Consider the following 111989-nt stretch of genomic DNA (forward strand, 5'->3'; position numbering starts at 1 on the left):
GATGCACTCATTGAAGAAGCCAAACAGCGTGATGGAAAAGTCACCGTTGGTGGATTTGGCCCCCAGGGCTCTACGCAACATATTGGCCTGAAGATGCTAGAAAATGTCGCCGATGTGGAGTTTGAGTGGGTGCCTTTCAATGCCACACCTGACATTGTAGCGGCTGTATTGGGTGGCCATGTTGATGTGGGTATGTCCAACTTGAGTGGCGCCCAGGCGTATTTTGAAGCGGGCCGTTTAAAGGGGCTTGGCGTACATGGTGAAGAGCGACTAGAAAGCATCCCCGATGTGACCACCTTTGAAGAACAGGGCTACGACGTTGACTCAAGTTGGGTACAAGTGAGAGGGATATTTGGTCCAGCTGATATGCCTATGGAGCTACAGCAACAAATTGCCGACGCTTTTCATGAAGCAATGAAAACCGAGCATTACCAAGCCTACGCTCGTAGCGCTGGGGTAACTGACTCCTGGATGGGGCCCGAAGAGTATACTGAGTTTGCCTACCGCATTAGTGATGTTGCTCAAGAAGAGTTAGATAAAGACAGCGATTAAATGTAGTAATAAATAGCGCGACGAATATATTTTCGTCGCGCTATTTATACCTTTCTATATCTTTCAATAAGCCAATTTTTGTATGTTTTATGGTTGCCATAACAATTTAATGGGCAACTCCTTATGTATGGTCAATGGTAAGTGGCTGTTGTTATCGACAAACTAATAGCATCGCTATAGTTGTTTCACCCATTCGCCAACAATAATCTATGAGAGGACATTGTGATGACGAAAGATTCGTTAGTTACTTATTCCATCGATAACGGCATTGCGCTACTAACACTAAACCGCCCAGATAAACGCAATGCCATGAGCGATGCCATGCGCGCCGAGTTAGTTGCCCATTTAGTCACTATCCGCACGGATCGCTCGGTGCGTGCCCTGGTGCTGACTGGCAACGGCAAAGGGTTTTGCGCGGGCGGTGATATTGCCGGGATGAAAACCCGTATGGAAGCGGATCCCGCAACGGTTGGCTTTAACGGCTGGGAGCGCCAGCAGGGCGTTCACTATGCTGCAAGCCTCCTCCTCAACTTACCTATTCCAACCATTGCAGCCGTCAATGGGGCGGCCGCCGGTTTGGGGGCGGATTTAGCACTATCTTGTGATTTTGTGATTGCTTCCGACTACGCCCACTTTACCTGGGCCTATATCGCCCGTGGACTGATTCCTGATGGCGGTGGCATGTATTTCCTGCCACGCAGAGTGGGGCTGCCGCGTGCCAAGGCGCTAATCTTTAGCGGTCGGCGCGTCAATGCGGATGAGGCGCTGCAGTTGGGTATTGCTGACCAACGCTGCAGTGCCGATGAGTTGCTAAGCATGGCCCACACCATGGCCGATGAAATGAGCAGCGGTTCACGCACGGCGACGGCGCTGACCAAATCGATTATCAACAAAAGCTACGAGATGTCCGAAAGCCAAGTCTTCGCGGAAGGCAGCAAAGCCCAGGGCATCTGCTACACCTCCGAAGAGCATCGCACCTCAGTGCAGGCCTTTCTCGATCGTATGAAGGAGGCTCAACAATGAGCCAGATTAACGCCCTCCTGAACCCTAAAAGTATCGCCGTCATCGGTGCCTCTGCGGATCCCAAAAAGACCTCGGGGCTGCCGGTTTCCTACCTGCTTAAACACGGTTTTAAAGGCCCTATCTACCCGGTTAACCCTAAAGCCACCGAAATCCAGGGGCTAACGTGTTACCCAAGCGTTGAGGCGTTACCCGAGGCGCCTGATGTGGGTCTCGTGCTGCTGAATGCAAAACGAAGTATTGAGGCGGTGCGCTCTCTGGCCAACATGGGCTGCCAGGCAGCGGTTGTGCTTGCCAGTGGCTATGCAGAGGCCGGAGAAGAAGGTCAGGCGCTACAAGACGAACTAAAAGAAGCCGCGGGGTCCATGCGCATCCTGGGCCCCAATACCATTGGTTTAGTCAATCTGTCGGCGGGTATTCCGCTCTCCGCCAGCGGCGCGCTGGAGGTTAGCGAACTGCCCAAAGGCGGTGTTGCCGTGGTGTCCCAAAGTGGCGGCATTTTGGGTGCGTTACTGTCCCGGGCAGCCGGGCGGGGCATTGGCCTATCGTCGCTGATAGCCACCAGTAACGAGGTGGATTTGGAGGTCAGCGACTTTGTTGACTACCTGGTGGATGATCCACACACCAAGGTGATTGCGCTCTACCTGGAAAGTGTCCGTCATCCTGCGCGTTTCCGCGAGGTTGCCCTACGTGCCCGCGCGGCGGGCAAGCCGCTGGTGGTATTCAAAATCGGCCGTTCCGAAGCGGGTGCCAGCGCGGCCAGCTCCCACACCGGCGCCTTGGCCGGGGAGGATCGCGTTTACGATGCCTTCTTCCGTGAGTTAGGGGTGATTCGCGTCAACACCTTTGACGAATTTTTGGATGTGCCGGCGGTGCTGGTCGCGGGCCGCCAGCTTGCCGGGCGTCGCGTCGCCGTGCTGACATCCACGGGGGGCGCTGGCACCTTGATTGCCGATAGCTTGGGCGTTAACGGCTTTGATACGCCCGCGCCGGATCACGATACCGCAGAAAAATTGCGCGCCTTGCAGGGCGATACCCCTACCGCGCTTGATCGTAATCCGATTGATGTCACCTTGGCGGGGCTGCAGCCCGACCTGCTGCGCCAAGCCATCCGTATTCTGCTCGAAAGCGATAGCTACGATGCCTTGATCGTGATTATTGGCTCTTCCGGGTTGGCGATGCCCGATCTTGTGGTGGGGGCGATTAGCGATAGCTTGGCGACCAACAATAAGCCGCTGCTGGCCTACGTTAGCCCCTACGCCCCCAGCACGCTACAGCGCTTGAACCGCGCCTCGATCCCCGGCTTTAGCTCACCGGAGAGCTGCAGCGCGGTGCTGCAAGCATTGCACTTTATTGGCCAACCCTTGCAAACATTCGGCGAGTTGTCAGAAGTAGTGCTGCCCGATGTAAGTACTTTGCCCAATGGTTCAATTGACGAAGCCACTGCGAAACAACTGTTCGCCGAGGCAGGCATTAGCGTGCCCCCCCGCCGGGTTGTTCACTCCCGTGAAGAGGCAGAGAGGGCGGCCAGTGAGCTAGGCGCTCCAGTGGTGCTCAAGGTAATGGATGCCAGCTTGCTGCATAAAAGCGACATTGGTGGCGTGGCGCTGCACTTGAATGCCGACACCATTGGTCAGCGGTTTGAGCAGATGGTGAGTGACGTTGAAGCGCACGTTGCGCGTCGTCCTGATACTTTCCTGGTGGAAGCCATGGTTGCCGGCGGACATGAGCTGATTCTGGGGGCTAACCGTGATGCGCTAGGCACGGCGATTTTGCTGGGCGCGGGTGGTGTTACAGCGGAGTTATTTAAGGACACCGCCATTCGCTTATTGCCAGAGCAGGGAGGCCTAACCCTGGAACAGGCGCGGGAAATGATGCAGCAGCTTACCACCTGGCCGCTGCTCAATGGTTATCGCGGTGCACCACGCCGCGATACGCAGGCCCTCGCCCAGGCGATGGTTGCCTTCTCAGCCTTAGCGGCTGAATTAGGTGATCGGTTGACCACCGCTGAGATCAATCCGCTGTTTGTGATGCCGGAAGGTCAAGGTGTCGTCGCTGCTGATGCGGTGCTCGTACTGGAGGATGGTCTCGAGAACGGTTTGGAGAAAGGCGCAACAGGAGGTGGCGCTCATGGCTGATTCACAAGCCACCGGCCGCGTCCATCTTAGCCATTCAGGGCAGATCGCTATTATTACCCTGGATAACCCGCCGGTGAATAGCAGCAACGACGCCGTGCGCCGAGGTATCTTGGACGCCCTGGCCAAGATTGATACTCAGCAAAGTCACGCCGTGGTACTCATGGGCAAAGGCCCAAACCTAATGGCGGGTGCCGACCTGCGTGAGCTGGAGCATGAGCCAACAGAGCCGACGTTGCCGCAAGTTACTGCCGCGCTGACTGCTTTTCCACTACCGGTGATTGCAGTGGTTAGCGGGCATACCCTGGGCGGCGGGTTAGAGCTGGCGCTGGCCTGCGACAGCCGTATCGCCACCCCCAACGCGCTGCTGGGTCTGCCCGAAGTAACGGTAGGCGTGATACCGGGGGCCGGTGGCACCCAGCGTCTGCCACGGGCGGTAGGGCTACCCAAGGCGCTGGAAATGATTGTCTCGGGCAAGCCTATCTCGGCAGTTGAAGCCCACCAGTTAGGGCTAGTCGACGAATTACTCCATGCCACCGATGATGAAGCGCTAGACAAAGAGATAGTGGCTTACGCCAACCGCTACCCAGGCGGCAAGCAGCCATTAGCAGAGCGCGACGTGCCGCCCGTAGATGAGCAGGCGATAAAGGCTCAGGTCGGTAAGCTGCTCAAGCGCGCCCGTGGCTTGCCCGCCGCACCGGTCGCCGCCGAGGTGGTGATGCTGGCGGGCAAGCTAAGCTTTAGCGCCGCGATTGCCGAAGAGCGGGCTCAGTTTTTGGCCTTACGCGGCAGCGAATCTGCCCAAGCGCTGCGCTACCTGTTCTTTGCCGAGCGGGAAAAACCCTTTGTGCCCAGTCAGCCAGTGGAGCCTGCGACGATCTCCCGCGTCTCTGTGGTGGGGGCAGGCACCATGGGTAGCGGCATTGCCCTATGTGCGCTGATGGCGGGTTACCGTGTCGATCTGTTAGAGCTTAACGCCCTAGCGTTGCAGACCGGTGTGACGCGCATCACCCAGGCGCTGGATGAGGATGTTAAGCGCGAACGGCTCACCCAAGCACAGCGCGATACGCAGTTATCCCGTTTGAATCCTACCCAGGCATTGCCCGATGTGGCCGGCACCGATCTGGTCATCGAAGCCATTGTGGAAGATTTAGACGTCAAACGATCTCTGTTTGCTGATCTCGCTAAGTGGGTGAGCAAAAGCACCCTGCTGGCCAGTAATACTTCCTACTTGGATATTGACCGGATAGCGGAAGGTATTGCCAACCCTGAACGGGTGCTGGGGTTACACTTTTTCAGCCCTGCTAACCGCATGCCGTTGTTAGAGATAGTGCGCTGCCAAACCACCAGCGAGCAGACCTTAAGCACGGCGATGGCCGTTACGCGTCGGCTCAAGAAAAAGGCAATCGTGGTCGCTAATTCATGGGGCTTTGTGGGCAACCGGCTCTATGCAGCTTATCGGCGCCAGTGTGAGTTTATGCTGGAAGAAGGCGCGAGCCCCGAGCAAATCGATGCCGCCTTGGAAGCCTACGGTTTCGCCATGGGGCCCTTCAAAGTGGCGGATATGTCGGGGTTGGATATCGCCTGGAAAATGCGCCAGCAAAGCGCTGATACCCGCCACCTTAGGCGCTACGTAGGCATACCAGATCTGCTTTGCGAAGCAGGCCGTTTAGGGCGCAAAACCGGCTGTGGTTACTATCGCTATGACGAGGCAATGCGACCAGCCTCGGATCCTGCCGTCGCCCAGATAATCGAACGCTACCGGGAAGAGCAGGCGATCACCCCGAAAGCGTTTAGCGAGCAAGAAATTCAGCAGCGCGCCTTACTTGCCCTTATCAACGAGGCTTTGCTGCTTCTGGATGAAGGCGTGTGCCAGCGGCCTGCGGATATCGATATTGCCCTGGTTAATGGCTATGGCTTCCCGCGCTGGCGAGGCGGCCCTTTATTTATCGCCCGCCAGATGAGCAGTGGCGAACTGGGACGCGAGCTGGACAAGTTGGCCGACGTGAGCGGCAAAGGCCACCAGCGTGCCCATTTAAAGAGCCTCACAATCCAGGATTCCGAGGAGTTAACATCATGACAGAGGCATTAATCTGCGACGCGGTTCGTACTCCGTTTGGCCGTTTTAACGGCGCGCTATCTTCCATTCGAGCTGATGACTTAGGTGCGTTACCTATTCAAGCGTTAATGGAACGCCACACCCAGGTGGAGTGGGACAAACTTGATGAAGTGATTTTTGGCTGTGCCAATCAGGCTGGGGAAGACAACCGCAACGTGGCACGAATGTCCGCACTGTTAGCAGGGCTGTCGACCAGCGTGGCGGGCGTTACGCTCAACCGGCTCTGCGGCTCTAGTTTGGATGCTGTTGGGAGCGCTGCCCGTGCCCTTCGCTGTGGAGAGGCACAGCTCATGATCGCAGGGGGCGTCGAAAGCATGAGCCGCTCACCGTATGTCATGGGCAAAGCTGATAAACCCTTTTCACGCGCTCAGCAGCTAGAAGATACCACTATCGGCTGGCGCTTGATCAACCCTAAGATGAAAGCCACGCATGGCGTGGATGCCTTACCTAAAACAGCTGAGAATGTTGCCGAGGAAGAGGGTATTTCACGCGAAGATCAGGATGCGTTTGCATTGCGTAGCCAGCAGCGCTGGCAAGTCGCCAGCAAGGCTGGCTTTTTTGCCAATGAAATCATCCCTGTAACCGTTAAGCAGCGGCGTCAGCCTGACGTCATTGTAAGCACTGACGAACATCCGCGACCTGAAACAAGCTTGGAAGTGTTAAGTGGCTTGAAAGGCGTCGTAAAAGAGAACGGTACCGTAACGGCGGGCAACGCTTCGGGTATTAATGATGGTGCTTGTGCCTTGCTGCTGGCCAATCCGCAAGCGGCAGCACTGTATGGATTACGCCCCCGTGCACGGATTGTTGCTATGGCGACGGCAGGCGTTGATCCCAGAGTCATGGGGATGGGGCCTGTACCTGCCGTTGAGAAAGTAATGCGCATGACAGGCTTAAGACTGGCACAAATGGATGTCATTGAGCTGAATGAAGCATTTGCTGCTCAAGCGTTAGCGGTATGCCGCCGTTTAGAGCTGGCTGACGACGACCCAAGAGTTAACCCCAATGGTGGTGCAATTGCCCTTGGCCACCCCCTAGGCGCCTCCGGTGCACGGTTGGTGACTACAGCGTTAAACCAATTAGAGAATACCGAAGGTCGTTATGCCCTATGCACCATGTGCGTGGGGGTTGGGCAGGGAATTGCACTGATTGTCGAGCGTTTGTGAATTAGCTGGCAAAGGCATTTTATTTTTATGCCCTGATTTCTCTATGGCGTTGTCGATAATCCTTTAGTCTTGTTTCAGCCTAATGGAAGCGGTGGTCAAGACTGATAAATGATCAGTTTCTCTTTTGGCCACCTTACGCCATCATGAAACGACACAGCATTTAAAAACACGGCACTTAGAAACACGGCACTTAGTGAGACAGTGTTAATAAAAATAAGTGTGATGGCGTTTTAATGATGCGCTAATCATTAATTACAAAAATGATGGAGGTCGCCAGTGAGTATCAATAACTCTGATGCAGAAGCATATGAAGTGACGCATAAAGTATTAACTATACGGAAAAAATGGCTGGAATTAGCGGTATATTTCTTGTTGCTAATAGCGACTGCTCTATATGCTAATGAAGCGTTTAACCTGCCTGGTTATGGCTCTCCCGGTATAGGTGCCAGTGGGTTTCCACTATTAGTGGCAATGCTTATTGGTAGTTCGTTAGTACTTTTAATTATTGCAAGCTTATTAAGCAAATCCAGCCAAGAAAGCGACTCTTTAGTTGAGATAAGCCGACCTGCGCAAGTGCTGCTCTCGATTGTTGTTATGGTGGCTGTTGTGCTAGCACTCGAATGGTTAGGTCTGATTGTTGGAATTGCACTGCTTGCTTTCTTATTAATGAAACTGGGAGGGGAGAGTCGTTACTCGCTACTGCTAACGCTGCCGCCATTATTGGCGTTAGGCATTTACGCCATCTTTGTACTGGTGCTCGGCGTCTATTTTGATTGAGGTTTGAACATGATTGATAATCTTTTAATAGGGCTGAATGCCTTTGCAGACCCCATGGTGCTTGTTGGTCTTGTCGCAGGTGCTTTAATCGGTTATTTGATTGGCGCCATTCCCGGTTTAGGGCCTAGTCTGGGGATTGCGCTGATGATTCCCTTCACTTATAGCATGGATCCGCTTGTCTCTATCGTTATGCTGGTCGCGCTGTTTGCCGCTGCCGAATACGGTGGTGCTATTTCAGGCATCTTACTTAACTCCCCAGGCACCGCAGCGGCGGTGGCGACCACCTGGGACGGCTACCCGCTCACCAAACAGGGTAAAACGGGCATTGCGCTGAATATTTCCATTATTTCGTCAGGTATCGGTATCTTTGTCAGTACGATACTGCTGTTTTTAACCGCCGTGCCGCTCTCTGAGTATGCGCTAAATTTTGGGCCATCGGCTTACTTTGCGCTTGCCCTTCTGGGTTTGAGTCTGGTGTCGAGTTTCTCTTCCGGTTCACTGCTGAAAGGTGCCCTGGCGATGGGTCTTGGCCTTGCATTGGCCACCGTCGGGTTGGATAGCCAAACCGGTGTTCCACGTTTTAGCTATCATCCGGATTTTTTTGAAGGCCTGCCGCTGGTGCCCGTTTTGCTCGGTTTGTTTGCCCTTTCAGAAGTGCTTTTCATGATTGAGGCGGGCGCCAGTCATAAAGTAAAGAATCAGCCCATGAGCGGTATCTTAGAGGTTCCCTTTAAAACCTTTTATAAGATGAAATATCTGTTTTTACGTAGCTCATTAATTGGCTATTTTGTGGGTGTGATACCGGGGGCTGGGGCTTCCATTGGTTCCTTCATCTCTTATGCGGTCGCTAAGCGTTTCTCAAAGCACCCAGAGTTGTTTGGTAAAGGCAGCTACGAGGGTATTGCAGCGTCTGAAACGGCCAATAATGCATCGGTTTCAGGCTCCTTATCGCCGTTGTTGGCGTTAGGTATTCCTGGTTCAGCCACTACCGCCATTATGATCGGCGCGTTAATGATTCATGGGGTGCAGCCAGGCCCCTTGCTGTTCACCACTAACCCTGAAATTCCCTATACTGTGTTTGTTTCGCTCTGGTTGAGTGTGCCGATCATGGTCTTTATTGGCCTTGCAGGGGCGCGGTTTTGGGCGAAAGTGGCGGACATTCCCCGTCCGGCGATTGCCGCTATCGTGGCTTCGATTAGTTTGATTGGTGCTTACGCGTCGACAAGCTCCATGTTTCCTGTCTATGTGGCACTGACGTTTGGCGTTATCGGCTATGTGCTGCGTAAAGCGAACATTCCCTTGGCGCCGATTATCTTGGCGCTGGTGCTGGGCGAAATGCTTGAGACGAACTTGCGGCGTGCGCTGTCTATATCAGATGGTGATGTGACGACCTTTATTACCAATCCGCTCAGTGCAACCCTGCTACTCATCGCGGTACTGTCATTTTTACTCCCTGCGCTCGGGGTTTTCCGTAAAAAAGTGAAAGGGTATCGGCGCGCTCACTAATCAGCGGTGGCTAACAATGTGTCCTAATGACAGGGAGGTCGGCGTGCAATGCAACAAAGGGGCGTGCATAAGGGGAGTGTGACGAGAGCCTTTGCCTGTATTTGTTTAAGCCTTGGCACCGCCTTTCTGGTACAGACAATGCTGTTAGTGGCGGTGCCACTGGCAGCCATTGAGCTGGGTGCAACGCCATTAATGCTGGGCTTAATCGTCAGTGCCCCCTACGTTTTACCTCTGCTGCTGGCGCTGCCTTTTGGTTCGCTGGTCGCCCGGTTAGGCAGCCCACGCACCCTTCAGCTTGGGTCAGTAGCTATGGTGATCGGGGCCGGGTTATTAGTGGTTGTGCCAGGCTTTAAGGGATTAATCGCAGGGCAGTTGGTGATTGGCTTGGCGCAACTGCTGATGATTATCTCTGCGCAAACGGCGATCACTTATCTAGGCCAGGGGGCGGCGCTGGAGAAGTACTTTGGCTGGTACACCACCTATTTATCGATTGGCCAGATGGTCGGGCCGCTGCTGGCTGGCTGGATCATCGACTATCAGGGCGGCCCTGGCGCTGCTTTCTATGGCGCTTTTATTGCCTCTTTCATGGCGCTAGTGTCGTTTTTTATGGCCAATCAGTGTGTATCAGGTGGCGATCAACCGAGCGTTGGTTTTCTCATCAGCGTTGGGCAGCAGTGGCAACTGCTGAAGACCTCCCAGGGGGTGAAGTTATCGCTAATCATCTCCCTGGCGGCCATGTTGGCGTTGGGTGCTCACGGCAGCTACTTCCCTGTTTATCTTGAAAGTTTGGCGCTTTCGGGAACCACCATTGGGCTGTTAGTCAGCCTGCGCGCTCTTGCCTCGATGGCGGTTAGGCCGTTTACCAGTACTATCGTTAGCCTGCTCCACGGGCGCTACGCGACGATGTCACTGACCTTGCTGTTTATGGCGCTGGGTTTAATGCTGGTAGGCGTGACGGGTAATGTTTACTGGCTATGTCTGTTTTCAATTCTGGTGGGGCTAGGCGTGGGGCTCTCTCAGCCGCTCTCTATGGTAGTCATCGCAGAATCAGTCCCGGAACGTCAGCGCGCCCATGCGCTAGCGGTGCGCTTGATGGCTAACCGGGCCATGCAGTTTGCCGCGCCACTGTTATTGGGGATTATCACTCAGCTGGGTGGTTTTACCCTGGCGTATTTCGCCTGTGGGGTACTGCTGCTGTTCCATTGGTTGCTTTTCCAACGTCTTAGAAAGCCGCACGCTATTTAATTAACGTCAGTTAATCAACGTCAGTTAATCGGGTTGGCCCAAGGGGTGGCCGATCAGTGCCTTCATCCACTCAAGAAACTTGATCAGTGCATCAGAAGGGCGGGCGTCTTTGGGCCATGTCAGGTAGTACGCCTCGCCGGTGCGGCACACTGTGTCTGACAAGGCGATAAAACTGCCTTCCTGCAGCTGGCGTTCGACAAATACCTTAATCGCGATGGCGCAGCCAATATTCATCGACGCTGCCTCATAGGCTAATGCCGAGTTGTCGAACTTCATGCCAGATTCTGCATCGGCGACCGATAGACCGCTTTCCGCCAGCCACGTCTTCCAATCGTCTGGGCGCGCCATTGAGTGCAGCAGGCGTACTTTAGCGACATCGTTTTTGGCTAACTGTTCGGTTTCCCATAAGGCGGCCGAGACAATCGGGATAAGCTCAATATCGACCAGTTTTTCGGCGTGCAAGCCTGGCCAATCGCCATGCCCTGAACGGATGGCGGCGTCAACACTTTGGGTGGGGAAGTCGACAGGTTTTAAGGAGGATGAGAGCTTAACCTCAAGCAACGGATTTTTATTATGAAAATCGGCTAGCCTGGGGATCAACCAGCGCTGCGAAAACGTGGTGTAGGATTGAATCGACAGCACGTCGCGCTGATTGCGACGTGATACTTTGCGCGACGCATTTTCGAGTTCCCGGAACGCATTTTTAACCCCCGCGTAAAGCTCAGCCCCTTCTTGAGTAAGCTCAATGCCACGGTGCAAGCGGGTGAACAGCGCCACGCCAAGGTAGTCTTCTAACACTTTCACTTGGCGGCTAACGGCGACCTGTGACACATGCAGCTCATCCGCTGCGCGGGTTAGGCTGCGTAGGCGGGCGGCTACCTCAAACGCTCTTAATGGATTGAGAGGGAGTAGTGGATGGCTCATAGCATAGGGTTACCAACGGTGCCGCTTATAGCTGACGTGTGGGTGAGTGCTTCTGAATGGAGAGCAACGATCTTAAAAAACAATAATTAGAGCTGCATAAGAAATACGATAACACTTCGATGATAACCCAACCCCCGACGTGAATCGAGTTGGAGGGGGCTAGTCCACTCCAATGGCTGGCTATCTTATCTAACCGGTTTTCATACCTCGCAAATTTGTGCTGGGTACGCTGACCAGTTTGCTATTTCGCATACCTATTTACGCCACTATTTAATTACCGCAGAACGAGGATTTGAGGAAAAATATTCGCTGTCAGAAAGGGTCTTTTGGTTGCTCTGAAGCCCTCTATCGGTAGATCTGACCCGCTTTTTTTAAGGCGTTCTGAATCTGTACAAATGTACGGTACGCAGGCATAGTCGCCTGATTAGTTTGAAGGCTAACAAAATGGCTATTAAGATGGATGGATCGATTTCGTTTAGGGGGTGCATGTTAATATTTTGATATATATTGTCTTTTTGATGATCTTTGTGGGCGTGACCGCTGCTCTGTATCAGGTGTATGAAATTCATTACAACATCAACGTCGGTAACGATAAAAAGTTGTCGAAGGCTGATAAAAGCCACTTGCAAGCGCTTTCTGACCAAGCCAAAACCGCCACGCAAACCCATGCCCGGTCAGACTTTGATCAAGCGGCAGCCAATACCTTGAGCCCTAATCTCGATCGGGACATCGCGCTGAAGGCTTTTGCTGAAGAGGAAAAAGGCGTCTACGCGATCCCTTTGTTGCGGCGTAAAGCGCGGTTGCGTTTTAACGGCGATAGCTTTGTGAGTAAAAACAGGGCGAATATAAACAGCGTAACAGTACGCCATTTACCGTTTTGGGAAACAACGCTGCCGCGTACCAATATACGCACAGCGTTGATTATCCTGGTGATTGTTAATTGTTTCCTGGTTCAGCTATTAGCGGCCATGACTGTCTACACGATTAGCTATCCGATATCGACGCCTTTGCTGGCCTGGCTAAACGAGCCACTGATCGTCATGCTGGTTATTTATGCCTTTATCTTTACGACCTTCCTTATCTCAAGGTTGGACAGGTATATGCACGACCTCTATCAACTCGGCAAGCTGTTTAAGCCAAAAGCTGTTTAGCCGTCAGTGCAACTCGCAATCTCATTAGCCAACTGTTCCAGCAGCGCATCGTAAAGGCCAGCATCCAGCGTCAGGCCCACGCCCAAGGGGTCCATGACGCCGATATAAGCCGACGTATCGCCAAAGACATTATTGACCATCTGCGGATTGAACTGGGGTTCACTGAACACGCACTGGACATTATTATCTTTCACCAGCGTTTGCAGTTCCTCGATACGCGCCGGGCTGGGTGCCGATGCATCGCCGATGGAAATGGCCCCAGCCGCGTGGACGTTAAAGGCATTCTCGAAGTACTGATAAGCATCATGGAAGACAATAAAGCGGGTGTCGGCGCTGTTGGCTAAACGGTCTTGAAGAGTCTCCTGAAGGCTGGTCAAGTCCTTCTTGCCCTGGGCGGCGTTGTCGCGATAGTAAGCGGCGTTGTCAGGATCGATCTCACTTAGCTGCTCGGCGATGGCATCGAGCCAACGGCGGGCATTGGCAGGATCCAGCCAGGCATGGGGGTTAATGCCGGTATGGCTGTGATGATGGCCGTGGTGGTCATGATCGTGCCCACTTTCGCTATGGCTGTCTGCATGGCTGTCTTCATGAGGGTGGTGTTCGTGATCGTCGTGATCATGCTCATGATGATCGTGGTCGTGGTCGTGGTCGTGGTCGTGGTCGTGGTCGTGGTCGTGGTCGTGGTCGTGGTCGTGGTCGTGGTCATGGTCATGGTCATGGTCATTATCGTAGTCATGGTGCTCGTGACCGTGTTCATCCCCATCGTTGAGGGCAAAGGTCGCTCCTTCGCGGTATTCCAATGTGGTGATCCCGGGCACATCCATCAGCTCAAGGTGGCGTGCATCACCCGCCAGGCTGTCGATGGGGCCGGATAGCCAGGGCGTCAGCGCGTCGCTTACCCATACCACCAAGTCGGCATCATCGAGGGATTGTGCTTCAGAAGGGCGTAGCGAATAACCATGCGGCGAAGCACCAGGCTGGATAAACAGCTCAGGATCGCCGCGCTCTCCCATCACCTTGGCGACCAGTGAATACACCGGCGGAATATCCACCGCCACACGCGGCACTTCTGCGGCGGCAACCAGCGGAAAAGCCGCTAATAGCGGCCAAGACAAACGAGCTAAACGGTATTTCATCAGAGATCTCCTCATCATCAACGATAGCTTTTGCTGGGTTCGACCATTGGCATCGATACTCGCCTATGTTTGAGTCATATGTTATAACATAACAAATACACAAACGACGACCTTCGATTATGCGGCTTGCTCAGCCTTCTGATAGCGATGCGATTCTGAACGTTCGACGATTGAACGTGCGTTTCGGCGGACAGCATATCCTTGAGAATATCAGTCTCGATTTATATCGAGAGCAAGTGGTGACCCTGATTGGCCCCAATGGCTCGGGGAAATCCACGCTGGTGAAAACGCTGATCGGGGCAGTAAGGCCCACGTCCGGCCAGGTGACTATTGCCCCGCAGCAGCGCATCGGCTATGTGCCCCAACGGCTGCATCTGGATCCCACCCTGCCCATGACGGTTAAGCGTTTTATCAACTTACCGCGTCGCCATCCCCATCGCAGTGTACAAAAGGCGCTGGAAGATGCTGGTGCCGGGGCTTTGATCAATGCGGCGATGAGCGAACTGTCGGGGGGGCAGTTTCAACGCGTGCTGTTAGCCCGGGCGCTGCTGACAAAGCCCGACATTCTGATTCTTGATGAAGCGACACAAGGGCTCGACCACCGAGGCACCGCAGAATTCTACCAGCATATCGAAACCGTGCGCCGCACCTATGGCTGCGCCGTGTTGATGGTCAGCCACGATCTCCACGTCGTTATGCGTACCGCCGACCACGTGCTGTGCCTAAATCGCGTTATCTGTTGCGAGGGCAAGCCCGAGCAAGTGGCCTCATCGCCGGACTATCAGGCGCTGTTTGGCGATCAGACCGCCCAGACCTTAGCCCTCTACCGCCACCATCATCAGGAGGCCGCCAATGCTGGATGATTTTATGTGGCGGGCGATGATCGCCGGTGTATTGGTCGCCATGGCCGCCGCCCCCCTAGGGTGTTTCGTGGTATGGCGGCGTATGGCCTACTTCGGCGATGCGACCGCCCACGCCGCCATTCTGGGGGTGGCGTTAGCGCTGTTACTGGACGTCTCCATCTTCTTAGGCGTACTGACGGTCGCCCTTGTGATGGCAAGCTGTGTGTCAATGCTCAGTGGACGGGGCTATGCCATGGATACCTTGCTCGGGGTGATGGCGCACTCGGCTCTGGCCATCGGCCTGGTGGCGGTGTCGTTTCTTGCCGGGGTGCGCATCGACCTAAACGCCTATCTGTTTGGCGATATTCTGGCCGTTGGGAAAACGGATATCTGGATCATCGGTGGCGGTGTGGCGCTGGTGCTGGCGCTGCTTTTCTGGCGCTGGTCATCGTTATTGACCGCCACGTTAAGCGACGAGCTTGCCTATGCCAGTGGCATCCAGCCCCGTCGCGAACAGCTGGTGCTCACTTTGGCACTCGCGGTGGTCGTCGCCGTGGCGCTGAAAGTAGTGGGCGTGCTGCTGATAGCCGCCCTGTTGATCATCCCGGCGGCTACCGCCCGGCCTTTTTGCCGCACACCAGAAGCGATGGCGATTCTGGCCGCGGGAATTGCCATGCTGGCGGTGACGGCAGGACTTAGAACCGCCTATGTGATGGATACGCCGACTGGCCCGACGATTGTCACGCTAGCCGCTGTGCTGTTCACCCTAGCCACGGTTGTTACCCAAAGCTGGCGCTTGTTGCGTCAGCGCCTCGAGCCCGCGTCCTTTCATTCAGATAAATAGCGCAGTGGATGCAAGGGCAGCACCGATTGAGCGCGGGTTCAGTTATACCCCGTTAATTAATTAACATCGTTTATGGAGTCATTGATGTCTTCGCTTATGTCTTCGCCCATGTCTTCATCTATATCTCCAGTACGGCCCGCCGCGCTGCCGGCGTTGCCAGACCATGCTGCCAGGGATCACGACATCAGCGTGTTGCCGCGTATCTTTGAAGATGCCATTAACATCGCGATCTTCCAGCGCCCGCTGCCCGCCGATATTGCCTTTAGTGCCCAGGCGCAATGCCAAACGGATCGTGCCTGGCAATATAGCTGGCTTGGTCACCCCGATGAAGCCTTCACAGCCGATCTGCGCCGTCACATTCCCGCCCCGGAGGCGGCGTCCCCGCTGATTGAGGACATGGCGACGATTGCTGAAGCCATCGCCTTCCTGTTTGACACTCAAACCGTCGGCATTCGCCTGCGCCTGCTCACTAGCGCCATGTGCCCGCGTTTTCACTGCGATAACCTCCCCGTGCGTATGGTGACTACCTATTTCGGCCCGGGCAGCGAATGGCTGCCCGAGCATGGCATTAACCGCGAGGGCCTGGGCGCGCCGCACCCTGATCGCCCCGATATCGTGACGGACACCCGCGCTATTCAGCGCCTTTCGCCGGGGGATATAGCGTTAATCAAAGGCAGTGGCTGGGTAGGCTGCGAAGAACGGGGCCTGGTGCACAGAAGCCCTGCGCTTGAAAGCGGTAGCAAGCGCTTGCTGATGAGTATTGATCCTGCCTAGTCGCTGATTTAGTCACTGATATAGCCACTCGCTTAGCCCCACAGTGGAGACAAGATGACATCGACGATTCGCCTCTATAACACGCTAACGCGGGCTAAAGCGCCGCTTCGTACCGAGCGCCCTGGCCGAGTGACCCTATATGTCTGTGGTCCCACGGTATACAACTTCGCGCACATTGGTAACGCCCGTCCCGCAGTGATTTTTGACGTACTAGCGTGCCTGTTAAGGCACGACTATCCGGAGGTCGTCTACGCACGCAATTTCACCGATGTGGATGACAAGATTAATGCTGCTGCGGCAGAGGCGGGGGTGCCGATAGGCACCATCACCGAGGGCTATATCGACGCCTACCATGCGGATCTGCAGGCGCTGGGCGTGTTACCGCCAGACCTGGAGCCTCGAGTGACCGCTCATATGGCCGACATTATCGAGTTGATCGAGACGTTGATCGCCCGTGGCCATGCTTATGAGGCCGAAGGGCATGTACTGTTTGATGTGGCGTCTTACTCGGCCTATGGCGCGCTATCGGGGCGTCGCCCGGAGGATATGCTAGCGGGAGCTCGCGTAGAGGTTGCTCCTTATAAGCGTAATCCCCTCGATTTCGTGCTCTGGAAGCCTTCAACGCCGGACATGCCCGGCTGGCAAAGCCCCTGGGGGCGCGGTCGGCCAGGCTGGCACGTGGAGTGCACTGCGATGATCGGCAAGCACCTGGGGCATACCATCGACATTCACGGCGGTGGCCAGGATCTGATCTTTCCCCACCACGAGAACGAGATTGCCCAGGGCACCTGCGCCCACGGTGCTCTCTACTGCCATACCTGGGTGCACAACAGTTTTATCACCGTCGAGGGGCAGAAAATGTCCAAGTCACTCGGCAATGTGCTGCTGGTACGCGACCTGCTCAGTCAAGCGCCCGGTGAAGCGATCCGTTTTGCGCTACTGGCCACCCACTATCGCCATCCGCTGGATTGGAACCCCCGGCGGCTGGCCCAGTCGCGGCAAACGTTGGCGCGCTGGTACAAACACTTGGCTACCGTGAAGGTCGATGAGAAAGCCCAGATCGATGAGTCGGCCAAATGGGAAAACGTAGCACCTGATGCCGAAGTGCTGGCGGCATTGCGCGACGACCTAAATATTCCCCGCGTTATCAGCCGGCTGCACCAGCTGGCGAGCGCCATTGGCGATGCTGAAAACGAAGTTGAAGCGCGCGCGGCAGCCAACCAGCTGCGTGCCTCAGCGGCGCTGGTGGGTCTATTGCAGCAACCCGCGGCAAAGGCCTTAAAAGACCTGCGCCATGACACAAGCCAATCAACGCACAAAAGATTGCCTGCCCAGCGCATTGAAGCGTTGTTAGACGAGCGCCACCAGGCTCGCCAGCAGCGCGATTATGCCCGGGCAGATGCCCTACGCGAGACCCTTGAAGCGAAGGGCGTGGTCATCCACGACACCCCCCAGGGCAGTGAGTGGCAGTTCGCCGATGAGGCCACGGTATGAGCGGGGGAGTCACTTTAGCGCTGGGGGGGGGGCTGGGTACTCGGCGGTTTGAGTACTGGCTGGCCTGGGCAGACTGTGTCACTCCGGCGGTGATTACCCTTACGGTGATGCAGATATTAGCGGGCCACATGGTCGCGTTACCCGGTCAGACACTGATCTATGCCGTTTTGGTGATGGGCATATTTTTTGAGCTCCCGCATTTGACGCTGCTTCGACGCGTGCTGTCGGTGCTTAGGCGTGTTCCTTAGCCACGCCAGTGGCTCAACCATCGTGATGGCGGCTAACCATGTCGCCACTATAAATAGCGTCCATTAAGCTAAAGGTTCCTTATGATTAGAAAAAACCCACGCGGCGATTTGCCTAAAATTGCTCCCAGTGCTTTCGTTGATCCTACCGCTATTATCTGTGGGCTGGTGGTGGTTGAAGAGAATGTTTTCATTGGCCCTTATGCGGTTATTAGAGCAGATGAGGTCGATGAAAATGGTTATATCGACCCAATCGTGATAGGTGCCAATTCCAATATTCAAGATTGCGTTGTCATTCACTCAAAATCTGGTGCCAAAGTGACCATTGGCCAGCGCACGTCAATTGCCCATCGCGCAATTGTGCATGGCCCCTGCACGGTAGGTAGCAATGTATTCATCGGTTTTAACAGTGTGTTGTTCAACTGCGAGGTCGAGGATAGATGTGTAGTGCGTTACAACGCAGTGGTGGATGGCTGCCACCTGCCTGCTGGTTTTTATGTCCGCTCTACAGAGCGCATTGGCCCAGAAACTGACTTAACGCTGTTACCGCAAGTCCCGATTGAAGCGAGTGAGTTCTCTGAAGATGTTGCTCGCACCAATAATGATCTGGTGCTGGGCTACAAGGCTATCCATAACGAGTTTTAAACAATGACAATGCCCCCTCCAGGAAAGACCGTCACCATCACCTTGCCAGACGGCGCCCAACGCCACTTTGATCACCCCGTCAGTGTCGGCCAGGTGGCCCAAGCCATTGGCCCGGGGCTGGCCAAGCAGACCCTGGCCGGTAAGCTCGACGGCCGCTTGGTCGACGCCTGCGAGATAATCGACCACGATGCCCAGTTGCAGATTATCACTCCCAACGATGAAGCCGGGCTGGCGATTATTCGCCACTCCTGCGCCCACCTGGTGGGCCACGCCGTTAAACAGCTCTACCCCAGCGCCATGATGGTGATTGGCCCGGTCATCGACGATGGTTTTTACTACGATATCGCCTATGAGCGGCCTTTTACCCCCAGCGACCTCGCCGCCATTGAAGCGCGCATGAGCGAGTTGATCGATCAACAATATGACGTTGTCAAGCGCATGACACCCAGGGATGAGGCGGCCGCGCTGTTTAACGCCCGTAGTGAGACCTACAAGCAGCGCTTGATCGAAGAAATGCCCGAGGAAGTCAGCGCCGTGGGGCTGTATATCCACCAAGAGTATGTGGATATGTGCCGTGGCCCCCATGTGCCCAACACGCGTTTTCTGAAAGCGTTCAAACTGACCAAGCTGGCCGGCGCTTACTGGCGGGGCGACGCCAAAAATGAGCAGCTGCAGCGCATCTACGGCACCGCCTGGGCGGATAAAAAGCAGCTAAAGGCGTACTTGCAGCGCCTTGAAGAGGCGGAAAAACGCGACCACCGGCGTTTAGGCCGTGGCCTGGACCTGTTCCACTTTCAGGAGGATGCCCCTGGGGCGGTGTTCTGGCACCCCCGTGGCTGGGCGATTTTCCAGCAGCTGATCGACTATATGCGCCGCCGCCAGCAGGCCGCGGGCTATGTGGAGGTCAACTCTCCCGATGTGATGGATCGCAGCCTGTGGGAAATCTCCGGCCACTGGCACAACTACCGTGAGCACATGTTCACCACCGAGACAGAAGATGGCCGCTCGCTGGCGCTCAAGCCGATGAACTGCCCCGGTAGCGTGCTGCTCTACCGCCACGGCTTAAAAAGCTACCGTGACCTGCCGATCCGCATGGGCGAATTTGGCAAGGTGCATCGTTACGAGCCCTCCGGCGCGCTGCACGGGCTGCTGCGGGTGCGCCACTTTACCCAGGACGATGCGCATATCTACTGCACCCCCGGCCAGATGGATGCCGAGTGCCGCGATGTGGTGGCCCTGGTACTGGATATCTACCGCCAGTTTGGCTTTGAGGAGGTGCATATCAAGCTCTCCACCCGGCCGGACAACCGCATGGGCGATGATGCTACCTGGGATGTGCTCGAAGGTGCGCTAGAACAGGCGCTGACGGGCATGGGGCTTGAATACCGGCTCAACCCCGGCGAAGGCGCCTTCTACGGGCCTAAGCTTGAGTTCGTACTGCGCGACGCCATTGGCCGCGACTGGCAGTGCGGCACGCTCCAGGTGGATATGAACCTGCCCGAGCGCTTTGGCCTTGAGTATGTGGATGAAGACGGCCAGCGCAAGCCCCCGGTGATGCTGCATCGGGCGCTGTTTGGCTCGCTGGAGCGCTTTATCGGCATTCTGATTGAGCACTACGCGGGCAAGCTGCCGGTCTGGCTGTCACCGGTTCAGGCAGTGGTATTGCCGATCACCGACGAGCACGCTGCTTATGCCCAGGATGTGGCCCAGCTCCTCAACGGATCAGGCGTGCGCACCGAGGTGGATGTGCGCAATGAGAAAATCGGCTACAAAATCCGCGAGCAGACCCTCCAGCGCATTCCCTTTCTGCTGGTGGCCGGGGCCAAAGAGCGCGACGCGGGCACTATCGCCATGCGCACCCGTGAGGGCGACGACCTGGGTGTATTGCCCCTCCAGCAGGCGGTGGCTCAGCTACTCGAGCAGGCGCAAGCGCCGGATGCCCGCGAACGCCAAGCTTCTCAGCAACGCCTGCTTGAACGTTTAGCGGCAGGTTAAGGTGGTAAGCCAGCCTCACTGAAGCTATTCGTCCAACAATGTGTTTATGTTACGTTATAACGTTAAATATAGAGTGAGATCAGTGTATGAGTGACCTGAGTGCGAATGCAAAGACAACCAACACTGACGTGCAGCGTGAGTCCTCTGAAAAAACATGGGAAGCCAAGCTATTAGCCATGCCCGCCAGTGACTATATGAACGATGAACAGCTTCAGTTCTTTCGCCATCGCCTACTAGCCGAGCGAAGTGAACTTGAGGTGCACTTAAAAGAGGTCAAGACCGCCATTGCCTCCCATGAGCGCGATAGCGATGAAGCGGATCAAGCCTCGTTTGAGGAGGAGTTGCGCTTAGCGCTTCGCCAAGCCGATCGTGAAAGCCGCTTACTTAGCAACATTGAAGCGGTATTAAAAAGAATTGAGAACGGCGAGTACGGTTACTGCGAAGAGACCGGCGAACCAATCGGGCTCCCAAGGCTGTTTTTTAGGCCCACCGCGAAACTATGCATTGAGGCTAAAGAGCGTCAGGAGAGTAAAGAACACCACTATCGTAAAGCCCGGTGGGAGTGAGCCGTTATGCAGGAGCCACCATTAATCCCCATCAATGTACTGACCGGTTTCCTCGGCAGTGGCAAAACCACGCTACTCAACCGCTGGGTACACCAGACATCCATGCGCAATACCCTGGTAGTGATCAACGAGTTTGGCGCCATCGGGTTGGATCATCAATTGATTACCCAGAGCGATGAGCAGGCGGTGATCGAAATGAGCAGCGGCTGTTTATGCTGCACGCTACGGGGTGACCTGAGCCGCACCCTACAACAAGCGCTAGAAGATATTGAGGCCCAAGGCAAATCGTTGCCCTCCCGGGTAGTGATCGAGACCACCGGGCTGGCATCGCCTACCTCGCTGCTACAACTATTGATGACGGATCACTGGCTGGCGCACCACTTTAAGCTGGATAGTGTGGTGTGCTGCGTCGATGCGGCGAACGGCCTGGGGACGCTTGATTCACACAGGGAGTCGCAGCAGCAGGTTGCGGTGGCCGAAAAGCTATTAATTACCAAAACCGACCTGGCCAGCGAGGAGATGGTTTCCCAGTTGGCGAACCGGCTAGCCAAACTCAACCCGGCGGCTGAGCAGTGGCAGGTAATCAACGGCGAACTTTCGGCGGACTTGTTAGTGGGGGCAGGGCTGGCCCGCCATGCCCCTTATGCCGACACGGGCAGCGACGCTCACAAGGACTCCCAGGAGTATCAGGTCGAGAAGTGGCTCAAAGCCGGCAGTTACGCCGTGCATCAAGCAGCTCCGTTAACGCCCAGGCTGCTCACCGGCGCGCCGCTCGGTTCTTATCAGCCCGAAGGCTCCTCCCATAGCGACAACATTAAATCGTTCTGTTTTAGTGTTAACGAGCTTATTGAGCCTGAGGTGCTGGAGAATTGGCTGGATATTTTGATGTCGCTAATGGGCGATAAAATGCTGCGCATTAAAGCGATTGTCCATCTTACTGACCGGGATACGCCACTCGCACTGCACGGTGTGCAGCATATTTTTCATCCGCCCGCGCCGCTGCCTAAGAACAGCGTGGGAGACCGTGTATCTCGCTTTGTATTTATTACCCAAAACGTGACGCCGGAAACGGTGGCTGAGTTGTACAGCTTTTTTCACGCATCCCAAGAGGTGGCCCAATGACTGTTTTAACCCTGCCTGATGTAGCCAGCCAAACCGCCCGCTCTCCGGCCGCTTTGAGCTGGGTGGGCATGGAGGGCATCGCGCTCCCCATCCAGCTAGGCAGCCGCAGTGTGACGGCCAAACTCAACGCGGGGGTGAGCCTCGATGACTCAGAAGCACGTGGCATCCATATGTCCCGGCTGTATTTGGCGCTGGCACCGTTTGAAGAAGGATCACTGACAATTCCAGCGGTTAAGGACGTATTGAATGCATTTTTAACCAGCCAAGATGGCTTATCGCAGCATGCTTATCTAAGCATCGAAGGCGAGCTTCCGCTTAAGCGGCAAGCCTTGATCAGCCCTTTAGCCGGGTGGAAAAGTTATCCCTTCACCTTGCGCTGCCAATTAACGCCGGCTGGCTTTCAGGCTGAACTCGGCCTTACAGTGGGCTATTCGTCCACCTGCCCCTGCTCGGCGGCGCTGGCAAGGCAGCTGATTCAGCAGGCCTTTGAGGAAGATTTTGCGGAAATCCCGTTAACCAAATCTGCTGTGTCTGCGTGGCTAGGCAGCGAAGACGGGATACTCGCAACGCCCCATAGTCAGCGCAGCAGTGTCGAATGCCGTTTGCGTTTATCTGAAAGCGAAAACGGACAATTGCCCCTAGCAGATTCGATAGAAAGTTCGATTAACCGTATCGAGCGAGCACTCGGTACCGCGCTGCAAACCGCAGTAAAACGTATCGATGAACAGGCCTTTGCCCTCGCCAATGGACAAAACCTGATGTTCTGTGAAGACGCGGCAAGGCGGCTGGATAAAGCACTAAGGCAAGCGCCGGGGGTGTCAGGATTTCAGCTCAAGGTCGTGCATGCGGAAAGTCTGCACGCCCATGACGCGGTAGCGCGCAGTGAATGGAATTGGTAATGGCTTAATAGCGCTGGCTGTTGAGCCAGCGCTAAGTTGTGCCTCCACAGCGTCACATATGGTTGTGTGAAATAGCCTAACCCTTCGGTCGACTTTCCAGCGCCTCTTTTGTCGGTTCACAGGGGCTCTACCAAGATGGTTCTGTAGAGTTGATAGGAAATGTTATAACATACAATAAATATCAAGTAGGCAGGAGTTCATCATGGCTAAAGTCCCCGTTACCGTACTGACAGGCTATTTAGGGTCTGGCAAAACGACGCTCCTCAACCGCATTCTTTCTGAGGATCACGGCAAACGCTACGCGGTAATCGTCAATGAATTTGGCGAGCTGGGGATTGATAACGATCTGGTCGTTGGCGCCGATGAAGAAGTCTTCGAGATGAATAATGGCTGTATCTGCTGCACCGTTCGCGGTGACCTGATACGCATTATTTCAGGCTTGATGAAGCGCATTGATCGCTTCGACGCGGTGATTATTGAAACGACAGGTCTGGCGGATCCTGCGCCAGTAGCGCAGACGTTTTTTGTGGATGAGGATGTGCGCAGCAAAACGGCGCTGGATGCCGTGGTGACAGTTACGGATGCCAAGCACCTACCCGCTCGACTTAGCGATAGTCCCGAAGCAGCTGAACAGGTCGCGTTTGCCGACGTTATTATCCTCAACAAGATCGATCTTATCGATGAGCAAGAGCAGCAGGCCCTCATTGCTCGCATTCACACCATTAACCCCTATGCAAAAGTCGTGACGGCCAACCATTGCGATGTCGACCTTGCTGAGGTGCTCGACCTGGGGGCTTTTGATCTGGAAAGAATCATCTCGCTGGAACCTGGGTTTCTGACCGAAGAGCATGCCCATGAGCATGATGAGCAGGTCAAGAGTGTTTCGTTGACGGCGAGTCAGCCGCTGCTCCCCGAGCGGTTTGATGCCTGGATCACGGAAGTGCTGCGTAACGACGGCGTAAATATTCTGCGCTGCAAAGGGATTTTAGATCTGCTTGATCAGCCCCAGCGCTATGTTTTTCAAAGCGTGCATATGCTGGCCAATGGGATATTTACCCAGCCATGGACAAATAGTGAGCCGCGCCATAGCCGCTTAGTGTTTATTGGTCGAGACCTGGATGACGCAAAACTGCGGGCCGGGTTCGAGGCGTGTATCCACAACGTAAGCGCCATCCAGGGGCTGTCATGAGTCAGCCAGCCTCGATCCTTGAGCAACTGGGAAATCAGTGGCAGTGGTCGGCGTATGTGCTCTCAGCCTGTTTTGATAAAGCGAGTAACCTGGCCTTTGCCCTTGGCGATGGCAGCGTGCGTCTGCTACCCGCTGATGCCGATCATGAACCATTAGCCGTTCAAGCCCACGAAGGCGCTATGCTGAGTCTTTCAAGTGGGCCGCAAACGGGGTTTCTGAGCGGCGGCGATGATGGGCGCTTTATGCGCATTGACGCCGATGGCACGCTCACGGAAGTGGCTGCTTTCCAGGGACGCTGGATTGACCACGTAGCCAGCCACGCCAATGGCGTCATGGCCTGTACCGAAGGCAAACGGCTGCATTTGTATCCTGACAAAGGCCTGCCACTGGTACGTGAATTTCCCAGTACAGTAGGGGGCATCTGTTTTGCACCTAACGGTTACCGAATGGCCGTGGCCCATTACGGTGGTGTAACGCTCTGCTCGACGCGTTCGGCGGATTCGACGCCCGTGTCACTCAAGTGCCCTGGTTCGCACCTGGCGGTTACCTGGAGCCCGGATAGTCGCTTCGTTATTTCTGCCATGCAGGAGGAGTGTCTGCGCGGTTGGCGACTGGAGGACAGTGACGCCCTTTTTATGAGTGGCTATAGCACAAAGGTGAAATCGTGGGCCTGGTTCAATGGCGGATGCTATTTGGCTACCAGCGGTAGCCCCTGTGCACCTTGTTGGTCATTCAAAGGCCGCAAAGGGCCCAAAGGGCGTGAACCGTTAACACCGGGTGAATCGATCAGCGCCTTAGTCACCGCCGTCGCCGGAGATCCCAAGCACGCTATCCTCGCGATCGGTTACGATGACGGTCAAGTCACCATCGCAGAGCCCCTGCGCGATCAGGAAGTCGTCATTAAACCACCCGGCAATGGGGCCATTACCACCCTATGCTGGTCGTCGGGTGGCAACTGGCTGGCCTTTGGCACAGAGACAGGGTTTGCCGGGCGTCTCCCGGTAGGGGGTTAGCGGCTCGCACGACTTTTCTATTCACACTACTTATCAGCCACACCATCTATCAGGGAGATTTATGATTGCCAAACGGGAATGCGGCAAGCTGGAGCGGCAGCTCGTTGCTTCGCTGACAGATGCCTGCGAACAGGCCAAAGCGGAGGTGGCTGGGTTTGTTTGGCTAACCCACTGCGTCGACTACCAGCACTTCCCCGAAAGCCTTGTCGTTATCTGGGTATTTGATACCGATGCTCACCTGGCCTCAGCACTGAAGGGTAACGCTAAACAGCGCCTGCATGATTTTACGGCCAATGCCCTGGTTGATGCTGGCGTAGCGCTCGATAGCGTTACCCATCATATCGACTTTGATAGCGAGCAGGCGTGCCAGCGCACCCACGGTGGCGACTGGCAGCGCCGATTGCGCTCCCGCGCCGCGAGGCACTGATGGCCAACAAAATCGACAGCCCCTGCCTATCCACTTGCCAGCTCAAAGGAGGCATGTGCACCAGCTGTGGGCGCAGCATTGAGGAGATCCGCCATTGGAAATCCATGAAACGGCCCGAGAAAATCTCTACCCTTAAACGAGCTGAGCAGCGGCGTAAGAAGCTCAATAAATAGCGTGTAGGGCTAGACTGCTTGGCGAAAGCGCATAATCTGCCCTTGCCCAATGGGATCTTCAAGAATGTCGGCATGCACGCCAAAGGTTTGGCGCAGCCGACGGCACGTCAGCACTTGTCGAGGCGTGCCCAAATCGACCAGGTGGCCATCTTCGATAACCCCAATACGGTCACACTCCATGGCCTGGTTGAGATCGTGGAGAGCAATCACCACCGTGATGGGAAGCTGTCTAACCAGTTGAAGAATGGAAAGCTGGTGGCGGATATCCAGGTGGTTGGTGGGCTCATCCAGCAGTAGCACGCTAGGCTGCTGGGCCAGGGCTCTTGCGATATGGGCGCGCTGGCGCTCGCCGCCGGAAAGGGTATGCCAAAGACGCTCAGCCATCGACTGCATTCCCACATCCGCCAGCGCCCGCGAGACGATCGCCTCATCCTCATCAGACCAGGGGTGAAACGGCGAAAGAAAGGGGGTACGACCGAGGGATACGGCCTGGTGAACGCTGATGCGCTCGGTGGTATTGGCCTGCTGCTCGACCAGCGCCACCGAGCGCGCGATGTCGCGCTGGCGCATAGCGCTCATATCCTGATCGCCGACGCGGACACCGCCCACTTTAGGTTTTTGAAGACCCGCGAACAGACGTAGCAGCGTGGTTTTACCAGAGCCGTTCGGCCCGATCAGCCCAAAGGTTTCACCTGCGGCAATTTCAAAGCTGACATCCTTCAGTAGCGTGCGCCCCTGAACTTTCCAGCTCAGATTTTCTGCAGCCAGTTTCATCGTGATCTTGCTCCGCGAATCAGTATTAAAGCGAAAACCGGTGCGCCGATCAGAGCCGTAACGACCCCAATGGGGAGTACCTGTCCCGCTACCAGTACTCGGGACACCACGTCCGCGCCGATAAGGAATACCGCGCCCGCCAAGGCAGAGGCGGGCACCAGGCGAGTATGCTGGCTTCCCGTTAGAAACCGCATGGCATGAGGAATAACCAACCCCACAAAGCCGATAGCACCTACCATGGAAACCATCACGGCGGTCATCAGCGCGACGGTGGCAATCAGGATGCCCCGATCACGGCGCACGGCGATGCCCATGGATGCCGCACTGTCGACGCCAAAGGTAAAGGCATCCAGCGTTCGCCGATACCAGAGGCAGATCAATAGGCCGCCAAGCGCGGTGGGTACGGCAAGAAAGGCGTTGTCCCAGCGAACGCCGGAAAGATTGCCCATGAGCCAGAACATGATGCCGCGGGCCTGCTCCGCGCTGGCCGATTTGGCGATGATAAATGCCGTCAACGCATTAAACAGGCTCGATCCAGCGATACCGGCCAAAATGATTGCGCTAGATGCTTGTGTTCCTCCGCCGGGAGTACCAGACGCCGCGTGGGCGAGCACAACGACCAGCCCAAAGGCCGCGATGGCTCCTGCCATCGCCCCCACCGAAAGGGTGACAACGCCCGCGCCAAACCCGGCAACGGCGACCAAAACCGCGCCGGTCGATGCGCCTGCGGAAATTCCCATCAGGTAGGGATCGGCTAAAGGATTGCGCAGCAGCGCCTGAAGCACGACCCCGGCCAGCGCCAGCCCGGAACCACAGCACGCGGCGACGACAGCGCGGCTGAGGCGGTAACTCCAGACAATCCCGGCATCGATTCGATCAACGGCATAGCCAGCGCCCAGCAATTGGTTGGCAAGTACCTTCATTACCGTGTCTACCGGTATCGATGTCTCGCCAATCGCGGTTCCGGCGATGAGTGCCGAGAAGAGAATCAGCGGCGTCAGCCAAAACCAGTGACCACGCATCTGAAGGCGTGGCCATGTCGTGAGCGTAGATGCCTTGTTCATCGCTCGAAGGTCGTCCCCGATAGGGCATCAGATAACGTTTGAAGCCCGAAAATGGTGCGCATCGTCGCACTCATAGCGTGAGCATCCATCTCTATAATGTGGCCATTTTGAACCGCCTGCATTTCGCGCGTCACCGGGTCGCTTTCCAGAAATGCACGCTTGGCATCGATATCGTCCGCAGGGTAGCGGCGGCGGTCCATATGCGCGATGACGATTACATCAGGGTTGGCTCGGGCAATGGTTTCCCAGTCAACGGTGGGCCACTCTTCATCGGACTGGATGACATTGTGGATGCCTAGTGACTTCATCATATAGCCGGGTGCGCCCAGTTGCCCCGCAACAAAGGGAGCAACGCCATTATCCGGCGAGGAGAACCAGAACACAGCAGAAAGATCTTCCGGTAGATCAAGCTGGGCGGCGGTAGCTACCGCGTCGGCTTCACGGGTCTCAAGACTCTCAATCAATGCTTGACCAGCCGGTTGCACATCGAAGATTTCGGCAAGCTCGGCAATGCCCTTGTAGACGTGATCCGGGGAAAACGGCGCAGTACGCATGCCGTCGCCGCCAGTGGTGTTATCTTTAGTATCGCAGTCGGCAGGCATGATGTAGTTGGCAATGCCCAGATCGTCAAACTGCTCACGCGTTCCTACGCTGCCCGTCGCGCCAACATGCCATTCATACTGCACTGCGACGAGTTCGGGGCGTTTGTTGACCACAGACTCAAAGCTTGGATCGTTATCGGCGATGCGTTCAATGGAGGCGTTCAGTTCACTAAATTGCGGTAATACGGGCGTAAACCATACAGACGTGGCCAACACCTGTTCGCCAACACCCAGCGCATAGAGAATTTCGGTTGCCGACTGGCCGATGGTGACCGTACCGTTAGGCGCTGCCGAGAAGCTAACCTGCTTGCCGCAGTTATCCAGCGTTAGCGGGTAGTTTGTTGTATCAGCCGTGGCATAGCTGGCAGAGAGGCCTGAGAGGGCCATCAGCATTGAGCGAATGAGGTTCATGAAAATTCCCAATAAGTTGTCACATCGACGTCGCCACTACCCAGGGGCAGAGCAAAGAAGCAACGATGATCTATTAATTGTTATGTTATAACATATGCTGTGTATTGAAAAGCGCTGCTAGTGCTGCGATCCAGCGTTAAATGCTGGGTCGCGTAGAAAGCAGCTGATGTCGGATGAGGAAGGCGAGATTCAAACTAGGGTCTGTTGACGTTTCACATGGCAAGCCATTTAAAACCACAAACTAAGGCCACCATGCTCTCGTCGTTTCGCTTGAGCTTGTCGTAAAGCGTCGCTATGGCGCAGTACGGCTTCAAGCAAGCAAAGGCATTCTCTACACGATGGCGATAGCGATATAACCCTTTGTCTAAACTAATATTTCCTGTCTTCTAGTTGCGCTTGCGTGGTATCACCGTATCCATCTACTTGGCGTCGACCTGCTCACGGATACGCTCACTGTTATACCCCTTGTCAATCAATAATGCCCCGCCTGTTGGCAACGCATCAATCAGGGCCTGTGCCTCGTTGCTGCCGTGTATGTCACCTCAGGTGATCCTGAAAGCAATCGGTAGTCCATAAGCTTCAACGGCTAGGTGCATCTTGCTTGTGTTGCCCGCACGGCTTTTACCAATGGCTTCTACTTCCTCTGTGGCAGCCCCTGCGCAGTCTTGATGCACCTTGATATAGGAGCCATCAATGAAGAGCCATTCAGTATCGGGATCTACCACTAACTGATTAAAAACTGTCACCAGTTTGCCCGCCACCGTACCAAGCGTTAAAGCGCTTATAGACCGTATTTCAGTGCCCAACGTCGTCGGGTAAATCGAGCCGGTATGGAGTTGGTAAAGGATGCCTTTTACCGTCATCCGCAGGTCAGCCTTGTCATAGATACGTTGTTGAAGCAGGATAGGTTTTAGCTTCGACCAGTGTTCATCCGCGAGCATCAGTCGGGACATGGCAAGCTCGAAGTGTGTTGGTGTCGGGGCCGGTATTCTGTGAGTTTGCACCTATTCTGCCAATGCTATCTCTTCAAATGTCAACAGGCCCTAGCCGCAGAGATGATAGTGGCATCGACAATGCTGCCTTAGCGCAGTATTAAGCCATTATTCTCCAAGTGCTTGTTCACTTCCTGGAAAAGTACCTTGCCGAGTCCGTGGCGTTCCAGAAAATGGAGAAACTTGAGAATCGTGGTTTTGTCCGGCAATCGATCCAGCTTCAAACCGGCGAATTGGCGCATGGACTCGATCTCGTAGAGGGCATCTTCCATGGCCGGATCGCTCAGGTTGTAGAACAAATGCATGCAGTGGACGCGAAACATGGCAGACAACGGATACGGAGGCCGTCCTCTCTCGCCCTTGGGGGTAAAAAAGAGCTACCTTCGTATCCAACTGCGTTCAGGGGATCAGCATGTCCATCCGCGCCAGAAAGATTTCGCGGCGGGCCTTTCTCTTCTTGTTCTGGTTGAATTGCCCTGAGTGTCGTAGACACCTTTAGGTCTTGTACTTGAGTTTTGAGGAGGTTCCCCGGTTGTCTGACTGGATGATTTGAGCTCTGAGTAAGGATTTTTCATCCAGTAAGGTGGTGTTGCATCACATTTCGCTAAACCATCCAGATAGAACGCACAAAAAGCCGCCAAGCGAAACTTCAGGCGGCATTAGAACGGTTTAATACGTGGTGCTATTGAGGCTGTAAGGTGGATACTTCAGGCCGCCAAAAAACATTTTGACCAATACGACTGAAGCCCCATTGGCTTTTGGTACGAAACGCTCGTATTTGATTATCGGCCATTGCGCTTTGTCCATCAGCATCACGGATATAACGAGCGAGCGTTATGGCTGCTTTCTGGCCGTAGCGCGCACCAGGTGAGGCGCATGTCCAAACATGCCGCAGGATGATGGCAAGGTCAGGCGCGTGCTTATCCAAATACGCCAGCCCATAGGCGCAGGCTTCTAAGGTAAAGGCATCGTGGCTGCAAAGTTTCCAGGCGGCATTGGGTTTGCCTTTTGAATCGTAGGTGTAGGTCTTCCCAATATCGTGTAACAACCCGGCCACAAAACACGTTTCTTGCATCAAGCGCGACATGGCGGGCTCATTAAGGCGCAGCATTGCCACGGCATTGTTAGCGACATTCAACGAATGCTCTAGCAAGCCGCCCGGGTAGGCATGGTGATAATGGACGCTGGCTGGCGCATTCAAAAAAGCTTCAAGACGATCCTTGCGTTCCAGTACCCGCGTCAAAAACGCTTGAAGGCATTCTGATTGAAGCGACTGTACAGTCGTAACTAACTTATCGAATACCTCTGGCACCGGGGAGTACACCCGTGGCAACGATTGCAGGGTATCCATAGAGGTCACTTCATTCCGGGACGCCTTGCGGAACTCATCAAGCATGAATTGGCCTGACAAACACTTCACTCCGGAAGCGGTAACAAAGTCCAGATGACCGATGCGCTCAGGTACCGTTGTTTTGCTCAAGTTGAGCATTGCGATTTGATCCCCCACGCAATCGCTTAGCCGCAGCTTTAAGAAGGGCGTTTTCGCGTTATCAAACTCCACCACGCGTCCGGTAAGGCGGTAAGTGCCCGTGAAGGTGCGAGACAGGTGAGTAGGGATGTTATAAAGCCGTTTCATGACGCTGCTCCTTCTGGGATTTAGTGGGCGTGGTGTTGCCTAACAAACGCTCAAAGGCAGAGCCATCCATACGGGTGGCATTGGGGACGTAACGCGAATAAACCTTAAACAGCATTTCGGTGGAGCTGTGGCCTAGCATCCGCGCCACCCATTCCGGGTTTTCACCTGAGGCCAGAAAGAGCGTCGCGGCGGTATGGCGCGTTTGGTAAGGGCGCCGCTTAGTCAGCCCAAGTGACTTCAGCAAGGGATACCACACGCGCTTCGTCACGTTATTGTGATCAAGCGGCTGCCCCAACTGATTGCAGAACACGTACTTACTCATATGCCCAGTGGCGGCGTACTGCGTTTTAAGCGCGTCATACACTTGACCAAACATGGGGATTTCACGCTGCGAGCCATCGGTCTTGGTGTACTCTGTTTCGCCATTGATCAGTGTTTCGCGTACCAAGATCTCTCGCTTAGCAAAATCAATGTTTTTCCACTTCAACCCATCGACTTCACCGGTGCGCATGCCCGTAAAAAAGCGCACGGTGTAATAGTTGCAATAGTCTGGGCGGACCTTGTCAATGATGCGTTGCACCTCGTGTAGCGAAAACGGTTCGATGTGCGTCTTCTGTAGCTTTAGCGGCTTGATATTTTTGTACGGCGTCTCGAAATCGAAACGCTCGGCCGCCTCATCGAGCACCATACGCAAAATGGACATATGGCTGTTGATCGTTTTAGGCGATACCAGCCCCGTTGCACCACGGCCCTTGCGCTTGGCTAGCTTGGCGCGGAACGCCATGATGTCGGCCTTGGTAATGTCTCCGATGGTTTTTTTACCAAACGCTGGCTTCAGCGAGCTATCCAAGATCGAACTCACATTGCGGACGTGGGAAGCACGCCACTGGATTTTGCTTTCGTCGAACCACTGATCAGAAAAATCATTGAAGAGCGGTGTCTCCACAGCCGGTTGAGTGTTCTCGATCTGTGCAGGTTGAAGAGATTGATTTTTAGCGGCGTTATTTAACCCCAGCTTCTGCAAATTTTTACTGCCAGGGAAAAACTCTGCATAGTCGAGATCATCTAGCAAAATCTTTGCTTCTACTTTTGCGAGTAACTGCTCCACTTTTTTTCTGTTAGTGGGCGTGTCTTTCAGTGCGGTTTGTTCACGCAACCGTAGGCCTTGGTAGAAAAAATCCAGATAGAGCTTACCCGTCTCTTTTCGTTGGCGAACCTTACCCATGGCTATAGCCTCCATTTGCCATCGGAATGGAAATAGTGCCATGAGCGGCTTTCAGCATTTCTTTTTCAACGGCTTCCCACAAGAACAAAATTTTACGTCGGCCAAATGGCTTGATGTAGTGGGTGCCCTCGATAAGGACGCTGTCTTTTAGCTGCTGTCGGATAGTACGGCAGTCGTACTTGATGCGCTGAGCAAGCTCTTCGGTCGTGAGATAGGTATAAGATGATTCCATCGAAAGCCTCCAAAAGGAGTGGTATTCTGCGTGACTAAAAGGCATTCCAAATATCAGAATGTCACCCTGAATGACATTTTAGGCAGCAAAAAACCATTTGCAAGCGTTTTTTGCCATTCAGGATGACAAAAAGCATTTGCAGGAGGTTTTGATGGTTCGTTGTCATCTCGCGCGCTTGATGGGTGAGCACAAAATGAAGATCGTGGATGTTGCGCGTGAAACAGGTCTTAACCGCAATACTGTTACGCTTCTTTATAAAGAAACCGCTCAGCGAATTGAGCTGGATGCATTAGATAGGCTATGCAAACTTTTCAATTGTAAGGTGGGTGATTTGCTTGAAATTCAAGAAGATTATGAGAAAAATTAGAAATGATTAATGCTGCCAATCGTTGACTGAAGGTCGTAAGAATAAATTTAAGAGGCAAGCAACGGAGCGAATGTGTCACATATACGTCACAGATGTGTCACAAGAAGTTAGCAGACGAACAGAAACAAAAAAGGCAGACCAGTAAGTAACTGATCTGCCTTTCAAAATATTGGTAGCGGGGACCGGATTTGAACCGATGACCTTCGGGTTATGAGCCCGACGAGCTACCAAGCTGCTCCACCCCGCATCAACGTGAGGCGTATTCTACGGATTTTTTGCGCCACGTCAACCCTTTGTAGCAAACAAAGCACAAAAGGCTGATATTCATCGTACTGCAATATGCAAAGAGTAAAGCTATGCTTCCCATGGTCCCAATAAAAAGCTTACTGTCGGTAGGCCGCCTGACAATAAAATCGGTGGCGTGCTGTTGGTGATACAAGCGCTTGACGCTTATTCGAAATGGTTTACGAACCATAACAGTACTTAGCGTCCAAGCCATTTGTCATATCAGGGAGGTAGTCAATGGCCAATCAAGCCCCCGTCGCCTGGGTAACTGGTGGAACTGGTGGAATCGGCACGGCAATTTGTCGTTCGTTGGCAGATGCGGGTTATAGGGTAGTGGCAGGGTATAACAATCCCGAAAAAGCCAAAACCTGGCTGGACACCCAGCAAGCTGCCGGTTATCAGAGTATTACAACACTCGGAGTCGACCTGTCTGACCATAACGCATGCCTGGATGCTGCGCGTGAGATCCACGAACAGCACGGTCCAATTAGCGTGCTGGTAAACTGTGCTGGCATTACCCGCGACGGCACGATGAAAAAAATGGCCTACGAACAGTGGTATCAGGTCATCGATACCAACCTTAATAGCGTCTTTAATACGTGCCGCAGCGTGATCGAGATGATGCTCGAAAATGGCTATGGCCGAATTATTAATATCTCCTCCATCAATGGCCGTAAAGGGCAGTTTGGTCAGGTTAATTACGCTGCCGCTAAAGCCGGTATGCACGGTTTAACCATGTCGCTAGCGCAGGAAACAGCCACCAAAGGCATTACGGTAAATACCGTATCGCCTGGCTATATTGCCACTGACATGATTATGAAAATTCCGGAGTCAGTGCGTGAAGCCATTCGCGAAACGATCCCGGTGAAACGCTACGGTACGCCGGAAGAAATTGGTCGCTTGGTGACGTTCCTTGCCGATAAAGAGTCTGGCTTTATTACCGGCGCCAACATCGATATTAACGGTGGGCAATTTATGGGCTAGGCCACCCATGCCTACGCGACGGCTTATTCCTCACAAGGGAGCATGCAAAACGGGAGGCGAATCGCCTCCCGTTTTGTTGTTGTCGCATTGATGGGGCGGTCAGGGGGGCGGAATATGTCCCAGATCGCGCAATAAGCTATCCAGTTCCCTGGCTTCTTTTTCCCACTGCGCTATCGATACCGGGCCAAGCGCTAATAGCGCGGCTAAGACATCGATAATTTCTTCTTCGCGACTACGCTCCTGGCGAATTCCTTCATTCAAGCGCTCTACCTGAATCGCCAAGCGCAAAGGCTTGTCGCTTTGCTGGATGCTGCCGCTGGTTAATAAAGACAGATGCACCCGCAGCCGAGAAATGGCGTCTGCCCGTGCTGCCTCATCATCCAGCGACAAAGGGAGTGGCGTGGATTGACGCTGGTGGTTACGCGTCTGATGCGCCTCGACAAATACGCTGGGAAGCGGCGTGCTGATGATATCGTCAGCGTTGATAATTTCCGCGGCCCCGCCGTCCAGATAGCGCTGATCGGCGGCCAGGTGTGCGTTAACGAGCGGTAAAATAAGCTGCCATTGCTGAACGGTATCCGCAATCTTCAGACGACTCAAACGCTCGCGCTTGGCGCGCACAATACCGCTTAGGCGACGCTGCATGCCTTCGCTACGCCGGTTTCGCGGCAGTGGCTCAAGCTGGCTGACCTGGTTCAAAAAGTCGTCCAGCGTGCTGGTTTCATTGGCGGTAGTGGGTTGCCAGCTGTCCATTTGATCGATAAGTATTTGCATGGCTTCAAGCTGCTGTTGCTGATGGGCAGCCTGCTCACTCTTGTGGGCTTCGCGCTGAGCAAACAGCTGATCGCACTCGTGCCGGAACGCCTTCCAAAGGGTTTGTTCCGCCCCTTTGGGTGCGCGCCCTAACTGGCGCCAGTGCTGCTGTAGTTGCTTGGTTTGTGTAATGCGTTGCGCCAAAGGCTGTTGCTGGTCGTGACGAAGCGCCCGCACTTCGTCAATGAGTGCCTGCTTTTGAGAGGCGATCTGCTCGGCCCGCTGATCAATTAATGTTTGCAACTGATGGCGGATTTTTCCAAACCGCTGACCAACAGCCTCAGAGCGCTCGCGAGGCACCGGCGAGTAGTGACGCCATTGATGGCGTGCCTTGTCGCGAATTTCACGTAGTACATCCGGGTCAGCGTCCTCCGCTGGCTGGGCGAGCAGTGTTTCAAGCTGTTCACACAGCTGCTCGCGGGCCTGCAGGTTCGCTTCACGCTCCTGACCTAGTTGGTCGCGCCATGGGGCTAGCCGCTCGTGGATGCGGTCAGATGCGGCACGAAAGCGCGCGGACTGTTCGCGATTGGCGGCGGCATCGCCCAGCGACTTCCACTCTTTCACTAGCTGGCGGTGGTGGCGGTCAAGCGCGGTTTCCGCCATGTGCGGGTCGTTGGCCAGTGCTTCAATGCTTGAACATAACTGCTCGCGCTTGGGCCCTGCGACAAAGCCGCGCCAATCGCGTAGCTCGGCAAGGCGCGCGCCGGACTGCTTTAAGCGTGCCTTCAGCGGCTTGGCTTCCGCCATTTGCAGGGCTTCGATTTGCGGTTTTAAGCGCTGGTGAAGATGGCTGGCACTTTTGAAGGCGCCACGCTCAAGCAGGTGCTCAAAGCTATCGAGTTCTGCTTCATAAGTGCTTAATGAAACCGAGGCGTGTGGGCTAGCTGCCGGTGAGTGAGACTCGCTGGCAAGTGTTGCCTGAACGCGCTGTATTAACGCGGGCGGCGTAAATGCTTTTGGCCAGTCGCATTCGTTAAGCAGGCGACGCATGGCGTGGTGGTCATTATCCGCAAGCGCTTGCTCAAGCACGACGCTGACATCTTGCCAGCGCTGCCAGGCATCCAGGCACTGCTCATATTGAATAATGGCTTGCGTGTAGCGTTGGCTTGCAGGCTCGCTGGGCGAGTGTACGTCGGAGATCGCTTGCCAGCGTTGGCTGAAAAGCTGGCGTTGGGCACGCAGGCTGTCAATATCCTGAACGGTCAGCTCGGTAGCATGATGAAGACTTTCAAGCGTCTCCTCCAGCCCATCAAGCAACTGATCACGTGTCTGATCCGCTTCCTCTCGGCGGGCAAGGCTCTGCTGGCGAGCCTGCTCCTGCGTTTCATGGTCGTGAAGCGTTTTACGACAGCCCAGCATGGCTTGATGAAAGCGCTGCTCTTGCTCGGCGCTGGGCGGGGGCGTCAGGCTCTTCCATTCGCGCTCTAAATGGCGAAAGCGACCGCCATAAAGTGGCTCCCAAGGCGCGCGAGCCTGCTGTTCCATCTGGTGAAGAAGATGCTCCAGCTGCTGCTGTTGGCGAGCCAGCCATTCGGCATCGGTTCGCTGCTGGCCGAGCTTTTCGCGGGCAAGGCGCGTTACATAACGATCACGTCGCGCGTCTTTAAGCAGGCGCTTTAGGCCCTCTTCTGTCTCAATGCGCTCGGCGGCGCGATGACGAACAGCCGCGACACCGTTTTGGCACGCTTGCTTAATCAAGTCGTCTTCACTGGTTAGTCGGGCAAGAGCGGTCAGGCGCAGATCAAGGTTGTCGCCTTGCAAGACAATTACATTTAAAAGACGCGGCTCGTCCAGCCCTTCCACCAGCGCTTGGCGTTGTTGCAGTTCGGTACTGCCTTCAAGACCGCTAAGCCGCTGGCTCACGGCATTGAACCATGCCTCTTGCTGGCTGTGGTCAGGGTAAGCCGCCACCAATCCTTCGACATCATCCAGCGCGAGCAGGGCCGCCAAGCGGATGCTGCTGTCACTATCGTGCGCGAGTGCTTGCAGCGCTTCGCGCTGTTCAGCCTGGTGGGGGTCAAGTCGAGAGAGGGCCTGTCGGCGTACCTCGGGGTCGGGGTGTTGCCAACGAGGAGCGAACAGGCGTCTTAACAGTCCGTGCATGGATCATCCTGCGTAGAGGTGCGTAGCATGAAAAAAATTAGCCATTATTGAACAGCGGTTGCAGTCATCGGCGCTGTCGCTTAGCTTTGCCTTACCAGGGTGTAATAGAAATTGATTCTTCACACCCAAAGGCGCCAAATTGCGCTACCTTTATTTTACCTGAACATGACATGGAGTTCGGCTATGAGCCTCAACGCCGATAGTGCCAACATGGCATTTACCTTTAAAGGCGGCATGCTGCCGATGACCGTCATGGAATTAAGTAGCGCTGACCCTGAGCATATCCGGCGGCAGTTGGCCGGTAAACTGTCTCAGTCTCCTGCCTTCTTCCAGCATACACCGGTTGTGCTAAGCGTGGAAAAGCTTGATGAGCCTCATTTAGCTTTGGAAAGAATATGCGCCGTTTGCCGGGACCACAAACTTTTACCCGTTGCGGTGCGCGGCGGTTCAGAGCCGGTACGCCAGTCGGCTTGGGCATTGGGACTTGGGTGGTTTGCACCTGTAGAGGAGACGCGCGCTCGAGCACTGGAGAGCGTCAGCAGCAAAGAGGAAGCCTCAAAAAACAATGCCTCTGACGACGACCGTATTGAGGCACACGCCAAGAGTGCGGCAACACGGCTTTATCGCGGTACCGTTCGTTCAGGCCAGCAGGTCAGCGCATCGGATGGGGATCTGATCGTTATTGGTGCCGTCAATGCGGGGGCAGAAGTACTAGCAGCAGGTAGTATTCATATTTACGGTGCACTGCGGGGGCGGGCGCTGGCAGGTATTCATGGTAATACTCAGGCCGGTATTTACTGCCGCGAGCTTGAGGCTGAGCTGCTTTCGGTGGCTGGGAATTACAAACGCCTCGAAGATGTTGATCCCCGACTTTTGGGCCGCGCCGCAGAAGTTCATTTTATAAAAGAGCAGCTTGAAATTAAGCCGTTGGGTTGATGCTTTCAACGCAGCGTGCATCCATGCTTAATGCTTAGCGACGCTGCCTTGCCTATCCGTTACAGTAGGGCTTTTGTGACATTGACGTTCCCGTTATTCGTTCAGCGTCATGCGCTCGCGATGAACGACTTCAAGAAGGAAGTGAATCTTGGCTAAAATTATTGTTGTGACCTCAGGTAAAGGGGGGGTCGGTAAAACCACTAGCGCTGCAGCAATCTCAACAGGTCTAGCCCTGCGTGGTAAAAAAACCGTGGTCATTGATTTTGATGTAGGGCTTCGAAACCTTGACCTGATTATGGGGTGCGAGCGTCGTGTGGTGTATGACCTTGTAAATGTTATACAGGGCGAAGCTGGCCTTAACCAAGCGCTGATCCGTGATAAGCGCGTTGAAAATCTGTATATCCTGCCCGCTTCACAAACCCGGGATAAAGATGCGCTAACCCAGGAAGGGGTAGCGGAGGTTTTGGAGAAGCTTCGAGAAGAATTTGACTTTATTATCTGTGACTCGCCTGCCGGTATTGAGCGTGGTGCGCAGCTTGCCATGTATTTTGCCGACGAAGCGATTGTGGTCACCAACCCGGAAGTCTCATCAGTACGCGATTCTGACCGTATTTTGGGCCTTTTGGCATCAAAAACCCGGCGTGCTGAGCAGGGTGGTGATCCGATTAAAGAGCACCTGCTCGTTACCCGCTATAACCCTGAACGGGTGACCTCCGGGGATATGCTTACCCTTGAGGATATTCGTGAAATTCTGGCCATTCATTTACTGGGCCTGATTCCTGAGTCCGAAGCTGTACTTCGCGCCTCGAACCAGGGGGTGCCGGTCACTCACGATGCATCAAGTGATGCAGGTCAGGCGTATACGGATACCGTTTCACGTCTGCTGGGTGAGGAGATTCCGTTACGTTTTCATGAGGTGCAGCGCAAAAGTCTGCTTAGCCGTATGTTTGGAGGTAACCGTCGATGAAACTCTTGGAATTCTTGAAGCGTGAGCGCAAGAAATCCGCCTCGGTGGCCAAAGAACGGTTACAAATCATCGTGGCGCATCAGCGGAGCCAGCGTGGTCAGCCTGACTATATGCCGCTACTTGAGCGCGAACTGCTCGAAGTTATTCGTCGCTATGTGCATGTCGACGACAATGCCATTCAGATTTCGCTGGATAGCGAAGATAACTGCTCAGTACTTGAGCTGAATGTGACGTTGCCCAAAAGCTGACAAGACAGGAGGGCAACAGGCGGCGAGAAAGGCGCTGGGTGTGCTAGGCTAGGGTTTTTGCTGCCTTGCGGAGTGCTTGTTCATGGCGCCACCTAATGCCGCCCCTGCCAGTTTTTTGTGGCATGACTATGAAACATTCGGGGCCGATCCACGTCGAGATCGGCCCGCTCAATTTGCTGCGCTGCGTACCGATGCGGACTTAAACGAGATCGGTGAGCCTATCGAGCTTTACTGCAAGCCAGCAGACGATTACCTGCCTCATCCTGCCGCGTGTTTGATTACCGGGATTACCCCACAAAAAGCGCGACGTCACGGCCTGCCTGAAGCGCAGTTTGCCAGTGAAGTGCAGCGCCACATGAGCGAGCCGGGCACCTGTGTTGCGGGATACAACAGCTTACGCTTTGATGATGAAGTGTCTCGTCACCTGTTCTATCGCAACCTGCTCGACCCCTACGCCCGCGAATGGCAAAACGGTAACTCCCGTTGGGATTTAATTGATGTGGTGCGCGCATTTTACGCGCTGCGCCCGGATGGCATTGAGTGGCCGCTACGTGAAGATGGTGCGCCAAGCTTTAAGCTTGAGCACTTAACCAAAGCCAACGGGATTGAGCATGAAGGCGCGCATGATGCGGTGGCCGACGTTCGGGCAACCATTGCCCTAGCGCGACTGCTCAAGACGCGTAACCCTAAGCTTTTCGATTACTTGCTTGGCCTGCGTGGCAAGTGCGCGGTTGCCCAGCAGCTTGACCTGCCTAATGCCAAGCCGCTTTTGCACATTTCCCGCCGCTACCCGGCCAGCCGGGGTTGCAGCGCCCTGGTAATGCCGTTAGCTGAGCACCCTACCAACCCTAATGGGATGATTGTGTACGACCTGAGTGTTGATCCAAGCGATTTTCTTACGCTTTCGCCTGAGCAAATACGCGAGCGCGTCTTTGTCAGTCAGCAGGATTTAGCGGAAGGTGAAGCGCGTATTCCACTCAAGGTCATTCATATCAACCGTTGCCCGGTGATCTTTCCGTCGAGTGTGCTCAAGGATATAGAGGGGCCGCAAAAAGGAGCGTATGGCGCGATTGTTGAGCGCCTTGGGCTGGATATTGCAACGTGCCGTCAGCACTGGAAAACCTTGCGCAGCGCCCAAGGGGTGATGCCTAAAGTGGCCGAGGTCTTTAAGACCAACTTTGATGACGCCCCCCACGACCCTGACATGATGCTTTATTCCGGCAACTTCTTTTCCGCCGTCGACCGGCAGCAGATGGAGCAGGTGCGTGAGATGGAACCCTGGGATCTGGTAGGGCAGCGGTTTGCCTTTCAGGATCCGCGTCTTGAGGAGATGCTGTTTCGCTATCGGGCGCGTAGCTACCCTGACACGCTGGAAGGTGACGAGCGCGAGCAGTGGGAGGCGTTTCGCTGGATGCGTATTAATGATCCGGCGATGTCCGGCTTTACGCTTAAGGCCTTTGCTCGGGAGATCGAGCGCTACAATCAGCAGCCGCTCAGCGAGCGTGAGCGGCAGATCCTTGAAGAGCTGGTAATGTTTGTCGAGGCCATGATGCCCGCCCAGGCGTTCGATGCCTGAGCGGCACACTCATTTACAGAGTGTTGCGCCGGGTAAACGGCGTTAGTGCTTCGCGGTAAGGCGTTACATCGCTGGGCTCATCACCCGGGTTGAAGCGTATATCAAGCTGGTGGCCAAGTAGCTCTGGCCATGCAGTTTGAATATCCGCAGCGCTAACCTCAAGTGCCAGGTTGGCCAGCTCTTCACGACGGTCAAAGCGGATCTCATCCAGCGCGGTGGCCTGCCAGTAACGGTTAGCCATGCCCGCAAGGCTGGTATCACGCTCGCTCAGACTGGCATGGACCGCTTTGCGATAGGCGTCGAGTTCAGCATCGTCGAGTTGCTTAAGTGCTTCGCCAGCGTCAGCTAAAAAGGCATCCATGTGCGCAGCGACCGTTTCGCTGTCCACATCCGGCGATTGAACGAGTAGTGCAATGCCAGGTGCCTCAAGCAGGGGTGAATAACCCGCGTTCACAATATAGCCCAGCTGTTCTTCCGTGCGCAGCTGTTGATAAAAGGGCGTCTCCAGCCACTGGGCAATCACACTAATGGTTGCTTGTTCTTTAGGGCTTTGGTCTCGCCCTTGTAAGTAACGCAGCACCAGGGACTCGTCGCGGGTGCTGTGCGGGTGCAGTACGCTGGAAGTCGTGTCAATGGCCAGCGGGCTAAGCGTTGGAATATCTTCTCGCGTCAAGCCTGGGCGCAGTTTGCTGCGCACCCGCTCGGCTTGTTCCTGGGCGAGTGCTTCATCCAGGTTGCCAATCGCCATGGCGTCGATATAGAGTCCGCCCAAAAAGTGCTTACGGAAGTTCTCAAGGTGCTGCTGGTCAAGGCGCTGACTGGCGTCAAGTAGTTCGGCTGTCGACCAGCGTGGGGTCAGCAGTGCTTCACCCAGCGTGCGGCTTGCCTGGCCATAAAGCGATGATTGCGGCGCATTAACCAGCTCTCTCTGCAGCTGATATTGCACGCGATCAAAGGCGCCTTCGCTAATCTCAGCCGTTTTAAGCTGATCAATGGCTTGCTCAATAAGCGGTGTCTGACCATCACGCCAACCGGAAAATGATAGCGTCATCCCACGTGCGTGCGGGTAGGCGCTAAACGACTGACCGGCCATCCATGCGGGATAAAGTGATTCATTCAAGCTGTCGTTTAGCCACCCAGCCAGCAACTGCGTCAGTACGACCTCTTCGGCCGAATAGCTGGCGTCGGGATACTGCAAACTGACCCGCCACTCAACGCTTGGTGTATTAAAGCGTGAGTCCTGCATGTGCCAAACCTTAAAGAATGGCGTGTCGATCATTAGGCTTGGGTGCTCGTCCTGGCCTTCAATAAGGGCAAGGTCGCTGGCAATAAAGGGGTTGGGTTCAGGCAGGGCCAAACCTTCAAGCGCGAGACCTTCTTGAACAGGCGGTTGTTCTCGCCACTGGGTCGAGAACCAGGGCGAAACCGTGTCACTTTCCACCTCGGGCGCAGAGTAAAAGCGCAGCATGTTGTCCGGCGTTAACGCAGCCAGATACGCTTGCTGGCGCTCAGTGTCCGGTGCATCCATGCGATACGCGGCATACTGCACATCCTCAACCGGGTAGCGGGACAAATTCATGGCGAGCTGAGTGGCTTCCTGCTGGGGTGCGCCGTGCTGTTGAAAACGAAATGCCTGCTCGCTCAAATCGCGCAGTTCAGTATAGCGCCAGTCAGCCAACCCATCGTCACGCAGCTGATCAATGGCGGCAAATAGCGTAGCCTGGATATCATCAAGCCGCTCGGCACCGGCAGGCGTCAGGCTAATGGAAACCGTAAACAGGGCGTCCTGACCATCACCGCGCTGAACACCTGCGGACAGGCCGTCGGCCAAACCTGCGTTACGCAGTACCGCCAAAAGGCTGCCGTCCCCTTCATCGCCCAGCAAATGCGACATTAAATGAGTGGGTTTTGCGTGGTACTCATTTTCGGGGTCAGGGATGGGGAAGTAAAAACGCAGCTGGCGGCGATCTTGCAGTGACTGACGCTCAACGTAGCGTGGCAGGGTATCGGTATCTACCAGCGGTGCATCAATCGTAGGAACGCTCAGGCCATTGTCAGGAATATCCGCAAAACGCTCCACCACCCACTCTTCGAGTGTATCAAGCGACTGAGGGGCAACGACGGCCAGGTTCATTACGTTGGCATCGTAATGTTGGTGATAAAAATCGATGACACGTTCGCGTAGCGTCGCTTCTCCCGCCGGTGGGCTGGCTAACGTCTCGCGGCTGCCAACGGCAAATCCTGTGGTGGCATTGTCAGGGTTGAGCAATTGGTTAAGCACGTCGTTTTCGCGTCGGGACTCATCGCGAATTCTTGCCATGTACTCAGAATGAACGATATTGCGCTCGCTCTCTAAATGGTCGGCATTAAACAGCGGTGACAGGAAAAACTCGCTAAAGCGATCAAGCGCTTCCGGCAGAGCGGAGGGCTCGATATCAAAAAAATAGTTGGTATCTTGCTGAGCGGTAAAGGCGTTATGGGAGCCCGCGTGGTCAGAAATAAAGCGCTGATAGGCGTCTGGAGCGGGATACGCCTCGGTACCCAGGAACAGCATGTGTTCAAGGAAATGGGCAAGCCCTTGCAGATCATCTGGATCCTGGGCGCTACCGACTCGGACGTTCATGGATGCAGCGGCTTTATCGGCGTCAGGATCGCTTACCAATAGCGCTTGTAGACCATTTTCAAGCGTCAGCACGCGATAGTCGCGACTGTCAAAGGGGCTGGCAATCGGGATGACAATGTCTTCTATCGGGTCATCACCAGCGGCCAGCACGCCGGGAGAAAACCATACGGAGCTGAGCACCGCTGCCAGTACAACGCGCGAATAAAATAGTCTACTTTTCGGTCGTAACATTACGGCTCCTGTGGGACGGTCCATTGCAGCATTGGCCCAACCGGGTGGGCGCAAGCGGCTGATTGATAGGCAGGATTGTTGACATGCTTGGATACTGGAAACGCACCTAATAGTTCCAAGGGCGCGGGTGTTAATAACGTTTTAACGGTTTCCAAAGGGCTATCGGGATCAAGCCATGTGGTCAATGCATGCGGAGGAATGACCACCGGCAATCGGCCGCTAAGCGGTGCCAGGCATGCGTTGGCCGGTACGCTAATCAGTGCTGTTGAGTCAGTAAACGCGGTAAGCGTTGTATGGTAGCGACACCATAACGCACCGAGCAGTAAGGGCGCGCGCCTCACCTCTGTGACCAGATAAGGCTGTTTGTGTCGCGGCAGTGCTTTCCAGACGTAAAAACCGCTGACAGGAATAACGCAGCGACGAGCCTGAAACGCTTCATGGAACATGGCTTTTGAACTGAGTGTCTCAGCTCTAGCGCAGTGTGGAGCGTGATCCAGCACCGTTAACCACGGGGGGGTTAGCCCCCAAAAAACTGATTCGAGCTGCAATTCACCCTGGGCTAAACGAATAGCCGAAACGGGTTGGCGGGGTGCCAGATTGGGGGATTCCACCAGCGCGGATGTCGCCTTGAGTGAGGGCAGAAGACGCTTGAGCGGTAAGTTGTGTACATGTAGGCGTCCGGTCATGCCAGTCTCCTTAAGCAGAATCGGCTCAATCATGTCATGGGAGAGATTACAGATGCACAAGAATGCGCTAAATGTGGCGTTTTAGTGTCGAAAACAGTGTTCGATATAAGGTATCCTATATCACCCCTTGCTCACGCTAAAGCGCTGTGAGGCATTCTTTCTTGTTATTCGTTGACCTGAAGAGATCGCCATGGCCCGTCCTAGACAGCATGCGCCCGATGCCCTCCATGCGCAGGTCATGAAAGCTTGTGATGATTGGTTGGCTGTACAGTCAGTCCACGATTTATCCCTGCGTGCCCTGGCTAGAGAGGTTGGCTGCGCGCCCAGTACGCTGCTTAAACTTTACGGCAGCTTTAACAACTTATTGCAGCACGTTAACGTCGAAACGTTGGCGGGCTTGAAGCAGACCATTACGTCATTATCGGCAGACGCGCCAGAGCCTTGGCTGCGTGCGCTGGCGCATGCGTACTGGCACTTCGCCGAGCAAGACTGCTACCGCTGGAAGCTGCTGTTTGATTATCCTTTGGCGCAAGAAGGGGAGCTTGATCAGCGTCAAAGCCATCTCATTGAAGCGCTGTTTACCCAAGTGGAATCCGCCCTCAAAGAGTACCAGCCCACGCTTGACGATCTCGAAGCTCGGCGGCTGGGGCGCACGCTATGGGGCAGCGTACATGGGCTGGTACAGCTGGGCTTAAATGAACGCTTGGGGTATTGGCAAGGCCAGCAGCTTAAAGTGGATGAACTGCTGGATCAGTTGGTCAGTACGGTGCTGGCGGGGCTTCGGCGCCGGGAGCCGGCGTCGTGAGATGGTGGATCAATGCTGTCCGCCAAGTGCTGCGTAGCCTGATTTATCTGGCTATGCGACTTTGCTATCGCTTGCATGTGCATGGGCGTTATCACCTCCCCAAACGCGGCGGTGCGCTGGTTGTGTGCAACCACGTAAGCTTTATGGATGCTCTGGTCTTGGGGGGCGGTAGCCCTCGGCCACTGCGTTTTGTTATGGATCAGCCAATTTTCGATTCGCCTTGGCTCAAGTGGTGGTTTCAGCTTGTCGGCGCTATTCCCATTGAGTCCGAGCGGCGTAGCCCCGGCGCCTTGCGGCGTACGCTGGATGAAGTGAGCCTGGCACTGCGCCGAGGGGAAGTCGTTATGGTATTTCCGGAAGGGCGGTTAACGCCAGACGGTGATATCCATACCTTCAGACGCGGGCTGGAAACTATTCTGGCACGCGATAATGTGCCGGTGATTCCTGCCGGGCTGGCAGGCTTGTGGGGCTCCTGGACATCACACTACAACGGTAAAGCGCTGAAAAAGTGGCCAAGCCGCTTTAGGGCGCCGGTTAGCCTGCATTTTGGCCCACCCATTAATGTGCAAGAGGTGGATGGGGTTACGCTGCGTGGCTATTTGGAAACGCGGGTGCGAGCGCTAAAAGTGGCCGCCGATAAAGATATTGACGCGCGCTAACGCGCTTCATGTCGTCCCCAGTGCTGTCCATTTCAAGTGCTATCTGTCTCAAGTGCTGTCAGGGCTGGCGTCTTGGAAGACGCACGTTTTGCCAGCAGCGGGCAGAGGTGATCAGGTTGTCGCGGATCTCCAGTATTTCCATACGGATATTGTTAATTTGCAGGCTGGCGGGGCCTTCGGGGAACGCTTCAAGGTGCTCTAAAATCAACCCGTTCAGGGTCTTGGGACCATCGGTTGGTAAGTGCCACCCCAGCATTTTATTGATTTCACGGATGTTGGCCGTACCCTCAATGACATGGCTGCCGTCGTCCTGCTGATGAATCTCTTCATCTTCCGATACGTCCGTGGTGAACTCGCCAACGATCTCTTCCAGAATATCTTCAAGCGTTACCAACCCTTCGACATCGCCATACTCATCTACCACGATACCGATACGCCGCTTCTGCTTTTGAAAGTTAAGCAGTTGGGTATGAAGCGGTGTGGACTCAGGAATAAAGTAGGGTTCGCGTGCTTCCTGGACAATTGCCGCCTTGGTTACTTCGTCACGGGATAAAAAGCGCGCGGCATTGCGCAAGTGCAGCATGCCGATGATGTTGTTGATATCGCCTTTATATACCGGTAAGCGGGTGTGCTGGCTGGTACGAATTTGGGTCAGAATATCTTCCAACGAATCGTCCAGGTCAATCCCCAGCACTTCATGGCGCGGCACCATAATGTCGTTGACCGTGACATTCTCAAGATCCAGGATCGACAGCAGCATGGCCCGGTGGCGGTAGGGAATCAGCGTGCCGGCCTCATGTACCACGGTACGCAGCTCGTCGCGGGTAAGGTTGTCGCCGCCATTCTCCACGCTTTTCACGCCCAGTAGGCGCAGTAGGCCGTTCGAGATCATATTCACCAGCCACACCAGCGGATAAAGCAGCTTCAAAAGCGGCTCCAGCGCCATAGAGCTGGGGTAGGCAATACGCTCAGGTTTAATCGCCGCGTAGGTTTTGGGGGTAACCTCGGAAAAAATTAAAATAGTAATCGTTAAAATGGCAGTAGAAATCGCCGGGCCTGATACTTCGCCGAAAAAGTGAATAGCGATGATGGTCGCAATGGATGCCGCAAGATTATTGACGAAATTGTTGCCGATTAGAATGACGCCAATCAAGCGGTCAGGGCGGGTAAGTAGGCGCATGACCCGTTTGGCGCGCCGATCACCGCTGTTGGCCTGATGGCTCAGGCGGTAACGATTAATCGACATCATGCCGGTTTCAGAGCTAGAGAAAAATGCCGATAGCAGTACCAGTAAGCCAAGAAGGCCGAATAGTAATCCCAAGGGGAAGTCGTCGCTCAAGTCGAAAATTCCTTTATGCCGTATCAAGCACGGTTTGTAGAAGCTAGAAGAAGGTGTGTCAAGACAGCCATAGCCGTGTATATGGGCTTAGCGATTGAGCAGTATCTCAAGCACAAACTTACTGCCAAAGTAGGCCAGTATCAAAAGCGTGCAACCACCCAGCGTCCACCGTACTGCGCGCATGCCGCGCCAACCGAAGCGATAGCGGCCAATCAGTAGGGTTGTGAAAATAACCCATGCACCTAATGAGAGAACGGTTTTATGTAATAAATGCTGGGCAAAAATATTATCAAGAAAGATAAAACCGCTCACAATCGAGAGCGTTAGTAGCAAAATGCCTGCCCAGACCAACTCAAACAGGACGCGTTCCATCGTGGTTAGCGGAGGAAGCGACTGCACGATGCCGCGAATATGGTGATGGCGTAGCGCCTGGTTTTGTAATCCCACCAGAATTGCCTGTATCGCTGCAATCGCGAGCATGGCAAACGCCAGCGCGGAGCTAATGGCATGCAGCAGAATGCCGGGTGTCAAGCCGGTTTGGCTAGTGTGGCTGGGGAGCCAGGTGGCGGTAATCAGCGCGACACCCGCTAAAGGAAAGAGAACGATGCCGACGTTAAGCACCGGCTTGAAAAGGCTCGCTATCAACAGCACATTAACGGCGACCGCCATGAAAAGCGTCGCGCTGGTGGTAAACCCAGGCAGAAGGCCTGGGGATTGCCCCATCAGTTGGACGACCACCGGGATATGGAGCAGCAGGCCCAAGGCGCCCAACAGGCGCACCATGCCTTGGCGTGGCGGCACGCGGCGAAAAAGGGTCATGCCCTGCCAAGTGGCAGCAGCGACATAGAGTACAAAAGCGATCGTGGCGAAAGGCAGCGCCTGCATGATGCTATCCGTGCGCGCATTTCGCGCGTTGCAGTAAAAAACAGTTAAGTTAACGTGTACCGACTACTATAACCAATCAAAGCAGTATCGCACAGCCATCGTTAGCCCGCGCGGACAGTCATGGAGACTCAAGGCGTGAGCGCGTATAATCCATGCACATCAGTCCAGGGGCGTAGGCCCGGCGACAGCGACGGAGGCAGAGAGGCCCCATGTTTCAGAATCTCAGTGAGCGTCTTTCCCAGACGTTGAAGTCGATTAAAGGTCAGGCGCGCCTGACCGACGACAATATCAAAGATACCCTGCGCGAAGTGCGCAAAGCGCTGCTTGAAGCCGACGTAGCGCTGCCGGTCGTCAAGGCCTTTATCGAACGCGTTCGCGAGCGGGCGGTTGGGCAAGAGGTGTCCAAGAGCCTATCGCCCGGTCAACAGTTCGTCAAAATCGTCCAGCAGGAGCTGGAAGCCATTATGGGCGAGGCCAACGAAGGCCTAACCCTCAAAGGCTCGCCAGCCGTTGTGTTGATGGCCGGTTTGCAAGGGGCGGGTAAAACCACGTCGGTAGCCAAACTTGCCCGCTACCTGCGCGAACGCGAGAAGAAAAAAGTCCTGGTGGTGTCGGCCGACGTTTATCGCCCGGCAGCCATCGACCAGTTGGAGACGCTGGCCAAAGAGGTTGAAGTCGACTTCTTCCCGTCGCGCTCTGACCAGAAGCCTGTTGATATTGCCGAAGCGGCGATCAAACACGCCAAAATCCAGTTCCACGATGTGGTGCTGGTAGATACCGCGGGTCGCTTGGCAATTGATGAAGCCATGATGGCGGAGATCCAGGCGCTGCATAAGGCGATCTCACCGCAAGAAACGCTGTTCGTCGTCGATGCGATGACTGGCCAGGATGCGGTTAATACCGCGAAAGCATTCCACGATGCGCTGCCGCTGACCGGGGTTATCTTAACCAAGGCTGATGGTGATGCGCGTGGCGGTGCGGCGCTGTCGGTACGTCATATTACTGGCAAGCCCATCAAGTTTATGGGGGTGGGCGAGAAAGTTGACGCTCTGGAGCCCTTCCACCCGGATCGTGTGGCATCACGCATCCTCGGCATGGGCGACATGCTGTCGCTGATTGAGGAAGCCGAGCGCACGGTTGATAAAGACAAAGCTACCAAGCTTGCCAGCAAGGTCAAAAAAGGCGATGGCTTTGATCTGGAAGACTTCCGCGACCAATTGCAACAGCTCAAAAAGATGGGCGGCATGGGTGGCCTTCTGGGCAAGCTACCCGGCATGGGGCAAATGGCCGAAATGGCCCAGGGCCCCGGCCCTGAAAAGGAGCTGGGTAAGCTTGAAGCGCTGATCAACTCCATGACGCCCAAGGAGCGCCGCGCGCCGGATATTATCAACGGCTCGCGCAAGCGCAGGATTGCCGCCGGTGCTGGCCTGCAGGTGCCCGACCTGAACCGTCTGCTCAAGCAGCACAAGCAGATGCAGAAGATGATGAAGAAAGCGGGCAAGAAAGGCGGCATGCAGAAAATGATGCGCGGCATGTCCGGCATGATGGGCGGCGGCGGAGGTCCTGGCGGTCCAGGTGGAATGGGAGGCATGGGCGGTGGCGGTATGGGTGGCCCCGGCGGCCTGCCCTGGCGCTAAGCACACGCCTGGAACCTGGTGGCGAGCCAATTAAAGGCCCGCACGCTTTAAAAGCCAGCACCCTTCGGTGCTGGCTTTTAGGTTATATGGCGCAGGTGAACCAGAACGCTGCCATCTGGCTGGCAGTCATGTAGCGGATAGCTGTAAGGCACATCGCTGAGTGTCGGGTTCGCTTGGCTGCCCGGCACCAGGTCGTATTGAAACGCAGGACTGCCCGCAATGGCGCTGTAGTGTTGCCCCCACAAGGTGTGGAAGGGCTGATGAATATGCCCACATAGAATGCGTTTGGGAGACGCGCTGATAATAGCCTCGAAACGCTCTCGGCCCTCGATCAGGCTGTAGTCATCCCAGTGAGGGTTGCCCGTCATAAAGGGCGGGTGATGCATCACCAGGAACGTTAACGGCTGGGTATGGCGAAGCTGATTTTCCAGCCAATCCAGGCGTTCGCTACATAGCGCGCCTTGAGGTTTGCCAACAATAATTGAGTCCAGGCCCAGTAACGTGACACCGACTGCTTCCACACGGGAGTGCAGAAACTTGCCTGGCTGCAAGCCCGAAAGTCGGTCACCCAGCACTGCGCGCATGGCTTCACGCCGATCGTGGTTGCCCGGGACGGCCAGAATGGGCATTTCCAGTGGTGCCAGCAAGCGGCGAATCAGTCGATAGTCGTCTTCGGTCCCGCCGTCGGCCAGGTCACCGCTGATCACAACAAGATCGGGCGGTGGGCTAAGCGACACAAGGTCGCTCACGATACGTTCAACCACGTGGGCGATATCCAAACGTGACTCGCCGGTTTCAGACTGTGTAGTAAACACATGAAGGTCAGATAAATGGGCAATCAGCATGTACAGAACTCGATAACATGACGCGGGCCGTTAACGGCCCACGCGTGACAGGACATCGGCTTTTAGAAAACGCTCGATGACCAACATGAAGCCGACCGACGGGATCAGCAAAATCAACGCAGTAATGGCCGCCACCTGATAGTTGCCACCCATGGAGGCGTTAAACATCAACAGTGGCAGCGTGGTAATTTCCGGTGCGCCGACAAAAAACGTCCCGGTGAACTCATCAATGCTGTCGAGGAATACGAAGATGGACGCGGCAAGCAGGCCAGGCAGCGCCTGGGGCAGGGTGATACCGGCAAACGTACGCAGCGGAGAGGCACCCAGGTTGCGGGCCGCTTCTTCCAGCGAGCGGTCCACCGTAGAGAATGCGGCGGTCGCGATCCAAACGGCATATACAAGGCCCGGAAGCGAATGCACCAGCACTACGCCAATTAGCGTTCCGTTGAGCCCCCACTGATAAAAAATGGCGGCGATATTGACGAAAATCGGCAGATTGGGAAATGCCCGGGGCAATAAAAAAAACAGCATAATCACATTACGCGCGGGTAACGCCTGACGTGCCAGGGCGTAGCCTGCAGGAATGGCCAGCGCCATTGAAAGTATAACGGCGGAAAAGGCAACCAGTACGGTATTGAAAAGCGATGTCCAAGCGCCGGCACGTGGGCGGAACACGCGCTCCCAAAAGGAAAAGCCCCAGCCGGTAGGCAGTCGATTCGGGTAAAACCACTGCTCGGCAAAGGCCCAAAGAGCAAGATTCAACAGCGGCCCGAAAACAATAAAGGCAACCACGCCCAGTAAAAGGCCCAGCCCTATCGGCGAAAGTGCGCGGGTGATACTCATGAGGTCACCTCGCGGCGCAGGGTCAGACGCAAATAGATCCATGCGGTTACCGCCGTTAACGCGTAGGAGAACAGCCCCAGCGCATTGGCGACGCCGTAGTCACCGTAGTACGTGATTCGATGGGCCATCATTGAGGTCATCATGGTGGGGTTACCGGCAATCAGCATCATCGGTACCGAGAGGACCGAAAGCATCGCGACCAGCGACAGAATCAACCCGACCCAGAGGGTGGGCGCTGCCTGAGGCAGGATAATGCCGAAAAGGCAGCGCAGGCGGCTCGCGCCCATGTTGCGGGCGGCTTCAATATGGCTGCGGTCAATCGCGGCCATGGCACCGGCCAAGAGAAGCGTCACAAACGGGATCTGTTTCCAAGCAAAGGTCAGCACTAATCCTCGCCAATCCAAAAAGCTCTGCGCGCTCTCGGGCATCATTAGGCCTGTTTCGATCAGTACGCCGTTCATCATGCCGTTGGTCGATAAAAATGAGCGGGCAATCTGACCACTTACTACGAATGGAATAAACAGCGGCCAGCGGTAGAGCCAGCGCAATAAGCGAACGGCCCAGGGCGTGGTGCCCAGCACCAGATAACCTGAAATCGCAATGGAGATAACGGCGATGAGCGCAAGTGCTGCTGATACGACGCCGATAGAGAACAACACGTCGCGGCCATACAGCGAAAAGGCGCGAACGAGGTGGTCGGTGGTCCAGCCGCCATCACTGCTACGAAAAGCTGTCACCAGCGAGCGTAGCAAGGGCAGCGCATAGAGCAGCGTAATCGCGGTTAGCGCAGGCAGAACCAGCAATATACCCAAGCTTATTCGCGGGAATCGCTTGCCAGACATCGCAATGGGATAGGTTGAAGAGGGCGAAGTCGTCATAAACGCTTTCCACAGTGAAGGGGGCGCGAAGGTCCCCGGGTAATGATCATCAAAGCGTTATCATCGAGCGCTTGATCGTCCAGCGCTTAGCGGCTGACGTGGCTTTCATAGGCTTCGAGAATGGCACGGAAGTAATCCGCTTGCGGCATGGAGCGGCCACGTTCAGCAAGTGTCTCTGGCGATACGTCAGCATAGAGCTGAGCCCACTGTTCGTCGCTCAGTTCACTGCGAACGTGCTCGGCATCAATACCGGGGAACCAGTTAAACGTGCCGACAATACCTTCAGCCTGTACCTCAGGGCTCGTTGCCAAAGCAATGAATTCAGCCGCCAACTCAGCATGCTCTGCGCGCTCAGGAATCGCGTAGTACATCGGCTGGCCGGGCATGCCGGGTTCGAGCAGTAGCAGGCGGAAATCGGGGTTGAGGCGACCATCGGTCATCCAGGTGTAGTACATGTCCATCCACACCGGGCCCATGGCGATTTCGCCGCGGTTCATGGCGTCCATGGTGCCCGCATTGCCGGGTGTCAGGGTGACGTGCTGGTTAAAAGTACGCAGCTGATCAAGTGCTGTTGTCCAGTGCTCAGACGCGCCCTCTTCCCAAGGACCGTTTTGCAGCGTGTCGGCCATGTCAGTAAAGGCGTACATCCAGCCGAAGACAAAGCCTACGCCTGCCATGCCGCCGGTGATGCCGTTATAGCCAAACTGGTCGGGGTTCTCCTCAACCCAGTCGGCAAGCGCTGCGTAGCTTTCCGGCGGCTGTTCTAAAAGGGCCGGGTTGTAGGCGATGGCAATCTGGCTCTGAAACATCGGCATAACATAGCCTTCGACATCAACGCCCAGCGCATTACGCGCGCTGTCCGCGCTGACCAAATCACCGGTTTCAAGCGCGCCGGTATAGGTGCTTAGTAAACCTTCTTCCACCATCTGCCCGGCCATGCGCTGGTGGATGACTGCAACGTCGACGCCCCACGTCTCTTTATCACGCTGAGCGCTTAGGGTTTCGTAAATAGCTTGGCTTCCTGCATCGCCGGGGCCGGTGCCCATGGCGCGGACGCTGACATCCGGATGCATGGCTTCAAAGCGAGGAGCGAGAAATTCATTAATGTACTCGACCATGTTGTCGTCGCCTGCCGTAAACACGTTAAGCGTTGTGGCGGCCATGGCAGGTGTAGCAATGGCGCTGGCGATCAGGCTGAGCGTAAGGGCGAAGGGTTTCATGCAATATCCTCTTGTCGATCAAGTGGCGGCAGATGCCGATCGTCCGGCCCAAAAGGGATCAGGGCCGATTGCGGTACCTGAACAACGGCAAAGGTACCCGGAGCAATAGGAGTGGCCGACGTAGCACAAAGCTCAGCCTGTTCGGCACAAAGCGATATTTGATAGCCATCGCCGGTATAAACGCAGTCAGTAACCCGCCCTTTACGCGTCAGCATCGCAGGATGCTGGGGGACATTGATCAAGGCGTCACGCGTACGAAAGCCAAATGTGGTGGCAGCAGAGGCCATCGCGGGGTCCGAGGCTTGCCGAGCAACGGTGTTATCCACACCCAAAAAGCGTGCGGCGGCCACGTCAGCCGGCTGGTGATAAAGCGTTTGGGGTGGCGCTACCTGCACGACATGGCCTCCGCGCATCAGGACGATCTGGTCGGCCATTTGGAGCGCTTCTTCCTGGTCGTGGGTCACCATGATGGTGGTAATGCCCAGCGACTTCTGTAGGCGGCGCAGTTCGCTGCGCAGGCTGCGCCGAATCGCGGCATCCAGGTTGGAAAGTGGCTCATCGAGCAGTAATAAAGGTGGGTCAATAATGAGCGCACGCCCCAGGGCGATACGCTGGCGCTGGCCGCCAGAGAGTTGCGTGACCGCACGGCTTTCAAAACCACCAAGCTCCATGCGCTCCAGCATGGCGGCAACTTTTCGGGCGCGCTCCTCGCGAGGGACGCCGCGCAGTTTCAGCGGGTAGCCAAGGTTTTCCCCCACACTCATATGCGGCCAGAGCGCGTAGGACTGAAACACCATGGCGGTCTGGCGTTTTTCAGGCGGCAGATGAGTGATAGACCGTTTGCCTAAACGTATGTCGCCACGGCTTAGAGGTGTGAAGCCAGCAATGGCGCGCAGCAGCGTCGTTTTTCCGCCGCCGGATGGACCCAGCAGGCAGGTGAAGCTTCCTGGCGCGACATCAAGATGGATGTTTTCCAGAATGCGTTTCTGCCTGAGGTCAATCGTCACGTCATTGAGCGTCAATGCCTCGGTGCTCATTCTCGGTGCTCCATAAAAGGTAGAAGACGGATAACAAGCGTAATTTTGAACGCGCGTGCAAAATTTTAATAAGGTGATTTTACGAGGCGTTGATGACGCTTTGATGTACATTTTAAAACGCTTAAAAGGCAACCAAGGGGTGCTAGGATGGCGGAATTATCTTGTTGATTGAGCGGTCATCATGTTGAAAAACACCCGAGGCGCTGGCGCATGCCGATACGCGTAACCGCCGATGATGTAGCCCAAGCGGCAGGCGTATCTCGCGCCATGGTCTCACGCGCTTTTACAGCCGGAGCGTCGGTGTCGGCAAAAAAGCGCGAACACGTTTTAGCCGTGGCTCAGGCGCTGGGTTATCGGCCCAATCTTATCGCTCGGGGGCTGACGGGGCGTAGCACTGGATTGATCGCGGTGGTGGCCGGAGAGATATCGCGTCCTTATGAGGCTTGGCTACTTGAGCATTTGGTGTTTGAGCTCAGCTCCCGTGGCTATCAGCCGCTACTATTGCCAGCGTTGCGCGGCGGTAACGTCACCGAGGTGATCGACCATGCGCTGGCCTATCAGGTTGAGGGGGCTATTGTGGCGGCAGGCTCGGTGAGTCGCGAGATCGCCGACCGCTGCCGGGCTTCAGGGGCGCCGCTGGTATTGATTGGACGCGTGCTGGAAAGCAGTGGGGCTGATGCCGTGTGTTGCGACAATATAAAAGGTATGCATTTGCTGGTGGACCGGTTGGTCCAGCAAGGGCGCCGACGGATTGCCTGGTTGGGCGGCACTGAGGATACGTTTTCTGACCAGGAGCGCAGGCTGGGCGTCGAGCAGGCACTGAGCCACCACGGCTTGGCGTTAATGGCCGTGCACCGGGGAGACTTCTCGCTGCAAAGTGGGCTGAATGAAGGGCTGGCGCTGCTGGATGCCGGACAGTCATTGGATGCAGTTATCTGCGCCAACGATGCCATGGCGCTGGGCGTTGTCGAAGCCGCTGCGCAGCGCGGTATGCGGGTGCCGGATGAGATAGCGGTTACCGGGTTTGACGATGTTCCAGGCGCTGCTTGGGGGCGCTGCCCTTTAACGACGGTGCGTAACCCGGTACAGGAAACGGCTCTTGAAGCACTGCGCCTGCTTGAAGCAAGAGTAAAGACGCCTACGCGCGCCACGCAGGTCGTGAGAGTTGGCGTGACACTTGTTGAGCGCGTCAGTGCTTAGCCGTTAATGCAGTGGTTGACGTATTGTGAGTTTTCTGGCTGTCAGGCTTTCCAATCAGGGCGCATTTGCGTAGAATGCGGCCTCTTCATACGTGGGTGTTGGCAAAATATGCGTAAGCATTGCCGTAACATCCGGTTGTGAAGGCCTAAAATGGTACAAAGCAGCCACTTATCTTCAAGTGAGCCGCGTATCAAGAAAACAGTATGATGAGTGTTCTGGTGGCGGTTTGCGCTATTTTCCACTCTCGTAACCTCAACCGAAGGATAGTTATCGTATGGTTACCATTCGTTTGGCACGTGGTGGCGCCAAGAAGCGTCCCTTTTATCACCTGACTGTGACTGACTCGCGTAACGCCCGTGACGGCCGTTTCATCGAGCGTATCGGCTTCTTCAACCCGGTTGCTCGTGGTCAGGAAGAGCGTCTGCGCGTTGATCTAGAACGTGTTACTCACTGGCAGAGCCAAGGCGCCCAGTTGTCTGGTCGTGTTGCTGAGCTGGTTAAAGAAGCGCGTAAACAGGCGTAAGTCTGTTCACGGTAGAGTCTGGACTGCTGTACGTTGAGGTCGTCGATGACGTGTTTTGAAACAAGCCAAACTGACGACACGCATGTGGTGTTAGGCAAGCTGACTAGCCCCCACGGGGTGCAGGGTTGGCTCAAGGTGTATTCTTACACCAGCCCCATGGACAGCATTTTGGATTATCCCGAATGGTGGGTGCGCCAAGGGGAAACCCTGACGCGAATGGCCATTGTTCAGGGACGTCGGCAAGGTAAAGGCCTTGTTGTGCAGATTAAAGGCGTAAATGACCGCAATGCCGCTGAGGCTCTGGCGCAAGCGGATATTTTACTGCCCAAAGATGCACTGCCTACACTGTCAGCCGATGAGTATTACTGGCATGAGCTTGAAGGCTTGGCTGTCTTCACTCAAGCCGGCGAGCGGTTAGGGCGGGTAAGCTACCTGTTTGAAACCGGCGCCAACGATGTCATGGTGGTTCGCGGCGATGACGACGCGATCGACAAACGCGAGCGGCTACTCCCGTTTTTGCCTGATGACGTGATTGTCGAAATCAGCCTTGAAGATGGCCGTATGGTCGTTAACTGGGACCCTGAGTTTTGATCAATGACGAAGCGGCCGATGTGCAAACAGCGGTGCTCGGCAATGATATGGATACGCCCGCTATGTGGATCGGCGTAGTATCGTTGTTTCCTGAAATGTTCGATGCACTCACCCAGCAGGGCGTAGTAGGTCGGGCGATAGAGAAGCAACGTATTGCCTTGGAGTTTTGGAACCCGCGAGATTACGCCACCGACCGCCATCGCAGTGTGGATGATCGCCCTTATGGCGGCGGCCCGGGTATGTTGATGAAAGTCGATACACTCCGTGGCGCTATCCACGATGCCCGTGAACGGGCACATCAAGCCACCGGCCAGGTGCCTACGGTGATCTACCTTTCGCCCCAAGGGCGTAAGCTTGATCAAAAAGGCGCTCAGGCATTAGCCGCTACTGGCCCCCTTGTGGTGGTGGCAGGGCGCTATGAGGGGATTGATGAGCGTGTGGTGGAGAGTGACATCGATGAAGAGTGGTCGATTGGCGACTATGTGCTGAGCGGCGGTGAGCTGCCCGCCATGGTGCTGATTGACGCAGCGGCGAGGTTGGTTCCCGGTGTATTGGGGCATCAGGACTCCGCTATCGAAGACTCGTTTAATGACGGTCTTTTGGACTGCCCGCACTATACCCGTCCAGAAAGTATCGACGGGCGCCAGGTGCCGGATGTGCTGCTAAGCGGTAATCATGCAGCCATCAAGCGCTGGCGGTTGAAGCAGTCGTTAGGCCGCACATGGCAGCGCCGTCCCGACCTGTTAGAAGGGCGCGAGCTTAATGCCGAGCAACAGCAGTTGCTGAATGAGTTTATCGAGGAACACGCTCTGTCTGCCAAGTAGGTTATTTTCAACGACCTGGTGCAGAGCGGCGGTGCAGGACGGAAAGGGCACGTCGTCTACATATCGACGGCAAGCCTACGGACCTGTGTCACCCATAACGACTCCCGTGTGGCTCGATTCGAGCGCCGGGATCACGGTTTGCCCCTTCCACAACTGCGTGGCAAACCATTCCGTTATTTAGGAGTATGAAGATGAGCAGCAAGAACAAGGTGATCCAGGCGATCGAAAACGAGCAGATGGGCAAAGAGATTCCTTCTTTTGCGCCGGGCGACACCATTATCGTTCAAGTAAAAGTTAAGGAAGGCACCCGCGAGCGTCTGCAGGCGTTTGAAGGTGTTGTTATTGCCAAGCGTAACCGTGGTCTGAACTCCGCTTTCACCGTACGTAAAATTTCTCACGGTGTTGGCGTTGAGCGTACTTTCCAGACCTACAGCCCGCTGGTTGACTCTCTTGAAGTCAAGCGTCGTGGTGACGTGCGTCAAGCCAAGCTGTACTACCTGCGTGAGCGTAGCGGTAAGTCAGCACGTATCAAAGAAAAGCTGTCCTAAGCGACGCTTTCTCGGGCGCGCACTGTTCTTGACGTACGTCTTGGGCACGTGTCGCACCGGATACAAGAACCCCGTCACCGCTTTGCGGGGCGGGGTTTTGTTTATGTGGTCATATACTCAGCAGGAGACGATTAACGTATGAGCGTCATTGATGCTTTCTTGGACGCCCTATGGTTAGAGCAAGGCGCCAGTGATCATACGTTAGCCGCCTATCGGCGCGATTTAACCGCGTGGCAGCACTATCTGGTAGCAGAAGGTGAGGATATATTGTCTCCCACGGGGCAGCGGCTTCCCGTATGGTTGGATGCCCGCCGAGAGCAAGGCTATCAACTGCGAAGCAACGCCCGGCTGTTATCAAGCCTTAGAAGTTTTTATCGCTGGGCACGCTTACACGGGCATGTGGTTAGCGACCCGCTGGTGGATGTTAAGCTTCCCAGAGTGCAGCCAGGCTTGCCCAATACGCTGGAAGAGGCGGAGGTCGAGCGCCTGCTGATGGCGCCTGATGTTGATACACCGCTGGGCGTGCGCGACCGCACCATGCTGGAGCTGCTGTATGCCTGTGGGCTGCGCGTATCGGAGCTTGTATCGTTAACCGGCGATGCGGTGAACCTGCGCCAAAATGTGGTGCGTGTGCGCGGTAAGGGGGATAAAGACCGCTTGGTGCCCATGGGGGAGGAAGCAGCAGATTGGCTTGCGCACTATATGAAAACGGCCAGACCTGCGCTAATGAGCGACCCGACCAGGCCAGCGCTTTTTCCAGGGCGCCATGATAAAGCCATGACGCGACAGACCTTCTGGCACCGTATAAAAGCGCATGCCATCACGGCTGGTATCTCGCGTCCGCTGTCTCCGCATACGCTGCGACATGCTTTTGCGACACATTTATTGAATCATGGGGCCAATTTACGGGTCGTACAGCTGCTGTTAGGCCACAGCGATTTATCTACGACTCAAATTTATACGCATGTTGCCCAAGCCCGCTTGGAGCATTTACATGCAGAACACCATCCGCGAGGTTGAAGATAGAATGCGTCAACGTACGGTTACTCCTTCTTTACGCACGGCATTACTCACGCTCGCCATCGCCAGCGTTTTGCCGGTCGCCGCTCACGCAGATGCCGTCACGCAACGACTGAGTGAGTCGCTGAGCGTTAATGGTCAGCCGATGCCGGTTGAGCACGTAACGACGGCTCCGATGGAAGGCATTTACCACGTGCGCTTGGAAAGCGGCGAGTCGTTTTACACCAACGTCGATGGTAGCCACTTTTTGGTGGGTGATCTTTTCGAAAATGCCGAGACGGGGCTGGTCAATTTAACCGAGCAGTCCAAAAATCAGGAGCGTGTTGCGGCACTGGCAAGCATCCCCGAGTCTGAGCGCGTTGTGTATCGCGGTGTCGATGAGCCAAGAGCCACCGTGGTAGTATTTACCGACCCCACTTGCCCCTACTGTGAGCGTCTTCACGAAGCCGTGCCTGAGCTTAATGAGCGCGGGATTGCGGTACACTATTTAGCATTCCCACGGGCGGGTATGGGCAGCGATGCGGCGACCTCCATGCAGCAAGCGTGGTGTTCGGATAATCGTAGTGAAGCGATGACCCGTGCCCAGCAGCGCCAGCCACTATCGGGCCCTTCGGATTGCGATAACCCGGTGGCTGAACAGTATGAGTTGGGTATGGCGCTGGGCGTACAGGGCACGCCCGCGATTATTCTGCCCGATGGCCAAATGGTACCAGGCTATGTACCGCCAGAAAGGCTTGCCGTCATGTTAGGCTTGGGCGACGTCTAAGCTTGACCTGTCAGGCGCTTTGAAGCAGGCGCTTGGCAACAGAAACGTAGCAACAGAAACATAGCAATAGGCACGCCCAACAAGTGCCCACCAATAGAGAGCACCGTTAACGAGCGGTGACGCTGAGACACTGAATTTAAGACCAGGCGCCAAGGGCGCCCACCACGAAAGGGGATGTATTTTGAAACCGGTAAGAGTAGGCATTTGTGGGCTAGGCACGGTTGGCGGCGGCACGTTCAATGTATTGACGCGCAACGCGGATGATATTGCACGCCGTGCAGGCCGCCCTATTGTGATTGAGCAGGTGGCTCACCGTAGTATTCACCCCGACTGCGATATTACCGGTATTAATGCAACCACCGATGTTTTCGAGGTGGCAACTAACCCTAACGTTGATGTGCTGGTCGAGCTGATTGGCGGCTATGACATGGCGCGTGAATTGGTACTCACCGCGATTGCCAATGGCAAACATGTGGTCACTGCTAACAAGGCGTTGATTGCTGTTCACGGTAATGAAATCTTCAAGGCGGCTCATGAAAAGGGCGTTATCGTCGCCTTTGAAGCCGCCGTTGCAGGCGGTATTCCGGTTATCAAATCGCTGCGTGAAGGCTTGGGTGCCAACCGCATTGAGTGGGTGGCAGGCATCATTAACGGCACCGGCAACTTTATTCTGACGCACATGCGTGACGAAGGCCGAGCCTTTGAAGACGTACTTGCCGAAGCGCAGGCACTGGGTTACGCCGAAGCCGACCCCACGTTTGACGTGGAAGGTATCGATGCGGCGCACAAGCTGACCATTCTGGCCTCGATTGCTTACGGTGTACCGCTTCAGTTTGAAAGAGCCTTCACCGAAGGTATTTCACGGATTACTGCTGAAGATGTCGAGCAGGCCGATAACCTGGGCTACGTTATTAAGCACTTGGGTATTTCCAAGCGTACCGACCAGGGGCTTGAGCTACGCGTTCACCCCACGTTGATCCCCAAAGAGCGTTTGCTGGCCAATGTGCATGGCGTCAAAAACGCCATTGCCATCATGGGTGACGCGGTAGGCCCCACGCTTTACTACGGTGCCGGTGCGGGTGCTGAACCAACGGCTTCCGCCGTGGTTGCTGATGTGTTGGATGTGGCTCGTGATATTACAACTGCCCACCACTATCGCGTGCCCTATTTGGCGTTCAGCGGTATTGATGAAGATGTCAGCCAACTGCCGATTATGCCGATGGAAGACATCATTACGGCGTATTATCTGCGCCTGTTGGCGGTGGATCGCCCTGGTGTACTGGCGCGCGTAGCCACCATTCTTTCGGAGCAGGGCATCTCTATTGAGGCACTGATCCAGAAAGAGGCAACCGAAGGCGAGCTGGTGCCGATTATTCTGCTGACGCACCGCACCAAAGAGAAGCAGATGAACGAAGCAATTCGTGAAATCGAAGCGATGGCCGATATCGCCGGACCGGTGACACGCATCCGCGTGGAAAGCCTGAGCGAAGGGGAGTAACCCACTATGCGCTATATCAGTACGCGTGGGCAGGCGCCCGCGCTCTCGTTTGAAGAAGTCGTACTAACCGGTATGGCCAGCGACGGCGGCCTTTACGTGCCGGAAGAGCTGCCCACCCTCTCGAAAGAAGCGCTGGCCGATATGGCCGGGCTCTCTTACGCCGAGATTGCTTTTCGGGTCATGAAGCCGTTTGTAAACGGCGAGATCGACGACGACACTTTCCGCACCATCGTGACCGACGCGTATTCCACCTTCACTCACGATGCGGTGGTGCCGCTCAAGCAGCTCGACGCCAATCACTTCCTGCTTGAGCAGTTCCATGGCCCGACGCTGGCATTTAAAGACGTCGCGCTACAGCTTTTGGGCCGCCTGTTGGATCACTTTTTGAAAAAGCGCGGCGAGCGCGCGGTGATCATGGGCGCCACCTCGGGCGATACCGGGTCGGCGGCGATTGAAGGCTGCCGCCACTGCGACAACCTGGATATCTTTATTCTGCACCCGCACCAGCGGGTGTCCGAAGTGCAGCGCCGCCAGATGACCTCGGTGCTGGCCGATAACGTCTTCAATATTGCTATCGAAGGCAATTTTGACGACGCTCAAGCCATGGTCAAGGCAAGTTTTGCCAATCAAGACTTTCTGAACGGCACGCGCCTGGTGGCGGTCAACTCGATCAACTGGGCGCGCATCATGGCTCAGATTGTTTACTACGTAGCGGCGGGTGTGGCGTTGGGTGCTCCGCATCGCGAGGTCAGCTTCTGTGTGCCGTCGGCCAACTTTGGCAACGTGTTTGCGGGCTACATGGCGTACAAAATGGGGCTGCCGGTCAAGCAGTTCATCATTGCCACCAACTCCAACGACATTCTGCACCGTACGCTGGCCGCCAACGACTTCTCCAAGAAGGAGCTTGAGGCAACGCTCGCGCCTTCCATGGATATCGTGGTGTCGTCGAACTTCGAGCGTCTTCTGTTTGATGCTTATGAGCGTGATGGCGCCGCCGTGGCGGCACTGCTGGAGCGCTTTCAGCAAGAGCCCACCGCACTTGCCGATGCGCCGCTTGCCAAGCTGCGCGAGAAGTTCTCAAGTTTTAGTGTGGACGATGCGACCATTCTGGACGTCATTCGCGAAGCGCATCACCGTACTGGTGAAATGCTCGACCCGCATACCGCCACGGGCTACCGCGCTGCTGAGCGTGTCCGCGCTGATCAATCAACGCCGATGATAACGCTTGCCACCGCACACCCGGCCAAGTTTGCTGAAGCTGTGGTGAAGGCAGGCTTCCAGGGTGTACCCCTGCCCACGCATATGGATGATTTGCTGGAGCGTGAAGAGCACTACACGGTATTGCCAGCTGAGCTGAGCGCCGTGCAGCAGTTTGTGGCGGATAACCGTCGTTAACACATGATGACTGCTTTGCCAGATGCCAATCCGCCCGTTACACCTCAGCACACCACGCAGCTAATGTTGGAGCCTCGTCCGCTGGACGAGGCTGTCTACGCCCGTGCCCAGGCACAAGGCTTGAGCGAGCTTCAGGCGCGCCTTCTCGCCTCACGGCTGCCCGGCTATCAGGGCGAGCTTGCCCCGCTGGTAACGCCCAGCCTGCGCTACCTGGCTCACCCGGAAAAGCTCGCCGATGGGCGCCGTGCCGCCGAACGTATTGCTCAGGCGGTTGCCGAGGGTGAATCCATCGGGATTTTGACCGATTACGATGTGGATGGGATTACCTCCCACGTCGTCATTCGCCGCACGCTGGTTGAGCTGTTTGGTGTGCCCGAGCACAAGCTGCATAGCCTGATTGGCCACCGTATCCACGATGGCTACGGGATCAGCTTGCCGTTGGTTGAGCGCACGCTGGCGCTTAAGCCATTCCCGACCCTGGTGATTACCGCCGACTGCGGAAGCAGCGACGAGCCACGTATTGCGCGACTCAAAGCGGCAGGCATTGACGTGGTGGTCAGTGATCACCACGCGTTGCCATTGGAAGGCCCGCCCGCGTCGGCTTACGCCTGCGTAAATCCCACCCGTGACGATTGCACTTATCCGGATAAAACCATCGCCGGGTGCATGGTGGCGTGGCTGTTGATGTCGTTGGCACGTGGCGTATTGGTGGTGTGGGGGGCCTTGCCCGAGGCTACGCCCAAGCTTTCGCCGTGGCTCTCCTATGTGGCGCTGGGCACCGTGGCGGACTGCGTATCGCTGGGCGGAAGCCCCGCCAACCGCGCCGTGGTGAGCTACGGATTAACCCTGATCAACCGCATGGACGCCGCCTGCTGGCGCGCCATGGCGGCACGCCTGGGTGCGGACAGCGTACCGTTCAATGCTGAAACGCTGGCCTTTCAGATGGGCCCGCGGATCAATGCGCGCTCGCGGCTGGATGACCCTTACGCGGCGCTGCATTTCATGCTAGCCGAGAGCGACGCCGTCGCTAACCGTCAGTTGGAAGTGCTGGATCAGGATAACCAGTCGCGTAAGGCGATTGAAGCTGATATGGCCGAAGAGGCACGGGCGCTGGCCGCCAGTGCGCTGATCGCCGATGAGCCCGCCGTGGTGGTGTTTCTGGAAGATGGCCACCCCGGCGTTCAGGGCATTGTGGCCTCCCGGCTGGTTCAGTCCTACGGGCGCCCCGCGCTGGTGCTGACGCAGGCGGCGGCCCCCAATATGCTCACCGGTTCCGGGCGCTCAATCGATGGCTTGCACCTGCGCGATGCGTTGCAGCGTACTTTTGAGCTGGCCCCAGAGGCGCTGCCACGCTTTGGCGGGCACAGCGGTGCCGCCGGAGTGGGCGTTCCCCGCGAACAGCTGGACGTGTTTAAACAGGCGTTTCTCAAAGCCGTGGCGGAGCAGTTGGTGGGGCGTTCGCTCTATCCTAGGCTATGGACGGATGGCGAGCTTTCCACCGCGCAGCTTTCGCTGGCAACGCTTGAAGAGATCGACGCGCTGGGACCCTACGGGCGTGAATTTGACGCACCGCTTTTTGAAGGGCGTTTTATCGTCGAAGCGCTGCGCCCGGTGGGTGCCGATGGCGCGCACTTGATGCTTGAGCTCTCCATGGGCGCCATCACCTGCAAGGCAATCTGGTTTCGCGCCTTAACGCCAGGCGAGCTGCCCGCGTTCACCATCGGCGATACGCTGCACTGCGCTTATAAACTTAACCGTAACCGCTGGAGAGGGCGGGAGTCGTTGCAGTTGATGGTTGAGCACGCAAGCGCCGTTTAAAACGCTTTCATCACCTCGGTTCATCAACCCGGCACACTTCATAAGGGCGTTTAAATGCGCGTGGACGATTTACCCAAGGACCCGCACCGCCTCTATGAGGATGTAATGGCGATGCTGCTCGGCACATTCTTCGTTGCCTTGGGCGTTACCTTTTATACCCAAGCGGTGCTGCTAACCGGCAGCACCGCGGGTTTGGCGCTGCTGCTTAATTACGTGACGCAATGGAGTTTCGGGCTTTGGTTTTTTGCCATCAACCTGCCGTTTTATTATCTGGCGATCAAGCGTATGGGGTGGAGCTTTACGCTGCGCACCTTTATCGCTATTGGCCTGGTATCGCTGTTTTCTGAATTAACCCAAGGCTGGGTACAGTTTGCAAGCGTGCCTTCGCTGTACGCGGCACTCATGGGCGGGGCATTGATGGGCATTGGCATGCTGATGCTGTTTCGTCATCGAACAAGCCTGGGCGGCATCAATATTCTGGCGCTGTACCTGCAGGACCGCCACGACCTGCGGGCGGGCTATGTGCAACTGGGCATCGATGGGGTAATTTTGCTGGTGGCGCTTACCCAGCTACCGTTAGACCGCGTTGGCTACTCGGTGCTAGGGGCGCTGACGTTGAACTTGATTATCGCCCTTAACCATAAGCCCGGGCGATATATCGGCGTGAGTTAGCGCTCTAGCTAAGCCAGAACCACCAGACGACCAGGGCAATGAGCCCGAGGCCTGCCGCGTTAACCAATAAGCTCATGAGACCTCCTGTTGAGAGGGTTTCCAGAATCGTAGGCGATTGGCGTTACTCACCACGGTGATGGAGGAGAGCGACATAGCGACCCCGGCGATAATCGGTGAAAGCAGCATGCCGGTTACCGGGTAGAGCAGGCCTGCTGCAATCGGGATGCACAGCACGTTATAGCCAAAGGCGCCGACCAGGTTCTGCTTGATGTTGGCAAGCGTGGCGCGGCTGATTTCAATGGCTGAGGCCACGCCGTGAAGTGACCCACGCATGAGGGTGATCCCCGCGCTTTCCATGGCGATATCCGTCCCCTGGCCAATCGCAAAGCCGACGTTCGCTCGTGCCAGCGCCGGGGCATCGTTAATGCCGTCCCCCACCATGCCTACGATTTCCCCTGCTTGCTGTAAACGCTCAATCTCCGCGTACTTGTCTTCTGGCGTTAGGCCTGCTTTGAATGTCGTAATGCCGACTTCGCGGGCAATCGCTGCGGCGCTATGCTGATTATCGCCGGTCAGCATGACCACGTTCAGGCCATCCTGCTGCAAGCGCTTAACGGCCGCGACGGCATCGTGGCGTAACGGGTCGCTAATCCCGAATAGCGCCGCTAGCTGATTATTCACTGCCAGATACACCAGCGTACGCGCCTTGTTTTGTAGCGCGTTAACCTCTTGCTGGGCAGATGAAAGATCAACTCCGGCAGCCTCAAGCAGGCGCGCATTGCCCAACAGCAGCGCTTTTCCATCGCGGGTTTCGGCTTTTACGCCACCGCCCGTAACACTTTCAAACTCCTGGATCTCGGCAGGCGCGGCGCCCTGCGCATCCGCGTAAGCGATAAGGGCTGCTGCCAGCGGATGCTCAGAACCGCGCTCCAGGCCATGCACCAGGCCCAGCGCAGTGGTTTGATCCATGCCAAACAGCTGTGCATCGGTGACACTGGGTTTGCCTTCGGTGAGCGTGCCAGTTTTATCGACCACCAGCGTGGTCAATTTGCTGGCGGTTTGTAGCGCTTCGCCACTTCTTACCAGTACGCCCTGTTCGGCGGCTTTGCCCACGCCAATCATGGTGGAAATGGGCGTGGCCAGGCCCAGCGCGCAGGGGCAGGCAATAATTAGCACGGTCGTAGCCGCCACCAGCATATGAATCACGCGTGGCTCAGGGCCAACGTTAAACCATACCAGCGCCGCCAGTACGGCAATAATTATTACCGCTGGCACGAAGATGCTCGATACCTTATCCGCCAACTCACCAATTGGCGGGCGTGAATTCTGAGCGCTGGCGACCTGCTCGGTGATTTGCCCAAGCCGAGTATCACGACCCACACGAGTCGCGCGATACACCAGCCCGCCCTGCCCATTGATCGTGCCTGCGCTGACGTCATCGCCGGTTTGCTTACTGACGGCCAGCGGCTCGCCGGTCAGCATGGACTCATCAATATGGCTCTGGCCTTCGGTGACTTCGCCATCGACGGGTAAGCGCTCACCGGGGCGTACGCGGAGTTGGTCACCTTCACGAACCTCATCCACGTCTATTTCCTGCTCCTGGCCGCCGCGAATGACGCGCGCCGTGCGGCTTTGCAAATCAAGCAGGCGCTTTAGCGCATTGCTGGTACGCCCACGGGCGCGAAGCTCCATGGCGTTACCCAGCAGGATAAGCCCAATCACCATCGCCGAGGCTTCAAAGTAGATCCCTTGGGCTATTTCAGGCAGCCAAGGTGCAAACAGCACCACCGCCATGGAATAAAGCCAAGCGGTGCCCGTACCCATCGCCACCAGCGTATCCATATTGGCCTGATGGCGTTTGAGGTTCTTCCACGCATTTACAAAGAAGTGGCGCCCTGGAAACGCGAGCACACCCAGGGTCAAGACACCAATCACCAGCCAATAAATGCGGCCCAGGCCCATGACATGCGGATGATAGATAAACATGCTGAGCATCAGTGGAATGGCCAATGCCAGCGCGATGGCACTGCCCCGCAGCCGCTGGAGGTACAGGGTGGCGTCCTGCTCGGCGCGAACGCGCTCGGCTTCACGCATGTCCACAATCGGCTCCGCCGTGTAGCCCGCTGAGGCGACCGCGTTGATAAGGGCTTGCGTATCGGCGCTGCCCATCACTTGGGCGGTGTGGGTCGCGAAGTTAACGCTGGCGGCACCCACCCCTTGTGTATTTTTCAGCGCATCCTGAACGCTTTTAACGCAACTGGCGCAGGTCATGCCGCTAATTGCCAAGCGTATGTTGGGTCCAGCCGTGGCCGGTATGTCAACTGTTTCTGGCGGCGATTCAGGCGCTATCGAAGAGGCGGGTTCGCTGCTGGCCGGATAGCCGGCTTTCTCCAATGCGGCGTTCAGGCGGTGATCGTCCAAACAGGTGGTCACTTCAAGGCGCTTTTCAGCTGGTGTACCCACCACCTCAGCCGCTGGGTCTTCTACCTGAATCGCCTCGCGCATCCGCTTAACGCAGCCCTGGCAGCTCATGCCACCTACCGTACGGAAAACCGTATGGCGTGAATTGGCTGTTTCGTTCATAAGGCCTCCCTGGAAGAGGGATCGTCGGGAAAGCTTTCAATAAGGCGGCACACGCTATGCCCATCGGGTGTGCCGTCAGGCATATGCTCCCAGCTTCCCAGCGCCTGTTCCATGCGCTGGGCCAGCGCTTCAAGTTCGGCAATCCGTGTACGGATCTGCGGCAGGCGGCTAGCCAGCAGGTCGCGCACCAGCGGGCAGGGCGAGTCTCCCTGGTCGGCATGCAGGAGAATGTCGCGTATCTCCGCTACGCTAAACCCCAGTTTGCGTGCTCGCTGAATAAAGTGCAGCCGCTCAAGGTCGGTGCTTGAGAAAAGCTGATAGCCGTTATCGGGATGGCGGCTCGGGAGAAGTAAGCCTTCGCGGGTGTAGTGGCGCACTGTCTCTGCCGTTACACCGCCCTGTTTGGCAAGCTCGCCGACTTTCATCGCGTACTCCTGTGAGTCTTCGTCTGCTGTTAGTAAACGGTGGGAATACACGTAGTGTAAAACCTATGGGTAACACGCAGGTCAAGGTGGGCTGTTCAATAATTCGGTAAAAAGGGCTTAAAACGAATAAAACAATGATTTAAAACGGTCGTACGACTAATGTATGAGCGAAAAACAAAATAAAACGCTCGTTTGCCCTTGAACCAAGGGCCACATTGGGCGAAAACTGAGGTGTATGCCTACGCTATAAGAACAGTACCAGCGGATGTCGCTATCCACGGGATCATCGGGACAAGAGGCCGACCATGTATAATAAATTTAATAAACTCACTCTAGCAGCTGCGGTTTCTGCAGCTGTCTTCGCAAGCCAGGCACACGCTGGCGGTTATCAAATTAACGAGCAAAGCGTTAGTGGCCAAGGCTATGGTCATGCTGGGCGCAGCTCTAACGTACACGATGCCACTATTGTGTACGGTAACCCGGCAGGTATGTCGTTTCTTGATCGTGCGCAGATCACGGTGGGGGGCACCTATCTTCATGTCAATACCGATGTCAATAATGCTACCTCTGGGCGTTCTTTGGAAACGCCTGCGGGCTCACTGCCTTTGGGGTCAGTAGAAGGAACCAATGAAGGTGACATGGTGCCCGGTACGCTGGTTCCTTTTGCTTTTTATGCACAACCGGTCAATGAGCAGTTAGCGTTTGGTTTCGGCGTATATGCACCGTTTGGTTCAAAAACAGAGTATGAAGGTGGTTTCGAGGGGCGTAACCAGGGGAATTATACGGAGGTGAAGGTAATGACTGCCCAGCCAACCGTCTCCTACCGCTTTAACGAGCAGTGGGGCGTCGGGTTGGGGATCACCTATAACCGCGTTGATGGCGAACTGCACCGACAGGTGCCCGTTGCGGTTGGGCAGGCAGCCAATGGGGCTCCGATCGTTACTGAGGTGGATTCACGTGTTGAAGGTGATGATGACGCATGGGGATATAACCTGGGGGTGATTTACCAACCGGTGCCTGAAACCACGTTTGGTTTAACGTATCGCTCAAAAGTTGACTTCAATTTGGACGGTAGCTTTTCCGCAAGCTCCCCTGTGCTTGATCAGTTAGGTATTGGAACCGTAACGGATACGGCTGCACTGGACTTGACTACGCCTGAGACGGTTAACTTCTCGATAACCCAGCAAATGAGCGACAACCTCAAACTCATGTTTGGGGCTTCCTGGGCTCGCTGGAGTCGCTTTGATCAAATCCTTGTTACCGGCACTGAGCGTGAAGAGATCACTAACGAACAGCAAAATTACTCCAATGCTTGGGCATTCTCCACCGGCGGCGAGTATCAGTTGACACCTGAACTGGCGTTGCGAGCAGGGGTAGCGCTGGACTTTACACCAACGCAGGATACGACACGCAGTGTGCGTATTCCTTCTGATGACCGGCGTATCTTCTCGCTGGGTGCTGGCTGGAGCCCTACACCGGACCTAACGCTTGATTTCGCTTACTCTTATCTAACCGAGCGCTCAACCCAAGTGGATCAAACAAAGACGGATAGCTTCACTGTGGCTGGACAGCAGACACCGCCCATTACATCTACCTACTCCGCCGGCTATAAAAACGAAGCCCACGGTTTCGGTGCTCAGCTAACCTATCGTTTTTAAACTGATCGTTTTTAAGCCGATGTTTTAGGCGTCTTGGTGAAATACGTTTCTTACGCGCTAAATCGGTAGCTCTACTTCTGAACCCGGCACTCGCCGGGTTCAGGCATTCGTCGTCATGGCGAGTGGATGCGAGAAACGCCAGGTTTCGTTACAATGGGTTTTCAGAATTTCGCCGCTGTGGTGCTGGCTTGGAATCATCAAGCCAAGATGCCACAGCGGCGCGTCTTTCTTTTGAACCATGTCATATTGACCAAGGCTAGGGCGATCCATGTTGGAAACCAACCCGATACATAACCAGATCAAGGACCTGTCTGAGCGGACAGACGTTCTTAGGGGGTATCTTTGACTATGCCGAGCGTAAAGATCGGCTAGAAGAAGTCTCTCGTGAGCTCGAAGACCCGAATGTCTGGAACGATCCAGACTATGCACAAAAGCTGGGTAAAGAGCGCTCTTCCCTGGAAGCCATTGTGGCAACCATCGACGAACTGGACCAAGGCCTTGGCGACAGCCGCGACCTTCTAGAACTCGCCGAGATGGAAGAGGATGAGGACACGGTTGAAGAAGTGCGCCAAGAGCTTGATGGCCTTCAGGTTGCGCTTGAAAAGCTCGAATTTCGTCGCATGTTCTCTGGCGAAATGGATGAAAATAACGCCTACCTGGATATTCAATCCGGCTCGGGCGGTACGGAAGCTCAGGACTGGGCCAATATTCTGCTGCGCATGTACCTGCGCTGGGCAGAAAGCCACGGGTTCAAGGCTGAAATAACCGAAATTTCCGCAGGCGAAGTCGCAGGTATCAAGTCGGCCTCGCTGCATATTCAGGGCGACTATGCGTTCGGTTGGCTGCGTACTGAAACCGGTGTTCACCGGCTGGTGCGTAAAAGTCCGTTCGACTCCGGCGGCCGTCGTCATACGTCGTTTGCGTCGGTATTCATGTCCCCGGAAGTTGATGACCGCTTCGAGGTTGATATTAATCCCTCGGACCTGCGCGTTGATACGTATCGCTCCAGCGGTGCGGGCGGTCAGCACGTTAATACCACCGATTCGGCGGTACGGATTACCCACGAGCCTACCGGTATTGTGGTGGCTTGCCAGAACCAGCGTAGCCAGCATGCCAACCGTGACTTCGCTATGAAGCAGTTAAAGGCGAGGCTCTGGGAGCATGAAATGCAAAAGCGTAATGCCGCCAAGCAGGAAGCGGAAGACTCCAAGGCCGATATCGGCTGGGGCAGCCAGATTCGCTCTTATGTGCTTGATGACCAGCGTATCAAGGATTTGCGCACCGGCGTGCAGTCCAGCAACTGTGACAAGGTACTCGACGGCGACCTGGACCAGTTTATCGTCGCCAGTCTCAAGCAGGGTTTGTAATCTTTTTAGCGTTCGAACATGAATAGGGTGCCCCATGGCTAACCAAGACGCGTCTTCTCCTGAAAACGAAAATCATCTAATTGCCGAACGCCGCGCCAAGCTCACCGCGCGTCGTGAACTGGCCGCAGAGCAAGGGAAGAGTGCTTTCCCGAATGACTTTCGCCGCGATAGCCTGACCGTTGAGCTGCAGGAACTGCTGGGCGAGAAGGAAAAAGCCGAGCTGGAAACGCTTGATCATCACGCATCCGTGGCGGGGCGTATCATGCGCCAGCGCGGCCCGTTTATCGTGATTCAGGACGTGGCGGGGCAGATCCAGCTTTACGTGGATAAAAAAGGCCTGCCGGCGGATGTGCTTGAAGACATCAAGGGCTGGGATATTGGTGATATCGTGGCGGCGCGCGGCCCGGTGCATAAATCCGGCAAGGGCGACCTGTACGTGATGATGGTCGATGCCCAGCTTCTGACCAAGAGCCTGCGTCCGCTGCCGGATAAATTCCACGGCCTGACGGATCAGGAAGCGCGCTATCGCCAGCGCTATGTGGATCTGATCATGAACCCGCAGTCGCGCAAAGCGTTTGAAACGCGGGCGGCGGTGATCAGCTCCATGCGCCGTTTCTTTGAAACGCGTGGCTTTATGGAAGTGGAAACGCCGATGCTCCAGGCAATTCCTGGCGGTGCGACGGCGCGCCCGTTTGTGACTCACCACAACGCGCTGGATATGGATATGTATCTGCGTATCGCGCCTGAGCTTTATCTTAAGCGTTTGGTGGTGGGTGGTTTCGAGAAAGTCTTCGAAATCAACCGCAACTTCCGTAATGAAGGTCTTTCGACGCGGCACAATCCTGAATTCACCATGGTCGAATTCTACTGGGCGTATGCCGACTACAACGACCTGATGGATATGACCGAAGCGATGCTGCGCACTGCAGCCGAAGAAGTGCTGGGCACCACCACGCTTGAGTACCAGGGTGCAAGCTACGACTTCGGCCAGCCGTTCAAGCGTTTAACGCTTAAGCAGTCGATTCTGGATCACGGCGATGGCATTAGCGATGCTGATCTGGATAGTCTTGATGCGGCGCGCATAACGGCTCAGGAACTGGGTATCAAGGTCAAAGACAGCTGGGGCCTGGGGAAAGTCCAAACGGAAATTTTCGAAGAAGTGGCCGAGCACAAGCTCGACCAGCCGACGTTTATTACCGAATACCCGGCTGAAGTCAGCCCGCTGGCGCGCCGCAACGATGCTAACCCGTTTGTCACCGACCGCTTCGAGTTCTTTGTGGGTGGGCGTGAAATTGCCAACGGCTTCTCGGAGTTGAATGACGCCGAGGACCAGGCCGAGCGCTTCCGCGCACAGGCCGCCGAGAAAGATGCAGGCGACCTGGAAGCCATGTACTACGATGCTGACTACGTGCGTGCACTGGAGTACGGCATGCCGCCTACCGCCGGTGAGGGCATCGGGATTGACCGGTTGGTCATGCTGTTTACCGACAGCGCGTCCATACGTGATGTATTGCTGTTCCCGGCAATGCGCCCTGAGGCTGAGTAGCACGCTGGATTGAATGAGGTAGACTAAAAGTTGGTAAGGGCGCGATTTAGCGCCCATAATGGTCAACGTTTCGACGGCGAGGAGAATCCCATGAAACTGCTAAACCGCTCCGCTCTGAGCGTCAGGCCGACCCAGCCCTTTGTGGACTGGATCAATGCGCTGGAACCCACCATGGGAGACGACGACCTGACACTGGACGACGTCGAACGTGAAAGCACCATTTACCTGATTCCTGAAATGGATACCCCGGAAGCGCTCGAAACCTTCGTGCACGACCGCTATGTAGAAATCCTCGAAACCGAGTTGCGCGCTTGGGAAGAGGATGAACGCCAATGGCCAGAGCCGCTTGATTGGGCGCTGTTCAAGACATTTCTTAGCGTTGAGCACAGCTATCTCGCCATCGATTTAGATGATGAGACAGCGCTTGAGATTTCAGACGTTGATGATGCGTTGTTGCTCGACAGCGACCAGGATTAACGTTCGGCACTAGTTAGGCGCTATCTCATCATGACGTAACTCATGACGCACATCTTGTTCTCAAGCAGTTGCGCTCATGCACGTTAAAACCGGCTTAGGCCGGTTTTAACGTGTTAGCCGTTTCGCTTTAGGAATACCCCACCGATGCGACTGTTTCAAACCCGTCCTGGAGACGACGGCCTGCCCGGGCCGGAGCGTGTCTTGGCGGTATTGGCCCTGATTACCGGCACGCTAATGGCGGTGATGGACACCACCATGATTAATTTGGCGCTGCCGACCATTGCAGCAGACTTAAACGCCTCTGCCGCACGCTCGGTGTGGATCACCAACATGTTTCAGGTGGTATGTGCCGCCTTCTTGCTGGTGTTTGCCGGGATCAGCGAACTGGTAACGCGACGGCGTATTTATCTGTTTGGGCTAGGCACGTTTATGGTGGGCGCATTGGGGGCGGCACTGTCACGTAATTTAGAAACGCTGCTGGTGTTTCGTGCCTTGCAGGGGCTAGGCGCTGCCGCCACGCTCTCTATTGGCCCTTCGCTTTACCGGGCGATATTTCCCTCACGCCTATTGGGTAGTGCGTTAGGGTTAAGTGCGCTCGTTGTCGCGGGTGGTTATGCCGCAGGGCCAACGCTGAGCGGCGTTATTTTATCCTTTGCGGACTGGCCGTGGCTGTTTGCACTTAATCTGCCCCTTGGGCTGTGCTCTTTATGGTTTGCCAAGCGCGCACTGCCTCGGGATAAACCCCGCCAGGGAAGTTTTGATTTTCTGGGGGCGCTGTTGTCCATGCTGATGCTGGCGAGTTTCTTCCTGGCCATGGACGCGGTGGGGCACGCGGCATCGTTTGGCCTGGTGGGTGCCTGGGTACTGCTTACCGTAGCAAGTGCAGCGGGGTTTATTATGCGCCAACGTCGAGCACTGTATCCGTTGCTGCCGCTGAGTATTTTTGCTGAAAAGCGCTTCACGCTTGCGGTATCCGCCTCCGGCCTTGCGTTTATTGGTCAGGGTCTGACCTTTGTAGCCCTGTCGTTTTATTATCAAGAGCAAATGGGGCTTTCGCCCTTGGAGACCGCTTGGCTGTTTACCCCGTGGCCGCTTGGGATCATGCTGGTAGGGCCGTTGGCAGGTCGTTTGGCGGACCGTATCAATCCAAGCGTGCTTTCAAGCACCGGCCTGGGGTTGATCATTATCGGGCTGATCGCGCTGGCGCTGGTGGATGAAACCATGGGTGTCATGGAAAGCCTATGGCGTACGGCGCTGTGTGGTATCGGTTTTGGCCTGTTCCAGCCGCCCAATAATCGCGAAATGATGGGAAGCCTTCCGCCGGAGCGTAGTGCCAGTGTGTCGGGCGTTATGAGCACGATTCGCACGGTAGGTCAGTCGTTTGGGGTGGCGATAGTCGGGGCGGCATTAGCGCTTGGGTTTGAGGTTCAAATAACCCTCTGGTTAGGAGCGGCGACGTCGTTTCTGGCGCTTCTGGCAAGCCTTTCAAGAGTGTCGCTTGCCCGGCGTGCGCTGGTTGAGCGCCGGGCATCGTCTGGTGGCTAGTAAGCGCGTACAATAAAAATGTTGAACATCGAGGAGAGCATTAATGACGGTGCAAGCACAGATCGAACAGAAGTTAGCGGCGCTAGCGCCGGAAGTCGTGCGCGTGGAGAACGAAAGCCACATGCATAACGTGCCCGCCAACTCCGAAACCCACTTCAAGGTAACGCTGGTTAGCGACATTTTTGATGGTCTGATGCCGGTGAAGCGTCACCAGAAAATCTACGCGCTGCTGGCCGATGAGCTTTCTGGCCCGGTGCACGCGCTAGCGCTGCATCTTTATACGCCGGTTGAATGGCAGGCGCGCGGCGGCGAACGCCCTGACTCACCCAACTGTCGTGGCGGTGGCCAGTGACACCAGAGGTTACCCGGCGCCACTACCTGGATGCCATGGGCATTACCGCTTGGGCATCGCGCTATCAACTGCCCAATGCGCTGCCGACCGAAGCCTGCGAGTGGGATGAAACGCCGCCGGAAAAAACACCCCCGCGTGAGCGTCTTCAGGCGCTGCTTGATGACGCGCCTGCCCCGCGTAGCGAGCCCAAAGCACCGGGCGTTAACTCGTCTGCGTCAGCGCCTTCTTCGGTACGTGCTTTGCTCGGCCAGGCGCCAGCGGATAAAGCGCCCACGGACATCTCTGTTGAACCAGTGTCTGCTGCGTCAGCGTCCGGTGAATCAGTGCCCGTTGAATCAGTGGGGTCGATGCCTGCGGCTTCGGCTAAACCGCTGCAGTTTTCGCTTTCCTGCGTGTGTATAGGGCAGCGATGGTTGAGCTTGCATCCTGGTGAAATAACGCCCCAGGCACAGCGTCTGCTTGCTAATATCTGGCATGCCGTCGGTATTGCGCCGGATGTGTTGTCCAGCACCACGCTGTTTAAGTGGCCGTTAATGGCCAATACCTCTGCAGAAGACCCTCTGGAAGAAGCCAGAGAAGGGCTCTCTGCGTTTATGTCAGGCTGCGCTAGTCGGCAGGGCTGGGCGCTTGAGCGCGTACTCTGGTGGGGTGGGCAACCCGATGACGATAGCACTGCTGATATCATTAGCGTCTTGAATATTCAGCAAGCACGTAGCGATACGCTGGAACTGCCGGTATGGCAGGGTGTCGCGCTTGAACATCTCTTTAAAGATAGCGCTGCCAAGCGTGCGCTGTGGCCCGAGCTATACGCATTAGGTCAACAGTGGAAAACGCTTAAAGATCCCGAAAATGATCGCTGAACTTCAGGAAAGTGATGGCCTACGGTTAGTAAGCCTTGAGGCGCAGGCCCAAAGTGGAGCGAATGAGCGTCAACTTCACGCGGCATTAACCGATACGGATGCCTGCGTAATGGGCTGTTTTCAGGAAAATACGCTGGCTGGCTATGCACTGGTGGCGCGCTTACCCTTTGATGCTGAGCTTCAAGCTATTGGCGTAATGCCTGCTCACCGCCATTTGGGGCTGGGCCATGCGTTAATGCAAGCAGTGATGTTAAAAGCAACTGAGTGGAAAAGTGAGCGTTTACTACTGGAGGTGCGGGCGAGCAATAAGGCCGCGATTAGCCTTTATCAGCGTTTTGATTTCAAGGTGGATGGGCAGCGTAAAGGCTACTACCCGGCAGTACAGGGTGCCGCCGGGCGTGAAGACGCACTGCTAATGTCGCGTACGTTTAGCTAGCGATCCCTTCAAACTTGCTGAGTAAGCTGTTCAAGCGGCGTTCCCACTCTTCGCGCTCTTGCTTGAGTTTGGTGTTTTCGTCGCGCAGCTCTTCATTTTCCAGCTTCATCATTTCCAACGCTTCCACCGTATCGGTGACTTTTTGCTCAAGCTGATTGAACAGTTCCAGGCTCATGTAAACCTCCAGGTTATAAAAACAAACAACAGGCGTGCCAACAGGTTGAATCAGGCGAGCGTAACGCTCGTAGGCGTCATCGGCAAGCGCTGTTTACGGGGTCTGGCGTTGATAAAGTCGGGCAGTACTTTCACCCGCTTGGGTTTCGCGGTGCAACTGCCAGTTAGTGGGAGGCATTGGGTCTAGTGAGCGTTCGGTTTCCAGGTAAATCATGGCGTCGGGCGCGAGCCAGCCAAGGGTCTCCAGTGCGTTGCAGCAGCTCGTAGCAAGCCCCTGGTGAAAGGGTGGGTCAAGAAATACCAGGTGATAAGGGCGAGGCGGCTGGCTCAAGAACGTGTTTGCATCGCACGCAGTGACTTGGCCTCGGGTTGCGCCAAGCGTGGCCAGGTTTTGGGTAATATAGGCGGCTATGCTGTTGTCACGCTCGATAAAGTCAACGTGAGCGGCACCGCGCGAAAGCGCTTCAATACCCAGTGCGCCGGTGCCCGCGAACAGGTCCAGCACATGTTGGCCATAGAGCTGCTGCCCCAGCCAGTTAAACAGCGTTTCACGTACTCTGTCTGGCGTTGGCCGTAAGCCGGGCCGGTCAAGCACAGGTAGCTGGCGGCGGCGAAAGTCACCACCGATAATACGAAGCTTGCCAGGCTGCCGGGTGGGCGTGCCTTTGGAAGCGGATGGGCGAGAGGAGCGTTGTCGTGTCATATCGGGGATTGTAGCGGGCTACTTATCCAAAGTCTTGGTTGGCGGTGGTAGGATGGTCACAATGTTCACCTTTTAAGTCGGATGACTCCCATGTTTGGTTTTTTCAAACGTAAGAAAAAGCACGACTCCCAACAGGAGCCGCAAGAGCAACGCCCGCAGGAACTCAATGATGATACGCAGCTTGACGAGCCGCCGCAGGAACCGCTAGCCGACGTTGAAAATGTCGCGCCGGTGACAGAGCCTGAACCTGACGTTGAGCCAGCCCCTGCGCCTCCTGAAATTAAGCCAGAACCGCCTGAGCCTGAAGTTGAGGTTGAGCCCGCACCTGCACCATCTGAGGTTAAGCCGGAACCGCCTGAGCCTGACGTTGAGCCAGCGCCTGTGCCTCCCGAGGTTAAGCCGGAACCGCCTGAACCCGAAATTAAGCCAGCGCGTGAGCCCGACACTAGCCCGGTTCCTGAGCCTGAAGTTGACCCGGAACCGGCTGAGCCTGACGTTCAGCCTGAGATCCAGCCCGAGCAGAAGCCTGCACTTCAAGAAAAGCCTGGCGAGAAGAAGGGCTGGTTTGCGCGAATTAAATCAGGGCTGGGCAAAACGCGCGCTAACTTAACCGACGGCATCGCCGATCTGTTTTTGGGAAAAAAGCAGATTGATGATGAGCTTTTAGAGGATCTGGAAACCCAGCTGCTGATGGCGGATGTGGGGATTGAAGCGACCAGCGAGATTATTGGACGCCTTGAAGCACGCGTCTCGCGTAAAGAGTTGAATAACCCTGAGGCGCTTTATCGTGCGCTTCAGGAAGAGCTGGCTGCCATGCTTGGGCAGGTGGCAACGCCGCTTGATTTGAGTAAGCAAACGGACGGCCCCTTTGTGATTTTGGTAGTAGGGGTGAACGGCGTGGGTAAAACCACGACGATCGGCAAGCTGACCCAGCGTTTTCAGCGCGAGGGAAAAAGCGTCATGCTGGCCGCAGGGGATACCTTCCGGGCGGCGGCGGTTGAGCAGCTTAAGGTGTGGGGAGAGCGCAATAGCGTACCGGTCATCGCTCAACATACTGGCGCCGATAGCGCTTCGGTCATTTATGATGCAGTCGCCGCCGCTAAAGCGCGCGGCGTAGATATCCTTATTGCCGATACGGCAGGTCGCTTGCACAATAAAAGCCATCTGATGGAAGAGTTAAAGAAGGTCCATCGTGTGATGCAAAAGCTGGATAGCACAGCGCCGCATGAAGTGATGCTGGTGCTGGATGCAGGCACGGGGCAAAACGCGATTGCGCAGGCGAGCACATTCCACGAAGCTGTGCCCATCACGGGGATTACGCTAACCAAGCTGGACGGTACGGCCAAAGGGGGAATTATTTTTGCCTTGGCCAAACAGCTTGAGACGCCCATCCGCTTTATCGGCGTAGGCGAAGGGCTGGACGATTTACGCCCCTTCGAGGCAGACGACTTCGTTAGCGCACTGTTTGACCGCCAAGAGGACGATGCCAGCGCATGATCGCTTTTGAGCATGTCGGCAAGCGTTATGGAGGGCGCTTTGAAGCCCTGGCGCATCTGGACTTTCGTGTGGCCCGTGGTGAAATGGTGTTTTTGACCGGCCACTCGGGCGCGGGTAAAAGCTCTTTGCTGCGCCTGATTATGCGGCTTGAAAAGCCTAGCCGTGGTCGTGTGATCGTGGCGGGGCACGATATTGCCCAGCTTCATGCAAGCCAAGTGCCTTTTTATCGGCGCCAGATTGGGGTGGTGTTTCAGGATCACCAACTGCTGTTTGATAGAAGCGTGTTTCATAACGTCTCGCTGCCGTTGGATATTCAAGGCATTGAGCCGCGGGAGTCGGCGCGCCGTGTGCGCGCCGCGCTCGATAAAGTGGGGCTTTTACACCGTGAGAAGGCCCTGCCCGTTGAGCTTTCCGGTGGTGAGCAGCAGCGGGTCGGCATTGCCCGAGCGGTGGTTAATAAGCCCGCGCTTCTCCTGGCCGATGAGCCAACCGGTAACCTGGACCCCCAGCTTTCCGCCGATATCATGGCGCTTTTTGAAGACTTCAATCGCATCGGTACCACGGTAATGATCGCAAGTCACGACCTCGCGCTGATTGCTCGCTTGCGCCACCGTATTTTGCGCTTGCGTGATGGGCGCTTAGTGGCTGATGAGGGCGCAGTATGAAACCATCGGCAACACCGCGTCGCGCAAAAGGCGCTGCACCGAAAGCGGGGCGCAAAGTATCTACCCAGCGTCAGGAAGCCCCACCTCCCAAACGGCGCGGAGCCAATTCGCAGCAAACGCGTTTTTCAAGCCGTTTACGTGCCTGGGGGCGCCACCATCGGGCGATGAGTTGGGACAGCTTTTATCGGCTGTTGCGCCACCCAGTCGGCAGTCTGCTGACAATGCTCGCGATTGCCATTGCCCTCGTGCTTCCGGCTGCGCTATGGCTGACGCTGGATAGTGCTCGATTGCTGGATGCCGAGCTGGATGAGAGCGCAACCCTCACGGTGTACTTAGAAACCACCGTTGACCCGGCTCAAGCGGCGCGGATTGATGAGGCGGTAAGCGCTGAGCAGGCGGTGCTAGAGACGCGCTTGATCAGTGCCGAGCAGGGCATGGTCGAGTTTCAAGAGTCGCTGGGGCTGGACGATGCGTTGGCGGGGCTGGATGCTAATCCGCTTCCCGCGAGCATCGTGGTGCGTCCACAAAGCGTGGAGCTGGCATCCATGGAGCAACTGTCTGTTACGTTAGCCTCTCTGACAGGCGTTGATGAGGTTCGGGTGGATTTGGCCTGGGTGGAGCGCTTACGCCATTTGGCTGCACTTGGCCGACGCGTTGCGTTAGCGCTAGGTCTGCTGTTTGGGTTAGGGGTGCTCTTGGTGGTCGGTAATACGATTCGTTTGGCCGTTGAAAGCCGACGCCGCGAAATCGAGGTGGTCATGCTGATTGGTGCCACGCACGCTTTTGTACGTCGCCCGTTTTTATACAGCGGGGCGTGGTATGGTCTTGGGGGCGGTATATTGTCGCTGGGTTTGCTGGGCTTGGGGAATCACTGGCTGTCGCTGCCGGTCGCCGCGTTAGCGGCTAGCTATGGTGCAAGCTTCTCGTTGCCGCAGCTGGATATCACAGGCTCTACAATTTTGCTATCCTGCAGTACACTATTAGGTTGGTTGGGCGCTTGGCTGGCAGTGACCCGTCATCTTTCCAGTATCCGCCCCCGCTAAGCGTGTGTGGCGCTGTCTGCGAACGGTAATAATGTTTTATTACTCTGGCTAGTGCCATCGCAAGTCGTTAGCACCAACGCAATCTGGCGGTTGAGTAGCGCTGGTTGATGAAGTAAATCGATGGCACATTTCGGCAAAACAGGCAGCAGAAACAAGTGAACTTTGCCGCTTAGGCAAGGTCTTAATTGTTAATTGAGGCGTACGGACGTAATTTCAAAGACGTACGTCAATCACGATAGATGATAAGGGAGACCACCTGCACATGAGCACTAGTCTTCTACCGGTGGGACAGCTTTCTCCAGGTCACGACTTGGGCGGCTACATTCGAGCGGTTAACGGCATTTCGGTGCTGAGTGTTGAGGAAGAGCGCGAGCTTGCTTTTCGTCTTTATGATGAAGCTGATCTAGAGGCTGCGCGCCGCTTGGTTCTCTCACACTTACGCTTTGTTGTGCATATTGCTCGCAGTTATTCAGGCTATGGGTTGCCCCAGGCAGACTTGATTCAGGAAGGTAATGTCGGCTTGATGAAAGCCGTAAAGCGTTTTGATCCTAACCAGGGTGTACGCCTGGTATCGTTTGCGGTTCATTGGATCAAGGCTGAGATACACGAATTTGTACTGCGTAACTGGCGGATTGTTAAAATCGCCACGACGAAAGCTCAGCGTAAGCTGTTCTTTAACCTGCGCAGCGCCAAGAAGCGCCTTGCCTGGTTGAACAACGATGAAGTAGATGCCATCGCTAAAGACCTCGACGTTAAGCCGGAAGTCGTGCGGGATATGGAAGGCCGCCTTTCCGCTTATGATGCAGGCTATGATGCTTCACCGAGCGATGACGAAGAGAGCACGTATCAGGCGCCCGCTTACTTTTTGGATGACGCCTCTGCTGACCCGGCGACCAAGCTTGAAGACAGTGATTTTGAGGAAGACTCAACGCGCCGTCTGCAGCTTGCTTTAAAAGGTCTGGATGAGCGTTCGCGGGACATTTTGCAGCGCCGCTGGCTGACCGATAATAAAGCGACCCTGCATGATTTGGCCGATGTGTACGGCGTTAGCGCTGAACGTATTCGCCAGCTCGAGAAAAACGCGATGAAAAAGCTGCGCCAAAAGATGGGCGATGCTATCGCGGCGTAAGTCTACGTAGTTAGCTGTTCATAGCCAAAAACCGGCCTCTATCAATTAGAGCGCCGGTTTTTTTATGGCTGTTTTATGCGTATGAAGTGGTTTTTTAACGCCGTGCTCTGACATATTTCCACAGCCCGCCGCCAGGCAGTATTAACGCGATAAAGCAGCAGGCTGCTGCGGGCGCTGCAACGTCCAAAAACGAGTCCAACGTCCAGTGGTTGAATAAACCATAGAGGTACCACACCTCGTTGGGCCCGCCACCCACATATTCATGCTGGGCTACCTCACGGCCTAAAAAGATGGCCGCCACCAAAGAGCCCGCCACCCAGCGGCCAACAAACGGCCATAGCAAGCCTTGAAAGATCAGCGCGATAATCGTGTGCTCAAGGTGGGTAATATTCAAAAGTGCCTTCCTGTGGCAGGGGAGAGAGCATGTTAACAAAGAATGAGCCAACGTCCCTGTTGACCAACTTGATACTCTTAGGCGGGTTGTGGCGCTTCGAGCAGTAACTGCCTTGATAGAAGCGTCCACTGATCTTCCCAGTACTCAGTGGGCAGGCGTTTAAAGTCGCTGCGCACGTATTGAGAAATGCGTCCTTCCGCCTGGGCGGCGAGCAGGTTAGCGGCCGCTGAGGCCGGAATGCTGGCGCGGCGTCCTTCGCGCAGTTCGGCCTCACGGATAATCTGCTTGAGCTGTAGCTCCAAACGCTCAAATAGCTGATGAACTCGCTGGCGCAGGCGGGCTGTTTCGCCGGTCAATACATCGCCGCCCATCACTCGGGCAAGTCCTGGGTTCTTTTCGGCAAAGCCCAGTAGTAGCGCCAGGATAGTGCCGCAGCGGGGGATGGCGTCGGGCACCTCTTCTAAAATACGCGTAATGCGCGCAAAAATGCTCTCTTCAATAAAGTCGATTAAGCCCTCAAACATTCGCGCTTTGCTGGGAAAGTGGCGGTACAGTGCCGCCTCGGAAACGCCGACCTGGCGTGCAAGGGCGGCCGTGGTAATACGCTTTCCACTATCTTCTTCCAGCATTAACGCGAGTGCTTGAAGAATCTGCTCGCGACGGCGAGGTTTACGGTCGTCACTCATGACGTTAGCCCTCCGTTGCAGTTAGCTCGCGTCGGTAATAAGCGTACCTACGCCAGCGTTGGTGAAAATCTCCAACAACACTGCATGGGGAACACGACCGTCGATAATATGCGCACTGTTAACGCCATTTTTAACGGCATCAAGCGCACAGCGTATTTTGGGCAGCATGCCGCCATAAATGGTGCCGTCGGCAATCAGGGCATCCACTTGAAGCGTGCTTAGCCCGGTTAATACCTTGCCTTCCGCATCCATGAGTCCGGCGACGTTGGTCAGTAGCATTAGCTTTTCAGCGTTTAATGCCTCGGCTAATTTACCCGCCACCAGGTCGGCGTTAATGTTGTAACTATGGCCTTCATCGTCAACGCCGATGGGCGCGATCACTGGAATGAAGTCGCGGGCAGCGAGCATTTCGATCAGGTCTGTTGAAATGAACTCGACTTCTCCCACATGCCCAATATCGATAATTTCCGGAACGGTCATTTCGGGGCTTTGGTGCTCGACCTTGAGCTGGCGAGCACGAATTTGTGCGCCATCCTTCCCCGTTAGGCCTATTGCCTTGCCTCCGCTTTGGTTAATCAGGTTGACGATGCTTTTGTTCACCAGTCCGCCCAGTACCATTTCAACCACGTCCATGGTCTGGGAATCGGTCACACGCATCCCGTTCACAAAGCGCGATTCGATATTAAGCTTTTCAAGCAGGCTGCCAATTTGCGGACCGCCGCCATGAACCACTACGGGATTAATGCCAACTTCTTTCATTAGCACGATATCACGTGCGAAAGAGTTGATGAGCGTGTCTTCAGTCATCGCATTGCCGCCGTACTTGACCACAACGGTTTTGCCGGAGAACTGCTGAATATAGGGGAGTGCTTCGGAAAGCACCTCCACAACGACCTGCGGGTCGCGACTGGCTGAATTCATCGTGTTGTCCCTTGCTTGCTGTTTTCTTTTATCCAGATGATACGTGGCTAATGAATATTGTTATCGTGCTGCATATCACGAGTGCGCGGTTAAGCTGGCATCTCGGGAATTTTGAGTGCCGGTGCCACACGAGCTAACGCGTTGACAAAACATTCCCGTATACGCATTAGTGCCACGGCATTTTTCCCTTCAAAGCGCATCACCAAGGCAGGTGTCGTGTTGGATGCGCGACATAAGCCCCAGCCATCGGGGTAATCAACGCGAATGCCATCCAACGTGGTTTTAATACCTTCGCCGAAGTCACCTTCACGGGCAAGTGCCTCGATCAGGCCAAATTTTTCGTCATCACTAACGATTATATTAATTTCTGGCGTGCTTGGATCTTGAGGAAAGCGGTCAAAAAAGGCGTCTGCATCTTCGTTATAAAGCGCTAGAATTTCCAGCAGGCGCGCGGCGGAATAAAGGCCGTCATCAAAACCATACCAGCGCTCTTTGAAGAAAATATGGCCGCTCATTTCCCCGCCCAGCAGAGCGTTGGTTGCCTTCATGCGCGCTTTAATCAGCGAATGGCCGGTACGCCACATTTCTGGCTCGCCGCCCGCTTCGCTAATGACTCGGGCAAGGTTACCCGTACATTTAATATCATAGACCACCCTGGCGCTTGGGTTACGCGAAAGCATGTCGGTCGCAAAGGCCATCAGGAGGTGGTCAGAGTAGATGATGCGGCCGCGCGGTGTAACAACGGCAACTCGGTCGCCATCACCGTCAAAGGCAAGCCCGATATCCGCGCCGGTTGTCTGAACACTCTTGATCAGGTCTTGCAGGTTTTCAGGCTTGCCGGGGTCAGGGTGGTGGTTAGGAAAATGGCCGTCAATCTCACCAAACAAGACCGTTGTTTCAACCCCCAACTGCTTGATTAGCTCGGGTCCTAGCTCACCGGCGACGCCGTTACCGCAGTCTACAACGGCTTTGATAGGACGCTTGACGCTAACATCTTCCAAAATACGGGTAAGGTACGCGTGCCGGATGTCGTATTGATGAACGCTGCCTTGGCCGCTGGTGAGATCATGGGTGTGAATGCGGTCATACAGCGCGGCAATAGCGTCGCCTGATAATGTTTCACCTGCCAGGACAATTTTGAAGCCATTGTAGTCGGGCGGGTTATGGCTGCCGGTCACCATGACGCCTGAGCAGCTCTCAGGCATCACGTGGGTGGCAAAGTAGAGGACAGGCGTGGGCACCATGCCGATATCAATAACGTCGCGCCCAGCGGCTGTTAAGCCTCGAATCAGGGCGGCTTGCAGGCGCTCGCCGGATAAACGACCGTCTCTGGCAACGATGACACACTGCTCACCCCGGGCGGCCGCTTCTGAACCAATCGCACGGCCAATCCACTCTGCGGTGGATTCGCTCAGCGTGTTATCGACAATGCCACGGATATCATAGGCACGAAAAATCGAAGCAGGTACATCCATTGGCTACTCCTGTCAGTGCGTAACGTTCGCCCGAGCCTTGTTAATGACGGACAGTATTAATGCCGCCCCGTATTAATGACGGCCAGTGCTGCCAAATCCGCCGCCGCCTCGGGTGGAGTCGGTAAAGGCATCAACAATAGAGAGCTCTGCTTGCACCACCGGCACGAGAACATACTGGGCTAGCCGCTCAAAGGGCGACAGTGTAAAAGCGCTTTGGCCACGGTTCCACACCGAAATCATCAGCTCACCCTGGTAGTCTGAATCGATTAGACCTACCAGATTGCCCAATACAATGCCGTGTTTATGGCCCAGGCCCGAGCGGGGAAGAATCATGCCAGCAAGGCTTGGGTCTTCAATATAGATGGCAAGACCCGTTCGTACGAGTTGGCATTCGCCAGGATTGAGCGTTAGCGGTTCGTCGAGCAGCGCCCGCAGGTCCATGCCCGCAGCGCCATCAGTGGCGTAGTGCGGCATGTGGTCGTGTAAGCGCTCATCAAGCACTTTGCACTGCAGGCGGGGACGGGTGGTCATGTAGAACTCCAACATTTAAAAAAACGATAGTAAAAAGGATATTGAAAACAGCTTTAAAAACAGGTGCTAAGGGCTAGAGCAGCGCTAGCGCTTGACGAACAATGACCTGCGCAAGCTGAGTTTTTGGCTGAGGGGATTCCAAACGCTGCTCGGTGCCTTGCGCTGTGCGCCAGAGCAGCAGCGCGGCATTCTCATTGCTGCCAAAGCCCAGGCCCGCTTGAGAGACGTCATTGGCGACAATCATATTAAGCCCCTTGCGGTTAAGCTTATCGTGGGCGTAATGCTCCAGCTGCTGTGTTTCTGCGGCAAACCCTACGACCAAGGGGCGTTGTTCGGTAGGCAGCGCGGCCACATCGGCAATGATGTCAGGATTTTTGATCAGTGTAAGCGTGAACGTATCGCTATCTTCCTGCTTTTTAAGCTTGTGCTCGGCAGGCGATGCCGAACGGTAATCAGCCACTGCCGCGCAGCCAATAAATAATGCCGCCTCAGGCGCCCGGTGCATGGCTTCTTGATGCATTTGCTCGGCCGATTCAACGTCAATACGCGTAACGCCGTTGGGCGTTGGTAGAGCCACAGGCCCGCTAATCAGAGTAACCGTAGCGCCCTGCGCTACCGCCGCCGCCGCCAAGGCGTAGCCCATTTTACCTGAGCTGTGATTGGATAGGTAACGCACGGGATCAAGCGCTTCACGGGTAGGGCCTGCGGTAATGACTACATGAGGGGCGTTGCCTGCCTGGGGGGCACCTGAAAAGAGGCGTGCAACAACCTCAAAGATAGCATCAGGCTCGCTCATACGCCCTGGACCTACATCGCCACATGCCTGGTCGCCCGCCGCGGGGCCGATAAGTTGCCAGCCATCAGCGTGCAGTTGCGCTACATTGCGTTGCGTCGCCGGGTGGCGCCACATGGCCTGGTTCATGGCCGGGGCGATCAGCCTGGGGGCTTCACTGGCCAGGCACAGCGTGGTGAGTAAATCATCCGCCATGCCGTGGACCAGTCGCGCCATCAGGTCCGCCGTTGCGGGAGCGATCAGGATAATATCCGCCCAGCGGGCGAGCTCAATATGCCCCATCCCGGCTTCCGCTTCCGGGTCAAGCAGAGACGTGCGCACCGGCTCGCCGGATAACGCCTGTAGTGTCAGTGGCGTAATAAACGCCTGAGCACCACTGGTCATTACCACACGCACTTCACAACCGGCTTGTTTAAGCAGCCGCACGATCAGCGCGCTTTTGTAAGCCGCTATGCCTGCACTAATGCCCAACAGAATGCGTTTACCTGCAAACGTTGAGAGCGTCGTTGGAGTAACAGAGGCAGAAACCATGGTAAAGGGCCCATATGCGCGTTCTTAAAGAGGCTTACCATACCATTCGTCTTGCTAATTTGGCATGTTGCTACAAATAATGCGTAAGCCAGGTTTACTGAGCTTTTTACGTGCATGTCTTTGGGGTGAGGAGGTAGGGGATGGGGATAAATCATTGGCCGGAGGGTGAGCGGCCACGAGAAAAGCTATTAACCATGGGCGCGCAGACGCTTTCTGATGCAGAGTTGCTGGCGATTTTTTTGCGCGTGGGCGTGCAGGGGCGCTCGGCGGTTGATTTGGCGCGTGATCTGCTCACCGCATTTGGCGGCCTGCGTCCGCTGCTGGAAGCGGACCAGGCAAGCTTTTGCGCGGCGCACGGTCTGGGGAGTGCCAAGTTTGCCCAGCTGCAGGCCACGCTTGAGATTTCAAAGCGCCATTTAGCCAGCCAATTGGCACGTGGCAACGCGCTGACATCGCCTGAACTGGTGCGTCATTACCTGAGCTCTCAACTGCGCCATTTGGGGCATGAGGAGTTCGCGGTAATTTTTTTAGACACGCAGCACCGAATTATTCGCTATGAATCCCTGTTTCGCGGTACCCTAGACAGCGCCTCCGTTTACCCCCGCGAAGTTGCCAAGCGCGCATTAGAACTTAGCGCTGGCGCCGTTATCCTGGCCCACAATCACCCCTCCGGTGTGGCTGAGCCAAGCGATGCTGACCGTCGTATCACCGAACGCTTAAAAGAGGCCCTTGGCCTCTTTGACGTACGCGTCTTGGATCATTTCGTGGTGGGAGATGGAGACGTGGTCTCTTTTGCTGAGCGCGGCTGGCTATAGGCAGTAGATAGAGGGCAGGCATTTAATGTCAGCTGTCTAGGTAAAATACCTAAAAAGTGGCTTTTTTACGCCTTTTTAGACGGTTTTGCTTGCCGGTGGTCCGGTGCTCTGGTATAAAGTGCCACCTTTAAACTTGGGTTGAATAACGGATTTGGGTACAGCTAGACGGTTAACGGCGTCGACTCCCTCTCTTCCGGTTTGCCCGACAGTTTTGAACACTCAGGCTTATATCCTGGCCAAGCGGTTGGAGGCTCTCATGTCCAAAGTATGTCAGGTTACCGGCAAGCGTCCGGTAACTGGTAATAACGTTTCACACTCCCAGCGTAAGACACGTCGTCGTTTCTTGCCGAACCTGCACTCCCATCGTTTTTGGGTTGAAGCCGAAAACCGCTTCGTCAAGCTGCGTGTTTCCTCCAAGGGCATGCGCATCATCGACAAGAAAGGTATCGAGACGGTTCTGGCTGATATCCGTAAGCGCGGCGACGCCATCTAAGACAGCATTTTTGGGAGAGTAAAACCATGCGCGATAAGATCAAGCTGGTGTCCAGTGCCGGTACAGGCCACTTCTACACCACTGATAAGAACAAGCGGAACACGCCGGATAAGTTCGAATTCAAGAAATACGACCCGGTTGTCCGTAAGCACGTTATCTACAAGGAAGCCAAGATCAAGTAATCGCGTAAGCGATGATGATCGGCTTCCACTGCAGGCGAGCGCCTGTTGAAAAACCCGGCCCGTGCCGGGTTTTTGCATACATGGGGTTTGCAGATGCAGGCGACTTAATAGTGGCTCCGCATTGCCTGCCTTGTAAGTGCCTATCCTGTCGATATCCCTATCGTTAATCAGGTTCTCTTCATGCCCGAACTGCCCGAAGTCGAAACTACCAAGCGCGGTATTGCTCCCTATCTGGAAGGCCAGGAAATTACCGAGGTGCGTGTTCGCCAGCCGCGCTTGCGTGTTCCGGTGCCTGACGATTTGGCTGAGCGTTTGGTCGGTGCGCGCATCGGCACCCTGACGCGGCGTGCCAAATACCTGCAAATCCCTGTAAAGCAGTCGCCAAACGATGCAACGTTGCTGTGGCACCTGGGAATGTCGGGCAGTTTGCGCATTGCCCAAGTGGGGGATATCCCCAAAAAGCATGATCATGTCGATGTGGTCACCGCAGACGGCTATGTGTTGCGCTATCATGACCCACGTCGCTTTGGTTTTGTGGATTGGCAGTTAGGCGATGGGACGGCAGACCGGCGCCTTGTCCACCTTGGGCCTGAGCCGTTTGATGAGGCCTTTAATGGCCAGTGGCTATATGCGCTTTCGCGTAACAAGCGCGTGGCGGTAAAACCCTTTTTAATGGATAACCGGGTCGTGGTGGGCGCGGGGAATATTTACGCCACTGAAGCGCTGTTCATGGCCGGTATTGACCCACGTCGTGCAGCCGGGCGTATTTCTCTTGCCCGCTATGAGCAGTTGGCGGCGGCTGTGAAAGAAGTATTGGCGGCGGCTATCACTCAAGGTGGTACCACGCTGCGCGATTTTGTGAGCGGCCAGGGTGAGCCTGGTTATTTTGCTCAGCGGTTAAATGTTTATGGGCGCCAGGGGCAACCCTGCTTACGCTGCGGTAGGGAGCTTCGGCGTATTACGCTTGGCCAGCGCGCCAGTGTGTTTTGCCCTGGCTGTCAGCATTGATAGCTGATTACCCTTTTGTTATCTGTTGTCTACGCTTTTGGAGACTGTTGTGACTCAACGCCTGCGCTTAAATAAAAACGCCGATCGCCGCTTAAAAGCAGGCCATCTGTGGATCTACTCCAACGAAGTGGATATTAAAGAAACGCCGCTTAAGAATTTCACTGCTGGCGAAACCGCGTTGGTCGAGGCCTCTAACGGTAAAGTCCTGGGCGTGGCGTATATCAATCCGCACTCGCTGATTGCGGGCCGCGTGATGTCCCGTGATCCGGATATGCGTCTGGACCGTTCGCTGTTTGTACACCGTTTCAATCAAGCGCTGTCACTGCGTCAGCGTTTATATGCCAAGCCTTTTTACCGCCTGATTCACGGTGAGGGTGACCTGCTGCCAGGTCTGGTGATTGACCGTTTTGGCGATGTATTGGTTGTTCAGCTAAATACCGCCGGCATGCAGGCGCTGGCCGATGAGATTGTCGATGCGCTTGAGAAAGTGGTTAAACCTGACGTCATCGTGTTCCGTAACGATACCGGCGGGCGTCGTCAGGAAGGGCTGGAAGCTCACGTCGACGTAGTGAAAGGCACGCTGCCCGACGAAGTATTGATTGAAGAGAACGGCACACGCTTTGCCGTGCCGGTGCTGAACGGTCAGAAAACCGGTTGGTTCTTTGATCACCGCGAGAACCGCGCTTGGCTGAACCGCCAGGTGGCTGGCAAGCGCGTGCTGGATGTCTTTAGCTATGTGGGTGGCTGGGGTGTCCAGGCGGCGGCCAATGGCGCCTCTGAGGTGCTGTGTATCGATGCTTCAGGCCCCGCGCTTGAGCAAGTGGCGCGAAATGCTGAGCTTAACGGTGTACAAGAGCAGGTCGCCATTGGCGAAGGCGATGCCTTTGAAGCTTTGGCAGCACTGAAAGCCGACGGCGAACAGTTCGACGTGGTGGTTCTGGATCCGCCGGCGTTTATCAAGAAGCGTAAGGATATTCCTAATGGCGAGCGGGCCTATGCGCGCTTAAATCGCGAAGCGATGCGTTTGCTGGGCCGCGATGGCCTGTTGCTTTCAGCGTCGTGCTCCATGCACCTGGGGGAAGATCGCTTGGTAGATGTCGTGCGAGGCGCGGTACGTCATCAGGATCGCCATGGGCAGGTGATCTTCCAGGGCCATCAAGGGCCAGACCACCCCATTCACCCGGCCATTCCAGAAACCGCTTATCTTAAAGCGCTGGGCGTGCGCGTATTTCGCGATTAACCCATTGAGTCATTAGGCGGGGTGGGCAAGCTGGATTAGCACGATAGTGGCGCAAGGAGCAGAGCAATGGAGTGGGCGTTACCCGATCCCTTTGTGATCGATATTCATGTTAGCGAAGCGGCGATAGATGATTATCAGCACGTGAATAACAGCGAATACCTGCGCTGGGTTGAGCAGGTTAGCTGGGCCCACTCCGAAGCCTTGGGGCTTTCCATCGAGCGCTACCGCGAACTGGACCGCGCCCTGGCCATACATCGCCATGAGCTGGACTATCTTGCTCCTGCCTTTGCGGGTGATGAGCTTCAATTAGCGACGTGGGTCGTCGCCTGTGATGGGCGCTTTAGCCTTACCCGGCGTTTCGAGCTTCAGCGGGTGCGAGATGCCAAAATGCTCTTCCAGGCGCGCACCCGGTTTGCGTGTATTGCGCTTTCAAGCGGGCGCCCCAAGCGCCTGCCAGAGGAGTATCAGAGTGTCTACGGCGGGGCCTTAATAACAGAGTGACGTTAAATTTTCGGTATAAAGCCCTCAAGCGCTGGATTTTTACTCCTGTAAAACGCCTTAACCGGCGTTTTTTTGTTTTGTGCTTAAGGAAGTGGTGGGTCGCTTGAGCTGTGCTGTAATGCTAAGACCGTTGTTTAATCTTACGCACAAAAAGAGAGACCGCTATGCAGATTGCCGTCCCCAAAGAGATCAAAAATCACGAATATCGTGTCGCCCTAACACCCACCGGCGTGCGTGAGCTTGCCCAGCGTGGCCACACCGTTAGTGTGCAGGCAGGCGCAGGAGAGGGCGCTGGTTTTAGCGATAGCGACTATGAGGCTGCGGGTGCGCAGATCGAAAGTGATGTCGACGCCTTGTGGAAGAATGCTGAGCTGATTCTTAAAGTAAAAGAGCCGCAGGTGGAAGAGGTTGCGCGTCTCACTTCCCGGCATACGCTGTTTACCTATCTGCACCTTGCAGCGGAAGAAGCCCTAACGCGGGGCTTGATGGAGAGCGGGGCTACCTGTATCGCTTATGAAACGATTACAGATGCCAATGGTGGGCTGCCGCTGCTTGTGCCAATGAGTACTGTGGCTGGGCGTATGGCCGTTCAAGCAGGGGCGCATGGCTTGGAAAAAGCCCAGGGGGGCGCTGGCGTTCTGTTGCCCGGCGTGCCGGGGGTTGCACCGGCAACCGTCACCGTAATAGGCGGCGGCGTCGTAGGTGAAAACGCCGCGAGAATGGCGCTGGGGCTGGGCGCGGATGTCACTATTCTGGATACGTCACTGGCGCGGCTAGACGTTCTGGATAGCCGCTACCAGGGGCGCATCAAAACGGTTTATTCCACCGCCGATGCGTTGGATAACGCCGTGCGCGAGTCTGATATGATTATTGGCGCCGTGTTAATACCTGGTGCGGCGGCGCCCAAGTTGATTACCCGCGCTATGCTTGCCGATATGAAGCCAGGCAGCGTGCTGGTGGATGTAGCGATTGATCAGGGTGGCTGCTTTGAAACCAGTAAGCCCACCACTCACGCCGAGCCCACGTATATCGTGGAGGGCATTGTTCATTACTGTGTGGCCAATATGACGGGCGGCGTGTCACGCACGTCAACCCTCGGCCTCACCAATGCCACGCTGCCCTTCGTGCTGGCGCTGGCCGATAAAGGCTGGCAGCAGGCGCTACACGACGATCCTCACTTTCTGCCAGGGCTTAATGTGCATGCAGGGCAGGTGACCTACCAGGCCGTTGCCGATGCCTTTGGTTTGGCGTGTATCGCCCCAGCAAGCGTGGCAGCACGATAAGTACGAACTACCGATCAGGTGCGCTAACCCGCAGGGCGCGACAGTGGGTTTTTAATGTTTGTCATCGTTAGTAATGAGGCGGCACCTCGTCTTCAGGGCGGCTTTCCCCCTGATGGTCGCCCGTCTGGAACGCTTGATGCTGTTCACGCAGTCGTTCACGCATTAATGCGCTAAGCTGTTCTAGCTTGGCAAGCCGCTTTTCCTGTTGGGCGACCGCTTGGTCAAGCGTGTCCAGCCAGTGTTCCTGGTAAGCCAGGCGGCTTTCAAGATTTTCGAAAAGTTGATTTAGCTCAGCAGGAGAAAAGTCTTGTGTCATGGTAACATGGCAACCTTGTGTAATATGTCCGGTACTGTTAGGAATGGGCCTGATGGTTCGGGTATTGTCTTTCGTTCGTTACCCATACAACAAGAGAGCTTTTATCATCTATGAATCCAAAAGTTGTGTTTCGCTGTTTCTTAATCAGTGTATTACTAGCCGCCCCCACGCCGCTTTTGCTGGCGGGGATTGTTCATTTAACCAACGCGCCTCTGGCCGATTTATGGCAGGCAGAGTTAGCCATTAGCGGTATCAGTGGTGTTTACATTGCCGTTGCCTTGGGCAGCTTCATCGTTTTATTTATAGGTACGTTAGCGTCGGCTGCTCTGGCTCCTCCGCTAGTCGTTAAACCGAAAGTAGAAAGCTCAGGCGACACGCGTGTTAAAGCTGCGCCGCGTCAGCCCCAGCCTGCCGACGAACGGGACGATGAAGAGGAAGACGTCATCGACCCCAACGACGGTCGGGAAGAGGGTGAAGTAAAGTGGTTTAACACCAATAAAGGCTATGGCTTTATTACTCGTGATAATGGCGAAGATGTGTTTGTTCACTTTCGTGCTATTCGGGGTCGCGGCCCGCGTATGCTGGCAGAAGGCCAAATTGTGCGTTACCACGTCATCAAGAATGACCGTGGTTTACAGGCCGATGATGTGAGCATTATTGAGTAGCATGTCCACAAGCGTAGTATCAATGTGAACATAATCGACCCCGCCCCGGCGGGGTCGATTGCATTTCAAGAACAGTCTTCAAAAAAACAGTCTTCAAAAAACCGTCTTTATGCCGTCTTCTTTCAGGCAGCGTTAGCGGCCTGAGTCGGGCCACTCAATAGCGCCTTCTTTTCCGCCGGGTAGCACCTGCCAGAAGCGGTCAGGGTCATCGCCTGGGTGCCAGCCGCCAAGCGAGCAGCGCACTTCCGTTTGCAGCGCCTCTGCGGCGTGTTGCGCGCACTCCTGGTCGGTCATCCAGGGCGTATGGCTACTGTCAAACCATAAGCTTGCAAAGCGGTCAGCTGCTTTTTCGACCAGTAGTATGGGCACCTCTTTCCCCTGGTGTTGGCCATGGGTTTTCCACTTGCCTTTGCCGGCAGGGCTTAATGGCGGTGCAGCAAGCGCACTGGCAAGCCATGCGTTAAGCGCTTCCAGTGAAATGCTGGCGACATACACTTCAATGTCCGGGTAGCGCTCCATCATACGTTGACCTCATCAAGCGTGAGTAGGGCCTGAAGCGTTGCCTCATAGATGCGGCTCAAATCATCCAGGTCGCTAGCGCGTACGCGCTCATTCACTTTGTGGATAGTGTCGTTAAGCGGGCCAAGTTCCACCACTTGAGCACCCAATGTGGCAATAAAACGCCCATCAGAAGTACCGCCGCTGGTGGATAGCGCCGGGCGCTTGCCGGTCACGGCTTCAACACCGCGTACGGCTGCATTAACAAGCTCGCCTTCTGCGGTTAGGAATGGCTCGCCGTTCAGTGTCCAGTCCAACTGATACGCCAGGCCGTACTGGTCAAGAATCGCTTCTGTACGCGCCTTAAGCTGCTCATGCGTCACTTCTGTCGAGAAGCGGAAGTTGAATACTACTTCTACTTCGCCGGGGATGACGTTAGTCGCCCCAGTGCCCGCTCGCAGGTTGGAAATCTGAAAGCTGGTGGCCGGGAAAAAATCATTGCCCTCATCCCAGTGCTCATTGACGAGCGCATCCAGCGCGGGCATCGCCTGATGAATGGGGTTACGCGCCAGGTGAGGGTAGGCCACGTGCCCCTGAATCCCCTGAATACGTAAAACTCCGCCCAGCGAACCGCGGCGGCCATTCTTGATCACGTCGCCAAGGTGCTCGGTAGAGGAGGGTTCACCGACGATACAGTAATCAAGCCGCTCATTGCGTTCGCGCAGCTGCTCGACCACGGCGCGAGTGCCATCCACCGCAGGGCCTTCCTCATCGGAGGTGATTAAAAACGCAATACGCCCATCGTGGTCGGGGTAGCGAGCCACGAAACGCTCCACGGCGGTTAGCATAGCGGCCAGGCTGCCCTTCATATCGGCGGCGCCACGGGCACAAAGCATGCCGTGATCGTCAATACAGGGAGCAAACGGCGGGAATTCCCAGCCGTTTGGTGGCCCGCTGGGCACGACATCGGTATGACCCGCAAGGGCAATCACCGGGCCGTGGTGGCCCCGCACTGCCCAGAAGTTCTGTACATCGCCAAACGGCATACGCTCAATATGAAAACCGAGCGCCGTTAAGCGCTCGATCATTACGTCCTGGCAGCCTTCATCATCCGGCGTCACTGACGGGCGGCTGAGCAGCTCAAAGGCAAGCTGTAGCGTGGGCGACAGCGTGTCAGGCTCAGTTATGGGCATGCAGCGCCTCATTTAGCGCGATGGCGCTTTTATTGGTCAGGCACTCGACGCGGCCATTTTTAGAGTTGCGGCGTAGCAGCAGGTCGTTTTGGCCCGCCAGTTCACGCGCCGCTAGGGTTTTCACTTCGTTGCCCTGGTCGTCCAGCAAGGCCACTTTGGTGCCTGCGGTGATATACAAACCGGACTCCACCGTGCAGCGGTCGCCCAGCGGAATGCCGATACCGGCATTGGCACCGATCAAGCAGCCTTCGCCCACCTTGATAACAATATTGCCACCGCCTGACAGCGTGCCCATGGTGGAGCAACCACCGCCCAGGTCAGACCCTTTGCCGACCATCACGCCCGCTGAAATACGGCCTTCAATCATGCCGGGGCCTTCGGTGCCGGCATTGAAGTTAACAAAACCTTCATGCATTACCGTGGTGCCTTCACCCAAATGAGCGCCCAGGCGTACCCGCGCCGTGTCGGCAATGCGTACACCGGCCGGCACAACGTAATCGGTCATTTTGGGGAATTTATCGACACAGTCGACAGACAGCGCACGACCGGCGAGGCGGGCTTTCAGGCGACGCGCTGGCAGCTCTTCGATATCGATGGCGCCTTCGTTGGTCCAGGCAATATTGCGCAGCAGGCCAAACATGCCGGTCAGATCAAGACCATGCGGCTTGACCAGGCGATGCGATAGCAGGTGCAGCTTAAGATAGACCTCTGGCGCCGTTTGCGGAGCCTGATCCGTTTCCAGGAACATGGCCACTAATGGGCGCTGGCTGGTGGCCAGCGCCTCAGCAAGCTCAGCCTGTTCAGGATGCCCGGCTGCCTCAAGCGCCTTGGCTAAGCGGGTGCAGTCTTCTGGCAAAAAGCTAACGGCGACATTGCCCTGCGGCGCATCAAGCGCTTGTTTGGCCGCATTTATCAGGCTTTCCTGCGGGCTAAAGAGCGGTGCCGGGTAGTAAATTTCCAGCCAATCGCCTTGAGTGTTTTGCGTGCCAATTCCAAGCGCAAAGCTCAGCATAAAAGTTCATCCTGTTGTTGATAACGTTGTTAACCGGGTCATTAGCTAACGTAAAAGCGTCGGTATAACAAAGTGTTGATTCAAAAATAAGCAAAATAGTGGCGTTGGATCAGCCACTGATTTTATCGTAATCGCCGTCGCGATAGCCTACTTTTAAGGCGTCACTGCCGGTATCCAGCAGTGGTCGTTTAAGCAGTGTTGGGTGTTGGAGCAACAGTTGGCGCGCAGAGTTGGCATCCAGGCTGTCTTTGTCTTCCTGGGGAAGGTCGCGCCATGTCTTGCTGCGCTTATTGACGACTTCCAACAGCGGTGCCCGCTCTAAAAGATGCTCAAGCAGGCTCGCCGAAAGACCATCTTTACGCAAATCATGGGTTTTAAAAGGCACGCCGTTCGCTTCCAGCGCTTTGCGCGCCTTACGACACGTATCACAGGTATCAATGACATAGAGTGTAAACATGGTATCTCCTTTCGAGCTGTTGGTGCCGTAAAAGGTGAATTAACCGCGCTCAATAAGCTGGCGGATACGCTGCGCTGCTTCCAGGGTGGGCGCAAGCTCCGCCACCAGGGCTAGGCGCAGCCGCCCCGTGCCTGGGTTAATGCCCTGAGCATCAGGGCGGCCCATCAAGCTGCCGGGCAGCACGCTCACGTGTTGCTCGGTGTAAAGCCGCTGGGTGAAGCCAATGTCATCCCCCCCTGGTACTGCGGGCCACAGGTAAAAGCTTGCCTCTGGCGTTGGGAAGTCCATCACTGGGGCCAGCACCTCCACCACGGCGCTGAATTTTTCACGGTACGCATCGCGATTGGCGCGTACGTGCGCTTCATCCTGCCAGGCTGCTATTGAAGCATGTTGAACCGGCAGCGACATGGCGCAGCCATGATAGGTACGGTAGCGCTTGAACGGCGTAAGAATGTCCGCATCGCCTGCCACAAAGCCTGAGCGCAAGCCCGGCAGATTGGAGCGCTTGGAGAGCGAGTGGAAGACGACGCAGCGCCGGTAATCGTTACGGCCCAGCTCAGCGCAAGCCTGTAATAGCCCCGGCGGTGGCGCGTTTTCATCCAGGTAAAGCTCGGAATAGCACTCATCAGAAGCAATGATGAAATCGTGCTCGTCAGCTAGCGCAATCAGCTGTTTAAACTCATCCATTGACGTAACCGCGCCGGTCGGGTTGCCTGGTGAGCAGATAAATACGATTTGCACATCACGCCAGATGTCGGGGCTGACACTGGCAAAATCTGGCCGAAAGCCGTTCTCGGCCGTGCCGTTTAAATACACCGGTTGACCGCCAGCCAACAGCGTCGCACCTTCATAAATCTGGTAAAACGGGTTGGGCACTATCACCCTGGCTGGCCGAGTACGATCCAGTGCGGCCTGTACAAACGCAAAAATGGCTTCACGCGTGCCATTAACCGGCAGTACCTGGCGCTCGGCATCAAGACCCGCAAGCTTAAAGCGCTTGGTCGCCCACTCAGCGAGTGCTTCACGCAAGCTTGGCAGGCCGTTGGTGGCCGGATAACGTGCCATATCAAGCTGATGCTTTACCAGCGCATCAAGCGCTGCTGGGTAGGGCGCGTGCTGCGGCTCGCCGATGGTTAAGGGAATATGCGCCAAATGGGCAGGCGGCGTAAGGTCAGCTTTGAGGCCGGCCAGTTTCTCAAACGGATAAGGGTGTAGGGCGGCGAGATCAGAATTCATGGCGTATCCGTTGAGAGCGTTCTATTGAGAGCATGCCCTGCAGGCGTATTAAACGGCAGGCTAAGCGCCGATTATAAGCAAGCCTCGGGGTTGGGCTCAAATTTAACCACGGGGCACGGCGTCTTTACGTGTTTACACGCCCAGCACCTCAATTAATCGCTCGCGCAACTCTTGCTGGCGTACCGGGTCGGTTAAGGGTTCGCCTGCTTTCGTAGTGATAAAGAAAACGTCCTCAACACGCTCGCCCAGCGTGGCGATTTTGGCCGCCGAGAGGGCGATGCCCTGCTCCATAAAAATACGCCCTACGCGGGCCAGCAGCCCTGGTCGGTCAGGGGCCGTTAGCTCAAGGAGTGTGCGCTCGTTAGCCGGGTCCTGCTCAATCAGCACTTCGGTGGGTACCTTGAAGTGCTTTAACTGACGCGGCGTATGACGGGTCACAATTTCTGGGTAGTCGTCTGGGTCATCCAGCTCTTCGATTAAGTGCTGACGCATCTCTTCGATACGTGCCGTGTCGCGAATCGGTTGACCTTGGCTATCCAGCACAATAAAGGTGTTTAGCGTCCAGTTATTGCGCGAGGTAGCAATGCGGGCATCATGAATGGAGAGCCCGAGCTGCTCCATCGCGGCGGCGGTGGCGGCAAACAGATCATCCACCGAGCGTGTGTGGATAAACACTTTAGTGCCGCCCTCTGCCATATCAAGCGTCGGTGCGCTGATTAATACCAGCGGCAAGGGGGAGGCGTTATGCGCCAGGATACCTTGGGTTTGCCAGGCAATCTCACTGGGTGCGTACTGGAGGAAATAGTCTTCCCCAAGCGGTTCCCACAATGCATCAATCTGCGCGCGCCCAAGCCCCATGTTCTGGAGTAGCGAGCGTGCTTCAGAGCGTGTTTCCCGTACCCAGTCATCACGGTCCGGTGGGTTTTTTAGCCCGCGGCGTAAGGCGCGCTTGGTTTCAGCATATAGCTGGCGCAAAAGCGATGCCCGCCAGCCGTTCCAAAGCGTGGGGTTGGTGGCGTTAATATCGGCCACGGTGAGCACATACAGGTAATCCAGGCGCATTTCGTTACGCACGATCAGCGCAAAATCGCGGATCACGTCAGGGTCGCTAATGTCGCGCTTCTGAGCGGTCATCGACATGAGCAAATGGTGCTCGACCAGCCAACTGGCAAGCTTTGTATCGTGGGCTGAAACATGGTGGTGCTGACAAAAATGCGTAACGTCTTTGGCGCCGATTTCCGAATGGTCGCCCCCGCGACCCTTGCCGATATCGTGAAACAGGCCCGCTATCCACAAAATGTCCAGCCTGGGAAGCTGGTGGATGAGCGCAGCCGCCACGGGAAAGTCGTCTTTGGCATCGGGTTTGCGAAAGCCGTGTAAAAACTTCAGCAGACGCAGCGTATGCGCATCCACGGTGTAGATGTGGAACAGGTCATGCTGCATCAATCCTACGGCTCGGCCAAATTCGGGCAGGTACTTGCCCAGTATGCCGTAGCGGTTCATGCGCCGTAGCTGGCGCGGTACGTTGCCGGGGGCACGCAGTATTTCCATAAACAGCCGCTGATGGTGAGGGTCATCGCGGTAGTGATCATCAATCTGATGGCGGTGGTCGCGAATCAAGCGAATGGTGTCCGCCCGTACGCCTTCAATTTCCGGGTGCCTGGCCATGAGCAGAAATAGCTCCAGCATGGCTTCAGGCTGCTCGCGAAACAGCGTGCGTGAGCGTGCTTGAATATAGCCGCCCTTGGTTTCAAAGCGCTCGTTGAGCTGGATGGTTTCCAGCGCCTCTTTGCCGCGCAAAATCACTTCGTCGAAGTGCTGAAGCAGCATGTCGTTAAGCCCGGCCAGTGCCGTTACGTGGCGATAGTAGCGCTTCATGAACTGCTCAACGGCTAACCGCTCGGGCGTATCTTTAAAGCCAAACAGCTCAGCAATCGTGCGTTGATGATCAAACAGCAGGCGGTCTTCGGCGCGGCCGGTCAACATATGCAGCGCATAACGCACCTGCCACAAAAATGCCTGGCCTTGGCTTAAGATACGCAATTCGGCATCGTTCATAAAACCGTTGGCGACAATGTCGGTGTACTGTTCCGTACCGAAGTGGCGCTTAGCGACCCAGCCAATCATCTGAATATCGCGTAGGCCGCCAGGTGAGCTCTTCAGGTTCGGCTCAAGGTGGTATTCGGAATTGTTGTAACGGTAGTGGCGAGCAATCTGCTCTTGCCATTTGGCTTCAAAAAAACGGTCGGCCGGCCAAATGTGCTCGGCGCTTAAGCGCTCGCGCATTTTTTCGCGCAGTGGTGCAGGGCCTGCAATCAGGCGGGACTCAAGCAGGTTGGTGATGACGGTGACATCCGCCTTGGCTTCACGCTCGCAGTCGTTTAATGAGCGTACGCTGTGGCCAATTTCCAGGCCGATATCCCATAAAAAAGTGATAAAGGCAGTGAGCGGTTCGCGGTAAGCGGTATCGTCGTCATCTTCAAGCAGCAGCAGAAGGTCGATATCCGAATGGGGGTGTAGCTCCCCTCGGCCATAGCCGCCAACAGCAATCAGTGCGACGCCGTCATCTGGCCAGGCGTGCTGCGCCCAGGCAATGGCGAGCAGTTGATCCAAGTACCAGGCCCGCCCCCGCACCAGGTCGCGTATATCGGCGCCCGCACGAAACCGGTCATCCAGCTTGGCCTGGAGCTCACGAAGCGCCGTTTTAAACGGCGCTATGGGTGAGCGCGAGCCGGATAGCTCTGTACGAAAAGCCTCAAGGTCGTAAAGCGACGTATCCGGCTCGAACCGGTGGTGGTGGAGGAGCATTAGTTATCTAAAAAACTAAAGTCTTCATCGCTACGCGCGGTCAGTACTTCAACCCCGGTCTCGGTGACCAGTAAGGTGTGCTCCCATTGCGCTGAAAGGCTCTTGTCCTTGGTAACGGCGGTCCAGCCATCGCGCAAGACTTTGGTTTTGTAGCCACCCACGTTGATCATGGGTTCGATGGTAAAGCACATGCCGGCCTCCAGAGCGATATCAGCGTCTGGCGCGTAACCATCGTAATGCAGGAATTGAGGGTCTTCATGGAAGCCTGCCCCAATACCGTGGCCGCAGAAATCGCGAACGACCGAGTAGCCATGGCCTTCGGCGTGCTTTTGAATCACTCGTGCAAGCTCTGAAAGGCGTACGCCTGGCTTTACCAGCGCGATGCTTTTATACAAGCACTCCTGGGTAATCCGGCACAAGCGCTCGCCCTGTATGGTTTCGCCGATGATAAACATGGCACTGGAGTCACCGTGATAGCCATCAGGGGTTTTAACGGTAATGTCCAGGTTCAGGATGTCACCTTTCTTGAGCTTTTTATTAAAATCCGGAAAGCCATGACAGACCACATGGTTGAGCGAGATGCACGTGGCGTGGGTATAACCGTGATAGTTGAGCGGAGCGGGAACCGAGCCCAATTCGTTAACAATATAGTCGTGACAACGCTTATCAATATCGCCGGTGCTTACGCCTTCTTGTATGTAAGGAGCAATCATTTCCAGCACGCTGGCGGCTTGGCGCCCGGCTTCGCGCATTTTCTCGATTTCTGAAGGTGTCTTGATAGGAACGTTCATGAATTCTCGATATGGGTTCAGGCTGAGGTAGTAAGTAACAGCATTAAATGACAGCGTTAAAGCGACAGTATTAAGTGACAAATAAACATCGTAACACGGGCTGTGACTTCATCTTGGTAATGATCTATGGTATAAAGCCGCGCGCTTTCCTGCAATCGCTCGCTCGCTTCTTTGTGGTGAGTCGGCGATCATGGCAAGGCGAACAACCCGCAGCGGGTTCACTTTGAAGACGCTGCTTAAATAGCAAGCCTTGAAAACACACATGCACCGACACATGGTCCCGGGTGCCGCTGATAACGTTTTATACGTGGTCAATGGTCGGATCCATGGGGTGCGTGGAGGCCTAACCCGAGTTTCAGGAGTTTTACCATGTCTCACGTTAATATGCGTGACCTGCTCAAAGCAGGTGCTCACTTCGGTCACCAGACTAAGTACTGGAATCCGAAGATGAACAAATTCATCTTCGGCGCACGCAACAAGATTCACATCATCAACCTTGAGCACACTCTTCCGGCGCTGAACGAAGCCGTTGATGTGGTTGAGAAGATGTCGGCATCCAACAACAAAATTTTGTTTGTTGGCACCAAGCGTAGCGCTAGCAAGATCATCAAAGAAGAAGCGAATCGCGTTAGTCAGCCGTTCGTCAACCATCGCTGGTTGGGCGGTATGCTGACTAACTTCAAGACTATTCGTCAGTCTATCAAGCGTCTGCGCGAACTTGAAACCATGCGCGAAGACGGCACGTTCGACAAGCTGACCAAGAAAGAAGTCCTGATGGCAACGCGTGAGCAAGATAAGCTTGAGCGTTCTATCGGTGGTATCAAGAACATGGGCGGCCTGCCGGACGCACTGTTCGTTATCGACGTTGACCACGAGCGCATCGCGATCAACGAAGCCAACAAGCTGGGTATCCCGGTTATTGGCGTGGTTGATACCAACTCTAACCCTGATGGCGTTGATTACGTTATCCCGGGTAATGATGACTCCATTCGCGCTATTCAGATCTACGTGAAAGCGATTGCTGACGCGTGTGGTCGTGCGAAAGAAGGTCGTCCGGACGAGTTCGTTGAAGTGACCGAAGAAGCGGCTTCAGCCGACACTGACGCTGCTGCTGAGTAAGACAGTAGCGGTTGCGGCGGGTAGTTAAGCCGCATCGTGTTGAAGGGGGGGCCTATGCCCCCTTTTTCCCGCTTTGGATGAACATCCGGGTGGGCCGATTACGCCGGACACCAAGCGCCGGCAAGCGACCTTCAAAGTGATATATGATAGTCATTTATCGTGGCTACACTCTGTAGGGCGTTTAACTCTCATAGAACCATTTTCGAGGTGAATTCTCATGGCAGCTATCAGCGCCTCTCAGGTCAAGGAACTGCGCGAACGTACTGGTCTCGGCATGATGGAGTGTAAAAAAGCACTCACCGAAACCGACGGTGATATTGAAGTCGCGATCGAAAACCTGCGTAAAAATTCAGGCTTAAAAGCCGCGAAGAAAGCCGATCGTATTGCTGCAGAGGGTGTTGTTGTTACCCGTGTAGCAGAAGACGGTAGCTACGGCGTAATGGTTGAAATTAACTCCGAGACTGACTTTGTTGCGCGTGATGACAACTTCATTGCGTTCGCTGACAAAATCGCCTCCGCTTTCTTTGCCGCGAAAAGCGAAGATGTTGCTGCCGTTATGGCGGGCGACCTTGAAGCTGCCCGCGAGCAGCTGGTTCAGAAAATCGGTGAGAACATCGGCGTACGTCGCGCGGTAGTTGTCAACGCCGTTGACGGTGGTCTGGTGGGCGAATACGTTCACGGTGGCCGCATTGGCGTTCTGACCGTACTTAATGGCGGTACTGCAGAAGCAGCGAAAGACGTTGCTATGCACGTGGCAGCTATTAACCCAGCCGTTGCTCACCCGGCCGATATGCCGCAAGAGCAGCTGGATCAAGAGAAAGCCATCATCCTGGGTCAGCCGGACATGGCAGGCAAGCCTGAGCAGATTGCTGAGAAAATGGTTCAAGGCCGTCTGAAGAAATACCTGGCAGAGAACAGCCTGACCGAGCAGCCGTTTGTTAAAGATCCGAACCAATCCGTTGCTGAGTTTGTTAAATCAGCCGGTGGCGAAGTGGTTAGCTTCACGCGCTTTGAAGTGGGTGAAGGTATCGAGAAAGAAGAAGTCGACTTCGCTAAAGAAGTTATGGAACAGGCTGGCCGTCGTTAAGGTCAGACGTTCTAGTCAGAAGATGGCGTGCGCGTAAGCGCACGCCTTCGTGTATCCGGCCCCTGCTAAATAGGGGGTTGCTTCGCCCACCTGTGTCCAAGTCTGCTTCAGGAGAGATGCCATGTCACGAGATGTTCAAGAGCCTACCCCGCTTGTTGTGCCCCATAAACTTGAAAAGTCGAAGTCAAAATACAAGCGTATTTTGCTGAAACTTTCAGGCGAGGCGCTAATGGGAGAGCACGATTTTGGTATTGACCCTAAAGTGTTAGACCGTATGGCGCTGGAAATCGGCCAGCTGGTGGGTATTGGTGTGCAGGTCGGGATCGTGATTGGAGGCGGCAACCTGTTTCGAGGTGCGGCGCTCAGCGAAGCCGGAATGGATCGGGTCACAGGCGACCACATGGGAATGCTGGCAACGGTCATGAACGCGTTGGCCATGCGCGATGCACTGGAGCGTTCAAATATTCGTTCGCGGGTAATGTCGGCGATTCCCATGAGTGGTGTGGTAGAGCATTATGACCGCCGCACTGCCATCCGTTATTTAACGTCAGGAGACGTGGTACTGTTTTCGGCAGGAACCGGTAATCCATTTTTCACAACCGACTCGGCCGCTTGTTTGCGCGGTATTGAAGTGGATGTGGATGTGGTCATTAAAGCGACCAAAGTGGACGGGGTGTATAACAAGGACCCCCTAAAACATGCTGATGCCGTAAAATATGATCAGCTCTCCTACGATGACGCTCTGGATCAAAAGCTAGGCGTTATGGATTTGACCGCTATCTGCCTGGTACGTGACCATGATATGCCGGTGCGGGTATTTGATATGAATAAGCCTGGTGCCCTGCTGAATTTGGTAGTAGGGGGCAAGGAAGGCACGCTGATAGATAGAGGGTAATAACGTGATCAACGATATTAAGAAAGACGCAGAGTCTCGTATGAAAAAAAGTGTTGATGCGCTGCATAGCAACTTCAACAAAATCCGTACCGGGCGTGCACACCCCAGTATTCTGGATGCCGTTACCGTTGATTATTACGGCAGCCAAGTGCCGCTTAACCAGGTAGCCTCGGTGAACGTTGAAGATGCGCGTACGCTGGCGGTATCTCCCTGGGAGCAGGGTATGGCACCTAAGGTTGAAAAGGCCATCATGACCGCTGATCTGGGTCTGAACCCGTCAAGTGCAGGCAACGTTATCCGTGTGCCGATGCCGATGTTGACCGAAGAGACGCGTAAGGGCTATATCAAACAGGCACGTAGCGAAGCTGAAAATGCTCGCGTGGCTGTGCGTAACGTGCGTCGCGATGCCAACGGTGATTTCAAATCCTTGCTAAAGGACAAAGAGATTACCGAAGACGATCAGCGTCAGGGTGAAGATGAAATCCAAAAGCTGACCGACAAATATATTGCCGAAATCGATAAAGCGCTTGCCGCGAAAGAGCAGGACTTGATGCAGGTATAAGCACCTGCCTTTTATTTAGCTGCGGGTAGCCAGGCTGCCCGCTAGGCCTATGGCTTTACTATGACTGAGCTTTTGTGCGAGACCTCATGACGTCACCGCAGTTTCCTCAAGAACCGCCGGACGACGCAAGCACGCCACCCAAGTGCCTGGGTGAAGCACTGCCGTCGCATGTCGCGATCATAATGGACGGCAATAATCGCTGGGCAAAGGCCCGCGGCCTCTCTGGCGTACGTGGTCATCGTGCAGGCGTCGAAGCCGTCAGAGCGGTCATTCAGCGCGCAGCCGAGCGCCAGGTAAATACGCTGAGCCTGTTTGCCTTTTCAAGCGAGAACTGGAAACGTCCAGCGGCTGAAGTGAATGCGTTGATGGAGCTCTTTTTGATGGCGCTCAAGCGCGAAGTTAAAAAGCTTAATGAGCGCAATATTCGGCTAACGATTATTGGTGAGCGGCGTGGCTTCTCTCACGCCATTCAGAAGTATATACAGCGTGCAGAAGCGCTGACCGCGGATAATACCGGCATGCACCTGGTGATCGCTGCCAATTACGGCGGGCAGTGGGACATCGCACGTGCAGCGCGGCATTTGGCTGAGCAGGTGTCCGCCGGTGAGTTACAGCCTGGCGATATCGATGAAGCCTGCTTTGACAGGGCAATGGAAGCAGACCATGTGCCTCCTGTTGACCTGTGTATCCGAACAAGTGGCGAACAGCGATTGTCGAATTTTATGCTGTGGCAGTTAGCGTATGCTGAACTGCATTTCTCGCCCTTACTCTGGCCCGATTTCGGTGCCGATGCGCTGGACAGCGCGCTGTACGACTTTTGTCAGCGGCGTCGACGTTTTGGCATGACCGACGAACAAATAGAGGCGCAAGGTGCTTAGACAGCGGATTATAACCGTAGCCTGGCTGGCGCCCTTGGTGCTGGTGGGTTTGTTTGGATTGCAAGGTGGCGCGTTTGCGCTTTTTACCGCTTTGATGGTGTTGCTTGGGGCCTGGGAGTGGACGAACATGGCCGGCGTTATCCGGCAGCGTCAGCGTGTTCAGCTGGTCGCCGGGCTTGCGGTGTTGATGCTACTGATGTGGCTCATCGGTGCCGCGTTTGCAGTATGGCCTTTATGGTGCGCCGCCCTTGGCTGGCTGGTTAATCTTTACTGGGTGACCCATTACCCGGAGAAAGGGCAGCAGTGGCAGTCAACGCCACGCCGCTTGGCGATGGGGCTATGGGTGCTGCTGCCCTGCTGGGTCGGCTTTAATATTCTGCGCGATAGCGGCGGCGTATGGCTGTTATTTGTATTACTGCTGGTGTGGGCGGCGGATATCGGCGCCTATTTTGCCGGGCGTCGTTTTGGTAAGCGCAAGCTCGCCCCAAGGGTTAGCCCCGGTAAATCCTGGGAAGGCGTTATTGGCGGGTTGGTTGCCACCACGCTACTGGCGCTTGGCTTCGCCTTTTGGCAGTCGTTAACCCCGGGGGTAGCTGTTGGCTTGGTGGTAGTCACCATTATTGTCACGCTTATTTCAGTGCTGGGTGATCTGCTGGAAAGCATGCTCAAACGCTACCGAGACATCAAGGACTCAAGCCAGCTGCTACCGGGCCATGGCGGCGTGCTGGACCGGATTGATAGCTTGACGGCGGCGATTCCGCTCTTTGCGCTGCTCTATTTGCCCGTTCTTCAAGGGCAGGTGCCTGTCTTATGAGTCAATCGTCCTGCCAGTGGATTACCGTGTTGGGCTCAACCGGTTCTATCGGGGTGAGCACCCTGGATGTCATCGCCCGTCATCCCGAGCGTTATCGGGTGTATGCGTTGACGGCACATACCTCCAGGGAAGTGCTTCTGGAACAGTGCCTGGCCCATCATCCCCGTATCGCGGTACTCGATCATGGTGACGATGCGCAATGGCTTCGCCAAGCGCTTGATGACGCTGACCAACCGACCGTCGTGCTGGCGGGTCGTGAAGCACTCTGCCAGGTTGCCCGTGAGGCGTGTGTCGATGCCGTTATGGCCGCCATCGTTGGGGCAGCGGGGCTGCTGCCTGCGCTGGCCGCTGCAGAAGCGGGCAAGCGCGTACTACTTGCGAATAAAGAAGCGTTGGTGATGAGCGGTGCGCTGTTCATGCAGGCGGTTGAGCGCTCTGGCGCCACGCTGTTGCCCATCGATTCTGAGCATAATGCCATCTATCAGTGCCTGCCGGTAAAGCATCGCGGCGGGCTTGAGCGTCATGGCGTTCGACAGCTGCTGCTAACAGCGTCTGGCGGGCCTTTTCGCACCTGGAGTGCGGACAAGGTTGCCAATGCGACGCCCGACCAGGCCTGCGCCCATCCTAACTGGTCGATGGGGCGCAAGATTTCGGTTGATAGCGCCACCATGATGAACAAAGGCCTTGAATTAATTGAAGCGTGCTGGCTGTTTGATGCAACGCCCGAGCAAATTCAGGTGGTAGTGCATCCGCAGAGTGTGATTCACTCCATGGCAGCTTACATTGATGGCTCTGTCATCGCCCAGCTGGGCAACCCGGATATGCGTATACCCATTGCCTATGGACTGGCATGGCCCGAGCGTATTGAGGCCGGTGTAGAAGCCCTGGATCTGTTCCAGATCGCGCAGCTGGATTTTGAAGCACCGGATGAAGCGCGCTTTCCCTGCCTACGCTTGGCCCGTGAAGCCATACAGAAGGGCGGTGCCGCGCCGGCGATTCTCAATGCAGCCAATGAAGTCGCTGTTGAGGCGTTCCTGGCGGAAAGGCTCAGCTTTGGTGAAATAGCCAACGTGGTTGAAGAGGTTGTATCGCAGCCCTATGCAGGCAGCGCCGATACGATTGAAAATATCTTGGCTGCAGACCACTGGGCGCGTCAGCAGGCAGCGCAAAGGGTCATGTTACAAGCAGGCTAGACACTGCCGTACCGAATATTGAGAAGCAAGTAGGTCACTTAAGCATCGGCTGATGTGCAGGGTGCCAGGGAGTTTATTGTGGGCCTGTTACAAAACATTTTAGCGATCATCGTCGTGCTGGGTTTGTTGATCACCTTTCACGAGTTTGGCCACTTTTGGGTGGCGCGCCGCTGTGGCGTCAAGGTGTTACGTTTTTCGGTGGGTTTTGGCAAACCGCTCTGGTCCACCGTCGACCGCCAGGGGACGGAGTACGCGATAGCGGCCATTCCGCTGGGCGGCTATGTCAAAATGTTGGACGAGCGTGAAGCGCCGGTACCGGAAGATCAGCTTGACCAGGCCTTTAATCGCAAAACGGTATGGCAGCGTATCGCCATTGTTGCCGCTGGGCCTTTGGCAAATTTCCTGTTGGCTATTGTTGCCTACTGGGCGCTCTTTGTATCCGGGACGACCGTGGTCGCTCCCATGGTGGGAGATGTGCTGCCTGATTCGCCGGCAGCTGAAGCAGGCCTTGCCCACGGCGACGAAATTATCGCTATTCAAAATGACGCCGTACGCTCCTGGGAGGAGGTCAACCTAAAGCTTATCTCTATGATTGGTTTTAGTGGCTCGCTAACCATCGATGTGTTGCCTGAAGGCAGTAGCAGTGAACGAGCTTACGCGCTAGAGGTCGATAACTACTTGGCCCGCCAGGACCCGCCCCAGCCACTGCAATCCTTGGGTATGACGCCTTGGCAGCCAGAATTCCCAGCAGTATTAGGCCAGGTGGTCGATGGCGAAGCTGCCGCCAACGCGGGGTTGCAAGCAGGCGATCATATTATTGCGATTGACGGCACACCGGTGGAAGATTGGATGCAGTTTGTCACGATGATCCGCCGTAGTGCGGGTGAAACGCTTAGCGTAGCCTATGAGCGAAATGGCGAGCAGGGCACACTAACACTAACGCCGGGTAGCAATCTGCTGGAGAGTGGCGGTGAGGTTGGGTACATTGGTGCAGGCGTTGAGTCGGTAACGTGGCCTGAGTCGCTACAGCGTGAAATTCGTTATGGGCCTATCGAAGCGGTTGGACAAGCGCTATCGCGTACCGGTGATATGATTTTATTAACCGTTGATGCGATTCGTAAAATGTTGGTAGGTTTGATTTCACCTTCCAACCTTTCCGGTCCTATTACGATTGCGCAAATTTCGGGTGATTCGGCCCGTGCCGGAATGGAAGCCTTTGTAGGCTTTTTAGCGTATTTGTCCATCAGCCTTGGCGTGCTTAATTTATTGCCTATTCCGGTGCTCGATGGTGGACACTTGCTTTACTATTTTTTGGAAATCGTACGTGGGCGGCCGGTCTCTGAACAAACCCAAGCCATTGGATTACGCATTGGGCTTGCCATGGTTGGCGGCCTGATGGTGATGGCTCTGTATTTTGATCTGATGCGCCTTTGGTAATGACGCGTGTAGCGCGCAGGATGCCTTGTCATCTGCCTGCACAAATGTATATGGTGCTTATCTAACGTGATAGGCAGACCAACGCGAGCGAACTGACAGCATGAAAATCAAGACCCTTGGAATGGCAGCACTCTTGCTGGTAGGCGCTAGCGGCGCCCAGGCACAATCCTTTGATGTTTCGGACATTCGAGTGGAAGGACTACAGCGGGTATCCGCTGCATCGGTCTTTAATGCGTTTCCTGTCAGTACGAATGATCGGGTTAGCGAGCAGCAGCTAGCGTCAGCCGCACGCGATTTGTTTGCCACTGGTTTATTTGAAGATGTTTCGCTAGCTCGCGAAGGCGATGTATTGGTTATTCAGGTAGTTGAACGACCGACCATCGCGCGCTTGAACCTCACTGGCAATAAGCAGATTTCAGAAGAGGACCTGCGTAACGGCTTACGTCAGTCAGGGTTGTCGGAAGGGCAAGTGTTGCAACTCTCGACCCTTGAAGAGATTCAGCGTGAGCTTGAAGGTGTTTACCAGAGCCAGGGACGCTACAGTGCTCGCATTACGACCGAGGTTGAACAGGTTGATGAAGGGCGTGTACAGGTCAATATCAATATTAATGAAGGCGAGGTTGCCAAGATTCGCCAGATTAATATTGTTGGCAATGAAGATTTTGACGATGAAACGCTGCGCAGTGTGTTCGAGCTTAATGACCGTCCCGGGCGAGTTTTTGGTTGGTTTTCAAACGATGAGTACTCGCGTGAGGCACTGTCTGGTGATATAGAGCGCCTTCGCACCTTCTATCTTGATCGTGGCTATGTAAATTTTGATGTTACCTCCACGCAAGTCTCCATTGGGCCTGAAAAGTCCGAAATATTTGTTACGCTTAATGTTGATGAGGGTAACCAGTATCGAGTAGGTGATGTCCGCTTTGTGGGTGACATGCAAATCAGCGAAAGCGAAGCACGTCAACTCATGGAGATCCATAGCGGAGACATTTTCTCTCGTGGTCAGGTGAACGCATCGACCGAAGCGCTACGCCAGCGTTTGGGCGCTGAAGGTTTTGCATTCGCCGATATTCAGGGTATTCCTGAAATGGCGGATAACGGTGAAACGGTTGACCTGGTCATCGCGGTTGAACCTGGCCAGCGCACTTATGTTCGACGTATTGAGTTTTATGGTAATACCACCACCCAGGACGAAGTGCTGCGTCGGGAAATGATTCAAATGGAAGGCGCCCCCGCATCGACCGACTCAATTGCTCAGTCGCGCCAGCGCCTTGAACGGCTTGGCTTCTTTAGCCAGGTAGAAGTGGATACCCAGCCGGTACCAGGTCAGCCTGATCAGTTGGACGTCACCTACAATGTGGAAGAGCAGCCCTCAGGCTCGGTGTCTGCCAGCGTGGGCTTTTCGCAAAGTGCCGGGGTAATCTATGGAGTTGGACTGGCACAAAACAACTTCCTGGGTACGGGTAACCGGGTCAATGTTGGCGCGCAGCGCAGCGACACCTTCACCAGCGTCAACTTTGCCTTCACGGATCCTTACTGGACACTTGATGGTATTTCTCGCGGCTACAACATATTTTACCGTGAAACGGACTATGCCGACTCGGATATCTCTACCTACTCGACCGATGCGTACGGCGCGGGTATCAACTTCGGCTATCCGATAAGTGAACTGTCTCGCCTCAACTTCGGGGCGAGCATTGAAGAACTTAAAATTAAAACCTACAACGATACGGCGTCAGAAATTCATCGCTATGTGGATGACGAAGGGGAGCGCGCTCAAAGCCTTAAACTCACGGCGAGCTGGACGCGTAACAACCTTAACCGAGGCGTGATGCCGACAGCCGGTAACTATCAGCGCCTGTCGCTTGAAACCGGCGTGCCGGGCGGCGATGCAGAGTACTATAAGCTGCGCGCTCGGGCTCAGCAGCTATATCCGCTCAATAACGATGAGAGTTGGGCGCTTAAGTTTAGCGGTAACCTTGGCTATGCCAATACGTTTGATTC

At 55.5% G+C, this 111989-nt stretch carries 110 protein-coding genes, 1 tRNA gene and 1 pseudogene (1 of these 112 running past the window's edge); 72 read left to right on the top strand and 40 right to left on the bottom strand.

The window, feature by feature from the left end:
- From ACT3R4_RS04320 to ACT3R4_RS04355, 8 genes are all read left to right on the top strand, one after another.
- A partial coding sequence (locus ACT3R4_RS04320) for a tripartite tricarboxylate transporter substrate-binding protein (protein WP_496201204.1) occupies positions 1 to 552 on the top strand: 552 nt, incomplete at its 5' end.
- A gap of 225 nt (positions 553 to 777) precedes the next feature.
- Entirely contained in the window at positions 778 to 1575 is a 798-nt protein-coding gene (locus ACT3R4_RS04325; protein WP_441677742.1) for an enoyl-CoA hydratase/isomerase family protein, read from the top strand.
- Positions 1572 to 3710: an acetate--CoA ligase family protein gene (locus ACT3R4_RS04330; protein ID WP_441677744.1), complete on the top strand. Its 2139-nt coding sequence runs from the start codon at positions 1572 to 1574 to the stop codon at positions 3708 to 3710. Before ACT3R4_RS04325 ends, ACT3R4_RS04330 begins: the two co-directional genes overlap by 4 nt.
- Complete coding sequence (locus tag ACT3R4_RS04335; protein ID WP_441677746.1) at positions 3703 to 5787, top strand: 3-hydroxyacyl-CoA dehydrogenase NAD-binding domain-containing protein; 2085 nt, start codon at positions 3703 to 3705, stop codon at positions 5785 to 5787. The genes ACT3R4_RS04330 and ACT3R4_RS04335 overlap by 8 nt, the downstream gene beginning before the upstream one ends.
- Positions 5784 to 6989, top strand: a complete 1206-nt coding sequence (gene pcaF / locus ACT3R4_RS04340) for a 3-oxoadipyl-CoA thiolase (RefSeq protein WP_441677748.1) — start codon at positions 5784 to 5786, stop codon at positions 6987 to 6989. Before ACT3R4_RS04335 ends, pcaF begins: the two co-directional genes overlap by 4 nt.
- A gap of 276 nt (positions 6990 to 7265) precedes the next feature.
- Positions 7266 to 7766 (top strand): tripartite tricarboxylate transporter TctB family protein, encoded by a 501-nt coding sequence (locus tag ACT3R4_RS04345; protein WP_441677750.1) that lies wholly within the window; start codon positions 7266 to 7268, stop codon positions 7764 to 7766.
- Positions 7767 to 7775: 9 nt separating this feature from the next.
- On the top strand, positions 7776 to 9272 hold the full coding sequence (locus ACT3R4_RS04350) for a tripartite tricarboxylate transporter permease (RefSeq protein ID WP_441677752.1): 1497 nt from the start codon (positions 7776 to 7778) through the stop codon (positions 9270 to 9272).
- 48 nt (positions 9273 to 9320) lie between these two features.
- Positions 9321 to 10517, top strand: coding sequence for an MFS transporter (locus ACT3R4_RS04355; protein WP_441677754.1), 1197 nt, complete (start codon positions 9321 to 9323; stop codon positions 10515 to 10517).
- Positions 10518 to 10541: 24 nt separating this feature from the next.
- Here the strand turns inward: ACT3R4_RS04355 and ACT3R4_RS04360 are convergent, their stop codons facing one another.
- Positions 10542 to 11441 (bottom strand): LysR substrate-binding domain-containing protein, encoded by a 900-nt coding sequence (locus ACT3R4_RS04360; RefSeq protein ID WP_441677756.1) that lies wholly within the window; start codon positions 11439 to 11441, stop codon positions 10542 to 10544.
- 497 nt (positions 11442 to 11938) lie between these two features.
- On the opposite strand from ACT3R4_RS04360, the gene ACT3R4_RS04365 reads away from it, so the two are divergent.
- Positions 11939 to 12592: a hypothetical protein gene (locus tag ACT3R4_RS04365; protein WP_441677758.1), complete on the top strand. Its 654-nt coding sequence runs from the start codon at positions 11939 to 11941 to the stop codon at positions 12590 to 12592.
- Here the strand turns inward: ACT3R4_RS04365 and ACT3R4_RS04370 are convergent.
- Positions 12589 to 13728 (bottom strand): zinc ABC transporter substrate-binding protein, encoded by a 1140-nt coding sequence (locus tag ACT3R4_RS04370; RefSeq protein WP_496201858.1) that lies wholly within the window; start codon positions 13726 to 13728, stop codon positions 12589 to 12591. The genes ACT3R4_RS04365 and ACT3R4_RS04370 overlap by 4 nt on opposite strands.
- A 119-nt stretch (positions 13729 to 13847) precedes the next feature.
- On the opposite strand from ACT3R4_RS04370, the gene ACT3R4_RS04375 reads away from it, so the two are divergent.
- The 14 genes from ACT3R4_RS04375 to ACT3R4_RS04440 all read left to right on the top strand — a co-directional run bounded on the left by ACT3R4_RS04375 (position 13848) and on the right by ACT3R4_RS04440 (position 25956).
- A complete protein-coding gene (locus ACT3R4_RS04375; RefSeq protein ID WP_441677764.1) occupies positions 13848 to 14591 on the top strand; it encodes a metal ABC transporter ATP-binding protein in 744 nt (247 codons plus the stop codon).
- Positions 14581 to 15414 (top strand): metal ABC transporter permease, encoded by an 834-nt coding sequence (locus tag ACT3R4_RS04380; RefSeq protein WP_441677766.1) that lies wholly within the window; start codon positions 14581 to 14583, stop codon positions 15412 to 15414. The genes ACT3R4_RS04375 and ACT3R4_RS04380 overlap by 11 nt, the downstream gene beginning before the upstream one ends.
- An 84-nt stretch (positions 15415 to 15498) precedes the next feature.
- Positions 15499 to 16188 (top strand): DUF1826 domain-containing protein, encoded by a 690-nt coding sequence (locus tag ACT3R4_RS04385; RefSeq protein WP_441677768.1) that lies wholly within the window; start codon positions 15499 to 15501, stop codon positions 16186 to 16188.
- Positions 16189 to 16242: 54 nt separating this feature from the next.
- A complete protein-coding gene (cysS, locus tag ACT3R4_RS04390; RefSeq protein ID WP_441677770.1) occupies positions 16243 to 17682 on the top strand; it encodes a cysteine--tRNA ligase in 1440 nt (479 codons plus the stop codon).
- Positions 17679 to 17930, top strand: a complete 252-nt coding sequence (locus ACT3R4_RS04395; protein ID WP_441677772.1) for a hypothetical protein — start codon at positions 17679 to 17681, stop codon at positions 17928 to 17930. The genes cysS and ACT3R4_RS04395 overlap by 4 nt, the downstream gene beginning before the upstream one ends.
- Positions 17931 to 18011: 81 nt before the next feature.
- Positions 18012 to 18572 (top strand): gamma carbonic anhydrase family protein, encoded by a 561-nt coding sequence (locus ACT3R4_RS04400; RefSeq protein ID WP_441677774.1) that lies wholly within the window; start codon positions 18012 to 18014, stop codon positions 18570 to 18572.
- A 3-nt stretch (positions 18573 to 18575) separates the two neighbouring features.
- The gene (gene thrS, locus ACT3R4_RS04405; protein WP_441677776.1) at positions 18576 to 20567 is read left to right on the top strand and encodes a threonine--tRNA ligase; all 1992 of its coding nucleotides are present in this window, start codon (positions 18576 to 18578) and stop codon (positions 20565 to 20567) included.
- 176 nt (positions 20568 to 20743) lie between these two features.
- Positions 20744 to 21133, top strand: a complete 390-nt coding sequence (dksA, locus tag ACT3R4_RS04410) for an RNA polymerase-binding protein DksA (RefSeq protein WP_441677948.1) — start codon at positions 20744 to 20746, stop codon at positions 21131 to 21133.
- A 6-nt stretch (positions 21134 to 21139) separates the two neighbouring features.
- On the top strand, positions 21140 to 22255 hold the full coding sequence (locus ACT3R4_RS04415) for a CobW family GTP-binding protein (protein ID WP_441677778.1): 1116 nt from the start codon (positions 21140 to 21142) through the stop codon (positions 22253 to 22255).
- Complete coding sequence (gene folE2 / locus ACT3R4_RS04420; protein ID WP_441677780.1) at positions 22252 to 23154, top strand: GTP cyclohydrolase FolE2; 903 nt, start codon at positions 22252 to 22254, stop codon at positions 23152 to 23154. The genes ACT3R4_RS04415 and folE2 overlap by 4 nt, the downstream gene beginning before the upstream one ends.
- Positions 23155 to 23356: 202 nt before the next feature.
- Positions 23357 to 24343, top strand: coding sequence for a CobW family GTP-binding protein (locus ACT3R4_RS04425; RefSeq protein WP_441677782.1), 987 nt, complete (start codon positions 23357 to 23359; stop codon positions 24341 to 24343).
- Positions 24340 to 25356, top strand: a complete 1017-nt coding sequence (locus ACT3R4_RS04430) for a WD40 repeat domain-containing protein (RefSeq protein WP_441677784.1) — start codon at positions 24340 to 24342, stop codon at positions 25354 to 25356. Before ACT3R4_RS04425 ends, ACT3R4_RS04430 begins: the two co-directional genes overlap by 4 nt.
- Before the next feature lie 61 nt (positions 25357 to 25417).
- Positions 25418 to 25783 (top strand): hypothetical protein, encoded by a 366-nt coding sequence (locus ACT3R4_RS04435; protein WP_441677785.1) that lies wholly within the window; start codon positions 25418 to 25420, stop codon positions 25781 to 25783.
- Entirely contained in the window at positions 25783 to 25956 is a 174-nt protein-coding gene (locus tag ACT3R4_RS04440) for a DUF1289 domain-containing protein (protein WP_441677787.1), read from the top strand. Before ACT3R4_RS04435 ends, ACT3R4_RS04440 begins: the two co-directional genes overlap by 1 nt.
- Positions 25957 to 25965: 9 nt before the next feature.
- Here the strand turns inward: ACT3R4_RS04440 and ACT3R4_RS04445 are convergent, their stop codons facing one another.
- The 8 genes and pseudogenes from ACT3R4_RS04445 to ACT3R4_RS04480 all read right to left on the bottom strand — a co-directional run bounded on the left by ACT3R4_RS04445 (position 25966) and on the right by ACT3R4_RS04480 (position 32892).
- The gene (locus ACT3R4_RS04445; protein ID WP_441677789.1) at positions 25966 to 26730 is read right to left on the bottom strand and encodes an ABC transporter ATP-binding protein; all 765 of its coding nucleotides are present in this window, start codon (positions 26728 to 26730) and stop codon (positions 25966 to 25968) included.
- On the bottom strand, positions 26727 to 27794 hold the full coding sequence (locus tag ACT3R4_RS04450; protein WP_441677791.1) for a FecCD family ABC transporter permease: 1068 nt from the start codon (positions 27792 to 27794) through the stop codon (positions 26727 to 26729). Before ACT3R4_RS04450 ends, ACT3R4_RS04445 begins: the two co-directional genes overlap by 4 nt.
- Positions 27791 to 28807 carry an ABC transporter substrate-binding protein gene (locus ACT3R4_RS04455; RefSeq protein ID WP_441677793.1) on the bottom strand — a complete coding sequence of 339 codons (1017 nt, stop codon included), beginning with the start codon at positions 28805 to 28807 and terminating at the stop codon, positions 27791 to 27793. Before ACT3R4_RS04455 ends, ACT3R4_RS04450 begins: the two co-directional genes overlap by 4 nt.
- Positions 28808 to 29019: 212 nt before the next feature.
- A pseudogene (locus ACT3R4_RS04460) lies at positions 29020 to 29760 on the bottom strand (IS5 family transposase).
- Positions 29761 to 29888: 128 nt separating this feature from the next.
- On the bottom strand, positions 29889 to 30122 hold the full coding sequence (locus ACT3R4_RS04465; protein ID WP_441677950.1) for a transposase: 234 nt from the start codon (positions 30120 to 30122) through the stop codon (positions 29889 to 29891).
- 359 nt (positions 30123 to 30481) lie between these two features.
- Positions 30482 to 31435, bottom strand: a complete 954-nt coding sequence (locus tag ACT3R4_RS04470) for a TraI domain-containing protein (RefSeq protein ID WP_441677795.1) — start codon at positions 31433 to 31435, stop codon at positions 30482 to 30484.
- A complete protein-coding gene (locus ACT3R4_RS04475; RefSeq protein ID WP_441677797.1) occupies positions 31419 to 32660 on the bottom strand; it encodes a tyrosine-type recombinase/integrase in 1242 nt (413 codons plus the stop codon). The genes ACT3R4_RS04470 and ACT3R4_RS04475 overlap by 17 nt, the downstream gene beginning before the upstream one ends.
- Positions 32653 to 32892: a hypothetical protein gene (locus ACT3R4_RS04480; RefSeq protein WP_027957726.1), complete on the bottom strand. Its 240-nt coding sequence runs from the start codon at positions 32890 to 32892 to the stop codon at positions 32653 to 32655. The genes ACT3R4_RS04475 and ACT3R4_RS04480 overlap by 8 nt, the downstream gene beginning before the upstream one ends.
- Positions 32893 to 33043: 151 nt before the next feature.
- Here ACT3R4_RS04480 and ACT3R4_RS04485 point away from each other — a divergent pair, with 151 nt between their 5' ends.
- Entirely contained in the window at positions 33044 to 33259 is a 216-nt protein-coding gene (locus ACT3R4_RS04485; RefSeq protein ID WP_441677799.1) for a helix-turn-helix domain-containing protein, read from the top strand.
- A gap of 170 nt (positions 33260 to 33429) precedes the next feature.
- Here ACT3R4_RS04485 and ACT3R4_RS04490 read toward each other — a convergent pair.
- Positions 33430 to 33506: transfer RNA gene (locus ACT3R4_RS04490), tRNA-Met, on the bottom strand.
- A gap of 275 nt (positions 33507 to 33781) precedes the next feature.
- On the opposite strand from ACT3R4_RS04490, the gene phbB reads away from it, so the two are divergent.
- Positions 33782 to 34528, top strand: a complete 747-nt coding sequence (phbB, locus tag ACT3R4_RS04495) for an acetoacetyl-CoA reductase (protein ID WP_441677801.1) — start codon at positions 33782 to 33784, stop codon at positions 34526 to 34528.
- A 99-nt stretch (positions 34529 to 34627) separates the two neighbouring features.
- On the opposite strand, the gene ACT3R4_RS04500 is transcribed toward phbB, so the two are convergent.
- A complete protein-coding gene (locus tag ACT3R4_RS04500) occupies positions 34628 to 37444 on the bottom strand; it encodes a DUF349 domain-containing protein (protein WP_172118550.1) in 2817 nt (938 codons plus the stop codon).
- A 183-nt stretch (positions 37445 to 37627) separates the two neighbouring features.
- Here ACT3R4_RS04500 and minC point away from each other — a divergent pair, with 183 nt between their 5' ends.
- The 4 genes from minC (at position 37628) to sbcB (ending at position 41171) form a co-directional block, all read left to right on the top strand.
- Complete coding sequence (minC, locus tag ACT3R4_RS04505) at positions 37628 to 38380, top strand: septum site-determining protein MinC (protein WP_172118549.1); 753 nt, start codon at positions 37628 to 37630, stop codon at positions 38378 to 38380.
- Between the two features lie 148 nt (positions 38381 to 38528).
- Positions 38529 to 39347: a septum site-determining protein MinD gene (gene minD, locus ACT3R4_RS04510; RefSeq protein WP_172118548.1), complete on the top strand. Its 819-nt coding sequence runs from the start codon at positions 38529 to 38531 to the stop codon at positions 39345 to 39347.
- Entirely contained in the window at positions 39344 to 39595 is a 252-nt protein-coding gene (gene minE / locus ACT3R4_RS04515; protein ID WP_018918334.1) for a cell division topological specificity factor MinE, read from the top strand. Before minD ends, minE begins: the two co-directional genes overlap by 4 nt.
- An 82-nt stretch (positions 39596 to 39677) precedes the next feature.
- Entirely contained in the window at positions 39678 to 41171 is a 1494-nt protein-coding gene (gene sbcB, locus ACT3R4_RS04520) for an exodeoxyribonuclease I (protein WP_441677804.1), read from the top strand.
- Between the two features lie 13 nt (positions 41172 to 41184).
- On the opposite strand, the gene ACT3R4_RS04525 is transcribed toward sbcB, so the two are convergent.
- Both ACT3R4_RS04525 and ACT3R4_RS04530 read right to left on the bottom strand, forming a co-directional pair.
- Complete coding sequence (locus ACT3R4_RS04525) at positions 41185 to 44025, bottom strand: insulinase family protein (protein ID WP_441677806.1); 2841 nt, start codon at positions 44023 to 44025, stop codon at positions 41185 to 41187.
- Positions 44025 to 44711: an SOS response-associated peptidase gene (locus ACT3R4_RS04530; RefSeq protein ID WP_172118545.1), complete on the bottom strand. Its 687-nt coding sequence runs from the start codon at positions 44709 to 44711 to the stop codon at positions 44025 to 44027. Before ACT3R4_RS04530 ends, ACT3R4_RS04525 begins: the two co-directional genes overlap by 1 nt.
- Positions 44712 to 44901: 190 nt before the next feature.
- Here ACT3R4_RS04530 and ACT3R4_RS04535 point away from each other — a divergent pair, with 190 nt between their 5' ends.
- Positions 44902 to 45516, top strand: coding sequence for a TetR/AcrR family transcriptional regulator (locus ACT3R4_RS04535; RefSeq protein WP_172118544.1), 615 nt, complete (start codon positions 44902 to 44904; stop codon positions 45514 to 45516).
- A 53-nt stretch (positions 45517 to 45569) separates the two neighbouring features.
- Positions 45570 to 46175 carry a 1-acyl-sn-glycerol-3-phosphate acyltransferase gene (locus ACT3R4_RS04540; RefSeq protein WP_441677952.1) on the top strand — a complete coding sequence of 202 codons (606 nt, stop codon included), beginning with the start codon at positions 45570 to 45572 and terminating at the stop codon, positions 46173 to 46175.
- A 58-nt stretch (positions 46176 to 46233) separates the two neighbouring features.
- Here the strand turns inward: ACT3R4_RS04540 and ACT3R4_RS04545 are convergent, their stop codons facing one another.
- Together ACT3R4_RS04545 and ACT3R4_RS04550 are read right to left on the bottom strand one after the other, a co-directional pair.
- Positions 46234 to 47514 carry an HlyC/CorC family transporter gene (locus ACT3R4_RS04545; protein ID WP_172118542.1) on the bottom strand — a complete coding sequence of 427 codons (1281 nt, stop codon included), beginning with the start codon at positions 47512 to 47514 and terminating at the stop codon, positions 46234 to 46236.
- Positions 47515 to 47601: 87 nt separating this feature from the next.
- Complete coding sequence (locus ACT3R4_RS04550; RefSeq protein ID WP_087110110.1) at positions 47602 to 48399, bottom strand: cytochrome C assembly family protein; 798 nt, start codon at positions 48397 to 48399, stop codon at positions 47602 to 47604.
- 209 nt (positions 48400 to 48608) lie between these two features.
- On the opposite strand from ACT3R4_RS04550, the gene ffh reads away from it, so the two are divergent.
- A complete protein-coding gene (gene ffh / locus ACT3R4_RS04555) occupies positions 48609 to 50036 on the top strand; it encodes a signal recognition particle protein (protein WP_172118541.1) in 1428 nt (475 codons plus the stop codon).
- 77 nt (positions 50037 to 50113) lie between these two features.
- Here the strand turns inward: ffh and ACT3R4_RS04560 are convergent, their stop codons facing one another.
- The 5 genes from ACT3R4_RS04560 to ACT3R4_RS04580 form a co-directional block, all read right to left on the bottom strand.
- Positions 50114 to 50881, bottom strand: a complete 768-nt coding sequence (locus ACT3R4_RS04560; RefSeq protein WP_172118540.1) for a metallophosphoesterase — start codon at positions 50879 to 50881, stop codon at positions 50114 to 50116.
- A 30-nt stretch (positions 50882 to 50911) separates the two neighbouring features.
- Positions 50912 to 51724, bottom strand: coding sequence for an ABC transporter permease (locus ACT3R4_RS04565; protein WP_441677809.1), 813 nt, complete (start codon positions 51722 to 51724; stop codon positions 50912 to 50914).
- Positions 51721 to 52602: an ABC transporter permease gene (locus ACT3R4_RS04570; RefSeq protein WP_216658100.1), complete on the bottom strand. Its 882-nt coding sequence runs from the start codon at positions 52600 to 52602 to the stop codon at positions 51721 to 51723. The genes ACT3R4_RS04565 and ACT3R4_RS04570 overlap by 4 nt, the downstream gene beginning before the upstream one ends.
- An 86-nt stretch (positions 52603 to 52688) precedes the next feature.
- Positions 52689 to 53822: an extracellular solute-binding protein gene (locus ACT3R4_RS04575; protein ID WP_441677811.1), complete on the bottom strand. Its 1134-nt coding sequence runs from the start codon at positions 53820 to 53822 to the stop codon at positions 52689 to 52691.
- Positions 53819 to 54859 (bottom strand): ABC transporter ATP-binding protein, encoded by a 1041-nt coding sequence (locus tag ACT3R4_RS04580; RefSeq protein WP_193055180.1) that lies wholly within the window; start codon positions 54857 to 54859, stop codon positions 53819 to 53821. The genes ACT3R4_RS04575 and ACT3R4_RS04580 overlap by 4 nt, the downstream gene beginning before the upstream one ends.
- Positions 54860 to 55069: 210 nt before the next feature.
- On the opposite strand from ACT3R4_RS04580, the gene ACT3R4_RS04585 reads away from it, so the two are divergent.
- The 11 genes from ACT3R4_RS04585 to ACT3R4_RS04635 all read left to right on the top strand — a co-directional run bounded on the left by ACT3R4_RS04585 (position 55070) and on the right by ACT3R4_RS04635 (position 65714).
- Positions 55070 to 56059, top strand: coding sequence for a LacI family DNA-binding transcriptional regulator (locus tag ACT3R4_RS04585; RefSeq protein WP_441677813.1), 990 nt, complete (start codon positions 55070 to 55072; stop codon positions 56057 to 56059).
- Positions 56060 to 56333: 274 nt separating this feature from the next.
- Entirely contained in the window at positions 56334 to 56582 is a 249-nt protein-coding gene (gene rpsP, locus ACT3R4_RS04590) for a 30S ribosomal protein S16 (RefSeq protein ID WP_009724081.1), read from the top strand.
- A gap of 45 nt (positions 56583 to 56627) precedes the next feature.
- Entirely contained in the window at positions 56628 to 57173 is a 546-nt protein-coding gene (gene rimM, locus ACT3R4_RS04595) for a ribosome maturation factor RimM (RefSeq protein WP_441677815.1), read from the top strand.
- Between the two features lie 62 nt (positions 57174 to 57235).
- Complete coding sequence (gene trmD, locus ACT3R4_RS04600; protein WP_441677954.1) at positions 57236 to 57997, top strand: tRNA (guanosine(37)-N1)-methyltransferase TrmD; 762 nt, start codon at positions 57236 to 57238, stop codon at positions 57995 to 57997.
- Positions 57998 to 58188: 191 nt separating this feature from the next.
- On the top strand, positions 58189 to 58545 hold the full coding sequence (gene rplS / locus ACT3R4_RS04605) for a 50S ribosomal protein L19 (protein ID WP_087110090.1): 357 nt from the start codon (positions 58189 to 58191) through the stop codon (positions 58543 to 58545).
- A 138-nt stretch (positions 58546 to 58683) separates the two neighbouring features.
- Complete coding sequence (gene xerD / locus ACT3R4_RS04610) at positions 58684 to 59565, top strand: site-specific tyrosine recombinase XerD (protein ID WP_441677817.1); 882 nt, start codon at positions 58684 to 58686, stop codon at positions 59563 to 59565.
- Positions 59540 to 60331 carry a DsbC family protein gene (locus tag ACT3R4_RS04615; RefSeq protein ID WP_441677819.1) on the top strand — a complete coding sequence of 264 codons (792 nt, stop codon included), beginning with the start codon at positions 59540 to 59542 and terminating at the stop codon, positions 60329 to 60331. Before xerD ends, ACT3R4_RS04615 begins: the two co-directional genes overlap by 26 nt.
- A 181-nt stretch (positions 60332 to 60512) precedes the next feature.
- Positions 60513 to 61829: a homoserine dehydrogenase gene (locus ACT3R4_RS04620; protein WP_172118532.1), complete on the top strand. Its 1317-nt coding sequence runs from the start codon at positions 60513 to 60515 to the stop codon at positions 61827 to 61829.
- 6 nt (positions 61830 to 61835) lie between these two features.
- Positions 61836 to 63224, top strand: a complete 1389-nt coding sequence (gene thrC / locus ACT3R4_RS04625) for a threonine synthase (protein ID WP_441677821.1) — start codon at positions 61836 to 61838, stop codon at positions 63222 to 63224.
- Between the two features lie 63 nt (positions 63225 to 63287).
- Positions 63288 to 65042, top strand: a complete 1755-nt coding sequence (locus ACT3R4_RS04630; RefSeq protein WP_441677955.1) for a single-stranded-DNA-specific exonuclease RecJ — start codon at positions 63288 to 63290, stop codon at positions 65040 to 65042.
- 54 nt (positions 65043 to 65096) lie between these two features.
- Positions 65097 to 65714, top strand: a complete 618-nt coding sequence (locus tag ACT3R4_RS04635) for a YitT family protein (protein ID WP_441677823.1) — start codon at positions 65097 to 65099, stop codon at positions 65712 to 65714.
- Between the two features lie 72 nt (positions 65715 to 65786).
- Here ACT3R4_RS04635 and ACT3R4_RS04640 read toward each other — a convergent pair whose 3' ends face one another.
- Positions 65787 to 68297 carry a heavy metal translocating P-type ATPase gene (locus ACT3R4_RS04640; RefSeq protein ID WP_441677825.1) on the bottom strand — a complete coding sequence of 837 codons (2511 nt, stop codon included), beginning with the start codon at positions 68295 to 68297 and terminating at the stop codon, positions 65787 to 65789.
- Positions 68294 to 68722 carry a MerR family transcriptional regulator gene (locus ACT3R4_RS04645; protein ID WP_192527213.1) on the bottom strand — a complete coding sequence of 143 codons (429 nt, stop codon included), beginning with the start codon at positions 68720 to 68722 and terminating at the stop codon, positions 68294 to 68296. The genes ACT3R4_RS04640 and ACT3R4_RS04645 overlap by 4 nt, the downstream gene beginning before the upstream one ends.
- A gap of 305 nt (positions 68723 to 69027) precedes the next feature.
- Between ACT3R4_RS04645 and ACT3R4_RS04650 the strand changes: the two genes are divergently transcribed.
- The gene (locus ACT3R4_RS04650; RefSeq protein WP_441677827.1) at positions 69028 to 70380 is read left to right on the top strand and encodes an OmpP1/FadL family transporter; all 1353 of its coding nucleotides are present in this window, start codon (positions 69028 to 69030) and stop codon (positions 70378 to 70380) included.
- 99 nt (positions 70381 to 70479) lie between these two features.
- Here the strand turns inward: ACT3R4_RS04650 and ACT3R4_RS04655 are convergent, their stop codons facing one another.
- The gene (locus tag ACT3R4_RS04655; protein WP_441677829.1) at positions 70480 to 70650 is read right to left on the bottom strand and encodes a hypothetical protein; all 171 of its coding nucleotides are present in this window, start codon (positions 70648 to 70650) and stop codon (positions 70480 to 70482) included.
- On the opposite strand from ACT3R4_RS04655, the gene prfB reads away from it, so the two are divergent.
- The 7 genes from prfB to rimI all read left to right on the top strand — a co-directional run bounded on the left by prfB (position 70649) and on the right by rimI (position 76963).
- A protein-coding gene (gene prfB, locus ACT3R4_RS04660) for a peptide chain release factor 2 (protein ID WP_441677831.1) occupies positions 70649 to 71747 on the top strand; the annotation gives its coding sequence in 2 pieces (ribosomal slippage) (positions 70649 to 70723 and positions 70725 to 71747; 1098 coding nt in all). The two genes, ACT3R4_RS04655 and prfB, sit on opposite strands and share 2 nt — an antisense overlap.
- A 34-nt stretch (positions 71748 to 71781) precedes the next feature.
- Complete coding sequence (gene lysS, locus ACT3R4_RS04665) at positions 71782 to 73293, top strand: lysine--tRNA ligase (RefSeq protein WP_441677833.1); 1512 nt, start codon at positions 71782 to 71784, stop codon at positions 73291 to 73293.
- Positions 73294 to 73383: 90 nt separating this feature from the next.
- A complete protein-coding gene (locus tag ACT3R4_RS04670; RefSeq protein ID WP_087110069.1) occupies positions 73384 to 73770 on the top strand; it encodes a hypothetical protein in 387 nt (128 codons plus the stop codon).
- A 144-nt stretch (positions 73771 to 73914) separates the two neighbouring features.
- Positions 73915 to 75315, top strand: a complete 1401-nt coding sequence (locus ACT3R4_RS04675) for an MFS transporter (protein WP_441677835.1) — start codon at positions 73915 to 73917, stop codon at positions 75313 to 75315.
- A gap of 43 nt (positions 75316 to 75358) precedes the next feature.
- Complete coding sequence (locus ACT3R4_RS04680; RefSeq protein WP_441677837.1) at positions 75359 to 75667, top strand: BolA family protein; 309 nt, start codon at positions 75359 to 75361, stop codon at positions 75665 to 75667.
- The gene (locus ACT3R4_RS04685) at positions 75664 to 76527 is read left to right on the top strand and encodes a hypothetical protein (protein WP_441677839.1); all 864 of its coding nucleotides are present in this window, start codon (positions 75664 to 75666) and stop codon (positions 76525 to 76527) included. The genes ACT3R4_RS04680 and ACT3R4_RS04685 overlap by 4 nt, the downstream gene beginning before the upstream one ends.
- A complete protein-coding gene (rimI, locus tag ACT3R4_RS04690) occupies positions 76517 to 76963 on the top strand; it encodes a ribosomal protein S18-alanine N-acetyltransferase (protein WP_441677841.1) in 447 nt (148 codons plus the stop codon). Before ACT3R4_RS04685 ends, rimI begins: the two co-directional genes overlap by 11 nt.
- Here rimI and zapB read toward each other — a convergent pair.
- On the bottom strand, positions 76956 to 77138 hold the full coding sequence (gene zapB, locus ACT3R4_RS04695; protein WP_087110059.1) for a cell division protein ZapB: 183 nt from the start codon (positions 77136 to 77138) through the stop codon (positions 76956 to 76958). The two genes, rimI and zapB, sit on opposite strands and share 8 nt — an antisense overlap.
- A 93-nt stretch (positions 77139 to 77231) precedes the next feature.
- On the bottom strand, positions 77232 to 77840 hold the full coding sequence (gene rsmD / locus ACT3R4_RS04700) for a 16S rRNA (guanine(966)-N(2))-methyltransferase RsmD (protein ID WP_192527206.1): 609 nt from the start codon (positions 77838 to 77840) through the stop codon (positions 77232 to 77234).
- 90 nt (positions 77841 to 77930) lie between these two features.
- Between rsmD and ftsY the strand changes: the two genes are divergently transcribed.
- From ftsY to rpoH, 4 genes are all read left to right on the top strand, one after another.
- Positions 77931 to 79337: a signal recognition particle-docking protein FtsY gene (gene ftsY, locus ACT3R4_RS04705; protein ID WP_441677843.1), complete on the top strand. Its 1407-nt coding sequence runs from the start codon at positions 77931 to 77933 to the stop codon at positions 79335 to 79337.
- Positions 79334 to 80002, top strand: coding sequence for a cell division ATP-binding protein FtsE (ftsE, locus tag ACT3R4_RS04710; protein ID WP_087110053.1), 669 nt, complete (start codon positions 79334 to 79336; stop codon positions 80000 to 80002). Before ftsY ends, ftsE begins: the two co-directional genes overlap by 4 nt.
- On the top strand, positions 79999 to 81045 hold the full coding sequence (gene ftsX / locus ACT3R4_RS04715; RefSeq protein WP_192527204.1) for a permease-like cell division protein FtsX: 1047 nt from the start codon (positions 79999 to 80001) through the stop codon (positions 81043 to 81045). The genes ftsE and ftsX overlap by 4 nt, the downstream gene beginning before the upstream one ends.
- A 262-nt stretch (positions 81046 to 81307) precedes the next feature.
- Positions 81308 to 82174: an RNA polymerase sigma factor RpoH gene (rpoH, locus tag ACT3R4_RS04720; protein ID WP_087110047.1), complete on the top strand. Its 867-nt coding sequence runs from the start codon at positions 81308 to 81310 to the stop codon at positions 82172 to 82174.
- Between the two features lie 94 nt (positions 82175 to 82268).
- On the opposite strand, the gene ACT3R4_RS04725 is transcribed toward rpoH, so the two are convergent.
- The 6 genes from ACT3R4_RS04725 to coaBC form a co-directional block, all read right to left on the bottom strand.
- The gene (locus ACT3R4_RS04725) at positions 82269 to 82568 is read right to left on the bottom strand and encodes a hypothetical protein (protein ID WP_441677845.1); all 300 of its coding nucleotides are present in this window, start codon (positions 82566 to 82568) and stop codon (positions 82269 to 82271) included.
- A 77-nt stretch (positions 82569 to 82645) separates the two neighbouring features.
- Entirely contained in the window at positions 82646 to 83254 is a 609-nt protein-coding gene (gene slmA, locus ACT3R4_RS04730; protein WP_087110043.1) for a nucleoid occlusion factor SlmA, read from the bottom strand.
- Positions 83255 to 83275: 21 nt separating this feature from the next.
- Positions 83276 to 84175: an acetylglutamate kinase gene (gene argB / locus ACT3R4_RS04735; RefSeq protein WP_172118513.1), complete on the bottom strand. Its 900-nt coding sequence runs from the start codon at positions 84173 to 84175 to the stop codon at positions 83276 to 83278.
- An 89-nt stretch (positions 84176 to 84264) separates the two neighbouring features.
- Positions 84265 to 85650: a phosphomannomutase/phosphoglucomutase gene (locus tag ACT3R4_RS04740; RefSeq protein ID WP_172118512.1), complete on the bottom strand. Its 1386-nt coding sequence runs from the start codon at positions 85648 to 85650 to the stop codon at positions 84265 to 84267.
- Between the two features lie 72 nt (positions 85651 to 85722).
- On the bottom strand, positions 85723 to 86181 hold the full coding sequence (gene dut, locus ACT3R4_RS04745) for a dUTP diphosphatase (RefSeq protein WP_172118511.1): 459 nt from the start codon (positions 86179 to 86181) through the stop codon (positions 85723 to 85725).
- A 73-nt stretch (positions 86182 to 86254) separates the two neighbouring features.
- The gene (gene coaBC / locus ACT3R4_RS04750) at positions 86255 to 87505 is read right to left on the bottom strand and encodes a bifunctional phosphopantothenoylcysteine decarboxylase/phosphopantothenate--cysteine ligase CoaBC (RefSeq protein ID WP_441677848.1); all 1251 of its coding nucleotides are present in this window, start codon (positions 87503 to 87505) and stop codon (positions 86255 to 86257) included.
- A gap of 140 nt (positions 87506 to 87645) precedes the next feature.
- On the opposite strand from coaBC, the gene radC reads away from it, so the two are divergent.
- From radC to ald, 7 genes are all read left to right on the top strand, one after another.
- Positions 87646 to 88320 (top strand): RadC family protein, encoded by a 675-nt coding sequence (gene radC / locus ACT3R4_RS04755; RefSeq protein ID WP_172118509.1) that lies wholly within the window; start codon positions 87646 to 87648, stop codon positions 88318 to 88320.
- A gap of 256 nt (positions 88321 to 88576) precedes the next feature.
- The gene (gene rpmB / locus ACT3R4_RS04760) at positions 88577 to 88813 is read left to right on the top strand and encodes a 50S ribosomal protein L28 (protein ID WP_172118508.1); all 237 of its coding nucleotides are present in this window, start codon (positions 88577 to 88579) and stop codon (positions 88811 to 88813) included.
- A gap of 26 nt (positions 88814 to 88839) precedes the next feature.
- Positions 88840 to 88995 carry a 50S ribosomal protein L33 gene (rpmG, locus tag ACT3R4_RS04765; protein WP_009098622.1) on the top strand — a complete coding sequence of 52 codons (156 nt, stop codon included), beginning with the start codon at positions 88840 to 88842 and terminating at the stop codon, positions 88993 to 88995.
- Positions 88996 to 89175: 180 nt separating this feature from the next.
- Positions 89176 to 90003 carry a bifunctional DNA-formamidopyrimidine glycosylase/DNA-(apurinic or apyrimidinic site) lyase gene (gene mutM, locus ACT3R4_RS04770; RefSeq protein ID WP_172118507.1) on the top strand — a complete coding sequence of 276 codons (828 nt, stop codon included), beginning with the start codon at positions 89176 to 89178 and terminating at the stop codon, positions 90001 to 90003.
- Positions 90004 to 90052: 49 nt separating this feature from the next.
- The gene (locus ACT3R4_RS04775; protein WP_172118506.1) at positions 90053 to 91243 is read left to right on the top strand and encodes a class I SAM-dependent rRNA methyltransferase; all 1191 of its coding nucleotides are present in this window, start codon (positions 90053 to 90055) and stop codon (positions 91241 to 91243) included.
- Positions 91244 to 91309: 66 nt separating this feature from the next.
- Positions 91310 to 91744, top strand: coding sequence for an acyl-CoA thioesterase (locus tag ACT3R4_RS04780; protein WP_441677850.1), 435 nt, complete (start codon positions 91310 to 91312; stop codon positions 91742 to 91744).
- Between the two features lie 164 nt (positions 91745 to 91908).
- Positions 91909 to 93027: an alanine dehydrogenase gene (ald, locus tag ACT3R4_RS04785; RefSeq protein WP_441677851.1), complete on the top strand. Its 1119-nt coding sequence runs from the start codon at positions 91909 to 91911 to the stop codon at positions 93025 to 93027.
- Between the two features lie 67 nt (positions 93028 to 93094).
- Here the strand turns inward: ald and ACT3R4_RS04790 are convergent, their stop codons facing one another.
- Positions 93095 to 93343, bottom strand: coding sequence for a SlyX family protein (locus ACT3R4_RS04790; protein WP_172118504.1), 249 nt, complete (start codon positions 93341 to 93343; stop codon positions 93095 to 93097).
- Between the two features lie 110 nt (positions 93344 to 93453).
- Between ACT3R4_RS04790 and ACT3R4_RS04795 the strand changes: the two genes are divergently transcribed.
- Positions 93454 to 94008 (top strand): cold-shock protein, encoded by a 555-nt coding sequence (locus ACT3R4_RS04795; protein WP_216658099.1) that lies wholly within the window; start codon positions 93454 to 93456, stop codon positions 94006 to 94008.
- Positions 94009 to 94140: 132 nt separating this feature from the next.
- Here ACT3R4_RS04795 and ACT3R4_RS04800 read toward each other — a convergent pair whose 3' ends face one another.
- The 7 genes from ACT3R4_RS04800 to map form a co-directional block, all read right to left on the bottom strand.
- A complete protein-coding gene (locus ACT3R4_RS04800; protein ID WP_087110018.1) occupies positions 94141 to 94530 on the bottom strand; it encodes a hypothetical protein in 390 nt (129 codons plus the stop codon).
- Complete coding sequence (gene dapE, locus ACT3R4_RS04805) at positions 94527 to 95699, bottom strand: succinyl-diaminopimelate desuccinylase (protein ID WP_441677854.1); 1173 nt, start codon at positions 95697 to 95699, stop codon at positions 94527 to 94529. The genes ACT3R4_RS04800 and dapE overlap by 4 nt, the downstream gene beginning before the upstream one ends.
- Entirely contained in the window at positions 95686 to 96711 is a 1026-nt protein-coding gene (dapD, locus tag ACT3R4_RS04810) for a 2,3,4,5-tetrahydropyridine-2,6-dicarboxylate N-succinyltransferase (RefSeq protein WP_172118502.1), read from the bottom strand. Before dapD ends, dapE begins: the two co-directional genes overlap by 14 nt.
- A 109-nt stretch (positions 96712 to 96820) precedes the next feature.
- Positions 96821 to 97168, bottom strand: a complete 348-nt coding sequence (locus ACT3R4_RS04815) for a Spx/MgsR family RNA polymerase-binding regulatory protein (RefSeq protein ID WP_087110012.1) — start codon at positions 97166 to 97168, stop codon at positions 96821 to 96823.
- A gap of 39 nt (positions 97169 to 97207) precedes the next feature.
- A complete protein-coding gene (gene dapC, locus ACT3R4_RS04820; RefSeq protein WP_441677856.1) occupies positions 97208 to 98404 on the bottom strand; it encodes a succinyldiaminopimelate transaminase in 1197 nt (398 codons plus the stop codon).
- Positions 98405 to 98536: 132 nt separating this feature from the next.
- On the bottom strand, positions 98537 to 101212 hold the full coding sequence (locus tag ACT3R4_RS04825; RefSeq protein WP_441677858.1) for a [protein-PII] uridylyltransferase: 2676 nt from the start codon (positions 101210 to 101212) through the stop codon (positions 98537 to 98539).
- Positions 101212 to 102003, bottom strand: a complete 792-nt coding sequence (gene map / locus ACT3R4_RS04830; RefSeq protein ID WP_172118499.1) for a type I methionyl aminopeptidase — start codon at positions 102001 to 102003, stop codon at positions 101212 to 101214. The genes ACT3R4_RS04825 and map overlap by 1 nt, the downstream gene beginning before the upstream one ends.
- Positions 102004 to 102372: 369 nt before the next feature.
- On the opposite strand from map, the gene rpsB reads away from it, so the two are divergent.
- From rpsB to bamA, 9 genes are all read left to right on the top strand, one after another.
- The gene (gene rpsB / locus ACT3R4_RS04835; protein WP_193055204.1) at positions 102373 to 103122 is read left to right on the top strand and encodes a 30S ribosomal protein S2; all 750 of its coding nucleotides are present in this window, start codon (positions 102373 to 102375) and stop codon (positions 103120 to 103122) included.
- Between the two features lie 217 nt (positions 103123 to 103339).
- The gene (gene tsf, locus ACT3R4_RS04840; protein ID WP_172118497.1) at positions 103340 to 104209 is read left to right on the top strand and encodes a translation elongation factor Ts; all 870 of its coding nucleotides are present in this window, start codon (positions 103340 to 103342) and stop codon (positions 104207 to 104209) included.
- Between the two features lie 121 nt (positions 104210 to 104330).
- Positions 104331 to 105104: a UMP kinase gene (gene pyrH, locus ACT3R4_RS04845; RefSeq protein ID WP_172118496.1), complete on the top strand. Its 774-nt coding sequence runs from the start codon at positions 104331 to 104333 to the stop codon at positions 105102 to 105104.
- Positions 105105 to 105108: 4 nt separating this feature from the next.
- Positions 105109 to 105666, top strand: a complete 558-nt coding sequence (frr, locus tag ACT3R4_RS04850; RefSeq protein ID WP_193055206.1) for a ribosome recycling factor — start codon at positions 105109 to 105111, stop codon at positions 105664 to 105666.
- Between the two features lie 86 nt (positions 105667 to 105752).
- Entirely contained in the window at positions 105753 to 106544 is a 792-nt protein-coding gene (gene uppS / locus ACT3R4_RS04855) for a polyprenyl diphosphate synthase (RefSeq protein ID WP_441677861.1), read from the top strand.
- Entirely contained in the window at positions 106537 to 107358 is an 822-nt protein-coding gene (locus ACT3R4_RS04860) for a phosphatidate cytidylyltransferase (protein ID WP_441677863.1), read from the top strand. The genes uppS and ACT3R4_RS04860 overlap by 8 nt, the downstream gene beginning before the upstream one ends.
- Positions 107355 to 108551, top strand: a complete 1197-nt coding sequence (ispC, locus tag ACT3R4_RS04865) for a 1-deoxy-D-xylulose-5-phosphate reductoisomerase (protein ID WP_441677865.1) — start codon at positions 107355 to 107357, stop codon at positions 108549 to 108551. Before ACT3R4_RS04860 ends, ispC begins: the two co-directional genes overlap by 4 nt.
- A 78-nt stretch (positions 108552 to 108629) precedes the next feature.
- Positions 108630 to 109988 carry an RIP metalloprotease RseP gene (rseP, locus tag ACT3R4_RS04870; RefSeq protein ID WP_441677867.1) on the top strand — a complete coding sequence of 453 codons (1359 nt, stop codon included), beginning with the start codon at positions 108630 to 108632 and terminating at the stop codon, positions 109986 to 109988.
- A gap of 100 nt (positions 109989 to 110088) precedes the next feature.
- Positions 110089 to 111989, top strand: the 5' portion of a protein-coding gene (bamA, locus tag ACT3R4_RS04875; protein ID WP_441677869.1) for an outer membrane protein assembly factor BamA. The gene runs 451 nt beyond the window's last position; only the first 1901 of its 2352 coding nucleotides appear in the window; the start codon lies at positions 110089 to 110091; the stop codon falls past the right edge of the window.

This window comes from Halomonas sp. AOP7-E1-9 (assembly GCF_052376035.1).
Lineage (GTDB): Bacteria > Pseudomonadota > Gammaproteobacteria > Pseudomonadales > Halomonadaceae > Vreelandella > Vreelandella citrativorans.

Excerpts from the sequence above, each read along its gene's own strand:
- ACT3R4_RS04325 (WP_441677742.1), top strand. The coding sequence starts at position 778 with ATGACGAAAGATTCGTTAGTTACTTATTCCATCGATAACGGCATTGCG.
- ACT3R4_RS04330 (WP_441677744.1), top strand. The coding sequence starts at position 1,572 with ATGAGCCAGATTAACGCCCTCCTGAACCCTAAAAGTATCGCCGTCATC.
- ACT3R4_RS04335 (WP_441677746.1), top strand. The coding sequence starts at position 3,703 with ATGGCTGATTCACAAGCCACCGGCCGCGTCCATCTTAGCCATTCAGGG.
- pcaF (WP_441677748.1), top strand. The coding sequence starts at position 5,784 with ATGACAGAGGCATTAATCTGCGACGCGGTTCGTACTCCGTTTGGCCGT.
- ACT3R4_RS04350 (WP_441677752.1), top strand. The coding sequence starts at position 7,776 with ATGATTGATAATCTTTTAATAGGGCTGAATGCCTTTGCAGACCCCATG.
- ACT3R4_RS04355 (WP_441677754.1), top strand. The coding sequence starts at position 9,321 with ATGCAACAAAGGGGCGTGCATAAGGGGAGTGTGACGAGAGCCTTTGCC.
- ACT3R4_RS04360 (WP_441677756.1), bottom strand. The coding sequence starts at position 11,441 with ATGAGCCATCCACTACTCCCTCTCAATCCATTAAGAGCGTTTGAGGTA.
- ACT3R4_RS04370 (WP_496201858.1), bottom strand. The coding sequence starts at position 13,728 with ATGAAATACCGTTTAGCTCGTTTGTCTTGGCCGCTATTAGCGGCTTTT.
- ACT3R4_RS04375 (WP_441677764.1), top strand. The coding sequence starts at position 13,848 with ATGCGGCTTGCTCAGCCTTCTGATAGCGATGCGATTCTGAACGTTCGA.
- ACT3R4_RS04380 (WP_441677766.1), top strand. The coding sequence starts at position 14,581 with ATGCTGGATGATTTTATGTGGCGGGCGATGATCGCCGGTGTATTGGTC.
- ACT3R4_RS04385 (WP_441677768.1), top strand. The coding sequence starts at position 15,499 with ATGTCTTCGCTTATGTCTTCGCCCATGTCTTCATCTATATCTCCAGTA.
- cysS (WP_441677770.1), top strand. The coding sequence starts at position 16,243 with ATGACATCGACGATTCGCCTCTATAACACGCTAACGCGGGCTAAAGCG.
- ACT3R4_RS04395 (WP_441677772.1), top strand. The coding sequence starts at position 17,679 with ATGAGCGGGGGAGTCACTTTAGCGCTGGGGGGGGGGCTGGGTACTCGG.
- ACT3R4_RS04400 (WP_441677774.1), top strand. The coding sequence starts at position 18,012 with ATGATTAGAAAAAACCCACGCGGCGATTTGCCTAAAATTGCTCCCAGT.
- thrS (WP_441677776.1), top strand. The coding sequence starts at position 18,576 with ATGACAATGCCCCCTCCAGGAAAGACCGTCACCATCACCTTGCCAGAC.
- dksA (WP_441677948.1), top strand. The coding sequence starts at position 20,744 with ATGCCCGCCAGTGACTATATGAACGATGAACAGCTTCAGTTCTTTCGC.
- ACT3R4_RS04415 (WP_441677778.1), top strand. The coding sequence starts at position 21,140 with ATGCAGGAGCCACCATTAATCCCCATCAATGTACTGACCGGTTTCCTC.
- folE2 (WP_441677780.1), top strand. The coding sequence starts at position 22,252 with ATGACTGTTTTAACCCTGCCTGATGTAGCCAGCCAAACCGCCCGCTCT.
- ACT3R4_RS04425 (WP_441677782.1), top strand. The coding sequence starts at position 23,357 with ATGGCTAAAGTCCCCGTTACCGTACTGACAGGCTATTTAGGGTCTGGC.
- ACT3R4_RS04430 (WP_441677784.1), top strand. The coding sequence starts at position 24,340 with ATGAGTCAGCCAGCCTCGATCCTTGAGCAACTGGGAAATCAGTGGCAG.
- ACT3R4_RS04435 (WP_441677785.1), top strand. The coding sequence starts at position 25,418 with ATGATTGCCAAACGGGAATGCGGCAAGCTGGAGCGGCAGCTCGTTGCT.
- ACT3R4_RS04440 (WP_441677787.1), top strand. The coding sequence starts at position 25,783 with ATGGCCAACAAAATCGACAGCCCCTGCCTATCCACTTGCCAGCTCAAA.
- ACT3R4_RS04445 (WP_441677789.1), bottom strand. The coding sequence starts at position 26,730 with ATGAAACTGGCTGCAGAAAATCTGAGCTGGAAAGTTCAGGGGCGCACG.
- ACT3R4_RS04450 (WP_441677791.1), bottom strand. The coding sequence starts at position 27,794 with ATGAACAAGGCATCTACGCTCACGACATGGCCACGCCTTCAGATGCGT.
- ACT3R4_RS04455 (WP_441677793.1), bottom strand. The coding sequence starts at position 28,807 with ATGAACCTCATTCGCTCAATGCTGATGGCCCTCTCAGGCCTCTCTGCC.
- ACT3R4_RS04465 (WP_441677950.1), bottom strand. The coding sequence starts at position 30,122 with ATGTTTCGCGTCCACTGCATGCATTTGTTCTACAACCTGAGCGATCCG.
- ACT3R4_RS04470 (WP_441677795.1), bottom strand. The coding sequence starts at position 31,435 with ATGAAACGGCTTTATAACATCCCTACTCACCTGTCTCGCACCTTCACG.
- ACT3R4_RS04475 (WP_441677797.1), bottom strand. The coding sequence starts at position 32,660 with ATGGGTAAGGTTCGCCAACGAAAAGAGACGGGTAAGCTCTATCTGGAT.
- ACT3R4_RS04480 (WP_027957726.1), bottom strand. The coding sequence starts at position 32,892 with ATGGAATCATCTTATACCTATCTCACGACCGAAGAGCTTGCTCAGCGC.
- ACT3R4_RS04485 (WP_441677799.1), top strand. The coding sequence starts at position 33,044 with ATGGTTCGTTGTCATCTCGCGCGCTTGATGGGTGAGCACAAAATGAAG.
- phbB (WP_441677801.1), top strand. The coding sequence starts at position 33,782 with ATGGCCAATCAAGCCCCCGTCGCCTGGGTAACTGGTGGAACTGGTGGA.
- ACT3R4_RS04500 (WP_172118550.1), bottom strand. The coding sequence starts at position 37,444 with ATGCACGGACTGTTAAGACGCCTGTTCGCTCCTCGTTGGCAACACCCC.
- minC (WP_172118549.1), top strand. The coding sequence starts at position 37,628 with ATGAGCCTCAACGCCGATAGTGCCAACATGGCATTTACCTTTAAAGGC.
- minE (WP_018918334.1), top strand. The coding sequence starts at position 39,344 with ATGAAACTCTTGGAATTCTTGAAGCGTGAGCGCAAGAAATCCGCCTCG.
- sbcB (WP_441677804.1), top strand. The coding sequence starts at position 39,678 with ATGGCGCCACCTAATGCCGCCCCTGCCAGTTTTTTGTGGCATGACTAT.
- ACT3R4_RS04525 (WP_441677806.1), bottom strand. The coding sequence starts at position 44,025 with ATGTTACGACCGAAAAGTAGACTATTTTATTCGCGCGTTGTACTGGCA.
- ACT3R4_RS04530 (WP_172118545.1), bottom strand. The coding sequence starts at position 44,711 with ATGACCGGACGCCTACATGTACACAACTTACCGCTCAAGCGTCTTCTG.
- ACT3R4_RS04535 (WP_172118544.1), top strand. The coding sequence starts at position 44,902 with ATGGCCCGTCCTAGACAGCATGCGCCCGATGCCCTCCATGCGCAGGTC.
- ACT3R4_RS04540 (WP_441677952.1), top strand. The coding sequence starts at position 45,570 with ATGCGACTTTGCTATCGCTTGCATGTGCATGGGCGTTATCACCTCCCC.
- ACT3R4_RS04550 (WP_087110110.1), bottom strand. The coding sequence starts at position 48,399 with ATGCAGGCGCTGCCTTTCGCCACGATCGCTTTTGTACTCTATGTCGCT.
- ffh (WP_172118541.1), top strand. The coding sequence starts at position 48,609 with ATGTTTCAGAATCTCAGTGAGCGTCTTTCCCAGACGTTGAAGTCGATT.
- ACT3R4_RS04560 (WP_172118540.1), bottom strand. The coding sequence starts at position 50,881 with ATGCTGATTGCCCATTTATCTGACCTTCATGTGTTTACTACACAGTCT.
- ACT3R4_RS04565 (WP_441677809.1), bottom strand. The coding sequence starts at position 51,724 with ATGAGTATCACCCGCGCACTTTCGCCGATAGGGCTGGGCCTTTTACTG.
- ACT3R4_RS04570 (WP_216658100.1), bottom strand. The coding sequence starts at position 52,602 with ATGACGACTTCGCCCTCTTCAACCTATCCCATTGCGATGTCTGGCAAG.
- ACT3R4_RS04575 (WP_441677811.1), bottom strand. The coding sequence starts at position 53,822 with ATGAAACCCTTCGCCCTTACGCTCAGCCTGATCGCCAGCGCCATTGCT.
- ACT3R4_RS04580 (WP_193055180.1), bottom strand. The coding sequence starts at position 54,859 with ATGAGCACCGAGGCATTGACGCTCAATGACGTGACGATTGACCTCAGG.
- ACT3R4_RS04585 (WP_441677813.1), top strand. The coding sequence starts at position 55,070 with ATGCCGATACGCGTAACCGCCGATGATGTAGCCCAAGCGGCAGGCGTA.
- rpsP (WP_009724081.1), top strand. The coding sequence starts at position 56,334 with ATGGTTACCATTCGTTTGGCACGTGGTGGCGCCAAGAAGCGTCCCTTT.
- rimM (WP_441677815.1), top strand. The coding sequence starts at position 56,628 with ATGACGTGTTTTGAAACAAGCCAAACTGACGACACGCATGTGGTGTTA.
- trmD (WP_441677954.1), top strand. The coding sequence starts at position 57,236 with ATGTGGATCGGCGTAGTATCGTTGTTTCCTGAAATGTTCGATGCACTC.
- rplS (WP_087110090.1), top strand. The coding sequence starts at position 58,189 with ATGAGCAGCAAGAACAAGGTGATCCAGGCGATCGAAAACGAGCAGATG.
- xerD (WP_441677817.1), top strand. The coding sequence starts at position 58,684 with ATGAGCGTCATTGATGCTTTCTTGGACGCCCTATGGTTAGAGCAAGGC.
- ACT3R4_RS04615 (WP_441677819.1), top strand. The coding sequence starts at position 59,540 with ATGCAGAACACCATCCGCGAGGTTGAAGATAGAATGCGTCAACGTACG.
- thrC (WP_441677821.1), top strand. The coding sequence starts at position 61,836 with ATGCGCTATATCAGTACGCGTGGGCAGGCGCCCGCGCTCTCGTTTGAA.
- ACT3R4_RS04630 (WP_441677955.1), top strand. The coding sequence starts at position 63,288 with ATGTTGGAGCCTCGTCCGCTGGACGAGGCTGTCTACGCCCGTGCCCAG.
- ACT3R4_RS04635 (WP_441677823.1), top strand. The coding sequence starts at position 65,097 with ATGCGCGTGGACGATTTACCCAAGGACCCGCACCGCCTCTATGAGGAT.
- ACT3R4_RS04640 (WP_441677825.1), bottom strand. The coding sequence starts at position 68,297 with ATGAACGAAACAGCCAATTCACGCCATACGGTTTTCCGTACGGTAGGT.
- ACT3R4_RS04645 (WP_192527213.1), bottom strand. The coding sequence starts at position 68,722 with ATGAAAGTCGGCGAGCTTGCCAAACAGGGCGGTGTAACGGCAGAGACA.
- ACT3R4_RS04650 (WP_441677827.1), top strand. The coding sequence starts at position 69,028 with ATGTATAATAAATTTAATAAACTCACTCTAGCAGCTGCGGTTTCTGCA.
- ACT3R4_RS04655 (WP_441677829.1), bottom strand. The coding sequence starts at position 70,650 with ATGGATCGCCCTAGCCTTGGTCAATATGACATGGTTCAAAAGAAAGAC.
- lysS (WP_441677833.1), top strand. The coding sequence starts at position 71,782 with ATGGCTAACCAAGACGCGTCTTCTCCTGAAAACGAAAATCATCTAATT.
- ACT3R4_RS04670 (WP_087110069.1), top strand. The coding sequence starts at position 73,384 with ATGAAACTGCTAAACCGCTCCGCTCTGAGCGTCAGGCCGACCCAGCCC.
- ACT3R4_RS04675 (WP_441677835.1), top strand. The coding sequence starts at position 73,915 with ATGCGACTGTTTCAAACCCGTCCTGGAGACGACGGCCTGCCCGGGCCG.
- ACT3R4_RS04680 (WP_441677837.1), top strand. The coding sequence starts at position 75,359 with ATGACGGTGCAAGCACAGATCGAACAGAAGTTAGCGGCGCTAGCGCCG.
- rimI (WP_441677841.1), top strand. The coding sequence starts at position 76,517 with ATGATCGCTGAACTTCAGGAAAGTGATGGCCTACGGTTAGTAAGCCTT.
- zapB (WP_087110059.1), bottom strand. The coding sequence starts at position 77,138 with ATGAGCCTGGAACTGTTCAATCAGCTTGAGCAAAAAGTCACCGATACG.
- rsmD (WP_192527206.1), bottom strand. The coding sequence starts at position 77,840 with ATGACACGACAACGCTCCTCTCGCCCATCCGCTTCCAAAGGCACGCCC.
- ftsY (WP_441677843.1), top strand. The coding sequence starts at position 77,931 with ATGTTTGGTTTTTTCAAACGTAAGAAAAAGCACGACTCCCAACAGGAG.
- ftsE (WP_087110053.1), top strand. The coding sequence starts at position 79,334 with ATGATCGCTTTTGAGCATGTCGGCAAGCGTTATGGAGGGCGCTTTGAA.
- ftsX (WP_192527204.1), top strand. The coding sequence starts at position 79,999 with ATGAAACCATCGGCAACACCGCGTCGCGCAAAAGGCGCTGCACCGAAA.
- rpoH (WP_087110047.1), top strand. The coding sequence starts at position 81,308 with ATGAGCACTAGTCTTCTACCGGTGGGACAGCTTTCTCCAGGTCACGAC.
- slmA (WP_087110043.1), bottom strand. The coding sequence starts at position 83,254 with ATGAGTGACGACCGTAAACCTCGCCGTCGCGAGCAGATTCTTCAAGCA.
- argB (WP_172118513.1), bottom strand. The coding sequence starts at position 84,175 with ATGAATTCAGCCAGTCGCGACCCGCAGGTCGTTGTGGAGGTGCTTTCC.
- ACT3R4_RS04740 (WP_172118512.1), bottom strand. The coding sequence starts at position 85,650 with ATGGATGTACCTGCTTCGATTTTTCGTGCCTATGATATCCGTGGCATT.
- dut (WP_172118511.1), bottom strand. The coding sequence starts at position 86,181 with ATGACCACCCGTCCCCGCCTGCAGTGCAAAGTGCTTGATGAGCGCTTA.
- coaBC (WP_441677848.1), bottom strand. The coding sequence starts at position 87,505 with ATGGTTTCTGCCTCTGTTACTCCAACGACGCTCTCAACGTTTGCAGGT.
- radC (WP_172118509.1), top strand. The coding sequence starts at position 87,646 with ATGGGGATAAATCATTGGCCGGAGGGTGAGCGGCCACGAGAAAAGCTA.
- rpmB (WP_172118508.1), top strand. The coding sequence starts at position 88,577 with ATGTCCAAAGTATGTCAGGTTACCGGCAAGCGTCCGGTAACTGGTAAT.
- rpmG (WP_009098622.1), top strand. The coding sequence starts at position 88,840 with ATGCGCGATAAGATCAAGCTGGTGTCCAGTGCCGGTACAGGCCACTTC.
- mutM (WP_172118507.1), top strand. The coding sequence starts at position 89,176 with ATGCCCGAACTGCCCGAAGTCGAAACTACCAAGCGCGGTATTGCTCCC.
- ACT3R4_RS04780 (WP_441677850.1), top strand. The coding sequence starts at position 91,310 with ATGGAGTGGGCGTTACCCGATCCCTTTGTGATCGATATTCATGTTAGC.
- ald (WP_441677851.1), top strand. The coding sequence starts at position 91,909 with ATGCAGATTGCCGTCCCCAAAGAGATCAAAAATCACGAATATCGTGTC.
- ACT3R4_RS04790 (WP_172118504.1), bottom strand. The coding sequence starts at position 93,343 with ATGACACAAGACTTTTCTCCTGCTGAGCTAAATCAACTTTTCGAAAAT.
- ACT3R4_RS04795 (WP_216658099.1), top strand. The coding sequence starts at position 93,454 with ATGAATCCAAAAGTTGTGTTTCGCTGTTTCTTAATCAGTGTATTACTA.
- ACT3R4_RS04800 (WP_087110018.1), bottom strand. The coding sequence starts at position 94,530 with ATGATGGAGCGCTACCCGGACATTGAAGTGTATGTCGCCAGCATTTCA.
- dapE (WP_441677854.1), bottom strand. The coding sequence starts at position 95,699 with ATGCCCATAACTGAGCCTGACACGCTGTCGCCCACGCTACAGCTTGCC.
- dapD (WP_172118502.1), bottom strand. The coding sequence starts at position 96,711 with ATGCTGAGCTTTGCGCTTGGAATTGGCACGCAAAACACTCAAGGCGAT.
- ACT3R4_RS04815 (WP_087110012.1), bottom strand. The coding sequence starts at position 97,168 with ATGTTTACACTCTATGTCATTGATACCTGTGATACGTGTCGTAAGGCG.
- dapC (WP_441677856.1), bottom strand. The coding sequence starts at position 98,404 with ATGAATTCTGATCTCGCCGCCCTACACCCTTATCCGTTTGAGAAACTG.
- ACT3R4_RS04825 (WP_441677858.1), bottom strand. The coding sequence starts at position 101,212 with ATGCTCCTCCACCACCACCGGTTCGAGCCGGATACGTCGCTTTACGAC.
- map (WP_172118499.1), bottom strand. The coding sequence starts at position 102,003 with ATGAACGTTCCTATCAAGACACCTTCAGAAATCGAGAAAATGCGCGAA.
- rpsB (WP_193055204.1), top strand. The coding sequence starts at position 102,373 with ATGTCTCACGTTAATATGCGTGACCTGCTCAAAGCAGGTGCTCACTTC.
- tsf (WP_172118497.1), top strand. The coding sequence starts at position 103,340 with ATGGCAGCTATCAGCGCCTCTCAGGTCAAGGAACTGCGCGAACGTACT.
- pyrH (WP_172118496.1), top strand. The coding sequence starts at position 104,331 with ATGTCACGAGATGTTCAAGAGCCTACCCCGCTTGTTGTGCCCCATAAA.
- uppS (WP_441677861.1), top strand. The coding sequence starts at position 105,753 with ATGACGTCACCGCAGTTTCCTCAAGAACCGCCGGACGACGCAAGCACG.
- ispC (WP_441677865.1), top strand. The coding sequence starts at position 107,355 with ATGAGTCAATCGTCCTGCCAGTGGATTACCGTGTTGGGCTCAACCGGT.